General features: G+C 40.1%; 107 protein-coding genes, 5 pseudogenes and 2 riboswitches. Of the genes and pseudogenes, 24 read left to right on the top strand and 88 right to left on the bottom strand.

The features are described 5' to 3' along the window. Positions 1 to 395 precede the first annotated feature (395 nt). Positions 396 to 1,013: a LysE family translocator gene (locus tag J7E66_RS07050; RefSeq protein WP_214998635.1), complete on the top strand. Its 618-nt coding sequence runs from the start codon at positions 396 to 398 to the stop codon at positions 1,011 to 1,013. A 64-nt stretch (positions 1,014 to 1,077) separates the two neighbouring features. Here J7E66_RS07050 and J7E66_RS32790 read toward each other — a convergent pair whose 3' ends face one another. Together J7E66_RS32790 and J7E66_RS07045 are read right to left on the bottom strand one after the other, a co-directional pair. Beyond that, positions 1,078 to 1,185, bottom strand: coding sequence for a hypothetical protein (locus J7E66_RS32790; RefSeq protein WP_374103832.1), 108 nt, complete (start codon positions 1,183 to 1,185; stop codon positions 1,078 to 1,080). Positions 1,186 to 1,373: 188 nt separating this feature from the next. Further along, positions 1,374 to 2,093: a glycosyltransferase family 2 protein gene (locus J7E66_RS07045; protein ID WP_214998634.1), complete on the bottom strand. Its 720-nt coding sequence runs from the start codon at positions 2,091 to 2,093 to the stop codon at positions 1,374 to 1,376. 186 nt (positions 2,094 to 2,279) lie between these two features. Here J7E66_RS07045 and J7E66_RS32265 point away from each other — a divergent pair, with 186 nt between their 5' ends. Both J7E66_RS32265 and J7E66_RS07035 read left to right on the top strand, forming a co-directional pair. Then, positions 2,280 to 2,531 carry an NAD(P)-binding domain-containing protein gene (locus tag J7E66_RS32265; RefSeq protein ID WP_214998662.1) on the top strand — a complete coding sequence of 84 codons (252 nt, stop codon included), beginning with the start codon at positions 2,280 to 2,282 and terminating at the stop codon, positions 2,529 to 2,531. Beyond that, entirely contained in the window at positions 2,528 to 3,481 is a 954-nt protein-coding gene (locus J7E66_RS07035) for an NAD-dependent epimerase/dehydratase family protein (protein ID WP_214998633.1), read from the top strand. Before J7E66_RS32265 ends, J7E66_RS07035 begins: the two co-directional genes overlap by 4 nt. 428 nt (positions 3,482 to 3,909) lie before the next feature. Here the strand turns inward: J7E66_RS07035 and J7E66_RS07030 are convergent, their stop codons facing one another. After that, positions 3,910 to 4,050: a hypothetical protein gene (locus J7E66_RS07030; protein ID WP_214998632.1), complete on the bottom strand. Its 141-nt coding sequence runs from the start codon at positions 4,048 to 4,050 to the stop codon at positions 3,910 to 3,912. 53 nt (positions 4,051 to 4,103) lie between these two features. Next, a complete protein-coding gene (locus J7E66_RS07025; RefSeq protein WP_214998631.1) occupies positions 4,104 to 4,535 on the bottom strand; it encodes an SRPBCC family protein in 432 nt (143 codons plus the stop codon). Between the two features lie 351 nt (positions 4,536 to 4,886). Then, positions 4,887 to 4,971, bottom strand: a riboswitch (cyclic di-GMP riboswitch). A 266-nt stretch (positions 4,972 to 5,237) separates the two neighbouring features. Here J7E66_RS07025 and J7E66_RS07020 point away from each other — a divergent pair. Next, complete coding sequence (locus tag J7E66_RS07020; protein ID WP_374103833.1) at positions 5,238 to 5,975, top strand: M15 family metallopeptidase; 738 nt, start codon at positions 5,238 to 5,240, stop codon at positions 5,973 to 5,975. A gap of 168 nt (positions 5,976 to 6,143) precedes the next feature. On the opposite strand, the gene J7E66_RS07015 is transcribed toward J7E66_RS07020, so the two are convergent. Together J7E66_RS07015 and J7E66_RS07010 are read right to left on the bottom strand one after the other, a co-directional pair. After that, positions 6,144 to 7,322 carry a toxic anion resistance protein gene (locus tag J7E66_RS07015; protein ID WP_168245782.1) on the bottom strand — a complete coding sequence of 393 codons (1,179 nt, stop codon included), beginning with the start codon at positions 7,320 to 7,322 and terminating at the stop codon, positions 6,144 to 6,146. Beyond that, positions 7,319 to 7,975: a 5-bromo-4-chloroindolyl phosphate hydrolysis family protein gene (locus tag J7E66_RS07010; RefSeq protein WP_214998629.1), complete on the bottom strand. Its 657-nt coding sequence runs from the start codon at positions 7,973 to 7,975 to the stop codon at positions 7,319 to 7,321. Before J7E66_RS07010 ends, J7E66_RS07015 begins: the two co-directional genes overlap by 4 nt. Positions 7,976 to 8,414: 439 nt before the next feature. Between J7E66_RS07010 and J7E66_RS07005 the strand changes: the two genes are divergently transcribed. Next, positions 8,415 to 9,092, top strand: coding sequence for a hypothetical protein (locus tag J7E66_RS07005; protein WP_214998628.1), 678 nt, complete (start codon positions 8,415 to 8,417; stop codon positions 9,090 to 9,092). Between the two features lie 139 nt (positions 9,093 to 9,231). Here the strand turns inward: J7E66_RS07005 and J7E66_RS32575 are convergent. From J7E66_RS32575 to wecB, 3 genes and pseudogenes are all read right to left on the bottom strand, one after another. Continuing rightward, a pseudogene (locus tag J7E66_RS32575) lies at positions 9,232 to 9,456 on the bottom strand (TM2 domain-containing protein); the annotation flags it as partial. Between the two features lie 565 nt (positions 9,457 to 10,021). Continuing rightward, the gene (gloA2, locus tag J7E66_RS06995; RefSeq protein ID WP_214998627.1) at positions 10,022 to 10,408 is read right to left on the bottom strand and encodes an SMU1112c/YaeR family gloxylase I-like metalloprotein; all 387 of its coding nucleotides are present in this window, start codon (positions 10,406 to 10,408) and stop codon (positions 10,022 to 10,024) included. A gap of 158 nt (positions 10,409 to 10,566) precedes the next feature. Beyond that, positions 10,567 to 11,709, bottom strand: coding sequence for a non-hydrolyzing UDP-N-acetylglucosamine 2-epimerase (gene wecB, locus J7E66_RS06990; RefSeq protein ID WP_214998626.1), 1,143 nt, complete (start codon positions 11,707 to 11,709; stop codon positions 10,567 to 10,569). Between the two features lie 235 nt (positions 11,710 to 11,944). On the opposite strand from wecB, the gene J7E66_RS06985 reads away from it, so the two are divergent. Then, on the top strand, positions 11,945 to 13,327 hold the full coding sequence (locus J7E66_RS06985) for a S1C family serine protease (protein ID WP_251032804.1): 1,383 nt from the start codon (positions 11,945 to 11,947) through the stop codon (positions 13,325 to 13,327). A gap of 321 nt (positions 13,328 to 13,648) precedes the next feature. After that, positions 13,649 to 14,209 carry a glycerol-3-phosphate acyltransferase gene (locus tag J7E66_RS06980; protein WP_214998625.1) on the top strand — a complete coding sequence of 187 codons (561 nt, stop codon included), beginning with the start codon at positions 13,649 to 13,651 and terminating at the stop codon, positions 14,207 to 14,209. Positions 14,210 to 14,328: 119 nt separating this feature from the next. On the opposite strand, the gene J7E66_RS32570 is transcribed toward J7E66_RS06980, so the two are convergent. The 3 genes and pseudogenes from J7E66_RS32570 to J7E66_RS06970 all read right to left on the bottom strand — a co-directional run bounded on the left by J7E66_RS32570 (position 14,329) and on the right by J7E66_RS06970 (position 16,416). Continuing rightward, complete coding sequence (locus J7E66_RS32570; RefSeq protein ID WP_308162478.1) at positions 14,329 to 14,520, bottom strand: magnesium chelatase subunit ChlI family protein; 192 nt, start codon at positions 14,518 to 14,520, stop codon at positions 14,329 to 14,331. A gap of 88 nt (positions 14,521 to 14,608) precedes the next feature. Then, positions 14,609 to 15,787 (bottom strand): annotated as a pseudogene (locus J7E66_RS06975) (YifB family Mg chelatase-like AAA ATPase); the annotation flags it as partial. A 20-nt stretch (positions 15,788 to 15,807) separates the two neighbouring features. Further along, positions 15,808 to 16,416, bottom strand: coding sequence for a transposase (locus tag J7E66_RS06970; protein WP_214998624.1), 609 nt, complete (start codon positions 16,414 to 16,416; stop codon positions 15,808 to 15,810). A 354-nt stretch (positions 16,417 to 16,770) separates the two neighbouring features. Between J7E66_RS06970 and J7E66_RS06965 the strand changes: the two genes are divergently transcribed. After that, positions 16,771 to 17,091: a hypothetical protein gene (locus J7E66_RS06965; RefSeq protein ID WP_214998623.1), complete on the top strand. Its 321-nt coding sequence runs from the start codon at positions 16,771 to 16,773 to the stop codon at positions 17,089 to 17,091. A gap of 105 nt (positions 17,092 to 17,196) precedes the next feature. Here J7E66_RS06965 and J7E66_RS06960 read toward each other — a convergent pair whose 3' ends face one another. Further along, positions 17,197 to 17,637: a ferritin family protein gene (locus tag J7E66_RS06960; protein ID WP_214998622.1), complete on the bottom strand. Its 441-nt coding sequence runs from the start codon at positions 17,635 to 17,637 to the stop codon at positions 17,197 to 17,199. Positions 17,638 to 17,961: 324 nt separating this feature from the next. Between J7E66_RS06960 and J7E66_RS06955 the strand changes: the two genes are divergently transcribed. After that, positions 17,962 to 18,411, top strand: a complete 450-nt coding sequence (locus J7E66_RS06955; RefSeq protein ID WP_214998621.1) for a DUF6376 family protein — start codon at positions 17,962 to 17,964, stop codon at positions 18,409 to 18,411. A 219-nt stretch (positions 18,412 to 18,630) separates the two neighbouring features. Beyond that, on the top strand, positions 18,631 to 20,673 hold the full coding sequence (locus tag J7E66_RS06950) for a molybdopterin-containing oxidoreductase family protein (protein WP_214998620.1): 2,043 nt from the start codon (positions 18,631 to 18,633) through the stop codon (positions 20,671 to 20,673). A 25-nt stretch (positions 20,674 to 20,698) separates the two neighbouring features. On the opposite strand, the gene J7E66_RS06945 is transcribed toward J7E66_RS06950, so the two are convergent. From J7E66_RS06945 to J7E66_RS06885, 13 genes are all read right to left on the bottom strand, one after another. Beyond that, the gene (locus J7E66_RS06945) at positions 20,699 to 21,544 is read right to left on the bottom strand and encodes a YitT family protein (RefSeq protein ID WP_214998619.1); all 846 of its coding nucleotides are present in this window, start codon (positions 21,542 to 21,544) and stop codon (positions 20,699 to 20,701) included. 203 nt (positions 21,545 to 21,747) lie between these two features. Further along, the gene (galE, locus tag J7E66_RS06940; RefSeq protein WP_214998618.1) at positions 21,748 to 22,719 is read right to left on the bottom strand and encodes a UDP-glucose 4-epimerase GalE; all 972 of its coding nucleotides are present in this window, start codon (positions 22,717 to 22,719) and stop codon (positions 21,748 to 21,750) included. A gap of 137 nt (positions 22,720 to 22,856) precedes the next feature. After that, positions 22,857 to 23,390: a PepSY-associated TM helix domain-containing protein gene (locus tag J7E66_RS06935; RefSeq protein WP_214998617.1), complete on the bottom strand. Its 534-nt coding sequence runs from the start codon at positions 23,388 to 23,390 to the stop codon at positions 22,857 to 22,859. Positions 23,391 to 23,612: 222 nt separating this feature from the next. After that, positions 23,613 to 24,779, bottom strand: coding sequence for an ABC transporter permease (locus J7E66_RS06930; RefSeq protein WP_251032803.1), 1,167 nt, complete (start codon positions 24,777 to 24,779; stop codon positions 23,613 to 23,615). Further along, positions 24,757 to 25,467 carry an ABC transporter ATP-binding protein gene (locus tag J7E66_RS06925; RefSeq protein WP_251026481.1) on the bottom strand — a complete coding sequence of 237 codons (711 nt, stop codon included), beginning with the start codon at positions 25,465 to 25,467 and terminating at the stop codon, positions 24,757 to 24,759. The genes J7E66_RS06930 and J7E66_RS06925 overlap by 23 nt, the downstream gene beginning before the upstream one ends. Then, positions 25,467 to 26,447, bottom strand: coding sequence for an efflux RND transporter periplasmic adaptor subunit (locus J7E66_RS06920; RefSeq protein ID WP_214998616.1), 981 nt, complete (start codon positions 26,445 to 26,447; stop codon positions 25,467 to 25,469). Before J7E66_RS06920 ends, J7E66_RS06925 begins: the two co-directional genes overlap by 1 nt. Positions 26,448 to 26,916: 469 nt before the next feature. After that, entirely contained in the window at positions 26,917 to 29,073 is a 2,157-nt protein-coding gene (locus J7E66_RS06915) for an alkaline phosphatase PhoX (RefSeq protein ID WP_251032802.1), read from the bottom strand. Positions 29,074 to 29,221: 148 nt separating this feature from the next. After that, the gene (locus J7E66_RS06910; RefSeq protein WP_214998615.1) at positions 29,222 to 30,151 is read right to left on the bottom strand and encodes a phosphate ABC transporter substrate-binding protein; all 930 of its coding nucleotides are present in this window, start codon (positions 30,149 to 30,151) and stop codon (positions 29,222 to 29,224) included. A 218-nt stretch (positions 30,152 to 30,369) separates the two neighbouring features. Next, the gene (locus J7E66_RS06905; RefSeq protein ID WP_214998614.1) at positions 30,370 to 33,492 is read right to left on the bottom strand and encodes an efflux RND transporter permease subunit; all 3,123 of its coding nucleotides are present in this window, start codon (positions 33,490 to 33,492) and stop codon (positions 30,370 to 30,372) included. A 169-nt stretch (positions 33,493 to 33,661) separates the two neighbouring features. Then, positions 33,662 to 36,019, bottom strand: a complete 2,358-nt coding sequence (locus J7E66_RS06900) for a bifunctional YncE family protein/alkaline phosphatase family protein (RefSeq protein WP_214998613.1) — start codon at positions 36,017 to 36,019, stop codon at positions 33,662 to 33,664. 323 nt (positions 36,020 to 36,342) lie between these two features. After that, positions 36,343 to 36,510 carry a hypothetical protein gene (locus J7E66_RS06895; RefSeq protein ID WP_214998612.1) on the bottom strand — a complete coding sequence of 56 codons (168 nt, stop codon included), beginning with the start codon at positions 36,508 to 36,510 and terminating at the stop codon, positions 36,343 to 36,345. Between the two features lie 461 nt (positions 36,511 to 36,971). Next, positions 36,972 to 41,720 (bottom strand): endonuclease, encoded by a 4,749-nt coding sequence (locus J7E66_RS06890; RefSeq protein ID WP_214998611.1) that lies wholly within the window; start codon positions 41,718 to 41,720, stop codon positions 36,972 to 36,974. A gap of 94 nt (positions 41,721 to 41,814) precedes the next feature. Further along, positions 41,815 to 44,433, bottom strand: a complete 2,619-nt coding sequence (locus J7E66_RS06885; RefSeq protein WP_308162477.1) for a 5'-nucleotidase C-terminal domain-containing protein — start codon at positions 44,431 to 44,433, stop codon at positions 41,815 to 41,817. Between the two features lie 495 nt (positions 44,434 to 44,928). Between J7E66_RS06885 and J7E66_RS06880 the strand changes: the two genes are divergently transcribed. The 4 genes from J7E66_RS06880 (at position 44,929) to J7E66_RS06865 (ending at position 49,868) form a co-directional block, all read left to right on the top strand. Then, complete coding sequence (locus J7E66_RS06880) at positions 44,929 to 45,432, top strand: Lrp/AsnC family transcriptional regulator (RefSeq protein WP_214998610.1); 504 nt, start codon at positions 44,929 to 44,931, stop codon at positions 45,430 to 45,432. Continuing rightward, complete coding sequence (locus tag J7E66_RS06875) at positions 45,429 to 46,643, top strand: aminotransferase (protein ID WP_214998609.1); 1,215 nt, start codon at positions 45,429 to 45,431, stop codon at positions 46,641 to 46,643. Before J7E66_RS06880 ends, J7E66_RS06875 begins: the two co-directional genes overlap by 4 nt. A 195-nt stretch (positions 46,644 to 46,838) precedes the next feature. Next, entirely contained in the window at positions 46,839 to 48,347 is a 1,509-nt protein-coding gene (locus J7E66_RS06870) for a sensor domain-containing diguanylate cyclase (RefSeq protein ID WP_214998608.1), read from the top strand. Between the two features lie 219 nt (positions 48,348 to 48,566). Beyond that, positions 48,567 to 49,868 (top strand): NCS2 family permease, encoded by a 1,302-nt coding sequence (locus J7E66_RS06865; RefSeq protein WP_214998651.1) that lies wholly within the window; start codon positions 48,567 to 48,569, stop codon positions 49,866 to 49,868. Positions 49,869 to 49,921: 53 nt separating this feature from the next. Here J7E66_RS06865 and J7E66_RS06860 read toward each other — a convergent pair whose 3' ends face one another. Further along, positions 49,922 to 50,113, bottom strand: coding sequence for a hypothetical protein (locus tag J7E66_RS06860; RefSeq protein WP_088089707.1), 192 nt, complete (start codon positions 50,111 to 50,113; stop codon positions 49,922 to 49,924). Positions 50,114 to 50,443: 330 nt separating this feature from the next. Between J7E66_RS06860 and J7E66_RS06855 the strand changes: the two genes are divergently transcribed. The 3 genes from J7E66_RS06855 to J7E66_RS06840 all read left to right on the top strand — a co-directional run bounded on the left by J7E66_RS06855 (position 50,444) and on the right by J7E66_RS06840 (position 53,736). Continuing rightward, the gene (locus J7E66_RS06855; RefSeq protein WP_214998607.1) at positions 50,444 to 51,253 is read left to right on the top strand and encodes an N-acetylmuramoyl-L-alanine amidase; all 810 of its coding nucleotides are present in this window, start codon (positions 50,444 to 50,446) and stop codon (positions 51,251 to 51,253) included. Between the two features lie 272 nt (positions 51,254 to 51,525). Beyond that, positions 51,526 to 53,112 (top strand): N-acetylmuramoyl-L-alanine amidase, encoded by a 1,587-nt coding sequence (locus J7E66_RS31640; protein ID WP_251032801.1) that lies wholly within the window; start codon positions 51,526 to 51,528, stop codon positions 53,110 to 53,112. A 207-nt stretch (positions 53,113 to 53,319) separates the two neighbouring features. Next, positions 53,320 to 53,736, top strand: coding sequence for a VanZ family protein (locus tag J7E66_RS06840; protein WP_214998606.1), 417 nt, complete (start codon positions 53,320 to 53,322; stop codon positions 53,734 to 53,736). 308 nt (positions 53,737 to 54,044) lie between these two features. Here J7E66_RS06840 and J7E66_RS06835 read toward each other — a convergent pair whose 3' ends face one another. The 11 genes from J7E66_RS06835 to J7E66_RS06785 all read right to left on the bottom strand — a co-directional run bounded on the left by J7E66_RS06835 (position 54,045) and on the right by J7E66_RS06785 (position 65,442). Beyond that, positions 54,045 to 55,067 carry an SIS domain-containing protein gene (locus tag J7E66_RS06835; protein ID WP_308162476.1) on the bottom strand — a complete coding sequence of 341 codons (1,023 nt, stop codon included), beginning with the start codon at positions 55,065 to 55,067 and terminating at the stop codon, positions 54,045 to 54,047. Positions 55,068 to 55,070: 3 nt separating this feature from the next. Continuing rightward, on the bottom strand, positions 55,071 to 56,084 hold the full coding sequence (locus J7E66_RS06830) for an SIS domain-containing protein (RefSeq protein WP_214998604.1): 1,014 nt from the start codon (positions 56,082 to 56,084) through the stop codon (positions 55,071 to 55,073). A gap of 218 nt (positions 56,085 to 56,302) precedes the next feature. Next, the gene (locus J7E66_RS06825; protein ID WP_214998603.1) at positions 56,303 to 57,268 is read right to left on the bottom strand and encodes an SIS domain-containing protein; all 966 of its coding nucleotides are present in this window, start codon (positions 57,266 to 57,268) and stop codon (positions 56,303 to 56,305) included. Positions 57,269 to 57,281: 13 nt separating this feature from the next. Then, positions 57,282 to 58,505, bottom strand: a complete 1,224-nt coding sequence (locus tag J7E66_RS06820; RefSeq protein ID WP_214998602.1) for an MDR family MFS transporter — start codon at positions 58,503 to 58,505, stop codon at positions 57,282 to 57,284. Between the two features lie 60 nt (positions 58,506 to 58,565). Then, positions 58,566 to 59,399, bottom strand: coding sequence for a TIM barrel protein (locus J7E66_RS06815; RefSeq protein WP_214998601.1), 834 nt, complete (start codon positions 59,397 to 59,399; stop codon positions 58,566 to 58,568). A 198-nt stretch (positions 59,400 to 59,597) separates the two neighbouring features. Then, positions 59,598 to 60,500 (bottom strand): carbohydrate ABC transporter permease, encoded by a 903-nt coding sequence (locus tag J7E66_RS06810; RefSeq protein ID WP_251032800.1) that lies wholly within the window; start codon positions 60,498 to 60,500, stop codon positions 59,598 to 59,600. Positions 60,501 to 60,505: 5 nt separating this feature from the next. After that, complete coding sequence (locus J7E66_RS06805; RefSeq protein WP_098932649.1) at positions 60,506 to 61,393, bottom strand: carbohydrate ABC transporter permease; 888 nt, start codon at positions 61,391 to 61,393, stop codon at positions 60,506 to 60,508. 112 nt (positions 61,394 to 61,505) lie between these two features. Beyond that, a complete protein-coding gene (locus J7E66_RS06800) occupies positions 61,506 to 62,798 on the bottom strand; it encodes an ABC transporter substrate-binding protein (RefSeq protein WP_214998600.1) in 1,293 nt (430 codons plus the stop codon). Positions 62,799 to 62,890: 92 nt separating this feature from the next. Continuing rightward, positions 62,891 to 63,733, bottom strand: coding sequence for a fructoselysine 6-kinase (locus J7E66_RS06795; protein ID WP_214998599.1), 843 nt, complete (start codon positions 63,731 to 63,733; stop codon positions 62,891 to 62,893). A gap of 71 nt (positions 63,734 to 63,804) precedes the next feature. Then, entirely contained in the window at positions 63,805 to 64,542 is a 738-nt protein-coding gene (locus tag J7E66_RS06790) for a GntR family transcriptional regulator (protein WP_251032799.1), read from the bottom strand. A gap of 429 nt (positions 64,543 to 64,971) precedes the next feature. Then, positions 64,972 to 65,442, bottom strand: coding sequence for a hypothetical protein (locus J7E66_RS06785; protein WP_214998598.1), 471 nt, complete (start codon positions 65,440 to 65,442; stop codon positions 64,972 to 64,974). Between the two features lie 288 nt (positions 65,443 to 65,730). Between J7E66_RS06785 and J7E66_RS06780 the strand changes: the two genes are divergently transcribed. Beyond that, positions 65,731 to 65,907 (top strand): hypothetical protein, encoded by a 177-nt coding sequence (locus J7E66_RS06780; RefSeq protein WP_180247483.1) that lies wholly within the window; start codon positions 65,731 to 65,733, stop codon positions 65,905 to 65,907. Between the two features lie 233 nt (positions 65,908 to 66,140). Here J7E66_RS06780 and queF read toward each other — a convergent pair whose 3' ends face one another. After that, positions 66,141 to 66,641 carry a preQ(1) synthase gene (queF, locus tag J7E66_RS06775; protein ID WP_214998597.1) on the bottom strand — a complete coding sequence of 167 codons (501 nt, stop codon included), beginning with the start codon at positions 66,639 to 66,641 and terminating at the stop codon, positions 66,141 to 66,143. A 127-nt stretch (positions 66,642 to 66,768) separates the two neighbouring features. After that, positions 66,769 to 66,815, bottom strand: a riboswitch (PreQ1 riboswitch). 291 nt (positions 66,816 to 67,106) lie between these two features. Between queF and J7E66_RS06770 the strand changes: the two genes are divergently transcribed. Then, a complete protein-coding gene (locus J7E66_RS06770) occupies positions 67,107 to 68,018 on the top strand; it encodes a DMT family transporter (protein ID WP_214998596.1) in 912 nt (303 codons plus the stop codon). A gap of 90 nt (positions 68,019 to 68,108) precedes the next feature. Here J7E66_RS06770 and sinI read toward each other — a convergent pair whose 3' ends face one another. Together sinI and J7E66_RS06760 are read right to left on the bottom strand one after the other, a co-directional pair. Further along, entirely contained in the window at positions 68,109 to 68,246 is a 138-nt protein-coding gene (gene sinI / locus J7E66_RS06765; RefSeq protein ID WP_214998595.1) for a DNA-binding anti-repressor SinI, read from the bottom strand. A gap of 404 nt (positions 68,247 to 68,650) precedes the next feature. Beyond that, positions 68,651 to 68,941 (bottom strand): hypothetical protein, encoded by a 291-nt coding sequence (locus J7E66_RS06760; RefSeq protein WP_214998594.1) that lies wholly within the window; start codon positions 68,939 to 68,941, stop codon positions 68,651 to 68,653. A gap of 388 nt (positions 68,942 to 69,329) precedes the next feature. Between J7E66_RS06760 and J7E66_RS06755 the strand changes: the two genes are divergently transcribed. Continuing rightward, on the top strand, positions 69,330 to 69,548 hold the full coding sequence (locus tag J7E66_RS06755) for a spore germination protein (RefSeq protein WP_214998593.1): 219 nt from the start codon (positions 69,330 to 69,332) through the stop codon (positions 69,546 to 69,548). A gap of 166 nt (positions 69,549 to 69,714) precedes the next feature. Here J7E66_RS06755 and J7E66_RS06750 read toward each other — a convergent pair whose 3' ends face one another. The 7 genes and pseudogenes from J7E66_RS06750 to J7E66_RS06725 all read right to left on the bottom strand — a co-directional run bounded on the left by J7E66_RS06750 (position 69,715) and on the right by J7E66_RS06725 (position 76,417). Beyond that, positions 69,715 to 69,960 (bottom strand): hypothetical protein, encoded by a 246-nt coding sequence (locus J7E66_RS06750; protein WP_214717909.1) that lies wholly within the window; start codon positions 69,958 to 69,960, stop codon positions 69,715 to 69,717. 225 nt (positions 69,961 to 70,185) lie between these two features. Then, a complete protein-coding gene (locus tag J7E66_RS06745; protein WP_214998592.1) occupies positions 70,186 to 71,517 on the bottom strand; it encodes a C40 family peptidase in 1,332 nt (443 codons plus the stop codon). 312 nt (positions 71,518 to 71,829) lie between these two features. Further along, entirely contained in the window at positions 71,830 to 72,975 is a 1,146-nt protein-coding gene (locus J7E66_RS06740; protein ID WP_214998591.1) for an ABC transporter permease, read from the bottom strand. Continuing rightward, a complete protein-coding gene (locus tag J7E66_RS06735) occupies positions 72,975 to 74,087 on the bottom strand; it encodes an ABC transporter permease (protein WP_214998590.1) in 1,113 nt (370 codons plus the stop codon). The genes J7E66_RS06740 and J7E66_RS06735 overlap by 1 nt, the downstream gene beginning before the upstream one ends. A 13-nt stretch (positions 74,088 to 74,100) precedes the next feature. After that, entirely contained in the window at positions 74,101 to 75,039 is a 939-nt protein-coding gene (locus J7E66_RS31635; protein WP_251032808.1) for an ABC transporter ATP-binding protein, read from the bottom strand. 141 nt (positions 75,040 to 75,180) lie between these two features. Then, positions 75,181 to 75,333, bottom strand: a pseudogene (locus J7E66_RS31630) (histidine kinase); the annotation flags it as partial. A 442-nt stretch (positions 75,334 to 75,775) separates the two neighbouring features. After that, positions 75,776 to 76,417, bottom strand: a complete 642-nt coding sequence (locus J7E66_RS06725) for a response regulator (protein WP_214998643.1) — start codon at positions 76,415 to 76,417, stop codon at positions 75,776 to 75,778. Between the two features lie 220 nt (positions 76,418 to 76,637). On the opposite strand from J7E66_RS06725, the gene J7E66_RS06720 reads away from it, so the two are divergent. After that, positions 76,638 to 77,024, top strand: coding sequence for a hypothetical protein (locus J7E66_RS06720; protein ID WP_251032807.1), 387 nt, complete (start codon positions 76,638 to 76,640; stop codon positions 77,022 to 77,024). Positions 77,025 to 77,231: 207 nt separating this feature from the next. Here J7E66_RS06720 and J7E66_RS06715 read toward each other — a convergent pair whose 3' ends face one another. Next, a complete protein-coding gene (locus J7E66_RS06715; protein WP_251028187.1) occupies positions 77,232 to 77,396 on the bottom strand; it encodes an aspartyl-phosphate phosphatase Spo0E family protein in 165 nt (54 codons plus the stop codon). A gap of 351 nt (positions 77,397 to 77,747) precedes the next feature. Between J7E66_RS06715 and J7E66_RS06710 the strand changes: the two genes are divergently transcribed. Further along, positions 77,748 to 78,218, top strand: a complete 471-nt coding sequence (locus tag J7E66_RS06710) for a DUF6376 family protein (protein WP_214998588.1) — start codon at positions 77,748 to 77,750, stop codon at positions 78,216 to 78,218. A 259-nt stretch (positions 78,219 to 78,477) separates the two neighbouring features. Here J7E66_RS06710 and J7E66_RS06705 read toward each other — a convergent pair whose 3' ends face one another. Next, the gene (locus J7E66_RS06705; RefSeq protein WP_214998587.1) at positions 78,478 to 78,933 is read right to left on the bottom strand and encodes a hypothetical protein; all 456 of its coding nucleotides are present in this window, start codon (positions 78,931 to 78,933) and stop codon (positions 78,478 to 78,480) included. Between the two features lie 18 nt (positions 78,934 to 78,951). After that, complete coding sequence (locus tag J7E66_RS06700) at positions 78,952 to 79,716, bottom strand: hypothetical protein (protein WP_214998586.1); 765 nt, start codon at positions 79,714 to 79,716, stop codon at positions 78,952 to 78,954. A 146-nt stretch (positions 79,717 to 79,862) separates the two neighbouring features. Here J7E66_RS06700 and J7E66_RS06695 point away from each other — a divergent pair, with 146 nt between their 5' ends. Next, positions 79,863 to 80,396, top strand: a complete 534-nt coding sequence (locus J7E66_RS06695) for an NUDIX hydrolase (protein WP_214998585.1) — start codon at positions 79,863 to 79,865, stop codon at positions 80,394 to 80,396. 503 nt (positions 80,397 to 80,899) lie between these two features. Here J7E66_RS06695 and J7E66_RS06690 read toward each other — a convergent pair. From J7E66_RS06690 to J7E66_RS06550, 30 genes and pseudogenes are all read right to left on the bottom strand, one after another. Further along, positions 80,900 to 81,325, bottom strand: a complete 426-nt coding sequence (locus J7E66_RS06690; protein WP_214998640.1) for an OsmC family protein — start codon at positions 81,323 to 81,325, stop codon at positions 80,900 to 80,902. A gap of 149 nt (positions 81,326 to 81,474) precedes the next feature. Then, positions 81,475 to 81,582: pseudogene (locus J7E66_RS31625) on the bottom strand (carbohydrate kinase); the annotation flags it as partial. 58 nt (positions 81,583 to 81,640) lie between these two features. Then, complete coding sequence (locus J7E66_RS06685; RefSeq protein WP_214998584.1) at positions 81,641 to 83,119, bottom strand: glycoside hydrolase family 32 protein; 1,479 nt, start codon at positions 83,117 to 83,119, stop codon at positions 81,641 to 81,643. Between the two features lie 75 nt (positions 83,120 to 83,194). Further along, entirely contained in the window at positions 83,195 to 84,550 is a 1,356-nt protein-coding gene (locus tag J7E66_RS06680) for a glycoside hydrolase family 172 protein (protein ID WP_214998583.1), read from the bottom strand. Positions 84,551 to 84,579: 29 nt separating this feature from the next. Then, entirely contained in the window at positions 84,580 to 85,488 is a 909-nt protein-coding gene (locus tag J7E66_RS06675; protein ID WP_251032798.1) for a carbohydrate ABC transporter permease, read from the bottom strand. 5 nt (positions 85,489 to 85,493) lie between these two features. Then, positions 85,494 to 86,387: a carbohydrate ABC transporter permease gene (locus J7E66_RS06670; RefSeq protein WP_214998582.1), complete on the bottom strand. Its 894-nt coding sequence runs from the start codon at positions 86,385 to 86,387 to the stop codon at positions 85,494 to 85,496. 68 nt (positions 86,388 to 86,455) lie between these two features. Further along, positions 86,456 to 87,751 (bottom strand): ABC transporter substrate-binding protein, encoded by a 1,296-nt coding sequence (locus tag J7E66_RS06665; RefSeq protein ID WP_214998581.1) that lies wholly within the window; start codon positions 87,749 to 87,751, stop codon positions 86,456 to 86,458. Between the two features lie 39 nt (positions 87,752 to 87,790). Next, positions 87,791 to 88,810 (bottom strand): LacI family DNA-binding transcriptional regulator, encoded by a 1,020-nt coding sequence (locus J7E66_RS06660; RefSeq protein WP_214998580.1) that lies wholly within the window; start codon positions 88,808 to 88,810, stop codon positions 87,791 to 87,793. A 462-nt stretch (positions 88,811 to 89,272) separates the two neighbouring features. Next, complete coding sequence (locus tag J7E66_RS06655) at positions 89,273 to 89,881, bottom strand: YesL family protein (protein ID WP_214998579.1); 609 nt, start codon at positions 89,879 to 89,881, stop codon at positions 89,273 to 89,275. A gap of 255 nt (positions 89,882 to 90,136) precedes the next feature. Then, the gene (locus J7E66_RS06650; protein ID WP_214998578.1) at positions 90,137 to 90,811 is read right to left on the bottom strand and encodes a hypothetical protein; all 675 of its coding nucleotides are present in this window, start codon (positions 90,809 to 90,811) and stop codon (positions 90,137 to 90,139) included. A gap of 144 nt (positions 90,812 to 90,955) precedes the next feature. Continuing rightward, positions 90,956 to 91,918 (bottom strand): VOC family protein, encoded by a 963-nt coding sequence (locus J7E66_RS06645; RefSeq protein ID WP_251032797.1) that lies wholly within the window; start codon positions 91,916 to 91,918, stop codon positions 90,956 to 90,958. Between the two features lie 34 nt (positions 91,919 to 91,952). Continuing rightward, positions 91,953 to 92,738 carry an SDR family NAD(P)-dependent oxidoreductase gene (locus J7E66_RS06640; protein ID WP_214998577.1) on the bottom strand — a complete coding sequence of 262 codons (786 nt, stop codon included), beginning with the start codon at positions 92,736 to 92,738 and terminating at the stop codon, positions 91,953 to 91,955. A 26-nt stretch (positions 92,739 to 92,764) separates the two neighbouring features. Beyond that, positions 92,765 to 93,274: an aromatic-ring-hydroxylating dioxygenase subunit beta gene (locus J7E66_RS06635; protein WP_214998576.1), complete on the bottom strand. Its 510-nt coding sequence runs from the start codon at positions 93,272 to 93,274 to the stop codon at positions 92,765 to 92,767. Between the two features lie 55 nt (positions 93,275 to 93,329). Further along, positions 93,330 to 94,634, bottom strand: coding sequence for an aromatic ring-hydroxylating oxygenase subunit alpha (locus J7E66_RS06630; RefSeq protein ID WP_214998575.1), 1,305 nt, complete (start codon positions 94,632 to 94,634; stop codon positions 93,330 to 93,332). Positions 94,635 to 94,732: 98 nt separating this feature from the next. Beyond that, positions 94,733 to 95,515 (bottom strand): aspartate dehydrogenase, encoded by a 783-nt coding sequence (nadX, locus tag J7E66_RS06625; RefSeq protein ID WP_214998574.1) that lies wholly within the window; start codon positions 95,513 to 95,515, stop codon positions 94,733 to 94,735. Positions 95,516 to 95,530: 15 nt separating this feature from the next. Continuing rightward, the gene (locus J7E66_RS06620) at positions 95,531 to 96,976 is read right to left on the bottom strand and encodes an aldehyde dehydrogenase family protein (protein ID WP_214998573.1); all 1,446 of its coding nucleotides are present in this window, start codon (positions 96,974 to 96,976) and stop codon (positions 95,531 to 95,533) included. Between the two features lie 13 nt (positions 96,977 to 96,989). Further along, a complete protein-coding gene (locus J7E66_RS06615; RefSeq protein ID WP_214998572.1) occupies positions 96,990 to 98,678 on the bottom strand; it encodes a thiamine pyrophosphate-binding protein in 1,689 nt (562 codons plus the stop codon). A gap of 25 nt (positions 98,679 to 98,703) precedes the next feature. Next, complete coding sequence (locus J7E66_RS06610; RefSeq protein ID WP_214998571.1) at positions 98,704 to 99,495, bottom strand: SDR family oxidoreductase; 792 nt, start codon at positions 99,493 to 99,495, stop codon at positions 98,704 to 98,706. 17 nt (positions 99,496 to 99,512) lie between these two features. Then, positions 99,513 to 100,427, bottom strand: coding sequence for a VOC family protein (locus J7E66_RS06605; RefSeq protein WP_088089742.1), 915 nt, complete (start codon positions 100,425 to 100,427; stop codon positions 99,513 to 99,515). 135 nt (positions 100,428 to 100,562) lie between these two features. Continuing rightward, positions 100,563 to 101,099: a cupin domain-containing protein gene (locus J7E66_RS06600; RefSeq protein WP_214998570.1), complete on the bottom strand. Its 537-nt coding sequence runs from the start codon at positions 101,097 to 101,099 to the stop codon at positions 100,563 to 100,565. A gap of 159 nt (positions 101,100 to 101,258) precedes the next feature. Further along, a complete protein-coding gene (locus J7E66_RS06595; protein WP_214998569.1) occupies positions 101,259 to 102,536 on the bottom strand; it encodes an MFS transporter in 1,278 nt (425 codons plus the stop codon). 283 nt (positions 102,537 to 102,819) lie between these two features. Then, a complete protein-coding gene (locus J7E66_RS06590) occupies positions 102,820 to 103,611 on the bottom strand; it encodes an IclR family transcriptional regulator (protein ID WP_214998568.1) in 792 nt (263 codons plus the stop codon). A gap of 86 nt (positions 103,612 to 103,697) precedes the next feature. Beyond that, the gene (locus J7E66_RS06585; protein ID WP_214998567.1) at positions 103,698 to 104,498 is read right to left on the bottom strand and encodes an alpha/beta fold hydrolase; all 801 of its coding nucleotides are present in this window, start codon (positions 104,496 to 104,498) and stop codon (positions 103,698 to 103,700) included. 205 nt (positions 104,499 to 104,703) lie between these two features. Continuing rightward, positions 104,704 to 104,838 carry a YjcZ family sporulation protein gene (locus tag J7E66_RS06580; protein WP_214998566.1) on the bottom strand — a complete coding sequence of 45 codons (135 nt, stop codon included), beginning with the start codon at positions 104,836 to 104,838 and terminating at the stop codon, positions 104,704 to 104,706. A gap of 144 nt (positions 104,839 to 104,982) precedes the next feature. Continuing rightward, entirely contained in the window at positions 104,983 to 105,690 is a 708-nt protein-coding gene (locus tag J7E66_RS06575) for a DUF421 domain-containing protein (protein ID WP_251032796.1), read from the bottom strand. Positions 105,691 to 105,936: 246 nt separating this feature from the next. Then, positions 105,937 to 106,740, bottom strand: a complete 804-nt coding sequence (locus tag J7E66_RS06570) for a prohibitin family protein (RefSeq protein WP_214998565.1) — start codon at positions 106,738 to 106,740, stop codon at positions 105,937 to 105,939. Between the two features lie 198 nt (positions 106,741 to 106,938). After that, complete coding sequence (locus J7E66_RS06565) at positions 106,939 to 107,625, bottom strand: DsbA family protein (protein WP_214998564.1); 687 nt, start codon at positions 107,623 to 107,625, stop codon at positions 106,939 to 106,941. Positions 107,626 to 107,651: 26 nt separating this feature from the next. Beyond that, positions 107,652 to 108,056: a DoxX family protein gene (locus tag J7E66_RS06560; RefSeq protein ID WP_214998563.1), complete on the bottom strand. Its 405-nt coding sequence runs from the start codon at positions 108,054 to 108,056 to the stop codon at positions 107,652 to 107,654. Between the two features lie 210 nt (positions 108,057 to 108,266). Beyond that, a complete protein-coding gene (locus J7E66_RS06555) occupies positions 108,267 to 109,127 on the bottom strand; it encodes a M56 family metallopeptidase (RefSeq protein WP_214998562.1) in 861 nt (286 codons plus the stop codon). 1 nt (position 109,128) lies between these two features. After that, on the bottom strand, positions 109,129 to 109,545 hold the full coding sequence (locus J7E66_RS06550; RefSeq protein ID WP_214998561.1) for a BlaI/MecI/CopY family transcriptional regulator: 417 nt from the start codon (positions 109,543 to 109,545) through the stop codon (positions 109,129 to 109,131). Positions 109,546 to 109,733: 188 nt separating this feature from the next. Here J7E66_RS06550 and J7E66_RS06545 point away from each other — a divergent pair, with 188 nt between their 5' ends. After that, complete coding sequence (locus J7E66_RS06545; RefSeq protein ID WP_214998560.1) at positions 109,734 to 110,603, top strand: cation diffusion facilitator family transporter; 870 nt, start codon at positions 109,734 to 109,736, stop codon at positions 110,601 to 110,603. A 159-nt stretch (positions 110,604 to 110,762) separates the two neighbouring features. On the opposite strand, the gene J7E66_RS06540 is transcribed toward J7E66_RS06545, so the two are convergent. The 7 genes and pseudogenes from J7E66_RS06540 to J7E66_RS06510 form a co-directional block, all read right to left on the bottom strand. After that, entirely contained in the window at positions 110,763 to 111,191 is a 429-nt protein-coding gene (locus J7E66_RS06540; protein ID WP_214998559.1) for a protein-tyrosine phosphatase family protein, read from the bottom strand. Positions 111,192 to 111,266: 75 nt separating this feature from the next. Beyond that, positions 111,267 to 111,686, bottom strand: a complete 420-nt coding sequence (gene arsC, locus J7E66_RS06535) for an arsenate reductase (thioredoxin) (protein WP_214998558.1) — start codon at positions 111,684 to 111,686, stop codon at positions 111,267 to 111,269. 13 nt (positions 111,687 to 111,699) lie between these two features. Beyond that, entirely contained in the window at positions 111,700 to 112,341 is a 642-nt protein-coding gene (locus J7E66_RS06530; protein WP_214998557.1) for an aquaporin, read from the bottom strand. 30 nt (positions 112,342 to 112,371) lie between these two features. Next, entirely contained in the window at positions 112,372 to 112,719 is a 348-nt protein-coding gene (locus tag J7E66_RS06525) for an ArsR/SmtB family transcription factor (protein WP_214717927.1), read from the bottom strand. A gap of 269 nt (positions 112,720 to 112,988) precedes the next feature. Then, positions 112,989 to 113,243, bottom strand: coding sequence for a diguanylate cyclase domain-containing protein (locus tag J7E66_RS06520; protein ID WP_251032795.1), 255 nt, complete (start codon positions 113,241 to 113,243; stop codon positions 112,989 to 112,991). Next, positions 113,141 to 113,701: a PAS domain S-box protein gene (locus J7E66_RS06515; RefSeq protein ID WP_214998556.1), complete on the bottom strand. Its 561-nt coding sequence runs from the start codon at positions 113,699 to 113,701 to the stop codon at positions 113,141 to 113,143. The genes J7E66_RS06520 and J7E66_RS06515 overlap by 103 nt, the downstream gene beginning before the upstream one ends. 617 nt (positions 113,702 to 114,318) lie before the next feature. After that, positions 114,319 to 114,521: pseudogene (locus J7E66_RS06510) on the bottom strand (IS1595 family transposase); the annotation flags it as partial. Between the last annotated feature and the right edge of the window lie 334 nt (positions 114,522 to 114,855).

The raw sequence follows: 114,855 nt of genomic DNA, 5'->3' as shown, positions 1-114,855 counted from the left end.
TTGTTACGTTGGCTTAGCTTCATATTTGAAACTAAAAGTTTTTTTGTTTGTCTACACGTCTTGTTTGTTTAGTTTTCAAAGAACAATTCATTCAATGGAACAACTTTTACATCATACCATTTTCTTTCATTCGTTGTCAACAACTATTTTAATATTTTTAAAGAGAATATTAATAGTTTCGAAGACAACTTTTATATCTTATCATTACTCAATCACATTGTCAATAAGTTTTATAAAACATTAATAATCTCGCTGACAACTTATATATATTATCACCTACAATACAATAAAGCAACAGAATTTTTATCCTTATTTAAAGTTACTTAATCTCTCGAATTAATTTTTTAAATATTATGATAAAATGAGATATATATTTTATAAAGGAGCGCGGAAAATTGCTGTCATTTATTATAGTAGTTATCGTATTGTTTCTCATTCCTGGTCCAGCTGTTTTACTAACCATTTCTCAAACCGCTCAAGGCGGGAGGAAAACTGGCATCATCACCGGTATCGGGATTGCGGTCGGTGATTTAATCCATACGATTGCAGCCGTACTTGGACTTTCAGCCATTCTAATGACCTCGGCACTCGCCTTTGAAATCGTGAAATATCTTGGTGCCGCTTATTTGATTTTTTTAGGGATTAAGTCCCTCCTTGAAAAATCCAAAAAACAAGATGCGCCGACCGTAAAAAAGAACAACACAGCCACATCGTTTCGTCAGGCCTTATTAATTGAATTACTCAATCCTAAAACGGCTCTTTTTTTCTTAGCCTTCTTACCACAGTTCGTCCACAACAATGGGACCCCTGTTGTCATTCAACTACTTATTCTTGGACTCACCTTTGTGTTAATGAGCATAATGTACACCACATTGCTAGCATTCCTAACAAGCTCGATAGGTGAACGACTTTTCTCAAACCAGAGCGGAAAACTTTCACGCTGGCAAGGGAAGGTTATTGGCACTATCTATATTGGCTTAGGTCTTCAGTTGGTTTTTCAGAATCAAAAATAATGAAAAGTTATGTACTTATATAGGAAAAGTGAATTTATTAAATATCGCTTTTCCTATTTACGGGCTAACGGAATCTTTTCTTGATCATTCCATTCCCTATATCAAATGCTACTTTCCCAAGCATCTCTTTAATGAAACCAGCTATTATGATGGCGTTGGTTCCTGCCGCCAATAAGGCTTAATTGAAATCATAAATAGCGATTTCTTCCTTACTAATATTGTTTTCCTTACTCCTCTTTACTTACATGATTCGGAAGCCTGCGAAATTTATAGTGTCATTCAGATATCGAAAGCTTCTCAGTCGTGCTGCTTGGTTAATATAGAAATGGTTGTAAGGGAGGATATCCTGCCTTCTTTTTATCAAGTATTGAAAAATGTTTCAATCGAAGCCGTATTGATGACCAATTTACTACGTCCTCTTAACATTCGGTCCGTTGCATCGGAGGTATGATGATACGGTAGTCCAGAGCGTACATACACATAATGATCTTTTGATAATGAATACATTTTGACATGGTTCTCAAAGCATCGTCGCTGAAAACCGCTGTCCTCCCCTTGATTAACGTGTGGGAAGGCGATTTTTTTCAAAAGATCTTTCTTAAAAATCAGTGTCGCTCCACTTAAAAAATGGGAGGTTTTATAAAGATTTTGACCATTATTAATGATCCAGCTATTTTCATGATGTGGATTATATAATCTCAGTTCTTGTTTCTTCTTAAAATAAATATAGAAGCTGCTTTTCCCAACTAGTTCTGCCTTCGTTTGCATGAGCGCTTCAAACGCTTCCTTTAGATAGCTGCTCCCGTAATAGTCATCATCGTCCATTTTCCCAATGTATTCAAAATTGGCCTGCTCAGCTCCCTTGTTTAAACACTCCCCTAAACTCATTTCGTCTGGAAATTGGAATAACTGACTGTTTAATTTAGCCTCATCCAATTCCCGCTCAATTTGTTTGAAATTCATTTTAGACGAATTAAGAACTAAAATGAGTTCCTTCTCCTTGAAGGTTTGTTTTTGAAAATTAGCAATGATGTTGCTGACAAACTTCTCTCGATTGGTACAAGCAATGATGGAAATCAAGACCTTCCGCCTCCCAAAACCACAAGTTCAACCACTTAGTACAGAATGAATTTTTTAAAAGTTTTTCTATTTCTGTATATTCACCTATCCCCTCCTAAGACCCGTCCGCATAGGATAAGTGAACACGAAACTTAAAAAATAATTATGAGTAAGGGACGGAAAACATGTCAGAAATAACGATAACGGCTGATTTCCTCTTTTAAAAAAATAGGGGTAATTGGATTAGGATATATTGGTTTACCTCTTGCCCTTCTATTTGCCAACAAGGGATTCGGTGTCATTGGAATTGATGTCGACGAGCGAAAAGTGAATAGTTTAAAACAGAATACTTCATATATACCGGAAACTGTTGAATTTCTATCCTTCCATCGATCCGATGAAAGCTTAAGGAAAACAATTGCTTGGTATCAAGCAGAATGGGAGAAGGGTCAAGTATGAGAGTTATGGTAACAGGCGGAGCGGGATTTATTGGCTCCCATATTGTTGATTTGCTGATTACTGAGGGTCATGAAGTGATTGTGGTTGATAATTTAAGTACGGGGAATAAAGAGTTTGTTAATAATAGGGCGACCTTTTATGTCGCAAATATATGCTCACCGCAGTTAGAGGGGATTTTTTCAAAAGAAAAACCAGAGTATGTGATTCATCAAGCGGCCCAAGTCGATGTTGCCAAATCGATTCAGGATCCTGTTTTTGATGCGCAAACGAATATTCTTGGTACGATTCGTTTGTTGGAATGCTGTCGGAAATTTAATGTCCGAAAAATAGTTTACGCTTCCTCCTGTGCAGCCTATGGCGAAACGGACGACCGCAGTATTAAAGAGAGTTCGATGACGGAACCCATCTCCTATTATGGGATTTCCAAGCATACGCCGGAAAGATATATTCAACTCTATTCGCAATTTTATAAGCTTCCCTTTACGATCCTGCGTTATGCAAATGTATACGGTCCACGTCAAACTCCTAAAGGAGAAGGCGGTGTCGTGGCTATTTTTCTACAGAAGGCTTTAAAGGGCGAACAATTGACGATTTACGGGAACGGGGAACAAACACGAGATTTTGTTTTTGTGAAAGATGTTGCTGCAGCCAATCTCCTTGCACTTGGCAAAGGAAACAATGAAATCATCAACATTGGTCTAAATCAAAAAACGAGCATTAATCAACTGTTTGGAGTCATTTCCTCGCTGGGTGAAATTCCTCTGGGTGTCCCTGTTTATCTTCCTGCTCGTAACGGTGACATCCTCTACAGTCAGTTGAATAATACAAAAGCACTGCAACTGTTGGGGTGGAAGCCTCGCTATGATTTGCTTAGCGGCCTAAAGGAGACAAGGCTGTTTTATGAAACAGAAGAGTCCTTTAAAGAAAGGGATACAGATGAACAAAAGTGAAGTGACCGTCCTGATCCCCTTTTATATTCCAGGGGCCTATATTAGGGAAGCATTGGCTAGTGTTTTTGCTCAAACCGAATAGATGTGCTGTTGTTAAACCATCGTCGTCATAGCAAAAATCAAACCAATCAGATGGAAATATACGAGGAGAGGATATTAACAAGGTTATCAACATTAATTACCTCTATATCCACACCATATAAGAAGATATCAACAGATTCCAACCATTTATACACAGATTATGTGAATAACGTTTTCTTTTTCATAAAGGAATTACAAGTCAGGGGATTTATCCACATATTCCACAGTATTATCCACAAAACCAACAGATTTGCCCACAATCGACTTATATATATCCACATTTTATATGGATTTTATCCACATTTCTCATCACAAAAGACCTAGACTAATCTCTAGGCCTTTTGTATTTAACTGTTCGAGTTTTCCTCTGGATTTGCACTGTCATAACGATCGACAATTTCTTTTAGCTCACCCGTGTCTCCTTTTGCATTAATGATCTCAAATAGTTCATTTAACCCTTCACTAATTTTCTCATCATCCTGTTTCATTGATTTTACCTCCCTTTTTATTCATAGGATGACCCTTGAGAAAAGAAACTATGTTATTTAACGATTGCTGCCCTTAAATTATGAATCCCAAACTCCAAATACCCCTTTAAACAGGTCAACATATACACCCAGCCTTCTTTATTATCAATCAACTGAGCGATTAACTCATCATCATCTTCGCTAAAACCTTCTTCGACCACTTCAATAATGGTACTTGATTGATCCAATTCTTCCAGAGAAATTGTTACACAATTCCCTTCTCCATCTGTCCCCCACCGGAACACGATTTTCTTATTTACCTCGACTTCGAGTACTTCAATATCGACTTGTGCATCGTATTCTTCATATCTTAATGTGACTGTTTGGCCCTGCTCCCATCTCGAACTTGATGAGAACCAGAAATTCTTGATTTTCGAAGGGTCTACGAAGGCTTCAAATACTTCATTAGCTGGTTTTATTATTTTAAATTTTGTCAGATTGTACATTTCGAAATCATCCCTCTTTTACTATGGTTAATATATGTAATGGTTGTCCTATTGTTTTATTTTATACCTTTTAGTCTATAAAAACATAAAAGCCTGTACCAACTACACAGATACAGGCTTTTTTTAAAATATGATTTCGCTTAGATTTTTAAACCAAACTCGACAACTTTACTATTATGATAGCTTGCTCTAATCATAAACTTGGCTCTTAATTCTTCATCCAGGCAATCTTGCTGTAACAGCGCGTTGTGTCTGTGCTGGATTAAATGATAATAATATTTTCCCTTAAAGAACATTTTCAACACAAAAAATCCTCCTCAATAATTTACATAAATCGACGGAGTTATCGTGTTCGGTAACTGGCAAGCATCGTCGTTAAACCTTAGCCCCTTTAGTTTTGCGTCACCATTTTTCAATGGCTTTGCCGTTTCGTACGATTTATGTGTTATTCAAAATATATGCAACTGAATTATAAAATAAAAGTGTCTTTGTACCTACACTCACTTAAAAGTTAATTTCCTTCTGTCGTTATACGATGGCTGCCAATTGATTCTACCAAACCTATCGATGAAACATCCTTAGATTCACAGCCGTTTTGAAATCATCTTGGACAGAATTTAGAATGACGTTTTAAAGTCTCTAATCCTGTCCATGATGTTTACTGAAGTGAATTTTAAAAAAAGGGAGTTTACTATGTTAAAAATACGTTTCGTCTTTTTGACTCTTATGGTGTTTGCAATCTCTTTGACCGGCTGCACTGGAAAATTTCATTTTATGCAAGACGATGGAAAATTAGACAACAATTCCTCAACTGGTGCAGAAGATCAGCAACAGGATGCTAACGTCCAAGTTGGTTCCTCCCCAAAGGTGATCCCTGTTCTTGTTAATAAGGACAATAAACTGCCCGATAATTATCAGCCAAGTGATTTAATTTACCCTGACATCCCATTTACGTTCGCACAGAAAGCAGAAAAGCGGCAAATGAGGGCAGAGGCAGGTGCGGCGATCGAAAAATTATTCGCAGGCGCAAAACAACAGGGTGTGCATCTGTTAGGTGTTTCTGCCTACAGGTCCTATGCTGCCCAAACAGCTTTATTTAATTACTATGTTGATCAAGATGGATACGAAGCGGCTAGAACTTATAGTGCGGTTCCAGGAACGAGCGAGCATGAAACTGGCCTGGCTATTGATGTGACCGGCGGAGATGGAACATGTGCTGCCGAGGACTGCTTTGAAGGAACAAAGGAGGCAAGCTGGCTCCAAGATCATGCAGCGGAGTACGGCTTCATCATCCGCTATCCGAAAGGTAAAGACTCGATCACCGGCTACCAATACGAACCCTGGCACCTGCGCTATGTCGGAAAGGCAATCGCCAAAGAAATCATGAGCCGCGGCATTACCCTCGAAGAATACTATAATGCCACAGTTGTGAATAATTAATTGATGTGGTGCTTTTATGTGGTGTCAGGCACCGTAAAAAGCGGAGTGCCCGTTTAGCTGATTTCCGGTGCCTCGATTTCTGGTGCCTGACACCGAAATGGTTCGCGCATGTGTAAGAGTCAAAAAGGCCCTCACTACAACCGGAGTTGTAGTGAAGGCCTTTTGTGTTTATTTCCCTTTTATCTCTAATAATTTCAGGCGAAGGTCGTTTTCCATCGAAGCTAATTCCTGTTCTGCTTGGCGGCGCTTATGGCGGCCTTCCTCTTGGATTCGCATGGTTTCTTCAAGTGTCGTGATTAGGCTTTCCTGAGTTTTCTTTAAGGTTTCAATATCAACGATGCCGCGCTCATTTTCTTTCGCCGTCTCGATTGTATTGGTTTTTAGCATTTCTGCATTTTTCAAAAGGAGTTCATTGGTTGTTTTCGAAACCTGTTTCTGAGCCTCGACTGCATGACGCTGGCGTATTAACGTCAACGCAATCGCGACCTGATTTTTCCATAACGGAATCGCCGTCATAATCGATGATTGGATTTTTTCCACTAGGGCTTGGTTCGTGTTTTGAATCAAGCGAATCTGTGGAGCACTTTGAATGGTAATTTCCCGGCTTAATTTTAAATCATGGAGACGCTTATCTAAGCGATCCGCAAATTGGATCATATCGTTAACTTCTTGAAATTTCATTTGGTCATTGGTTACTTCAGCTGCTTTTTTCAGCTGTGGAATTGTCTTTTCCTGCATTTCTTCAAGCTTGATCTCCCCAGCTGCAATATAGACATTAAGGGCATGGAAATATTCCTTATTCGTCTCATACAACTGTTCAAGCAATTTAATATCCGACATCAGGACATTTTTGCTGCGATCGAGTTTCACACTGATTCGGTCAATTTGGGCGCCTGTTTTTTGATATTTTGAGAGTACTTCTTGAATCGAACCTGAAATTTTGCCAAACATACGAGCAAATAAGGATGGTTTCCCATCCTTCAAATCATCCGGATTCACTTCATCAAGTCTCTTCATTAAATCACTGATGATTTGCCCGATTTCACCCACATCTTGTTTCTGCACATGCTCTAGCATTGTATGCGAGAAAGATAATAGCTTACCTTGGGCTTGGGTACCATATTGAATCATCGACTGATGGTTTGTTGGATCGATTTGTTCAGCAATCTGATACGCCTTTGCGCGATGTTCTTCTGGTATCACATCAATTAATTTAACAGGCCTAGCCTCACTTGTGTGCTGGACCGGATTTTTTGAAAGCTCTAGTTTATCCCCAAACGGGTCGGCAAGGATATCATCTAATAAATTTCCAGTTTTGTTGGGTTGAATTGGGTTGTTTTCGTTCATTTTAGCCACCTATTTTCTTCCGGGAATTTAGCGTCCTTTTGCTTATTAAGGGTATGCTTTGCGACGTCAATTTCAAAATTTAAGTGATCGATATCATCGGAAATCACTTTATATAAATCCTCTTCCAATACCTTTGTTAGTTCATTTAGTGTATGACGAGTTTCAATAAGAGATTGGCCCATTTCCATGTTCTTTTTCGGCTGGGAGGATAAAAAGCTATATTTCTCGGTAAGTTCAACGATTGAATCTAAATGTGAAAAATAAAACTGCTCAGCCTGGTAAAATCGCTTCGGCTCTTTGGTTGTCATCTTGTGTATTTTTTTTGTAATTCGAAGAAGATCAATTCTTTGTTTTACGGACGATATATCACGAATGGTAAAAAGGTTTTTATTTAAGCGATTGATTTTCTGTTTGGCTTCCATAAGGTTTTTCCGAATATATCGATATTCTTTTCTTGATATCTGATGCTTTTTTAAAAAGCTTCTATTCATAACGATGGAAAGGATTAAATGGGTAAGAATCCCCCCGGTAATGGCAATGCCTGTTGACGGCCAAAATGCTTGACTCAAGGGAAAAAAGCAGACCAGCCAAGTTACCACTGTTAATGGGACGGCTACAAATGAGCGAAGAAGAAACGACAAAATCGGGTTCATAATAAATCGACTCCTGAGTTAAGACATCTTTATATTCCTACGAATGAATGCAATGGAATGTTTCAATTTCCTCAAAATATAAACCAAAAAGAAAATTATTTCCATTTATTACTTCAACAATACACGAAAAAACTCCTGCCTGCCATAGACCTCAAACGGAAAGAAATCTAGGTCTTGAGACGTATTTTTAGATGGTGTCATATTTATTGGTGCTTTTATGGTGTCAGTTATAGTGTCAGTTATGGTGTCATTATGGTGTCAGGCACCGCTCGTGGACACTTGCACCATTTGTCCACGCACAGTGGACAACGCGTTTTGGGTTTCCATTCTTTTCAAGTGCGATGCCTTTATGAGGAATCCAATTATCTAGGCTTCTGCCCAAGAGTAAACTAATACGATGCATAGGATAGATACGATAGTGAGGAGAGAGGAGAATATTATGTATAATCCATATAATATGCCTATAGATTATCAAAGTGGATTGAACCAGCTAAATTTTAGTAGACAATATCATGGTGGACAACAACAGTACGGTGGACTACATCACCATGGTGGTGGACAACAACAGCACGGTGGGCAACATCACCATGGCGGCGGACAACAACAGTACGGTGGGCAACATCACCATGGTGGTGGACAACAACAGCACGGTGGGCAACATCACCATGGTGGTGGACAACAACAGCACGGTGGGCAACATCACCATGGCGGCGGACATACAGGTTTTAACCTTGGATCATTGGGATCTAGCTTGCTTGGGCTTGGCTTAGGTTATTTAGGAGGAGCCGCACTAGGAAATGGACCTAACCCAGGAGGATATGGGTATGGCGGCGGTTATGGCGGCTTCCCCGGATACGGTGGGTTCGGAGGATACGGCAGCGGTGGACCAGTTCAGGGATACAATCCTTATGGCCCAGGAGTCGGTGGAGGATTAGGCTTTCCTGGTGTTGGCACGCCAGGTTACCCAGGAGTAGGACCTAATATAAACATGTACGGACAGCAATTCCAACCAAACCCTGGTTTTAATAGTGGCTATGGGTCATGGTCTCCTAACGAATATGGGATCCCAAGTGTAAATCCAAGTTTGGGCACATACTCAATTCACCTCAAGGATTAAAATACAGCTCATAAAGTAACTAATAAAAGGAAGCCCCAATGAGCTTCCCTTTATTAGTATTTGAGTTCCAATCCATACATTACTAGATTAATCCCCATGTAATCCCATGGGGATAGACACCGAATGTGAAGGAAATGATTTAATAATTAATAGGAACTTGATATCCTTTATCATGCTTTCTAGCAAAATCCTCTGGATTTGCAACAAGGTATAGGATACCTTCTATAAAACCTATAATTGTAGGAACATAAGTCCAGCAGAATAACAAATAAAGAATCCCCATACCTGGTCGGCCAAGGTAAAACTTATGGGCCCCAATACCACCGAGTAGAATACCTAAGATCCCCGCGGTAGTTTTGTTTTTAGTATACCTAGCAACAAAGCCACCGACTCCCCCACTAGCAGCGCTTGATGAACTAGATGAGCTTGAGGAACCGCCTCCGCCACCAGCATTCATAAACACCATTGGTTGATTATTTTTGCTACCATCTTCAAGCTTTTCCATTTTTTTCTCATTTTCATCAAATAACTCATTTACACATTTTTTGCAATAATTTTTACCCTTAAGCTCTGTGTTGCAATTATGACAAATAAATTTCCCACAGCCTACACAGGTACCAACTGATTCCGCATCATCATGGGCATAACAAACGCTCATTTTACAACCCCCAATAGTAGTATTTATGTAAAAAAAATTAATATCTTAATAGACATTTTACTACAATTGGTAATATATTTCTCTAAAATTTTACAAAATTTTTAGGAAATAGAAAAGTTTGGTTTTGTATACAACAAATAGTAATGGGTGTATTAGCTAAAGAATGTAGAGTTTGAGTTTTGAAGAATTATGAATTAGAAAGTTGATATAAGATTAAAGATTAAAGATTAAGCAGGATAACCATAGAGGCAACCCGCTTTTTAAAAAGATATTATCGTTCATATAGTTCAAGCGGCAGCCCATCCGGGTCCGCGAAGAAGGTGAATTTCTTGTTTGTTACGGGGTCCACACGCACGACCTCCACATTCACTTGAAACCTTGTCAAATATTGGACCGCATCTTCGATATCATCTACTTCAAAGGCTAGATGTCTCAAACCAGCTGCTTCAGGATAGCTTGGCCGGACAGTTGGTTCCGGAAAAGAAAACAACTCAATCTGATATTGACCATTCACTTCCAAATCCAACTTATAGGAATCTCTTTCCTCCCGATAAACTTCATTAATAGGCGTCAGCCCAAGGATTCGAACATAAAAATCCTTTGATTTTCCATAATCCGAACAAATCACCGCAATATGATGGATCTTATTTAACTTCATCTATCCACATCCCCCTAAAAAATCATCACTCAAACCAAATACCTCTTGTCTGCTCAAATAGACAAGAGGTTCTATTATCAACTTAACTGTCCACCCTACACGGACAAAGCCCTAAAAGTGTCCACAGATGGTGCCTGACACCACATTTTTCCCCCACTCTATTCGCCAAAATCCGTTGGGCGGTCGCCATTTTTAAAGTGGTGAAGGATGGCTTTTACGATTCGTTCGGAGGCGAACCCATCTCCGTAAGGATTGGAGGCGTGCGCCATTTGATCATGTGCGGCTTGGTCTGACAACAGCTCATCTGCAAGTCGAAAGATGGTATTCTCACCGGTTCCAGCCAGTTTTAATGTACCCGCTTCAATTCCTTCTGGGCGCTCGGTGGTATCACGCAAAACTAGCACCGGTACACCCAAAGATGGTGCCTCTTCCTGTACACCGCCTGAATCGGTCAAAATCAGATATGCCCTTGCGGCAAAGTTATGGAAATCGATCACATCTAAAGGCTCAATCAGATGAATTCTCTCGTTTTCTCCCAGTACTCGATTGGCAATTTCACGAACCACTGGATTCATATGGACCGGATATACCACCTGAACATCGGCATGCTTTTCGACTACACGGCAAATGGCACGGAACATATTTTCCATTGGTTCTCCCGTGTTTTCCCTGCGATGGGCCGTCATGAGAATTAACCGGTCATTCCCGAGTTTGTCTAAAACCGGATGAGAATAATTCGATCTCACCGTTGTTTTTAGCGCATCGATGGCCGTATTTCCAGTGATATAAATAGCCTTTTCTCTCTTATTTTCCACCAAAAGGTTTTGCTTCGATTGGAACGTTGGCGAGAAATGGAGGTCGGCCAAAACACCCGTCAACTGGCGGTTCATTTCCTCTGGGTACGGGGAATATTTATTATGAGTCCGGAGTCCGGCCTCCACATGACCAATCGGAATCGAGTGATAGAACGCAGCCAAGCTTGACACAAATGTTGTTGTCGTATCACCATGGACCAGCACAATATCTGGCTTGACGTCCGAAAGAACTTGGTTGAGTCCCTCTAAACTGCGTGTCGTAACATCCAGAAGAGATTGCCGTTCCTTCATTATATTTAAGTCATAATCAGGCGTAATTTCAAAAATATGCAGCACTTGGTCAAGCATCTCGCGGTGCTGCGCTGTCACCGTCACAATCGGTTTAATTTTATCAGGATATTTCTCTAATTCTTTTACCAAGGGAGCCATTTTAATTGCTTCCGGTCTCGTTCCAAACACAGTCATTACCTTCAATTGATTCTCCATAGAGACCTCCAACTATATCTTCAGTCCAATATCATTTACATTCACTAAACATGATACCAAAGATTATACATTTATGAAAAAACAATCCTCCCTGTTCTGTCATTAAAATTCCTCAACTATCAATGACGCCTTGTAATTATCTTAAAATTTATATGTACAATATTACTTTTTTCCCAAGGGTGAATATATTGCAGAGTAAATTTTTAAAATATCCAACCTAGGAGTGAATTATATTTTGAAAAAAAGGGCCCTTTTTACCATCCCTATCAGCTTGCTACTCATCGCAGTAATGGTGGCTTCCATTTTCCTCATCAATCTCAAACCAGCCGCTGGGAAAATCGCTCAAGCCCAAAAGCTCGCTGAATACTCCAAGCCGGCAGTCGTTCGAATCATTGATTATGCTGTTGTCCAGTGGCAATTTAATAATCCCAATGATCCTGAAGTCATCGCCATATTGGAACAGCTAAATAATCAATCCGTAGTAGGAGGCTCAGGTTCAGGGGCCATTATTAGCTCTAACGGCTATATCGTCACCAATGCTCACGTCGTTGAAGCGACTCAACAGGAAGACGAGGATATTGCCAATGCTGCGTTTGAACAACTGGTAACGATTATCGCGGACTATTTTAAGGTAGACTATGAAACAGCCTACAGGTATATGGTCCAGTATACACAATACACTGGTATCGAAAAGGTTCTAAAAGTAATTTTACCAGGTGGAGATGTACTTGATGGCGAGGTTAAAAGCTATGGTGCTCCTATTAATGAAGGAAAAGATGTCGCCGTTCTAAAAATTGAAGGAAAAAACCTGCCGACTCTACCGCTTGGAGACTCTGATAATATCCAGAACCAAGATAATATTTGGGTCAGCGGCTATCCCGCTGCGGCCGATTCAGATTTATTATCGCCAGATTCGTCGTTAGTTTCTTCCATGAATGCTGGCCAAATTTCTGCAACCTCCAAAAAGACTGAACAAGGAAGCCCGGTTATCCAAATTAACGCGGCTGCTACTCATGGGAATAGCGGTGGACCAGTCATCAATGCAAAAGGCGAAATTATTGGCTTGCTCACCTTTAGAGGCGACACAGTCAACGGCCAAGAAGTCCAAGGCTTTAATTTTGCCGTTCCTGTTAATACCGTTAAAGAGTTTGTCAACCAAGCGGGTGCTAAAAATGCGAAGAGTGATACGGATAAGCTTTATCAAGAAGGACTTAACCTTTACTGGGGCGGCTACTATAAGCATGCATTAGAAAAATTCGAGGCAGTCCAACGGATTTATCCGAATCATTCCGAAATCAAACAATATATCGCGAACTCCGAGAAAAAGATGGGCAGCAGCAAGACGCTCTGGTCCGATTATGCGACTATCTTCTACATCGTTGATGGTGTTGCAGGATTGCTCATTATTATTCTTCTGTTGTTCACGTTTGCCTTTAGACCGAAACAGCAAGCAGTTACTGCGGCACCGGCTGCTCCAAACGCAACGCCTGTAGCCCCACCGCCAACTGAACCTGAAAATACCCTAACAGACCTAAATAATGATGGAAAAATCGACGTTCAAGATATCCTCCTCGCCCTCCAAGAGGCACAGAAAAAGCAGAAAAAAGACGAGGAATAATGTGGTGCCTGACACCAATATACCTTGACAAAACCTATAGAAAAATGGGATGTAGTTGATGCTACGTCCCATTACTTTAATACGAATCCATATCATTAAGGGGAAATCGCAGGTTTGATGATCTATCCGGAGGAATTATAGTCTGCAGCCATGAGGAATGATGAAGGAAAGTTATCCATCTACGGGTTAATTGGCAGTGTGGCCGTTATGGCCCTAAGCCTGTTATTATTTATATAAGAGTATGCTGATGGGTGTCAGGCACCATGTGAATTTTTCACATGGTGCCTGGCACCCAACTATTCTATTAGGAGGTGAAGTCAAATGATTTACTTTTTTCTAGTCTTATCCTATTTGATTGGGAGTATCATGTTTGGATTTCTGGTTACAAAAGCTCTCTACCGTAAGGATATTCGCCTTCATGGAAGTGGAAATGTAGGGGCGAGGAACGCAGGACGCCTTCATGGAAAAACGGCCTTCGTATTAATATTTCTAGGGGATGCTCTAAAAGGTGGCCTCGTCATACTGCTGGCTCGCTATTTTGGATTTTCTGACCCCGTTCAACTTGTTGGTTTAGGCATGGCCATTTTAGGCCATCTGAAACCAATTACCCTGAACTTAAAGGGAGGAAAAGGGATCTCAACTTTTATTGGCGGAATAATTATGTTTGAGCCGCTACTTGTTTCCCTTATTATCTTAGCATTTCTAGTACTCTATCCTTTTACAAAGAGCTTCACTTTTTCAGGATTAGGTGCATTCCTATTCATTCCTCCTTTTCTATTAATCATCGACCATGATTGGATAAGTTGTGCAATTGTATTGTGTATCTTAGTTTTCATTTTCCTGGCCCATTGGGACAATATCAGGGTGAGACTGAAAAAATAACATCAGATGTCCGCAGTCCACCCCACAAGGACACTTTAGCCATTTTGTCCACGGATGGTGCCTGACACCAACTAATGTCCAACTGATGAATTCAACTAATGACACTAACTGAACTCCGTTCACACTTCATTTAACTGAACAGCTTCCCAAATACTTTGATCTGTTATGGCGGGGCTTGCTTGCAGGTCAGAGATGGTGCGGGCGAGACGGATGATTTTGATTTGTGTGCGGTTGCTCCAACTCTTCTTTATTGCGTGTCGTTGCAATGTAGATTGCTGTGTGTCTGTCAATGGGCTTGCCCTTAATAGCATTTTCGTAAGGGACTCTGCTATTGCAAACCTCCATTCCATAACGATCATATTGCCTGTTCCTAGCTTCCTCCACTCTCCCCCGGACAATTTTTGAGGACTCTCCTGCCGTTTCAATCGCAGCTGTATTAAAATTAATGGGTCCTAAGGAGAGATTAATATCAAACCGATCCCTGAGCGGACCTGAAAGCCTATTTTGATAGGCGAGTATCTGCTTCTTCGAACAGGTGCAATAATGTGAATTTGACCCTTCATAGCCACATGGGCATGGATTCATTGCCGCTATCAAAATAAACGACGCCGGATAGGTAATGGTCGCATGGGTGCGGCTAATCATGATCAACCCATTTTCTAATGGCTGCCGCAGCATATCTAATGTTTTTTTCGAAAACTCGCCAATTTCATCGAGAAACAAAACACCATGATGTGCTAACGATATTTCGCCTGGCTTTGGGTATTGTCCGCCCCCGATTATAGAAACACCTGAAGCTGAGTGGTGCGGATTTCGATAGGGAGGCATACTGGAATGAGAAAAGGAATTTTGACTCAATTGATACAAGCTGATTACCTCAAGTAGCGACTCTTTTGTTAATGCTGGTAAAATGGACGGGAAACTTTCAGCTAACATACTTTTTCCACAACCTGGTGGTCCCGTCAGTAAGACATGGTGTTCTCCAGCGGCAGCTACCTCTAAGGCATGTTTCGCTCCTGTATGACCAATAATCTGCTGCATATCCAAATAAACAGTGTTGGTGAACCGTTCATCATCCTGCTTTTTATTAAAAGGAGGAATCCATTGCCCAGAAAGATGTCCAATCGCATCCTGTAAACTAGAAACATAGATGATTTCCAATGGCTTAAGATCTAATACCGGCAATTCCTCATCAAAAGGCATATAAAGCTTATGAATCCCCAGCTTCTTTGCCGCAAGAACAGCAGGCAGCATTCCTTCGACAGGCTGAATTGATCCATCCAACGATAATGATCCAAGAAAACCAGTATCCTCTGGGACGATTACCTCCAGTTCATGCAAACTTTGCAGTACAGCAATCGCCATCGGAAAATCAAACATAGAACCGTACTTTTTTTGATCCGCTGGTGATAGATTAATAATAATTTTCTGACCTGACAAGTGATAACCTAAGGTTCGAAGCGCAGCAATGATTCGCTCTTTTGATTCTTTTACAGCCGCATCTGGCAATCCAACAATTTTAAACGAATCGTTCCCTACATAAGAGCCAACCTCGACATGCACCCGATATCCTTCCATCCCTTTTAAGCCGATACTCGTTACTTTAGCCCACATGTCTTTTCCTCCATCTTAATCATGTGAATTTTTCCATCTTCCCAAAAGAACTTGTCGGTTGGTAATGCCTTTATATAATTTTCATAGTGTTGTAATGATGGGTCGGGAAAATATGAAAGTAGTGTTTTTGGGGCAATCAGAGGAATACTTTCTCCAAAGACATAGGCTCGGCAGCTGCTCCAAGGGTAATCCTCAGGTTTTGCCACCATACCTGCTGAGTGGGGATTTAAGTGAATATATTTACTCACGTCTATCTCATATTCGGGAGAATTGAGTAGCTCGGCACCATAGCGCTTATCGAATACATGACCGGAGAAATCGTACTTTCTATTAAAATACTTTGCAAATTTGGTGTTGAGATTTTTCATGATATTACTCAAAGGGGTTTTTAGCGTTTCGAGCTGTAAGTGGGTATGATTTGTCATCAAGCAGTAGGTGTGAAGGATGAATGGGTAACGTTCTCTTGTTTCTTGAACTATAGCTAGGTACTTCTCAAAATCTTCATCTTCGAAAAATAGCGAACTTTTCCTAATTCCTCTAGTGGTAACATGATACTTTGCGCCTTCAAACCAAGGCCGGACACTGCGAACCATTGCAATCACTCCTTATTTAGTAAATTGGTAGAATTTAGGTGGGGAATCGAGGTAGAAAAAAATGAGGTCATCCGAGGTAAGCATTCCCCATAAAACAGGAACAGCAAATAGTAACCACTATTACCTTTCGACACCCTCTCCAAAAATCCTGCACGATTCCCCAAATTTCACATCATCTATATAATTTTGGGTATTAATGACTGTCCATACATAAAAGACAAATGTCCACGATTGGTGCCTGACACCATTCTCCTGACACCATTATCTAAAAAGATGTATAAAAAGTCCTAGTTTGTAATATTTATTTTGTATGGATTTATAATTCTTATTTTCTATATGGGGGGATGTCTCGCGGTGAGGGTAATTCAATGGCTGGTGGGTGCATTGCTTCTTGTGTATGGGATTTACCTTATTTTTGGAGTACAGGAGTTCTTTGGAACCTTAGCAATAATCGCGGCTTTTTTTATCTTTCCTAGTTTAGGAAATGGAAGGAAAAGTTCTTATAGCAATGATCATGTACATTATTACAAAAGTAATTCAGACAGCACTAATGACGACCTCGGTTCCGACGGTGACAAGGATTCCGGAGGCGATTCGGGTGGAGAGGAGACGGCGGCGGAGATTCGGGTGGAGATGGCGGCGGTGGAGATTAATCCTCACAGAATGCATCATTGAAAAGACACCCTTGCCTTAGAGACAAAGGTGTCTTCTTTTTGAAGACTAAACTACTATCTGCATGGGAATAGCAATCAAATCCAACCAAAGGTATGAAGCAAGTGGTTACTTATTTTTAGTAAAATAATATAAAAACCATACGGCATGATTTTGCTCATCTGCTGCCGCTCTTTGAAATGCCTCTTTTATAGTTGAGTCCGAAGTTCCATCAGCTACCTCCATGTAAAAATCCACCGTTGTTTGCTCATCTTGTAACGCAAATTCCAATCCATTTAAATAAACCCCCGGACATTCCTCGCTGATTTTCGGTTGTGGCTTTCGGCCAGTCAGCCTTGTATAGATCTGATCAAATTGTTGATAATGCTTTGATTCATCTTGACGAATTTCAAGGATTCGACTTTTCTCCTTCTCATTAGGTGCCAAATTTGCTAACTTTTCGTAACAATTTATGGCATTGTACTCACCATTAATTGCCTTTTCTAGCTCTCTTATTAACTTATTATTTTGTCTATATAAGGCATCGTAGTAATTAGTATATGGGTACATTGTAGAACCTCCCGATTATTCTCATGGATATCCTACGTGTGAGAAGATGACTGGGTGCTTACTATCATTTCTTTTTTGGAAAAGTAAAATGAAAATATCAGCTGTGGTGCCTGACACCGTTTAGTATGGAGCACTTTTAGAAAGAATGGTAAAAGTACTCCCTTCAGAAATAAGCGGAACTTCGAAACGAAGATCCTGCTATTTTTATTGATATTAGCGTACGAAACTGCTTATGCCTTAGAAACGAAACAAATTTTCAACCCTATTTTAATGATAGTTAAACGTTCAAAAGCTGCCTTAAAAATTAAAAACGGAGGTTTTTACATGAAAAAGAAGTTATTAGTTTTATCCGCTGCCATTGCTTTGCTCCTGAGCGGTTGTTCCTTACTAAATGATGCGAAAAATACACTCACATATGTAAATGATGCAAAGGATTACTTAGACAAGGCGACGGCATTTGCAAATGAAGCACCCTCTGTTGCTAAACTTGCCGTTGGAGATCAGCAAGCAGCAGCAGATTTCCAAAACATGCTCCAAGATATGAAAAAAGAAATAAATGCATTCAATAAACTTCAAGCCCCAAACGTAGCTGTTGATTTACACCAGCAAATTGTCGACCAAAACAACAAACTTGCAGCCGGAATTGACGTGTATCTAAAACATATGAAGAATGGCTTACTCGACCCTTCTGTTCTTGAAAACACAGAAATTTTTCAAAGCGTACAAGATATAACCAATATCCTTAATCAAATCAAAGAGCTTGGGCAAAAATAAATTGTCCTCTCGGGTTCGCGTATATCCAAAAAGGCGGTCACATGGAACTTCTACGTGACCGCCTTTTATTATCCATTTATTCAAAACCGGTACATTATATATAAGTCTTAATCACCAATAAAAATAGCTCGTCAGATGTGTTCATACCAAAGAATTTGATGTTATGATAGTAGCAATCTTAAAAATTCAAGTTAAACATGAAAGGAGATTGACTAAGCTATGGCTTCTTTTATAGATGAACGCGATGGTGTCTTTCATGCGGTTTGTCCGCTGGATTGCCCGGATCAGTGCGGTTTACTTCTACATAAGGAAGATGGGAAGGTTATTAAAGTGGAAGGCGATCCTGCGCACCCGGTCACCAAAGGGCATATCTGTAACAAAGTCCGGAATATGACGGAACGGATTTATGATGAAAACCGTCTAAAATTCCCATTGAAGCGCACAGGCCCAAAGGGCGAGGGTAAATTTGAACAAATCAGCTGGGAGGAAGCCATCCAGACGATTACTTCCCGTTGGAAAGAGTTGATCGAATCCGATGGACCGGAAAGCATTCTTCCTTACAGTTTTTACGGAAACATGGGCAGGCTTAATGCCGAGGGAATGGATCGCCGTTTCTTCCATCGCCTCGGTGCATCGCGTTTAGACCAAACCATCTGTTCCGCTGCTGGTTCGGTTGGCTATAAATATACCATGGGTGGCAGTATCGGAACCGACCCTGAGGATACGCTTCATTCCAAATTATTCATCTTTTGGGGCGTTAATGCGGCGAGCACCAACATGCATCAAGTCGCGTTAGCTCAAAAAGCCCGCAAACAAAATGGCGCCAAAATCATCGTTATCGATGTTCACAAAAATCAAACTGGTAGATTAGCAGATTGGTTTATTCCGATATTGCCTGGAACCGACAGTGCTCTCGCTTTAGGGATGATGCACATCTTATTTGCTGAAAACCTAGTAAACCAAGAATTTTTACAAAAATATACCCTCGGACACGAAGAGCTGCGCGAACATGTCGTTCAGTACGACCCGATCACGGTTTCTACGATCACCGGTGTACCAGTAGAAGATATTTATAAGCTGGCACGGATATATGGCAAGACGTCACCATCCTTTATTCGCATCGGTAATGGACCACAGCATCACGACAATGGCGGGATGTTTGTCCGGACTGTCGCATGCCTTCCTGCTCTCACTGGTCAGTGGCTTGTCAAAGGCGGCGGCGCGATCAAAGGAAATTCAGCCTATCTAGCTCCGAATACAGCTCACTTGCAACGACCGGATTTATTAAAAAATAAACATACGCGCGTGATTAACATGAATTTACTCGGTGAGGCATTACTTACACTAGACCCTCCTGTGAAATCACTTTATGTGTACGGTTCGAATCCTGCCGTGGTCGCACCTGAGTCTACTAAAGTCCGAAATGGGCTAGCGCGAGAAGACTTATTTACCGTGGTCCATGATTTATTTTTAACAGAGACAGCCAAATACGCGGATATCGTTTTACCAGCGACATCCTCCTTTGAAAACACGGACATCTACACATCGTATTGGCATCATTACATTCAACTGCAGCAGCCAGTTATTGCACCATTTGCTGAGTCAAAATCGAATGTCGATGTGTTCAGGCTACTCGCAAACGGAATGGGCTTTAATGAACCTCTTTTCCAAGAGACAGAGGCACAAATGATTACTCAAGCCCTTGATAATCCGCGCAATCCGTATTTGGAGGAAATTACCTACGAAACATTAGTTGAGCATCAATTTATGAAAGCCAAATTGAAACCGATTTTTCCTGGGAACTTGCCAACCCCTAGTGGAAAAATTGAATTATTTTCACAGAAGATGCAAGAAGAAGGCTATCCCCCATTGCCAACTTATGTACCATTAGTAAACGACGGGGATCATCCGTATCAGTTTGTTCCTGGCCCGAATCATAATTTCTTAAACTCTACCTTTTCCAACAATCCAAAGCACATCAGCTTGGAAAAAGAACCAAAGGTGTATATGAATCATCAGGATGCTTTCACGGCGGGGATTGTAGATGGAGATACGGTCCGCGTCTGGAACGATCGAGGAGAATGCCGGCTAAAGGCGGCTGTCGGAGATCATGTTCTACCTGGAGTCGTCGTTACGCAAGGACTGTGGGCGGATTCTGTTGACTCAAAACAGCTAGTAAACTCCCTCACCCCGGACCGAATCGCCGATATGGGCGGCGGTGCCACCTTCTTCTCAGGGAGAGTAAGTGTGGAAAAAATATAGAAAATGCCTGATACCCACTCCGGTGTCAGGCACCTTTTTTACTCGCCTTGTATCCATGCCCGATCATTTCATGGACATTATGGACGGTGACATAGGCGTTTTCATCTACTTCCTTAATAATACTTTTCAGTTGGACGATTTCCTGCTTATTGATGACGATATAAAGGACTTCTCTGTTCTGACCGCTATAGCCTCCTCGTCCGTCTAAAACGGTTATTCCACGCAACATCCGACTTGTGATGTTGGCCAAGACCTGTTCAGGAGAATTGGAAATAATCATCACTGCTATCTTTTCATCGAGTCCTTCGACAATGAAGTCGATCGCCTTCGCTCCAATGAACACAATCAACAGCGTATACATCGCTTTTTCCAAACCAATGATGAAAATCGAGCCAACCACTACTAAAATATCAATAATTAGCATGCCTTTCCCAATGCTCCAACCTAGCAATTGGTTCGCCAATCTAGCTAATATTGTCGATCCTCCCGAGGTTCCTCCCGTCCGGAAAATCAATCCCAACCCAGCTCCGACAAGCAAACCCGCAAAGATTGAGGCCAAAAACGTATCCTCAGTTAATTGATGTCCAATATCCTCGGTTAAAAATAAACACAGCGAGCATGCTGCAATTGAAATCAGCGTATAGACAAACGTTCTTTTTTCAAAAAATTTATAACCAACCGCTAGCAGCACTGTATTCAATACAAAATTTACGATACCCGGCGACCAATCAAACAAATAATGGGCAATAATCGTAATCCCTAAAATCCCGCCTTCTGATAGATGGTTCGGGATTGTGAAATAATTGACACCCACCGCAAAAATTAGTGATCCTAGTAATATATACAAAATATCCTTCAACGTATTCTTCATAAAAAGAACCCCTTAACGAATTTAATAACCTAATCTTAACCTAGTAAATGATAACCATCAAACTACAAATTAGGCAAAAATCATGACAAAAAAATGCTCCAAGAACATTAAATTCTCACTGCAGTTTTATCTATAACATCCGCCGCTCCGACAGGAATCTAATATAAAAAAGCCCTGCCTACGTATGTAGACAGAGCTGCCAATTAATATGTTTGTTTCTGATGCCAATTCCACGCATCTGCAATAATTCGTTCCAGATTCCGTTCAGCCTTCCAGCCTAGTTCGCTAAGAATTTTTTGAGAGGAAGCGACAAGCATAGCAGGATCTCCGGCACGGCGGTCAGCCATTTCTACGTTTGCCTCCACACCGGTAACTTTTTCACATGTTTCAATGACTTCCTTAACGGAATAGCCAAGACCGTTGCCAAGATTATAAATCTCAGCCGATTTCTTCCCTGTTAATAACGCCTCGAGTGCAAGGATATGGGCACTGGCTAAATCAGTCACGTGAATATAATCGCGAATACAAGTACCATCAGCTGTATCATAATCAGCTCCAAAGACAGATACTTTTTCCCGCTGGCCTAACAGTTGTTGAAGGACAATCGGAATTAAATGTGTTTCTGGGTCATGACTCTCGCCAATTAATGCTGATTCGTTGGCCCCTGCTGCATTAAAGTAACGTAAGACCACATAATTCAATCCATAAGATTTTGAGAAATCAGACAGGATTTGTTCGATCATCAGTTTGGAATGTCCATACGGATTAATCGGTCTGGTTGGAGTTGTTTCATCAATCAACTCCACATCAGGAATTCCATAGGTAGCTGCAGTGGAAGAGAAAATAAAGTTTTTTACGTTGTTTCTCATCATCACATTTAACAAGGTAAGTGTGGACGCCACGTTATTCTGATAATATTTCAAAGGATCCACAACAGACTCCCCTACCAAACTAAAGGCAGCAAAGTGCATAACCGCCTTTATGGGATAACTTTTGAAGATCATTTGTAAATCTTCTTCATTGCCAAGATCACCTTCGACAAAAACGGCCCGGCTATCAACTGCTGCGCGGTGACCAGTCGATAAGTTATCGAGAACGAGAACCTCTTCTTTTTCTACTAATTCCTTTACAAGATGGCTACCAATGTAACCTGCTCCGCCAACGACGAGAATCATATTCATTTCCCCTTAGCTAGAATTTCAATTACCTTTTTTATTATAGCATTTTGACGAAAAAACGTATATTTTGCGTTAAAGTAAAAAAGTGCCAGGCACCATGTGAATTTTTCACATGGTGCCTAACACCCTGACTGTTAAGCTACTTGGCCATCATTTTTACGGCTTTTTCTCTGTTTATCTGCTTTGAGGACTTTTAAGGATAGGTAAATGCCTGAAACGGTTAGGAAGATCATCGCTAGTGCAACTAGGTCGACCAGCCATTTCACATTAGTCGTGCCGATTTTCCCTTCATGAAGACCTCTAATGATACTTGTGATCGAACTCGCTCCGCCTTCTCCCCTAGGGCCGCCGGCGCCCATGCGTCCAGGAAAATGACCAGCTGCGTTTGTGCCTGTTTGTCCTTGAGTTTGGCCGTTTGTCTGCGTTTGATTGCTAGGAGGATTCTGCGATTGAGTTTGCCCAGTTGTTTGGCTTGAGTTTGTGGTTGCACCTTGTGGTCCTACACCTTGATTAAATTGACCCGGCTGGAAATTGCCTCGATTTCCTTCCATTTGTGTCTGACCGATTAACCACGGCTCGTTCATTAACAAACCCGTAATTGACTCGATTAGGATAAAGATAGAACAAATTAAACCAATCCATAAATGGGCTTTTCTCGTATCTTTCATATAAATTCTCCTCATTTTGTTATATTTTTTTAGATACTCTCTTGTAAATTGCCGCTTTGAACTACTAAAAACAAGTTTATTTGCGAAAAATTAGCTTTTATTTGCGGATTAACTGGATTTATTTACTAAAAGAGATAAGTCGGTTTTATTTGCGAATTTACTAGTTTTATTAGCGGATCAAAATTTCGCCATCGCCAATGAGAGATGAAATCCTTATCGTCCTTATTGGTAGCGAAGTGCTTGAATCGGATTTAGTTTGGATGCCTTGTTGGCAGGGAATACGCCGAAGACGACCCCGACCACAAGCGAGAATAAGAACGATGATAGAATCACGGTTGGGGAGTAAGCGATGCTTAAACTCATCAGTGATGAGACAACCTTTCCTAATCCTAATCCGAATAAAATTCCTATCAATCCACCCATTGAGCTTAAGACGACCGCCTCAATTAAGAATTGCAGGAGCACATCACGTCTTTTCGCGCCAATCGCTTTTCTGATTCCAATTTCCTTCGTCCGTTCTGACACGGACACAAGCATAATATTCATGATGCCGATCCCACCGACAAGCAAGGATATACTTGCAATTCCTCCAAGCATCATCGTCATCGTGTCGGATACCGAACTCATCGTGTCCATCACATCCTGCTGATTCGTTACGCCATAATAGTCACTTTTGCCGGGATACATACTGGCAAGCGACAATTTAACCTCATTCATGACGAAATCCATTTGATCCTCGCTTTTACCTTGCAAATAAACCGTGCTTATTGTTGTACTGCCAACTAAACGCTGACCCGTGCTCAATGGGACGATGACCACATTATCCCCGCTCTGCCCGAGTGAACTCCCTTTCGAAGCTAATACCCCTACAACTTTGAACGAGGTGCCTGACACCTGAATATATTGGCCGATTGGATTCTCTGTGCCAAAAAACGTCGCAGCGGTATCCGAGCCAAGAACAACAATTTTTTGGCGGTATTCTACGTCCAGATCGGTAATAAAGCGACCTTGACTAACCTTCGCATCACGTACCGTTGAATAAGCGGCGTTTGTTCCTGTTAAGGTGATCTGTGAGGAGGTCCGCTCCTTCTTCACATAAACACGCCCCGAAACAACCGGTGCAACAGCTTTGACTCCATCAATATCACTTAACTCATTAATTTTATCCTCGGTTAATTCAATATCGGTACTATAGGTATTAACGGTCAAAAGGTTCGTTCCCAATTGATTGATTTGACTTGTGACGTTTTTCGCTGACCCTTGCGCAATCGACACCAGCACAATGACAGACGAAACCCCAATAATAATGCCGAGCATCGTCAAAACAGCCCGGAGTTTATTGCTTTGAATACTCCGAAGGGCCATCTTAATAGATTGCATGATTCCCAAGTAGTACACCCCCATTCTCAAAGAGCTGGCCGTCTTGAATACTAACCATTCTTCTTGCTTGTTTCGCAATCTCTAGATCATGTGTGATTAAAATAATCGTATGTCCTAATTCATTCAATTCCTTCATTAAAAAAAGAATCTCCTTGCTCGTTTTACTATCCAGTGCTCCTGTTGGTTCATCGGCGAGGAGAATCGCCGGCTGCCCAACAAGCGCTCTCGCAATCGCAACCCTTTGCTGCTGGCCTCCGGAAAGTTGAGTTGGAAGATGTCCGGCACGATCCTTCAAGCCCACCTTGTCCAATCCGTCTAAAGCGCGCTCGCGCCTTTCTCTTGTCGATACACCGGCATATAACAATGGCAATTCTACATTTTCGAGTGCTGTGAGCTTACTTAATAAGTTAAAGTTTTGAAAAATAAATCCAATCTTACCATTACGAATCGTCGCCAAGCTGTTATCATCCATTTTTCCAATATCTTTGCCATCTAGGTGATAGGTACCCTTATTGGGGCGGTCAAGGCAGCCTAGCATATTCATTAATGTCGATTTTCCCGATCCCGATGGGCCAATAATCGCTAGAAACTCGCCCTTTTGAATTTCTAATGACACATCATTGAGGGCATGGACCGTTTCACCGCCAAGTTTATAGGACTTCATCATATTTTTTATCTCAATAATTGGAGTCCTCATTAATTGCCACCCTTTCCGCTCGAGCTAGTTTGTCCCTGTCCACCACCGCTTGGAGGCATTCCACCGCCAGTCATTGCTCCCATTCCGCCCATGCCGCCTTGCATCCTACCCCTTTGATTGTTAGAAGAACTACTAGTTGCAAGAGCAGGTAATTGAATCCTTTCGCCTGCCGTTACCCCCTCTGTAAGTTCTACATAATCATCAGTCGAAATGCCCGTTTTCACGGTCCTTTGCTGGCTAGTACTGCTTGCAGAACTAGCCTCGGTAGAAGCGGAAGTCACAACAACATACTTCTCATTATTGTTTGTATACACCCCATCAACTGGAACGTAGAGAGCATTTTCCTTACTCTCGGTGAGGATACTAGCTTCTGTACTCATCCCCACCTTTAAGTTTTTAGGTTGATCGATATGAATGGTGACATCAAAAGTGGATGTTCCGTTTGCAGAGGTTCCTTCTGCGGCAATATCTGTTACCTTTCCAGTAAAAGTGGTGTCAGGATAGGCACTCACGGTTATGCTAACGGTTTGTTTCTTTTTAATCTTAGTAATGTCTAGTTCATCCACTTGAACCACAGTTTGTAAATTCTCGTAATCGGTGAGATGAGCGATAACCTGTCCATTGGTAACCCGTTCACCATCTGTAACAGAAATGGTTGTAATCTTACCATCGGCTGGGGCCGTAATCGGGTCACTATCATCTGTGAAGGTGATTAACTCATCTCCCTCACTTACGGTGTCCCCTGCAGAAACTAACACTTCATCAATTTCATCATTATCGACCGTCGATTTAATATCTTCACTAGTCACTGGTGCAACGGTGCCAGATCCACTAATCTTCACTTCGAGTTTGCCTTGTTGAACAACGGCTGTTCGAGTTTGAGCCGTTGTCTCCGTGCTGACTGTTTTCGATTTATAGTATTGAAACCCGACAAAGCCAATCACCAAAACGCTTACGAGAATCCAAATCAACTTTTTCATTCCTATATACTCCTTTTGCTCCCTGCTGCATTACACCCTCCGACACCAGGGAAGTTTTTATTTGATGAGCCTATTATCTTGTCGGTTCCTTAACTTATCCTTAACAAAGAAAAGCGCAAGCGGTCCGTTTAACGGCGTAAGACTGGAGCGCTCCGACTAAGATAAAGGAAACACGGTGAGCATAGCGAACCGATGTTGACTTATCGAAGGGAGGAGAGCGAAGTCTACTAGCCGTTGGGCCGTTTGCGCTAGACAGTTATCTAAGTATAGAGTTTTGCCTTATTTAATTAGGGTGTCAGGCACCATGTGAAAATTTCACATGGTGCCTGACACCCAGCTAAGAGATGCACAATATTTAAAATTGAAAAAACCTTAATTCCTTGTAATTAATGGAATTAAGGCTTTTTCATGTTGATTATTCTTAGGCCAATCTAGATAAGGCAACAAGTGTTTGTTTGAGTAATTGTTCCTAATTTACTTTGATGGAGACAGAATTGCTTTTATTACCAGACTTATCTTTAGAAAAAATTGTCAAGGTAGTACGTTTTTTCTGAGCTTTAATTTTGACTTTGTAATTTCCCTTTGCATCTACAACTGCGTTGCTTACATATGTTTTTCCGTTATAAACATAGATAGTCGAGCCAATTTCAGCTTTTCCTGTAACAATAGTAGACTTAGAGGTTACTTTATTTACTGAAGGTTTAGCAGGAGCTGTGAAATCTGGCATTTTTGTAAAGGATGGAAGGCCAGAGATATAGCCAACGCCGCCTGTCTTATCAATACCGATTCCTTTTTCCATTGCTTTCTTTAACTCTTCTTTATTAACAGCAGTAATAGCTTTTCCGTCTAATTCATCGCCTGGATGTTGGAAATTACTCATAATATAAGAGAAACCATTACGATCATCGGCAGCGAACAATCCAGTGGATTCCGCTCCTGCTGGGTTCGATAAAATACGTGTTAACTCTTTCGTATCGACATTATAAGCCCATACATAGTTATTCGTATGCTTACTGCTATCTTCGCCAATAAATAAGGTTTTCATTTCTTCAGAGTAGCTTAAGTTATCAGGACTTGCTACTTTATCTACATTCGCTGTATTACCGAAAGCATCAGCCGTTGCAAGGTCTTCACCTGCAAGTAAACCTGACATCTTTGTAGCCACATACTTACTAAGAATGCTGCGGTCGCTGTTATCTTTTTGACCACTCATTAAATCTAATTGATAGGTTGCGCCGGACTTAATTTTAGGTAATTGCATATCATCAGCAGGATCTTTTCCTGTGCTGTCTTTTTCCATGCTGCCGCTTTGGTCGGAAATAGCGATATACACCTTGTTATCTTTGGCGTTATATGTGACACCTTCCATTTTGTTGAATTCAGTAGTGGCACCAATGTAAGCTGCATAACGGCGTGATTCAAGAAATGCTGCCGCTTTTTCCATACCAGGCTTTAGTTTTACATATTCTGTTTGACCATAGGAATATTGTTTAATCGCTTTAAAACCTGGTTGCGCTGTATCAGACGTTTCAAAGATGTCACTGAATTTAATATCGTTGTCAATGATCGCTTGTATTTCCTTATCATTGGCATGTCCTAGCTTAACCCATTCTAAATTTCCTGAACCGCCATTTTCAGTCCCAGTTTGGACGAATTTAGCAGCGTATAATGTACCAGCTGATAAATCTTTCGCCTTATCGGCTACATACATGAACATACCAGTATTTGCACCGTCATCACCAAAGTAAGCTGTACGATTGTCAGGCATCATTTTCATTAATTCATGAGAGAAGCGGCCAAGACTGTAATGTTTTTCTACTTTTACTTTACCGTTTTTCTTTACTTGGATTTCTGGAACGTAGCCATAGAAATATGGATTTGCTTTTAATTTATCCCCGAAATAAAGCTGTGAAAAGCTTTCAACGGAAGTTCTTGCCGATGACTTCACGTCAAATTCGTATTTGCGCGCGTCTGGCTCATACTCTTCCGATCCTAAATGTGTATTCCATGGTGAAAGCGATCCATTACAAGGAATCCAAAGTCCGTTAACCTCTGAAAAATCAATTTTCTTAACCTCTTTAGCTTTCAATTCACCAGTCTTCTTATTTTGGTCTAAAGTGGTTAAGGACATGGAAGCAGGAACAATTCCATAAGCAGAATTACCAGCTGCATCTAATGTTTGATATTCATAATGTGTAACCATGTAAAGCTTTCCGTTAATCGGATTTAATAAGCTGTTGGAATCAGGTGCATCCGAAACAAATGGGGTTGGTTTTCCAGGAACACTAGTATCCATGATTGGATCCCCATAATAATCAATCGGTGTACCGGCAGGAATCAATTCACCTTTATTAACTGCGATTTTATCTTCTGATTTAAAAAGTCTTTTATATGATAGAGGGAACGTTTTTACTTTTCCATTGCTGTATTTTACATCAACGGAGGCGCTTGTATACGTATCTACCATTTGATCGATAGTAGTTGGGGCAGGCATTCCATTAAATTTAACAGAGTCAACCTTGATTTGGCTATTACCTGCTGCAAATGCTGGTGTGACGGCAGGAATGGTTAACGCAATTGTTAGAGCGACAGCAGCACCTTTTGTTACCATGCTATTCTTATTCATTGGGATCCTCCTATATGAAAGTTTTCTATCATCTACTAAACATTTAATGACTGAGCTAATTTTTAAGGTTCCTAAAAAAATAAAAGTAGAAAGGAATGGTTACAAACCTATCTACTTTTATATCAATCTTGTCCATTATAGAAAGATCTTAAAGATTTTTTTGATTACCTTTTGCGTCACGTTCAACTTTCATTTCTGTTACAGGAAGGTATCCTTGCTCTTGTAATAAAGTATTTTGAATATCATCTGACATCATGTAATCAAGGAATGCTTTAGCAAGATCTGCAGCCTCACCCTTAGTATAAGAGTGTTCGTATGCCCATACAGGAAATTTACCAGATTGCACATTTTCTCCAGTCGGTTCTACACCATCGATGGCAAGAGGTGTTACAGATTCGTCAGTAAAGTATGAGAATGCTAGGTAACCAATGGCACCGTCTGTTTCGTTAATAATCTTTTTAACTGTGTTTGAAGAATCTTCGGTAATTCCTTCAGCAGGTGTTGCACCATCAAGGGCAAATTTATTGAATACTGCACGTGTACCTGAAGAGTCAGGACGGTTGACAAGAACAATCTTTTGATCTGCTCCGCCAAGTTCTTTCCAGTTTGTGATTTTTCCAGTGAAAACTTTAATTAAATCAGCTTTTTTAATATCTTTAATCCCTACTTTAGGGTTAACAGCAGCAGTCATACCTACTACAGCTACTTTGTGGTCAACAAGTTGATCAGCTGGGATACCTTCTTTTTCTTCAGCAAAAACGTCGGAGTTACCAATTTGAACGGATCCTTCAGCAACTTGTGATAAGCCTGTACCAGATCCACCAGCATTTACTTGAATATCAACTTTAGGATTATTAGCCATAAATTCTTCGGCTGCCGCTGCCACTAAAGGCTGCATTGCCGAGGAGCCGGAAATACTTAATGAGCCAGAAAGTTCTTTCGTTTCTTCAGTCTTTGCCGTTTCTTTCTTCGCAGTTCCTTCTGTCTTTTCTGTAGAAGTTGCGCCTCCACATGCAGCCATGAAAACCATTAACGCAGCTAGCAATGTAAGCAGGCTTAATTTTTTCAAACTTTTCATATCTTTAAATCCCCCTAAATTTTTGTTGTTGTTTACGTGTTTTAGATTAATCCTTTTTTGTTAACTGAGTATTAATGGGTTGTATAGTTTTGTAAAGATATGATGTATTTTGTAAATTTAAAATAGTTTGTGTCATTTCCTGTCTTAAAATCTACCTATCTCCATTTAATAAAAATATCACCGGCCTTCTAGGCAGGTGATATTTGCTTTCTAGTATTTTAAGCTGATAACGGGTGCTGCTTAGTCTTTATTTTTCTGACTTTTCCACTCAGCCAATCGTACATAATCGGGATTACCACGAGGCTAATCAGTGTCGAGCTAATCATGCCGCCCACGACGACAACCCCAAGCGTTTTTGAAATAATCGTATTCCCGTTACCTGAGAAAGCTAAGGGAAGCAAGGTTAAGATGCTAGTTCCCGCAGTCATTAACACAGGTCGAACCCTTGAAGAGGTTCCTAACAAAATTGCCTGCTTGGCGTCCATCCCATCAGAAAGGTTACGTTCAATTTTATCGACAAGCACAATTCCATTGGTGACGACAATGCCTGTGAGCATCAATATTCCAATCAATGCGGCGAGATTCCACTCCTTTCCGAAGACTGCCATACTCCATACCGATCCGATTAACGCCAGTGGAATGCATAGGATGACTGAAACCGGTGCATACCAGCCACGAAAAACACTACTCACAATCATCAGGACTAGCAAAAGAGACAGAGCAAGAGCAAGGCTCATTTCAATCACCATTTGCTTGACTTGCTGAGAGATCCCTCCAAGCGAATAGTCAATGCCTGAAGGCAGGTCCAAACCTTTCATTGTTTCATTAACTTGTTTTGTAACCTTTCCAATGTCGCGTGTAATAATATTGCCCGTCACGGCAGCAAATGGACGACCATCCTGCTCACTGATTACCGTTTGGGTACTGGTCTCCAAGGTCGTAATCTCCGCTAATGACACCTTTGAACCGTCCTTGGCAGTAAACATTTCATGGCCAATTTTAGATAGAATCGTTTTTTCAGGATCCGGGTCACCTGCTTTAACTAGACTTTCCCGATTGTCTAACCGAAGGGAAATTGGGGTATTCAGGTCACCAGATGGGACATCCATCCTTACGTCTTTAGGTAGGTAGCGATCGAACCGATTAAGAACTTCATCGACATTTATACCTAAGCGTTGAATTGCTTCCTGATTAAGTGAAAGATAATGTTTCATTGCTGCATCGGCATCATTTGCCGCTCCTTCAATACTTAAACCTGGGATCATTTGCAGCTTACTTCTTACCATAATGCTAGCTTTGGCAAGATTTTGTTGGTCAGCCCCGGTTAAAATCACCTTTAAGCGAGAATCATCTCCGGAAATATTTTGATTAGAAACGGTATAGACAGCAGATGTTGATAATCTGCCAAACTGCTGACGCATTTTTTTTACAAATGAATCGATGTCACTTTTATCTTTGATCCCAATTGAAATATTGGCGATATTCTGCTTTTGCATCCAACCGCCGCCTTCATCAAAGACATCATCAAACATCGGTGTAAATGTCAAACCAAGAGTGGAAGTGTATGTTTCTACTTCAGGATCATTTTTTAAGATGGTTTCGATATTTTTTACTTCCGCATCCACATCAGAAAGTTGCACTCCTTCAGGAAGCTCGACCTGGATGGCTACATCCTTTGAATTTCCTCTTGGAAAAAAGTTAACCGGCAGGAACACGGCTTCTGCTATCGTGATGGCAAAAAGCACCACAGCAAGTCCCACTATCACTTTTTTCTTCAGAAATGCCCAATGAAGTAGGTTTTGCGCCCTTGTCTCCATTTCAACTGACTTATTCATTGGCCATTTTTTCCATAATAAGTGAGCCAAGGCTGGTACGACAATAATAGAAACGGCAAGAGATGTCACAAGGGCGATGACAACCGACCAGGCAAATCCTGAAAAAGCCGAACTAATCATCCCTCCGATAATACTTATTGGTAGAAACACAGCAACGGTGGTTGCAGTGGAGGCAACAATCGCTGGAATCATTTCCACTACCCCGCCAGCCAAATCGCGAACTGTGATATGTCCGTTGTATTTTTCCATTTGTTTTCTGTACATATTATCGATGACGACGATCGAATCATCCACCACCCGGCCCATCGCTACAATTAATCCAGAAATCGTTAAGATATTCAAACTGACATCCATTGCTTTTAAGATCGCTGTTGTACCAAGAAGGCAGATTGGCAAGGATAAGGCAATAATAAATGTGGAACGGACATTCCTGAAAAATAAAAATACACAGATGATCGAGAACAAAATCCCCAATAACCCCTCTTTGATCAGACCCTTTAAAGCAGCGTTTATGTCCTTCCCCTGGTCCAAAAGAATAGAAAGATCGACTGTTCCTGACTTGATTTCTGGTATTTCTATAATCCTTTCATTGATCCTTTCAGTCACATCGGTAATGTTTGAAGAAGGTGTTTTTAAAACATCGAGTAGAACACTCGGCTGCCCTGCTGTTCTAGAAATCGTCTGTAGGTCAACAATACTGCTCTCAATGTCTGCTACTTCCTGTAAACTTACTGTTTTCCCGCCGCTAACAGGAATCTTTACACTTTTTAAGTCTGCACTATTAAGAGTCCAATCGGTCACACGAATCGGCATGGATATTTGTCCATCCGGTCCGCCTTTTTCTTTGATGGTTCCTTGCGGCAATACTGGATGAATGGCAGCTAGAGCCTTTTGAATGCCTTTTATGGTTAACCCATATTTTTGGAGGGCATCTGCTTTCAACGTCAACAAGTATCCGGAATTCCCTGCCCCGGTGACACGGACTTCTCTGACTCCCGGAACACTCTTAATTTCATTTGCCACTTTATCTTGAATAGATGTTCGTAATTGATTTTCATCAATTTTTCCGGCATTACTTGTTAAGCTTACTCGCATGACAGGAAAAGAGTTCGTACTGACCCGTGTAATCAATGGCGTTTTCACACCGTCCGGCAAATTAATTTTATCAACGGCCGCCCTCACTTCAGTTTCCGCCTTTTCCATATCGGTGTGGCCTGGAAAATAGAGGCTCGCCATTAAACCGCCATCAAATGAGTTTGTTTCCAGATAATCAAGCTTATCAACAGATCCGACTGCTTCCTCAACCTTTGCGGTAAGGAGTTGTTTGACCTGATCAGATTGATATTGATCAGCTTGAATCGTTACCATTAGGGCAGAGTTGTTGATTGGAGGTAAGTAATCCCGCTGCATCTGCACGGCAGACAAGGCACCCCAGGCAACAATTAGGACAACACATGTCAGGATCAAAACGGACTGTTTCATCGATCCTTCAATAAATCGAATCATTTTTTAAAACCATCCTTTTAAAATAGTAATTTTTATAATTGCAAAAATAAAAGGGTGACCCATGGTGTCTGGTCTCACTGACAGAATACTGTATAGAACTCTTCCGAATATACAGCATTTTACGAATGGTGCCTGACACCCTGCTTTGGGGTCACCCTCTTTCCATTATTTAATTATTCTTTTTTTCGCCTGGATAAGGTTTATCACCTTTTGTAGCTTTCCAGAGAATCTTGTTCAATTTTTCTGAATCGGCATGGTCAACTCCTGAGAAATCTAGTTTTTTAGATTCTTGAGCCATCGGTGCCGTTTCTCCATTCTTCCGGTCAAGTGGATAGGTTGGTTCTTCTACCTTAAATGGAGAAAAGTTAGGTTTTTGGGTGAACGAATTGACCATCGGCACCGCTGAAGCATCAAACTGTGTCATTGGTTTCATGCCCAAAATCATTTCCATCGTACGAAGCATGGACGTTGTATCATATAATGTGCTGTCTACGCTGCCAGTTTGTGTATAAGGGCTGATAACAAGGGATGTAGTCCGGTGAGCGTCCACGGAATCCCAACCATTCTGTGCATCATCTTCGGTAACAAAAATAGCAGTATCCTTCCAATAAGAAGATTTACTAACCATATCGACCAGCTTACCAAGTGCATAATCGTTTTGTGCCACCATGGCTTGTGGGGTTAATTCTCCTGGTTTTGTTCCGAGCGTATGGTCGTTAGGCAGGCGAACGATTTGCAGCTGCGGAAGATTGCCGTTATCTTCGTATTGCTTAAATTCTTCTGACCACGCATCCAAGCGGGTAAGATCCGAAATTTTAAGATTATAGGAAGGGTAGTCAGGGTCAAAATTATTGCCCATGCTAGCTTCAGCTGCTACATATTTCCCCGTATTTTTGTCATAATTGACGAATTCACCATAGTTTCTGAATGATACACCCGAGCGACTTGCATTCGTCCATAAGAATCCGGCTTTCGGATAGGCCGCTTCATTGCCCCCTTCAAAGTCATAACCGCGGTTACGTCCCGAATAGTTTGCAAGCCAGTTTTTCTCTACATAGTCGTTGGACTGTGCAGCTGTAGACCAGTTATGTCCCTGAGCACTGATTTCAGCATTCGCATAAAAATTGTCTAATAAAACGAATTGATCGGCCAGCTTATGAATATTTGGGGTAATATCTTTACCAAAGATGGTTAAGCTCGGGTCGCCATTTCCTTTTTCCATATCACCAAATACTTGGTCATACGTACGATTTTCCTTGATAACATAAATGACATGTTTAATTGGTGATTCTTGTCCTTCAAAGCGCGGGATTGGGAATTTTTCGCTTGCACTGAATCCTGTTGGTTTCATTTCTTGATTATTCTTTTCCACTTGTTTCGTATATTTCTTCAGTTGCTTATCATCTGGAACATCGATAAAGGACATGGTTCCTTTCATCATATTCCCGATGTACTGTCCTTCCCGGTTGGAACCAGCACCAAGACCCTTGGCATTCAGAACCATCAATTTGTCATCATGTAAATAGATACCACTTGGATACCAGGCAGTTGGAATTAACCCCTTCACTTCTCCTTTTTGCAGATCAATGACTGCTACGTCGTTATTTCCACCGTTGGTAACGTATAAAGTTTTGCCATCCTCGCTTATTGTTAGAGCATTAGGCTGGCTTCCCGCAGGAGCATTTTTATATGGGCTAAGCGAAATGGTTTTGATTTCTTTTTGTTGTTTCGTGTCGATGATTGAAACGGAATCGCTGTCGGAATTGGATACATAGATCATGCCGTTCACCGCATTTTCAATAATCGCATTCGGATGCAGCCCTACTGGAATGGTGCTTTTGATCGTCAGCGTATTTGGATCGACCACACTGATGCTACTTTCACCCCAGTTGCTGACATAAAGGGATTTCCCATCATTGCTCATTACAGCTGCATACGGATGTTTCCCAACAGCGGTTGTTTTTACAATTTGATTTGTGGTAAGGTCAATTTTTGAAACGGAATGATTTAAATTATTCGCAACAAAGAGCGACTTTCCATCCCTTGAAACGGAAATTCCAGCAGGATAAAAGTTTGTTTTGCTGCTATCTTTAAGGATAATTGGAGATTGTTCAGTTAACGTTCCATTTTCAAATCCATAGACACGGATCTTGTTATTCCCTCCTGCTGAGGCATAGACGGTTTTTCCATCGCTGCTAAATGCGACCCCAAAATAGAGGGATTCAGGCGATTTGTATGGAATAGTCTGTACGACCTTCTGGGTGCTAACATCAACCACTTGAAGAGATTGTTCCCCTTGTCCATCGTTGGAAACAATAAGATAACGGTGATCCGGGCTTAATACACCACCCATTGGGAAATCACCAAGCGTCACTTGTTGACCAGAAGGAGTAACGGGCCACCCATGAGAGGTAACTGCCGTTCCATCTGCCTTAGGTCCAACAAATTGTGTGTAACCTGCATAGGCTGACGTTGAACCAAGAAGCAAAGTAGCCAGCGATGCTGCCAGTATCTTTTTGCGTTTCATAAAAACATCTCCTTATTAATATGTAATCCTTACATGCTCCATCCTACTCCCGCTTTATTAATTAGAAGTTAAGCAGAGTTAAAGAAATATAAAGAAAAATAGGAAAATTTTAGGATTGTTTTTCTCGCTTAGTAGTTTTAACTCAGTTGACATCTGTCTATATGACCAGAAAAAATAAGTAAAAAAACAAGGTGCCTAAAAGTTTAGGTCACCCTGTTAGCTGCTCTTTTTAATCCAGTAGAAATTTCGTTTTTACATACGAGTTTCCCAGTTAGAGCATGATTTATTGTAAATTCTGATTGGTTACTTTTTTATTATTTCCCTTATTTTCCTGACTCTTGATCAGTTCCGCTGTCTGGGGAACCAGTATCGCCTGAATCTTGATTTTGTTCTGTATCCGCATCTGTCTTTGTATTACTACAACCTGAGGCAACTCCTACCAACATGAAAGACGCCATTAACACTAACATCCAATTTTTTAGATCCTTCATTTTTTCTTCCTCCTTGATTGTTTCAAATTTTAGTACAATCTCATGATATAAAAATCTGTGAGAAAAAGAAGAAGAATCACTCATTCTTTACATTCATTAACAGATTATTTACAATTTTCATAATATTTTAGCGAAATATTAAGCTAAATTAGTCCATTTCGCCCTTTCTTTATTTCATTCCATCCATTGTTCCTATAATGACATACACCAGCGTTAACCTATTTCACTGCTTTTACAAAATTGACAATAAATTTACATTTTATAAATACAGACTTAATAAACAATCGATATGATATCAATAGTAATAATCAATTCCACAGAAGGAGTTGTGAAAATGTTAGAGATGTTCATTAGATTAGTTATTTTGACTACCTATTGCACTCTTCATTGTCCTTAAACTCTTTATTCGAATAAACAAGAAAAAGCATCTGCAATTGCAGATGCTTTTTCTTGTTTATTCATTAGCTTGCTGGCCAGATAGATTCTGCCCATTCTGGGTGATCGATGAATGGATTGCGGTTGCCTTGAATCGATTCAATGACATCATTTCGATGCTTTTCAAACGCATCCGGCGGATCCATTTTGCTCCATTGCAGAAGAACGGATTTCTTGCCATGGAATGCTGTTGGGTACGTATTCACTTTGTCAGCTAACTCAAGGTTAAGCTCACCTCCGTCACCTTCGTAGCGGACATCCATGTACATAAGCATTCTAGCAATATCACCCTTTACGCGATTAGGCGGCTCAAATGAATCACTATCATAAAAACATTCGGCACATTCACCTTGAGGGTTACCACCGTTATCAAAATCCAAATGTCCGCGTGTACTATTTACAGATGCGTCAGTTGGTCGTAAATGGTGGATATCCGTTCCAGGTCCAACGCTTGTTCCAAAATCACCATGAGATTTTGCCCAAACATGCTCACGATTCCAATCGTTTACACTTGAACCAAACGTAGTTTTAGCTTGCGAACGGTTCGTATAAAGCAGGATGACGTTGTTTGGATTGTTTGGATCTTCATCGGTTTTCTTTAACGCTTCTGTTACTTGCGCATACGTTAATTTTGTTTGTGTTTTAATGATATTGTGTAAAGAAAGCTTCAGTTCAGCACCTGTTTTTCCAGCGACTGCTTGGTAATAAGCTTCCACAGTATTAGCTGGTACAGCCGTTACCGTTATCGTAAATGTTGCATTAACTGTTTTTGTTCCATCATTTGCGGTTACAGTCACATTGACAGTACCTTCTAGTGGAGTTTGAATTGTTAACGATGATCCTTGAACTCTACCAGCAGTTGATGTGTACGTTAAAGCATCGCCATCTGGGTCAGCAAAATAGCCGCTTAAATTCACTGAAACTGGTGTGCCGACTTGAACTGAAACATTTGGCAAGGCTTTAGAAACTACCGGCGCATGATTCACTTTTGGTGGTGATGCGATTGGAGAAGGAAGAACCACTCCGCTCGCATTTGTGAATTTAATGGCAGATGTATCGGCGCCGTCTTTCACTGTCCATTCTTGAACCTGCTCGACTCCTCTAATTTGACTGATATTCGCATTATCAATGACTACTTCTTTTACCACTAAGCCGCCAAGATCAATAACTGCACCTGGTGCGGTTGGGCTAAGAATGACCGTAGTAGTCTTTAAGCCTTCGCCAGAAAGCTTCGCGTAAGAACCTTTTATGACAATACCTTCTGTAATGATAGAGTTTGCACTTACAGTAATGTCAGCACCCACATTGTTTACCGTTAACTTCTTCGTTTTGAATCCGTTTAAGTTGTATACCTTTGTTGATTCTGGTGGTGTCACTGGTGGTAAGACTTCCGCAGCCTTTAATTGCGTTTGAATAATCAATGGGTCATGGTCACTTGCACGGCCATGCTCTTCCATGAAGCCAGAGTTTATGTGCAAGATATCGACCGTTGTATTAGCTGCCATATTGTTGGACACTAAGATTTGGTCTAGTTCTTGTGCATTCCCTTGGTAAGAGTAATTATAACGCTCATTTTCAGGAACAAAGTCAACCATATTGGTCAATTCATTCCCTTTTGCTATTTCTAGCGTTTTCGTGAATTCAAAATCATTAAAATCTCCTAGTAAAACAACGTTTGCGTTTGCATCTTTTGCTTTTACATCTTTAACGAAGTTATTAACAATCGTCGCAATCTTATGACGTTGAACTTCACTGCTTAATACTGGCGGCTGAGTTTTCCCGAATAGCGGCGAATCTCCACCCTTAGAGTTGAAATGGTTGGCTACCACAATCACACTTTGGCCTTGGAAATCAAATTGAGCAGCCAGTGGTTTACGGCTTGAATTAAACGCGGCATTTGTTGGATCAATCCGTCCCGGGTTTAATGTCAGTTTCCCATTTTCAAAGCCGACTGCTTGTGTCGAAGTTCCTTTTGGTGCTCCTGCAGTTAAAGAAACGCGATCTTGATTGTAGAGGAAGGCGACACGAATGTTCCCGCCTGGTGCCCCGCCATCTTGATTATTGACTGGTGTGATCTCAGTATAAACATAGGTTGGTCCACCGAGAGCGACGACCTTGTCAATAATTTTTTGCGCACTTTGTGCACCATCTACCGAACCATTATCGGTTTCACCATTGTTATCTTGGACTTCATTTAAGCCGATAATGTCAGGATTTTTCATCTTTGTGACAATCGCATCGGCAATTTTTGTTACCTTTGCATCTGGAGTAGCGGTAGAGAAGTTCTCAACGTTATACGTTCCAATTGTTACCTTGTCTGTTGCTGGTGTAATTTTTGTAGCTGGACGAACGATTGGTGTTTCTGTTAACGTTGGAAGACTTGATTCTTGAGCCATCAATTTATAGTTGCTGTAACCGTAGTTCACAACACCCTTAATTGCTCCCCTAAAATAGTCGCCCATTTTTGCACGGTAGGATTTATTGGCTGTTGAGCCATTTCTTACATCAACCCCAATTCGGTCGGGATTCGTGTCAGTTGCTGTAATACGTAAACCGCCAGGATTCACGTTGGTTGGATATGTTCCAGGAACAACCCAAACTAATCCGTCTTTTTGCAGCGCAATAACTTTCCCGTCGTCTACTTGTGCATACATACCTTCAATGCTTTCCCAGAAATCAATTGCATCTTCCTCAGGATCAAAGGCTGCAAATTGGTCATTATCAATGATTTCTGTTGGAGCAATGCGATCTACACCAAGTTTGATTGGTGCTGGTACTGGAGCTGTTCCAATTTTAGTAATCGTTGCAGCTTCGATTTCTGTAATCGTTAAGTCAGTAGTTGTTTTCTCCGCGAAACCTTCGCCGTAGAATTCGGTTACTTTTCCTGATACTTTCACAAGGTCACCAATGGATACACCATGTGCTGTTTTAAATACCAAGATCCCGTCTGATGTACTATTATCGCCGTCACCCACTAAGTCTTGGATGAAGAAGCGGCTTGTTCCATCAATATAAGTAACGACACCTTCTACATCCGATACTGTTTTACCGTTTAATAGCGAGTTGTGTGATTTGCCTTGGATATCATAGATATGAATTGGGCCGTCTTGAATGATATAATTAAAGGTCGCAACCGCACTATTTGTCATTCCTTCTTTGACTGCCACAGCTTTAATCGTTGTTGCCTTACTAATAACAATTGGCTGTATAAACGCTGGGCTAGTTGTGGTTGGTTCACTGCCATCAAGGGTATAGTGAATCGTTGCCCCAGCTGTACCTGTTGCTAAGGTTACTAATGTTCCTGTATTTACCAATCCGGCACCTGGAGTAGCAATAACAGCTTGTACGATGCTTGAATCTAGTAAAATATCGCCTTCGTTCCGTGGAATTAATTGATAGACACCATTAAATGCACTAAGAACTCCGGTAATCGCTTCATAAGTTGTACCTGTAGTTAACATGGTTGAACTTGGTGGACGAACTTGGAAGCTTGTTCCATCCACATCAGTTACTGTGTAGTTTCCACTAGAAAATGCCCCTAATGTTACATTTTTTACTGTTACTAGTTTTGCTTCTTTGCTTTCTTGTAACTGAACCGCGGTTAACACTTCTGCTGCAGGAACTGCTTCTTTCCCAGTAACAATAATATTTTCATGATTGGCTTCAATTTCAAGCAACGTAGAAAATTCCGTTAATTTACCAGATACAGTGATTTTATCGCCTGGTAGAATCGTTGTGCTATTAGTCGGTGTGTAAGCAACAATTCCAGCCGTAGCATCTTGGAAATAAATTGCTCTGCCTAGTACAGCGGTAACTACACCGCTAGTTTGAACGTTTGATTGTAACGCAGCTGTTCTAACTTCAGCAATGGTACTTGCTTGTAGAACTGTATAAGCAAACGTTGCGACATCACTGTTTTCTAAGTTGGCTTTTACAGCAATTGCTTTGATTGTCTTGTCTGCACTAATATCTATTGGTGCTGTGTATTCAATGCTTGCTGCTGTTGGTGTAGTGCCATCAGTTGTGTAGTGAATTTTAGCGTCTGCGGTCGCTGTTGCTAAAGATACTTTTGTTCCAGCTGCCACTGCACCTGCAGCAGGTGAAGTTGTTACGTTGGCAACCTTTGTTTCTACTGGAGTAGACTCACCATCCATTGTGTGGCTGCCAAGGTTTGTAAACACATTAACACCCAAGCTATCCCATTCAGTTACTGGATCAAATGCGTCATTTGGGTTACTATCGCCAGCTGTAACGGAACTTTTGCGGACGATCGTTTGGTCCAATGTTTTGACAGTTGTTCCCCAAGCAGTACCAGGATCAATTCCTACCTGACCGATAACATCAATAATGGTCCCGTTATGTTTTAAAACAACCGCATCATCACCATTCCAGTTGATAATGGTTTTACCAGCATCTAATAAGTTTGCCTTTGCGACGATAGCCGCATCCGCATCACTACGAGAAATGACAAATGTTGATCCACTTGCAAGTGTTGCAGACGGATCTGAGGATAAAGACATTTTAAAAGTGGTTGTAGTCGCACCATTACTATAATTTTCAAGTGAATATTCACTTAATTTAACAGCAGCGCCTGTCCCATTGTAGAGCTCAAGTGCCTTGTTAAAGCTGGTGCCTTCAATATATTCAGAAATAAATAGGTCAGTGGCTGCGGTGGCTGCGGTGGCAGAGTTAATAGAAAAATTTGGTAATACTATACTGATAAACATGATTGCCACAAGTATAATATTTAATTTCTTCTTATTTTTTCTAGACAAATCCTCGCACCTCCTGAATGAGTTCGGTGATTATTTGGATCTTTTTTTAATAGTTGTAAATTCCTCCAGCAGTATCACTGGAGGAATTTACTAATTAATTATCTTCAAAGATTGTGTCGCCTTCAACTGTTACAGTTGATAACTCAACATTAGTGCCACCTCTTAAGATAAGGTTGCCTTTTACTGTTGCGTATTCAAGTTTTGTAACATCTGTTACATCAACAATAACATTTCCAGTGTATATCTTCGGGCTGGCTTCTGTTCCGCTGAATGTTGCTGCTGGAACTACTTGTGGAGCTACGTTTACAATACGTCCTTCAACTTTTGCAGTAACCGTTTTATTTGGCTGTGCTTCAATAAAGTCTCTAAACATTTCCCAATCCACAAAGCCAGGCTCACTTACACGTCCCTCTCCGTAAGCTTTAGCAAACATTGAGAATCCGTCTCCACCTTTAGCAGTAAAAATGTTGGTTGCAACAAAATAGTTTTTAGTAAGGTCTAGAGCAGTATAGCTTCCATCTTGACTTTTCACTTCAATTGTTTGAACTTTTTGACCGACTGGTTTCGTGCTGTCATAAGTGAATTTCAACCCTGAAACTTGTAAGAATCCACCAAATGCAACTGGAGCATCCTTCACACTGTACTCAAGGGCAGCTTTAATTTCATCACCTTTTAAGTCCATGATTCCTAAAGCGTTACCGAATGGTAATACTTTAAATACATCTGCTAATGTAATGTTTCCAGCAGGAAGAGTTGTCCGAACTCCGCCACCATTTTGCAGGGCAATCAACGTGTTAGGATTGATTGTTTTTGCTTTTGCAAGCATACCGTCAGCAACAAAGTTACCAAGGTTAGTTTCTATTGTACGTGCAAGAGGATTCCCACCCTCTAATGTAACAGCTGCTGTACCAACGATAGTAGCTTTCTTCGCATCAATTGCTGGCCTATATTTTGTATTTAAGATGTTTGCTATAGCTGCATCTTCCGCGAACGTAGCAATGTCAAGAAGTTTGCCAGTTGTTTCAGGAACGATTACTTTACCTGCCGCATCAAATGTAACATCCAATGTTCCGAGGTACTTGTTGTATTCGTTGGCTGAAACGATAGCTGTTGGCTCAACGCCTGATGTATCAAAGAAAGGAGCATCTAGCTTAGTATGAGAGTGACCTCCAACAATGACGTCGATTCCTTCAACAGCCCCAGCTAATACTTTGTCATTGTCCCATACTGGTGAGTCATCAAAACCAATGTGTGTTAAAGCAATAATTTTGTTAACGCCTTGTGCTTTTAGGGCATAAACAGATTTTTGTGCCTCTTGGATATAATCTTCGAAAGTAACACCTGCTCCTGGACTAGAAATAGTTGGAGTCTCAGCTGTTGTTAAACCAAAAATACCGATTTTTTCACCATTTACAACTTTGATTATGGCGTTGTAAATTTCGCCGCCCAATGGTCTAGCAGTTGTTACATCGTTATGGAAACGGGATTGTAAATTTGCATCATTTGTAAAGTTTACGTTTGAACTTACAAACGGGAAATCTGCTTCTTTTACAAAGTTTGATAATACTTTGGTACCCATATCGAACTCATGGTTACCAAATGTCATTGCATCATAACCTGCTAGTTCCATAAACTCTAAATCTGCTAATCCTTTATACTCATTAAAATACAATGTTCCAGAGAACACGTCTCCAGCATCAAGTAATAATGCTGCAGGTTTTGTGGCACGGACCGACTTAATCGCGGTCATTTTTTTCGCCACATTATCAAGGTTTGCATGGGTGTCATTTGTGTGCATTAAATTCAAAGTGAATTTTGGTTCTGCGATTGTGATCCGTCCTTCAACTTGAGCATTAACCGTTTTGTTTGGCTGCGCTTCAATATAGTCTCTGAACATTTCCCAATCCACAAAGCCTGGCACACTTACACGGCCTTCTGCGTAAGCTTTAGCAAACACTGTGTAACCGTTGCTGCCTTTAGAAGTAAAGATGTTTGTAGCAACAGAATAGTTCTTAGTAAGGTCTAGTGCTGTGTATGTACCATCTTGACCTTTTACTTCAATGGTTTGAACTTTTCCACCGACTGGTTTAGTAGGGTCGTAAGAGAATTTCAAGCCTGAAACTTGCAAGAACCCGCTAAATGCAGCTGGTGCATCCTTCACACTGTACTCAAGAGCTGCTTTGATTTCTTCACCTTTTAGGTCCATGATTCCTAATGTGGTTCCGAATGGTAATACTTTAAATACATCAGCTAATGTAATGTTTCCTGCACGAAGAGTTTTCCGAACTCCGCCGCCATTTTGAAAGGCAATAACAGTGTTAGGGTTGATTGTTTTTGCTTTTGCAAGCATACCGTCAGCAACGAAGTTACCTAGGTTTGTTTCCCCAGTACGTGCAGGATTTCCACCTACTAAATCAACTGCTGCTGTACCAACTACAGTAGCTTTAGCTTTCTTCGCATCAATTGCTGGCTTATATTTTGTGTTTAAGATGCTTGCTGCAGCTTTATTCAACCCGTTTACAGACAATGTTTTGTCCAAGTTCGCAGCTGTTCCTGAGGTAACTACTAGATTACCCTTACTGAAATCCCACTTCGTCAATGATACAGGCTCTGCAGCCGCGCTTACACCAGACGGTAACACAATCGCTAACAGCAAAATAGCAGTCAATGCTAAGCTAATCCACTTTTTCGACCTGTTTACTAATTTAGTCACAGATAAATTCCCTCCAAATTTAGATTACTAATCTTTGAAAATCACACGCAGACTACTAAGCTGTAAAACTCCTACAGCTCCTGACTCTCCCTCACTTTCCATTAGTAAATATTTTACTACCATTATTTTATATTCAAATTTGTCATTATTCTATATATTTCTAGAATCTACAAAATTTTACATAAAATTAACAAAAAGGAACCCGAATTGTAGCTGAATCTGCCTAATGCAAATACCTAGCATTACAGACTCTTCCACAAATTTCACCAGGTTAAAGTGGAAAGCGGTATAATTTTTAAAGCAGATTCTTAAGAAAAATCGAGCAAATATAAACCAGTTATTAGATAGTCCTATATAACTAGTTACCTTCTCCAAAGGTTCATTTGCTCAGGCTAATTGTCAAAAAAAAATTGAATAATCACTCCACTTTCATTTGAGTTAAAAAGCTTCCTCCTATAAAATCAATAATATGAAATACAAATCAGGAGGCACCCGATGAAATTAAGTAATGAAGAACTCGAAATTTTAAGACTCATCGAAGAAAATCACAAAATCTCAGAAGAAACAATCGCCCTAATGGTGATGAGCAGCGAAGAAACCGTAAGAAACACCATCAAAAAATTAGAAGAAGAAAAAGTAATTGTCAGTTACCCGGCCTTAATCGATTGGAGCAAAGTCGAGGGGCAGGAGAATATCATTGCGATGATCGATGTTAAAGTAACACCGAAGCGCGGAGTTGGATTCGATGAGGTCGCCGAAAGAATTTATCGTTTTCCAGAGGTAACATCTCTTTACCTCATGAGTGGTGCCTACGATTTATCGATCACCATTGAAGGTCAAACCATGAATCAAATCGCGTCCTTTGTATCGGAAAAACTATCAACGATTGATAATGTCATTTCAACCACAACCCATTTCATGCTAAAAAAATACAAACATGATGGGGTGATTTTTGGCGGCGGCGATGAGAAAGACAGGAGAATGGTGATTACACCATGAGAAAAGATTACTCCCACTATATATCTGAAACTGCTAGGGAATTACAGCCATCTGGGATCAGAAAATTCTTCGATTTAGCTGCCGGTATGAAAGACGTGATTTCTTTAGGTGTTGGCGAACCAGACTTCATTACGCCTTGGAACATTAGAGAGGCCGCCATTTTATCGCTGGAACAAGGCAATACGGCATATACCGCGAATCCTGGCTTACTAGAATTACGGCAGGAGATCTCTAATTATCTTGGAACAAGATTTGCAGTCAATTATGATCCAACAAACCAAATTATCGTCACTGTCGGAGCAAGCCAGGCAATCGACCTAGCCTTTCGCGCCATTCTAAACCAGGGTGATGAGGTACTGATTGTTGAACCAGCGTTTGTTTCTTATGCTCCCTTGGTTTCGATTGCCGGCGGGACACCAATCGCCATTTCTACCTCTCCTGCAAATGGTTTTAAATTAACACCCAAGCAGTTAGAAGGGGCAATTACAGAAAAAACGAAAGCCATTTTGTTTTGCTCACCCAATAATCCAACGGGCAGTACCCTAAACAAAGAAGAACTGAAGGAAATTGCCGCAATTGTTGAAAAACATGATTTAATTGTTATTTCCGACGAGATCTATGCAGAATTAACCTATGAAGAAACGTATACAAGCTTTGCAACGATTGAAGGCATGTACGAGCGGACGATTTTAATCAACGGATTCTCAAAAGGCTTTGCGATGACCGGCTGGAGATTAGGCATGCTCGCTGCCCCTAAGGAATTTGTGGAGGTCATGTTGAAAATTTTTCAATATACAACGATGTGTGCTCCGACCATGCTCCAATACGGCGCTATTGAAGCACTAAGGAATACTTTTCATGAAGTAGAAGCAATGAAACGAAGCTATCGAATGAGACGGAACTATGTCGTCCATACCTTGAATAAAATCGGCTTGGACTGTCACACACCTGGGGGAGCCTTTTATGTCTTCCCTTCTATCAAAGCAACTGGCCTCAGTTCCGAACAATTCGCCGAAGAACTACTGATGAAGGAAAAGGTCGCAGTCGTGCCCGGCAATGTGTTTGGAGAAAGTGGAGAAGGTTATATTCGCTGCTCCTACGCAGCCTCCATGCCACAGCTGCAAGAAGCTCTGAAAAGAATCCAGAGATTTATCGAGTCAAAGGGCATCTACGGCGAAAAACGAACAGAAGAAATAAAACTAAACCAATAAATCACAAACCTTAAAAGCCCAATTGCTGTATCGTTCACATACAAGCAATTGGGCTTTTTTTCATGTTTTAAGTGGTGCCTGACACCAATATTTTATAGGCATATTTTGTTGGTGCCTGACACCGCTTTTTTTATGACAGACCTTCCAATCTATGCTAAAATACTCGAGGTAATGGTAAAAAAAGGGGTGAACTATTTGTGGTCCTTTTCAATCAATCTTTTTAATAGAAAGAAAAAGAATTCTCCTCCTAATCAAGAGTTTATTCATAGTAACTACGATGTATTATTTGAGCGAATTAAGCTCGTTTCTTATATGTTAATCTCTACTTATCCTTGTTTTTTCATCGTTGACTTTTTCCTGTTTAATAAACTGAGCAGCCCTACATTTAAATTCAATCTTTCTGCCATTCACATCATTGGTCTTATCATCTCCCTTATGTTTCTATTCATTTATCATTTTTATAAAAATATTTCCAAGGGGTTCGTTGTTACTAGTTATATCCTTTTCTATTTATTAATCGGGGCAGCCTCTTCTATTAATAGTCAATTATTTACTGGAAATATATACTCCTATATCATTATTTTATTAGGAGTTGCCGTCTTCTTCCCAGTACAGCCAAGAAACGTATTGATCCTGTTTTTGGGTATACATATATTTTTCATTACAGGATTATATCTTATCGAACATGAGCACTTCTCATTTTTATCAAAGTTGATTAATTCAACCGGTACCGTCGTCATTTCTTTCATGATTGCCCTATCATTCTATTCATTTCGTAAAAATGATTTTTCAAACAAAATGAAACTAGAACGAAATGAGGAAAATTTCAGGCGTCTTTTCAACCTGAATCCGAACCCGATCATCCTTAAAAAGCTAGAGAATGATGAAATTTTGCTGATGAATAAACATGCCATTGAATACTACCAACTCCAAGGTAACGATATGACTCAAATAGACGGGAAATTCTTGTTTCAAAACATCGGAGAAAAACTCGACATCCTAAAGCGTCTGGAAGAGCAAAAAAGTATAAAAAACTTTTGCGTGGAGCAACAAATCACGCCTGATATCCGGAAATGGGTCATGTTGAGTTTAGAATTGATAGATTACTTGGATGAAGCTTGTATCCTGATCGGTGTCACTGACATCACCGACCTGAAAAAAAATGAGGAAGAACTTTTTAAACACGCTTTCTATGACATGCTTACTGGAGTGCTAAATCGAAGAAGTGGGATGGAATTGCTTAGCAAGCAGATGAGCGGCGAGGCAGAATCTCAAGAATTCATTATCTGCTATATTGATATTAACGATTTGAAAATAACCAATGATCTTTTCGGTCACTCAACAGGTGATGACTTAATTAAGACCTGCTGCGACACGATTACCCAGCATATTACGAATGTGGATGTCTTATTCCGCCTAGGAGGGGATGAATTTATTATTGTCTTCTTCCAAAAGCAGATGAAGGACGCCCGGCAGCTGGTGAAAAACATTAAGCGTGGGTTCGATGATATTAATGTTACCAATCAGAAGACTTATTCAATTTCTGCTTGTTACGGTTTTTATCACTATAAACCTGGAACCGAAATAACGCTTGAAAAAATTCTCGAAATGGCCGACCAGGAGATGTACAAAGAAAAGTTCGTTCACAAAAATAAATTCACGAGTCCAGCCCCTACCCCTGACTTGGAAAAGACATTTATTTGAGCTTACCAAATTTTTTTACCAGAGAACCACCCGTTCGCTTTGCATATAAGGCACGGGATGGTTCTCTTTTTTAGTCCATTGAAGTGCGTTTTGGTGTCAGGCACCATCATATCTGTTACAAAAATGGAACAAATTAAGAGGTAACTCTTGAATTTTCATCTAAAAACGAATAATATAATTGAGGTCTTATTAAAATGTTCGTATTTTGGAGGAACAGCTATGTTTAAATTAAAAGAAAATCATACCAATACAAAAACAGAACTGCTTGCAGGGATCACCACCTTTTTTACGATGGTCTATATTGTCGTAGTTAATCCGGTCATTCTTGCCGATGCAGGGGTTCCGTTTGGGCAAGTATTCACTGCGACCATTATAGCCGCAGTCGTCGCCACACTATGGATGGCGTTTTTTGCAAACTATCCAATCGCCATTGCCCCAGGCATGGGACTTAACGCCTACTTCGCCTATTCTGTTGTCGGCGGCCATCAGGGGATAACCTACCAAACTGCCTTTGCCGCTGTTTTTATTGCTGGTGTTATCTTTGTCATATTATCGTTAACTCCCCTTAGGGAAAAATTAATTGACGCCATCCCGGAAAACCTTAAACACGGGATTACTGCAGGAATTGGCTTGTTTATTGCCTTTATCGGCCTGCGTCTTACAAAAATCATTACAGCTCATCCGACGAATCTTGTCGGTCTCGGCGATCTTCATTCAGCTTCCGCCCTTTTAGCGCTAGCAGGACTGGCGATCACACTTGTATTAATGGCGCTTCGAGTCAACGGGGCAATATTTTTTGGAATGGTGATCACCGGGCTCATCGCTTTCTTTACGGGCCAGCTGGAATTCAGTAAAGGTTTTATGTCGCTGCCCACTCTGCCAGAGGGACTAATTATTGCTAATCCAGTGACAGCGCTGACTGACGTAATTCAGCATAGCCTTTATGCTGTTGTCTTCTCTTTCATTCTCGTGACCATTTTTGACACGACGGGTACGATGATTGGTGTCGCCAACCAAGCCGGTTTAATGAAAGGAGGCAAACTGCCGAGGGCCCGCGAAGCTTTACTTGCCGATTCGATTGGTACGGCAGTCGGGGCAATGTTTGGGACGAGCCCAACAACCGCCTATATTGAATCGTCGTCTGGGGTAGCAGCAGGAGGACGAACTGGTCTAACTTCCCTAACGGTTGCGATCCTGTTCATCCTGTCCGCCTTCTTTGGTCCACTGGTTAGTACGGTTTCCGGGATTTCTGCGATTACCGCACCGGCTTTAATCATTGTCGGCAGTCTAATGATGGGAAGCATTGCAAAAATCCGCTGGGACGAGCTGGATGAAGCCTTCCCTGCTTTTTTGACCGTCTTGAGCATGCCGCTCACATCAAGCATCGCAACAGGGATCGCGCTTGGTTTCATCAGCTACCCGCTTCTAAAGTTAGTTAAAGGGAAGTGGCGTGAAATCCATCCATTGCTATACGTGTTCGCTGTCTTGTTCTTTATCCAACTTGCATTTTTACAACATTAATATAAATAGAGTGTCAGGCACCAAATTGGTGCCTGACACTCTTTTTATGTTACCTATTTTTTAGGAAGATCAAGTGCTTGGTACGCTAATTGATACTTTCCGCCGTCTGCTACTTCTGAATGGTACAATGCCTTTAGGGCAGTATTTTTCTCAAGCCCGTGTTCTACTTTCAACTCTTTTAAGCGTGTATGCAATTCTTTATTATCCTTAATTAGCTGCTGCATTTGTGATTTCAAATACTTCATAAGATGATTAACTCCTTTCAGAAACCAAATCCGTTCCCCAAGTATAGCATTAATCAACTTTATTTAAATAAATCATCCCATATTTATTTTCTCTGACCGTGTCCCTTTTGCCGACTTTTTTCAATATAGAGTGTAATAGGAGGTGGCGGTTTCGGTCATTTAAGACCTCTCTTTCTTACCGAAAGACTGGTACAATTACATTTTCGGTAACTAAGAGAATCAACTGTTGGTGACATCCAGTAACAATTACTGTGACAAGCATCCGAACCTATTTGTCCATACTGACATAACATGTATATATAATCAATTTTTAGAAATGGAGAGGATGAAATGAAGCTTTATTTAGATCCAGGTCATGGTGGACAAGACCCAGGTGCCCAAGGTCATGGATTAGATGAAAAAGATGTGACGTTAGCTATCGCGCTCAAACTACGTTCCATATTACAAAATGATTATGAAAACATTGAGGTAAAAATGAGCAGGAGCAGTGATACCACAAAAAGCTTAAGCCAGCGATCGAGTGAGGCCAATGCATGGGGCGCAGATTTTTTCTTAGCCATTCATATCAATTCTGGACCTAGTACCGCTCTGGGCTATGAAGACTTTATATACAGCGGCTTATCTGACACTTCTAAGACATCCCAATATCAAGATATCATCCATACCGAAGTCATGAAAGTGAATCAACTGAAAGATCGCGGCCAGAAAAAGGCTAACTTCCATGTGTTACGTGAATCAAACATGCCAGCACTCCTAACTGAAAATGGATTTATCAGTAACGATCATGACGCCGCACTAATGAAACAATCTTCTTGGATCCAAAAAGTAGCACAAGGTCACGCGAACGGAGTTGCCAAAGCCTTTGGCTTAAAACGGAAACCAATCGATCCGCCGAAACCAGATTCCGGAACACTTTTCAAAGTAATTGCCGGTTCATTTAAATCAAAAGAAAATGCGGACGAGCGAGTAGACCAACTCAAGGCAAAAGGCATCGAATCATTCGTAGATACCACAAAAGTAGCGGGCGAAACATGGTACCGAGTTCAAGCAGGAGCATTTTCCAACCGAGAAAATGCCGAAGACCGCTTAGCTGAGGTAAAAAAAGCCGGAATCAACGATGCTTTCCTAGTTGCAGAATAAGCAGGCATTTAATGTGGTATTTATAGTGTCACAGTTATGGTGTTACATTTATGGTGTTACATTTATGGTGTCAGGCACCACAAATGGACACTCGTCCGTCACAGAAGGACAAACATCCCGAATGATAATATCCTACTAAGGACCTCCTCATCATGAATGCTGGGAGGTCTTTTGTATGATTTTTCTTCTAACACTGTTCAGATAGAAGCCATTGGATTGGATTTGCCATAACATATATATGAACGTATTTTAAATGAAATGGAGGAGTAAGCATGAAGCTATATTTAGACCCTGGTCATGGCGGTGATGATCCCGGAGCCCAAGGGAATGGTCTGGATGAAAAAGATATTACCCTAGCTATTGCGCTTAAAATACGAAATACCATCCTAAAGGATTATGAAAATGTTCAAGTTAAGATGAGTCGTACAAGCGATACCACCAAATGCTTAGCACAGCGCTCAAGCGAAGCCAACGCCTGGGACGCAGACTTTTTCCTGGCTATTCACATCAACTCTGCTGACAGTTCAGCCCAAGGATATGAGGATTTTATATACAATGGCGCCTCTAACTCAAGTAGAGCAGCCACAGTCCAAGATATCATTCATGCCGAAGTGATGAAAGTGAATCAGCTAAAAGACCGCGGGCAAAAAAAGGCCAATTTCCATGTAATAAGAGAAACAAATATGCCAGCAATCCTAACGGAAAACGGCTTTATCAGTAATAAACATGACGCCCAATTGATGAAAGATTCATCCTGGCAGCAAAAAGTAGCTCAAGGCCATGTCAACGGAATTGCAAAGGCCTTTGGTCTGAAACGCAAAGCAACGAAGGAAACACCGAAAACAACAACTACACCGAAAACACCCCAATCTAGTTTAACAACAGTTTACACAGTCTATGTTGGATCTTATAAATCCAAAGAAAATGCAGAAGACAGGGTAGCTGATCTGAAAAAGAAAAATATTATATCTTCAATTGTTACCACTAAAATATCTGGAGCAACCTGGTACCGAGTGAAAGCAGCAACCTATACGACCAACGCAAACGCAGAAAAACGTCTCAAAGAAATCGAAAAAGCAGGATATAAGGATGCCTTCATTATTATTGAAAAAGCCAGTGCAACGACTACTAAATTAGCTACTCAAAAACCAACTACAAGTACCAGTAACTCAGCTACCCAAAAACCAACTACAAGTACCAGTAACTCAGCTACCCAAAAACCAACTACAAGCACCAGTATAACCACAACAGCAAAACCAGCCACAACCACCACCAGCAAAGAAACGAATACTGCAGGCGGCACGAAAAAGAACACGAACCCAAGTCCGGCTCCAGCCAACAGTACAAAAGAACTCCCCATCATCGCCGACCCCGGTCAATTTACCATTTTCGGTCCGACCTTCCTAACTCCGAAACAGATGAATCAATTTGTGAAAAAGGTCAATCCTAACGCGCCGGAATTAGGTCAATTTTACCAAACGTTAGGGGAATATTACGGCATTAGAGGAGATGTCGCCTTTGCACAAGCCATCCACGAAACAGACTATTTTCGGTTTACCGGAGTCGTCAACCCTGAACAAAACAACTACTCAGGGATAGGAGCAACTGGTGGAGATACTCGCGGAGCAAGCTTTGAAAATCAAGAAGAAGGTGTCCTTGCACAACTTCAACACTTGTATGCGTATGCAACAGCGAAGCCACTACCAGATCAATATCCATTGGTTGATCCCCGTTTTCATCTAGTCGACAGAGGATCTGCTCCCACATGGACCGCTTTAAACGGAAAATGGGCTGTTCCAGGTACCACATACGGGCAATCTATTCTAAATCTCTATGAAAAAATGATCCATTCCGGATAATTAATAGGTAGAGCAGCAACAACTCCTGCATCTTCCCAGATTGTCTTCCCCAATTTCAGGACTTACTTGGATGATTTCCCCAAATGAAAGACCTCTTTTATTTTTAGAAGAGGTCTTTTCCTTTGTCAGATAGTTAATTCCGCCCCCTCGTTCCGGTATATTACCGAAGAAACGAGACCACAATGATATAAAAAGGGAGGTCTCACCATGCGCGGAATATATATTTTATTATGGGCAGCAGCAATCTTGATCTTGACCTGTACCGCCGATTTTTCTGAATTAATGGCATCTGGCAAAGTCCGCTTTGAGTGGGTCGGTCATCCGAACTTTTCTGAGTTGCTATTCCCCTTACCGCTCGAGCTCAGCCGCGGCTTCCTGCTTCAAAAATGTGGTCATGCCTTTGCCTTTCTCATTCTAACATTTTTACTGCAAACTAAATTCCATTCAAAAGCATTCATTCTAATTCTAGCAATTGCCTTTGCTTTGCTAACTGAAATCCTGCAATTATACTTCTCTCGTGATGGAAGAATGTTTGATATGGGATTCGATCTAATCGGTATTCTTTTTGCATCAGGGACACGGAGTCTACTCACGGTGCACCAATCCAGGCAAACCGGGTTATAATGGAAGTTATTTATGTTAAAAAAGGCGAAAACCAATTAGTTGGTTAATACCCTTGTTAAAAATTTAAATTCATAGCCTTTATAAAAGGGAAATTCCAAAATGATCAACCCTCAATTTTGATAATCGGTTTACTTTTAGGATTTAACCATTTAATTACCTTCAATAGATCATTTTCAGAGATAGCCGTGCATCCCAATGTATAACGAGTGTTAATTATATACTAACATTAACACAGTATTTATTATGATTTAAACAGAAAAAGGCAGCCCTCACTAAAGTGAGGGCTGCATCACAAAACAATTATTCTATCAAAATGGCACTTTTTTATAGTATCTCCTGGTTGTCAGCGGGTGGTCCCTTTGTTGTTCCAAATGACAGCTGACTCTCTCAAGGAAAGCCGCGCAGACAATCGGAGAGACAAGACTTCTTAACCCTTCAGAAATACCAGCTAATTCATAATCCTTTGTATCAAAAACCGTTAATTCCTTCGTGTAATGCTCAGCAAAGCGCTCGACTCTCTCTGTGAGCGGACGGGATTTATCCTCTCCTTTTAGTAGAATAACACTCGTATTTTCCTCCACTAATTCCAATGTACCGTGGAAGAAATCGGACGCATGTACCGGCCGTGTTTTAATCCATTGCATTTCCTCTAAAATACACATGCCATAATAATAGGTTTGACCCCAATCGATACCTGTCCCCGTAAGGATATGGTATGGGGTCTCCTTATGTTTTCGGGCAAACTCGGCAGCCCTAGGTTCAACTACTTCCTTTACTTTTAGAAGTGCACTTGGTAAATGCATCATTTCCTCGACAAATTGTTGATATTGCGGGAATTCATTTCGCTTATACATCAAGCGGAACGCTAGTAAATAGGACTGGATATAAAACGATTCACAGGAGGTATCATCTGCCGCATAATTGACAAAGGTATAATCGGTTAAATTCGCTAACGGTGTAGCGGCATGACCCACTAAGCTAATCGTGGTCGCACCTTTTTCCTTACAGAACGCCGCCGCCTCGACGGTTTCTTTGGTGGTTCCAGACAAAGAAGGCAAAATAACTAATGAATGTTCATCTAGATGTTGATGGTCCATCACTATTAATTCCGGAGCGATTTCCGTAAAAACGATTAAAGTGGAATGAGTTTTTAAAATATATTCAGCCGGGTACATGAGAATGGCTGCTCCGCCAGTACCGACAAAGAATACATTTTTCAAACCTTTTTCCATCACCGAATCTAAAGCCTGATCAAATTCATCCTTAAGAGACAGTGCTCCATTTTGGATGGCTATATATCTTTCCACATCAAAGTTGAACAAACATCCCACCTCCTAATATGCCATTTTACGGTAATATCTGCGAATCTCTAACGGATGATTTCTTTCCCTTTCAAGGTAAACGCTGATTCTGCCTGTTAGTGCCCAGTTAAGGCATACGGCAAAGTGCTTTCTGAATTCGTCACTAATCCCTTCCAATGGATAATCCTTTGTATCTAAAATGAACAATTCCTTTGTGATATTTTCTGCAAATCTTTCCACACGTTCCACCAATGGGCGAGTTTCATCTTCGCCTTTAAATAGAATGACACTTGTGTCTTCCTCAACCAGCTCCAGCGTTCCGTGGAAGAATTCAGCAGCATGGATGGATTTGGACTTAATCCATTGCATTTCCTCTAAGATACACATGGCGTAGGAATATGTATTCCCCCAAAGGTTCCCCGCCCCAACCAGCATATGGTAATCTGTATTTTTGTGCTTAATAGCGAATTGCTCAGCACGGGCATCGAAATCCTCGAGTGCATGAACGATACCTTGTGGTAAAAGGGCAATTTCTTTGGCAAACTGATCATATTGCGGAAATTCATCATTGTTATGAATAAAACGGAAAGTAAGCAATTGCAAATGAATAAAGAACGTGTCAAAGGAATGCTTTTCATGACCAGTTGAGATGCAATAATCAACGGCTTCAGCCAATGGAGTGCCAAGTTCAGCCACTAAACCAATCGTTGTTGCCCCCTTGCTCTTACAGAACTCAGCAGCAGCGACGGTTTCTTTTGTTGTTCCAGTAACAGAAGCAAAGATACAAACCGAATCCTTTGTCAGGTGGCGATTATTCATTACAAGCAGTTCAGCTGCAATCTCAGCATGAACCTCCAGCGATGAATTGGACTTTAAGATATACTCATATGGATACATCATCGCAATCGTCCCACCAGAACCGATCAGGAAAATATTCTTAAAACCTTTAGCCGAAATTCCATCCACCACACGTTCAATCTCTTCTCTCTTCGCAAGCGCCTCTTGCCCAACTAACTGTAAATATAAATCAGCATCAAATTTCAACATCCAACATTACCTCCAAATTTAAATTAGAATTTTTGGGACTACAAATTTATATAGAAACATTTGGTGCCTGACACCATTCATGGACATTTGTCCTCATGTCGCAAACAATAAGGGCCATCCCTCAACCGTCCACCCACAGCGGACAAATAGCCAAAGTGTCTTTCTTTGGTGCCTGACACCAACAATGAATCGCTCCAACATTGACACCAACAATTTCATTAGTAAGGTACTTTCCACATGTATCTTCTGGTGGTTAGTGGGTGTTTGCGGGCTTCGGCTAGTTCTTCGGCGTATTGGCGCAGGACTGCTTGTAGTACGAGTGGGGCGATGTAGCCTTTGACGCTTTCGGCCACGCCTGTTAGGTCAAATTCCTTTGCATCAAGGACTACCACCCTTTCCCCATACTGTTGGGTGAAATCCAATGAACGTTCTTCTAATGGACGTGTCTCGTCTAAACCTAACAGCTGAATCACTGGAACGTCTTTATCCAAAACTTCAAATGGCCCATGGAAATACTCCCCGGCATGGAGGGCGTGCGAATGAATCCACTGCATTTCCATCAGCAGGCAAATCGAGAACCAATAGGCAACCCCATAATTGGCTCCGCTCGCCATGGTGTAAATCACTTTTTCATCCTTATAGGAATTAGCAAATTCCTTGGCCGAAGCTAAATACTTTGCTTTCTCCTGTGCAAGTATTGAGTCTAGGTTCTCTAAGGAGGCAACGACCTCTGAAAACTTTTCATTTCCTTCTTTGATAGCCAGAAGTCCAAAAACAAGCTCCAACATCACAGCCTGCGCCTCGTTTACAAACTTCGCTTCTTTCCCATCTTCATAAACAATGACATATTCAGATACTTGGGCAAGCGGTGATTCCGCATCAAAGGTTAGCGAAACAGTAATCGCACCTTTTTCCCGTGCGAAGCGGGCTGCCTCGACCGTCTCTGGCGTTTTTCCATAGTGCGAGCACGAAATCACCAACGATTTCTCATTGAGTTTCCGTGGGTTACGGTGCACAAACTCATTGGAACTATATAGGTCAGAATCAATGGTGTCACTTTCACGGTCTAACACGTATTTACTTGCATACATGAGGGAAGAAGAGCCCCCGCAACCTACGAAATAGACACGATCAATCGCCTGTTCTTTAAAAACTTCCAAAGCCTTTTGTACGTCAGCTAACATTTGTCATCCTCCTTTATTTATGGACTTTTACGGTTGAAATTTCTTTTTGCGTATATTGGAGCCTTTGATATGTACCAAAACAAATCAAGGCAAAACCACAGATAAAAATACAAGAATACAGCAGCACCAAGGACCCAAACCCATCGTATAGCAGCCCGCCCAGAAAAGGGCCGATGGTTCTGCCCACATTAGCTGCACCACTCACTAAACCTTGATACATACCTCTTCTATTGAGGGGTGCCAGTCGATCCGCAATCGCTGGCACGGCTGGAAAAATAAGAATTTCTCCGATTGTCATAATCACCATCCCCGTTACAAACCCGCCATACGACTGGCTGTGTGACAGGAGGGCGAAGGTTAACATAAAGAAGATCACACCGGATAATAGCTGCCACTTCACCGGACGCTTCAGTCGGGCCATGAACCACTGGATCAAAGGCTGCCCTAACAAGATCAGTAAACCGTTGATTGTCCACAAAGCACTATATGCTGACAGCGGAAATCCTAACTGGTGCATATAATTAGAAATACTCGTTTGCCATTGGATATACGTAACCCAACAAAACATAAACCCTAAACAAAGAATGAATAACGAATGGAAGCTTTGCTTCGTATGACACACTTCTTTTTTTTGCGTCAGGGCCGCGTCCTCTTTTTCAGTTGCTTCATAAACGGGTTCCCTCTCATCAAGAGCAAACCAAACAATGAAAATAAACAGGAGATAAGTTAACCCATTGACCCAGAAGACGTATCGAAACGAAAACTGGGCCACGATTCCCCCTAAAGACGTACCTACCGCGACACCAAAGTTTAGAACAAGGTAAATAAGATTGAAGCTTTTTATGCCGCCTTCCTTCCACACCACCCCTGCAAGAGCATAGATGGGAGGAAAGATTGTACCTATACCTAATCCAAGTAGAACCATCGAAAGAATATAAATCGGCCATGATAGACCAATTGAGATAATGAAAATAAGACTCGCTGATGTTAGAACCGCTAGGAGTAGCGTTCGTTTCCCGCGGATGCGATCATACAAATAGCCGCCAAGAAAACTGCCAATGATTTCAGCTCCCGAATGAAGCATCAACACAAGACCTGCTTCAGATAAGGTTTTCCCTATCCCTTGCGTAATGTAAATCGTATGCAAGGGCCAAAGAAACGCCATCCCTGTTGAATTGACCAACATCGCCAGTAATAAAACTTTTAAACTCCTTGGATAACTCCTCCAAATAGACATAGGATAAAACTCCTTTTATCACTGAACTAGTCACCCGATTCGGAACAATTCCCTCCACTTTTACACAAGAAAGGGTGCAAGACTTCGTAACGATTTTTCAACCGCCTGATTTGGATCTATCAAGTAATGAGAAGAAGTAAACTCCAACGTAAGAGCGCGATTGTAATTGTGGTCACCTAAGGTTTTCATGTATTTTTCCAATGGCAGGCTGCCGTCTCCCCATGCTAAATGTCCACCCGGGTTCCCATCAATAAAGTGGATATGGACAAAATTATCCTGCAATTTTTCAAAGTAGCTGGCTAGCGCTTCTCCTTCAACCGCAAGCGGAATGGTATCGACCATTCCCTTCAGAGCAGGTGAATGGATGGAATCGAGCATTTCTTTTAGATCAGGCAAAGTATTAATCAGATTGGACTCAATTTTTTGTAATGGCTCCAAGGCCAGAACCGTCCCTTGTTTCTCCGCATAGGCGGTAAGCTGCTCTAATGAATCTTGGGTCCGCCTCCAGGCTTCCCGTCTGCTTTCATTGCGGTACCCCCACCCGGCCGTTACTAATACCATCGGGGCTTCTAATTCAAGCGCGGCATCGATTGACTTTTTAAAGTAAGCCACACTTCTTTCACGAATCGCTGACTCGTTTGCCGCAAGATTAATTGGGTACATACACTGTTCAGGCGTAAAGCAAACGACCTCGAGTTCACGCCGGACGATCTCTTTCTTAATGGCACGGATTTCAGTTAAGGATAGATCCTCCACATACAGGTGCGGTGCTGCACCCCACAGTTCAATTTTTTCAAACTCATACTTCACCATAGCATCTAAAAAATAGTCCAGCGGATAGTGCAGGTAGTGAAAGTTCATCCCAGTTATTTGTGACCGTTTGATTTTTCCCATCCAATCCCTCCAACGTAGAAAGTTTGTTAATACCCTAATATTTACCAAAAAAGTCATTTGGTATATACCATTTAAACCAATCGTACAAAATCCAAGTAATTTGAAAACGAATAGGGAAGGCCAATCAACCTTCCTATTCTGTTCCATCACTTTTCAAAAAATCCATCCATTCAACACAGGACTGACTGGAAAGGAAGATTACCCTTTCACACTGCCAGCAGACAGTCCGCGAACAAATTGCTTTTGGAAAACGATATAAGCAATAATCATTGGCAGCGCTGAAATGGCCAATCCTGCCAATTGAATCCCAAAGTTTGTATTCAACTGGCTTCGCAAATTCATCAGCCCAACTGGAATGGTCCTCAGTGCTGAATCTTCCACAAATACTAACGCGAACATAAATTCATTCCAGACGTTCATCCCTGTTAGTAAGGCACACGAGGCAATGATCGGTTTACCCATCGGAACAATAATATGCCAATACACCTGCCAAATATTACACCCATCAATAATGGCTGACTCCTCAAGCTCTTTAGAGATGGATAGAAAATAGGACCGCATTAAGAAAATCGCAAACGGTAATTGAAACGCAACATACGGAAGGATTAACGCCCAGTAGGTGTTGTATAGTCCAACCGCCTGCAGCAATTTGTACAGTGGAATTAAGCTGACCTGCGGTGCCAGCATCAAACCACTTAGGATGAGCAGCAGAAAAATGTTCTGCCCCTTAAACTGAAAACGGCTTAACCCAAAGGCGGCCATCGACCCAAGCAGTAACACCGATACGACGGAAGTGACTGTTATGAATACACTGTTTAGGAAAAATTGACCAATCCCCGCATCCCATGCTGCCTGATAATTTCCCCACAGCCATTCCTCTGGCAACGACCAGGTATGCAAGAAGAAATCTGCATTTGATTTTAATCCACTCAGGCCAAGCCAGATAATTGGATAGATGATCACCAATGAAAAGATCCCAAACCACACAAGAACAGCATATTGGAAAATTCGATCCTTGACCTTCCTGACGGTAAGCTTTGTACTTCCTGTCCCGATTTCTTTCATTTCATTTGTTTTTACTACTGGCGGATTATTTTCCATCGCCCTTACGCCTCCTGTCCTGATTTGCCTATTTTCAGTTGAATTAAGGAGAGGGTTAGGGTTATGACAAAGATAATTGTCCCAATCGTGGATGCATAGCCCATTTCATCATTTCGGAATGCAGCCCGATAAAGCATCGTGCCTAAAACCTCGGTTGAACGGCCAGGTCCCCCATTGGTCATCACATACACCTCATCAAAAACCTTGAAGGCACCGATAACCGTAATCACCGTACCGACAAGAATCATTTCCTTCATTTGTGGCAAGGTGATATAAATGAACGTCTTTATCTTAGAAGCGCCATCAATCATCGACGCTTCATAATATTCAAAAGGAATTTTTTGCATGGCAAGCAAGAACAGCATCGTCATATAACCGGTATACTGCCATTGTGAAACAGCTACAACCGCATAAATCGCCGTCTTACTGTCACCCAGCCAAGATAAGGCCCATTCTGATTGACCGATCGCTTTTAACACCCCGTTCACTAAACCAACTTCTGGATTATAAAGCAGCTGCCATAACAACCCAACAACAGCAATCGAAATAACGGAAGGGATAAAAAAGACGGTCCGGAAAAAGGGCTGAAATCTTCTAATCAATTTATCTTCTAAAACCGCGGCAATAATTAAGCCCAAACCTACCTGAAAAACTAACGAAATAACCGCGTATAGGGAATTATTTTTCAATGCAGTAAAAAAGATTGGATCCTTGAAAAGTCTGCCATAATACTCTAAGCCAACAAATACTCTTCCAGCCTCAAAGGAATTCCACCGAAACAAACTGTTATAGAGATTTAATACGATCGGTAAAAATACAAAAAACAGGATGAAAAGGAGCGCTGGCATAATAAATAGTATAGCGGTTCGACTGCTTCGAAATGTTTTTGTCATCCCCAACTCCTCCTAGGAGGGGGTAAGCATTTCCCTGCCTACCCTTTCTCAATAATTAAATGTATCGTGTCTTAACTTTGAAAACTGTCTAGCTGTGGCGCTTTCGCTTTTCTTATTCCACTTCACTTTGAACTTGCTTAGCTACTTCCTGAACTTCTTTGATAATTTGTTCTGGGGTTTTTGACCCGTCAAGCAACAGCTGGATATTGGATAAATACACATCTGCTACCTTGGCATGGACGTCTGTGTCGAGCCATTCGGCCATACCTTCCGCCTTCTTCATGTAATCCACACCTTCAGCTACTTCCTTCAGAGCCGTATCCGGGTTAGTGGCCCCATCAATCGGACTTGGCCAGCCAATTTGCTTCACAAGCTTCAAGGCATTTTCTTTACTTGTTAAGAACTTCAAGAATTTAATCGCTTCTTTCGGATGCTTGGTTTTTGAAGAAACGATAAATCCATCCGGTGCACCAGTAATGAAACTTTGACTGCCCTTACCCTCTGCAATGGACGGCATTGGGAAGAAGCCCCAGTTTCCTTTCATATTATTCTCGACCGTTTGGAACTCTTCTAATTCCACATAGAAGATCGCTCCCTTACCAGCTGCAAATAATTGTTGTCCCATATCATGGGAACTAGAATTAACATTCTTCATAAAATAACCCTTTTTATTCAAATCTACTAACATTTGCATCGCCTTCACATAGCCAGGATCGGTGAACTCTCCTGATTTAGGATTATAGTCTTTCATTCTCACATCCTGTGCGACCATCTTTTGGTTTAGACCTGTTAAGTAATGGATCGCTGCCCATGGGCTTTGGTTTCCGAGAATGATCGGTGTTTCTCCGCCCTTTTTCAGGGTTTCCAACACTTGTAAAAATTCATCCCATGTAGTCGGTGCCTGCAGTTGATATTTATCAAAAATCTTCTTGTTGTAAACAAAGAATTTTCCATTGAAGCGAAGAGGAATGCCATAATTTTTTTCGTTGGATGTGAAAGGTTGAAGGGATGCCGGAATAAAACTGTCCTTCCAAGCGGTATCTTCATTTAAATATGGAGTCAAATCTAAGGCTGCATCAGCACGAACGAATTTTCTGGCAAATTCACCTGACCATGAAAACATAATGTCTGGAACTTCGTTACCGCCTAAAATAACACGTAGTTTGTCTTTAATCGGTTCATCTGCAATCGCTTCCATTTTAATTTTGATATCTGGATTTTCTTTTTCAAATGCTTTGACTACTTCTTCAAAATAAGGAGCGTATTCTGGCTGCGGCCACTTATGCAAAAATTTTAATACGACTTTCCCTGAATCCTCATTGGAGGAAGAAGAACTAGAACATCCCGTCAGGACGAGCGCGAACACCAACAGTCCTGCTAATAAAACGTTTATTTTCCTTCTCATTTCATTAACCCCCTAATTTTTTTATAAGATCAACCAGTTAAAATCCTTTCACCCCCTAACCTTTTATCCTTATTTCAATCCCTTTTAGGAGATTAAAAGGGAATCCCAAAACCAAATGCCCCATCAACCAGACATGTTTGTGCCGCAAATTTCGCCCCTTCTTCCAAACTATTTTTCAGGAGGACTGCTTCCTGCACATCAGGATTTGCCTTCTTTTTAGAAAGATAATGTAAGATAAAGGCGGTAAAAAAGGAATCTCCTGCACCAAGCGTATCAACCGGCTGCACAAAATGCGGTTCTTGTCGGTAAAACGATTGGCCGTCATAGATCATCGAGCCGCGTGAACCCATCGTGCCCAAAACTAATTGACTCCCAAACGAATGGACACGTTTTAATAGATTCTTAACTTCCTCGTCGGCCAATTGCCCGCAACTTAGTAAACTGATATCAATATGCTGGCAATTTCTCTCGAGCAACGCATCGGTATAATCACTTGAAAAATCATAGGATACCAGGATTCCGGAATCTTTTAACTTTTGTAACTCTGAATCCATTTCACTGTAGATGCTGCTATGGGCAATATCGAAGCTTTTAATATAGGCCAAGTCTTCTGCGCTTAGGATAACGGGATGCTCGCTTTGAACACCGCCCCCATTCCCGCCAATAAACACTCGGTCACCATCCACTAAATCAACCGCGGCAAATCCATTCTCTCCCTCATGCTGGCGGCAATGAGAAATATCTATTTCCAAGCTTTTTAAGGTAGTAATAATATGCTCTGCAGCCCGATCGTTGCCGAACACTCCAAGATAGGCCGATTCAACCCCTAACTGCTTAGCGTAGACACTGAAATTCAAAGCATTGCCACCTGGATACATCGTTTTCTTATAAACATATTTATCAACCACATTATCGCCAATGCCGATTACCTTCATGAAAAAAACCTCCAATTACCACCAAATGGTATATACCATTTGGTTTATTTTTTAAGCTGAAATGATTTTCCTCATTTCAGCTTTAATTCCGAATAAAATTTGACAATGTCACTTCTTGTTAATGAACTAGAGAATTCAATTTCCTTTTCATTTTTATCAAAAGCAACGGATTCTTGTAAGATGCACGGACTCTCAGAACGTATTTTTAACAGCTTGCTCTCACTTTCGTCCGACACGGTCACCTGCATGTACTCTTTTGCCATGACAAGGACAATTCCGTACTCTCTTTCTAAAATTTCATACAACGAATCATTTTCCGTAATAATTGCATCAAGCCCTGGGCAAAGCTTCTCTGGCAGGAACGATTCCTCAATCGAGATCGGTGTCTCATTAACAAGCCGAAGCCGTTTAATAGCAGTCATCACTTCCCCCGAGGACAGCTTTAATTTTTGCGCTAAATGAGCGTGGGCTTCCATTTTACGAATGGACAGGATTTGTGTACTCGGAATCAATCCTTTACTCAACATGTTTTTGGTAAAACTGTTAAAGGTAACAAAATCCATCTCAATTTTACTTTGATTGATAAAGGTACCCGCTCCTACACGCCGTTCTACCACACCTTCCCTTTCCAGGATCGACAGGGTGTGTCTTGCGGTCATACGGCTAATTTGAAACTGCTCGGCCAATTCCCTTTCCGAAGGAAGTTTATCACCGTGCTTAAGTTTCCCACTCTCAATCTCCTCAAGAATTTTATTCCTTAATTGTTTGTAAAATGGAGTTGCCTCTTCATCTCTTATCATTCTACTCATCTCTAATTTCTCCCATTTATGCAGATATTAAATATCATACATAAAGGATATAGTATTTCTACTTCTTTTGTAAATTTTTGTTTCGCGGTGGTATATACCATTAAGACTAGAGTTAAGATAATCTTTTTGGAAGTTTGAAAATAGGTAATTTGTAAGCGCTTTAAATATAATGTGTCAGAATACTTAATTAATTTTAGGATAATCCATATCTTTAACCTTGTCAACCGAAGAAATTTCTACAAAATCAGCTATGAGAATACTAATTAAACGTTTGATTAGTTTCACCTTAAGCCTTGTCAAGGCTAGGTTTCCCTCTCCAACTGCGCAAGTATATTGTCGAGGATTGTCCGGCTATTTCACCGAATATACCTAAGGCATGTCCCTTGAGCATTGAAAAAGAGAGCATGAATCACCTCTCTTTGATCTAAATTACTGATTATAATCCCACATAATCCTCCACTCACCTTTTTCTTTTACTACAAAGACCTCTTGCTTTAAATCAAAATTTCCATATTTCCCTTTATAGGTTTGGGTGACAGGAACCTTGTATACATCTTTCAGCAAAGGTCCAGTTTTAGACATCTTCCACTTTTTCACTTCTTCCGGCTTGCCGATTGTATGGGTGAAGGTTTCCACCCCAAAATGGTTCATAAACACATGGGCACGATCCTGGATGTAGTTTCCTTTAGTAAACTTTTCCTTCATAGCAGAATGAAATAGATTCCATGAATTCGCGAAATCACCGTCAGCTTCATACCTATAAAACTCGTCGACCATTTCCTTTGCCTGATTGCTAGGAGAAAAGAAAGCAAACTTCATTGCCAGAAAAATTGCTAAGCTACTAACAATCAAAACGATCCCAATAATCATACCTTTGGAAGGTCCATATTTTTTAGCCATGATTATCCCCTTATATTCCAAGCTTTATATAAAAATATGTCTCACCATGTCCAAATAGTATTTTGAATTGATTTGGATGTGTAAAATCTCCCCTGCTCCTTCCCTTTAATAACTTCTGGTGAAAACGCTCAGCAGGGTGTCAGGCACCAGAATTATAAATTTTATTCATTAGACTAGATATATTAAAACCACCAATTCCCACTAATAACACCAAGCTTTCTTTTCTCCCACCTTTAATATTATAGTCACGAGAAAATTGGCAATGATAGTAAAGGAGGTGAAAAAAAGATGACAAACGACCCGAATCTTCGTGGAAATATGATCGATAACGAATGGAATAGTGAAGAGGTTCAAAATGAAATCATGTTCAGCGGAATAATCGACGATGAATGGCTTGAAAACAGACGAACAGATGATGAAGACTATGACTATCAAGATGATGACCATAACGATTACGTATGGTAACCCAGCTCAAAAAGCCACGGAAAGGTTCCGTGGCTTTTTAACAAATTTAAAAACCGCTTACTGGCGGATAAGTTACGTTTACTGGCGGATATGCCTTTTTACTAGCGGATAACTTAATTATACTAGCGGATAAGAACATGTTTCTGTCCAAGATGTATTAAAACTCCATAAGTCTCCTCTACATCAGATCGCAACCACAATACAAATAAGGCCGGAATTCCGGCCTCATTTTTCTAACGATTATCCACTTTCTCCGGATAAAGATCATGGTTCATCAAACGGAAATTTGCCATCTCTTCGTACTTTGTTCCCGGCTTTCCATAGTTACACCATGGATCAATCGAAATCCCGCCGCGTGGAGTAAACTTTCCCCAAACTTCAATGTATCTTGGGTCAAGCAGCTTAATTAAATCATTCATGATGATATTCACACAATCCTCATGGAAATCTCCATGATTCCTGAAACTGAAAAGATATAACTTCAATGACTTACTCTCAACAATCTTTTGATCCGGTACATACGAAATATACATCGTCGCAAAATCCGGCTGGCCCGTCAACGGACATAAACTAGTAAACTCCGGGCAATTAAATTTTACAAAATAATCACGATCCGGATGAAGATTATCGACCGCCTCCAATACCTCTGGAGCATATTCAAATGAATAGGTAGTCCCTTGATTACCTAATAAAGTTAAATCCTTTAAACCTTCTTCATGGCTTCTGCCAGACATACAAAAACCCCCTTGTAATCTATCCCGACACTTCACTAGAGTAGAGTTTCCCGCAGCAGCTCTATTTTTCAAACTAAAAGGATCCCACAAAAAAGCCACGTCCAGTATGGACATGGCTGATCGTCATGTATCCATAGTTTTTTATAGAGGGTATCAGCTATGAACCTCTCCCGCAAGTACGGGCATTCTCTTCTTCATATCATATAGAACACCACAACATTCGTCAATGGCAGATCAAGGCAATTTCAACACCTCTTTTTTAAAAAGGAACCCATCATAGTGACTGAACAAAAGCTGTCCCTTGACCTCGTCTTCCCGTTTTTTAATTAGTCCTCTCGCCAAGGTGAATTTTTGCAGCGCTGGTGCCTGACACCATGTGGTATAATAAAAAATATTTGCCCGACTTTCGGGTTTCGAAATTCTTATTTTATGAAAAAGTCCTGTTACAAGGCATAGGGGGATATGATGAAACAACAAGAAGTAGGATCACGATCGATTGGGCTGCCGCTAACCATTTCAATCATTGCCATCTCATTTTCGGCTATATTTGTCAAATGGTCAGACGCACCTGCCTCGATTTTGAGTATGTACCGGATGTGGTTTGCTAGTATCTTAATGGTTCCCATCGTCTGGAAAAAACGCAGTGAATTTAATAATATCATGAAAAAAGATTGGTTCTTTTTATTTTTTTCAGGTTTCTTTCTAGCCTTGCACTTTGTCCTTTGGTTCGGGTCCTTGAAATTAACAACTGTCGCAAGCTCGACCATCATCCTTGCCTTGCAGCCGATAGTCTCCTTGCTTGGAGGCTTTCTCCTATTTAAGGAACGAACCACCTTGTCCGCATTGATGACCATGGGTATTGCCATTATCGGAGCGATGATGATTGGCTGGGGGGATTTCGGTTTAAGTAAGGATGCAATCATGGGGGACCTGCTGTCGTTTTTCAGTGTCATCTCAGTAGTTGGCTACTTATTAATCGGTCAGACGATCGTCAAAAAGGTATCACATTGGCTTTATAGCTTTTGCGTATTTTTCTCTGCTTCGATTATTCTTACCATCTATAACCTCTCAACAGGAGTTTCCTTAACTGGATATCCTGCCAAGGAATGGGGCATCTTCTTGTTACTCGCCACCGTTCCAACGGTCAGTCATGTGATTAATAACTGGCTCTTAAACTACGTCAATGCGACAACGATCTCGATGAGTATTTTAGGCGAACCCGTCGGTGCCACCATTCTAGCGGTCCTCTTATTAAATGAACATCTCGTCAGCTGGCAAATTGTCGGCGGCCTGCTCGTCCTGCTCGGTGTCTTCTTCTTTTTAAGCCAGCAGCAAAAACCACTGCCACAAGCGGTAAAAGAAGGGACTTTTAATTAGCCATTAAGAGAACAATAGTACAGAAAAAAGGGGCTAAGATTAGTCCCTTTTTTGAATACATATAGCTGGTGATCAATCACATTGAAATGTTCATTTCATACCTTTTACCTCATTCTTTTTAAGAAAACTCTTAATTGATTCTACTGATAATCCAAGTTCTTTTGCTTCCAAAATTAGTACAAACCATTCATTATCGATAACCGCAACTTCACTTTCTAAAACATTCATATTCTTCCTCCTAAAATGCTCTCCGTTCTCAATTATCCATTTATCTATTAAAATAGTCTCTACTGCTCAATATAAGCTATTATATCTAGTACTTTTATAACAGTGTGTTGGATTCTGTCGCATTTATAAAATTTTCCCAACTATTATCTGCTGAATTCATCTAAATTATTACAAATTACTACACTATCCTTCTTAGAAATTATGATAACCAAATCTTGAACATACGAAAAAGGGCTGCTTACAAAAGACATGTATATGCCTCTTGAAGCCGCCCCTTAGAAGAACTTATTTACCTGAGCTTCCTTTCGGGATCGTCGGTAGCCGTACCTCTAGTCGTATTTCCTGCGATCCACACTTTCAGCAGGTCAATTGAACCTTCTGCCTATCAACGATTTTCCCAATTTTCACAGCTTCCAAGTTGGGAAATCCGTTTCTTTTTGTTTTTCATACTCTTTCATTCTTGAGTAAGAGTTTGATAGTTTTGATAAAATGTATCCTTGAGGGCTTGGTGTTTTGACTTGTTTGCTTAACTCTTGAATTTTTATATTCGTAAACATGTTAGACACTTGAGCTAAATTTTCAATCGTGTCCATTAATTCAGGGTTATCATTGTAATTGCTTTTCGCGATATAGTAAATATAATCAAGTTTGTTCCTTATGTGCTTTAGCGTCTCGAGATCAAATTGTTCAGTCATTACATCACCCCTTATCTTAAAGCATATGGAACAAAAGGTGATTTGGAACAAAATCTAAAAATAAATTTTAGTGGCAAAAAAATAAAGGGTGGCAACTTAAATGGAAATCAATGAGATCCACATATCGGATGGCATAAAATGAGTTTAAACTTAAAATAGAAAAGCAGAAGTGGAACCCTAAGGTTAACTTCTGCTTTTTGATGTTAAGTTAAGCTGTGACTTTTGCTTTTTCGTGATCTGGACCTTTTTTGCTCATTTTTCCAGCAAATGGAACCACCCAGCGATCTAAACCGATTCTTCCAGCAATCCTATCTGCAGTCATTGCTTTCGAACCATTCCATTTAAGTTGGCATATAGTAAGTTATTAAAACGCAAAGGATGTTCATCTATGTCAGAATTTCCAGTTCCAGTGAAGATTGATACAGTCAGTGGCGGGATTGTTCAATTTGGTAATTCGTTGTTTATTTCTCCAAAAAGCGCCTCCAAGAGTTCACTTGGCTCAGGTGCTTCGAATTCAGGGGTTCATATCACGACTATTACAGGTCAAAGTACAACCACTTCGGTCAATGCTGATCTACTTGACCAACCCATCGTTCAGGATAACTAACCAGGTTTATACGGGGATAGGCTGGGGGGTTCTAAAGTATCATGACCCGCAGAAATTCTAATCAAAGCAAAAAGACGACTCGGAAGCCCGAATCGTCTTTCTTTAAATAGAGCAGTTAAGCACTTACTTTTGCTTTTTCGTGATCCGTTTCTATTTTGCCAGCTGATTAACAACTTAGATCATTTATTTCAGAATCTGGTGAGAAAATCCCACCGAGATATTCGGCGTGTTCGAGATATTGTTGCACAAAGTCTTTCAATGTCATCGGGATCCCCGTATCTTCTAACCAATAATCATAACTAATCGCTAAAGTCTTTTTGATCATGTCATTTTCTAGCCAGTTAGGGGCTAATTTATGCTCAAGACCGGCAAGGACATTAGCAATTTCTTGAATTGTGGTTATGTTTATCACCTTCTTCGAAAAAAGTTATATCTCCTTTTTCTAGTATATGTGATTATCGGCAAAAAAAATTCTAAAACCATTCCATTTCTTATAGTTCACAGTCGGTGTCACATTCCTTCTATTTCTCACCGAGTTCGGCGCTTAGACGTAAAATTATATAACTGAAAAAGGTTGATCTATACCAAACAGGCTTGGAGTTTTCCTCCAAGCCTGTTTTTTCTATTCATTTATACTCTAATGCAATACTCTTGCTGCAGTTGTAAACTTAGCCGGATTATATGTAGAAATTTTCACAACATCACCCGTTTGCGGGGCATGTATATATTTCCCGCCTCCAATATATATGCCGACATGGTAGGCAGGGTTACCCCTAAATACCAAATCACCTTTCTGTACATCATCCGGAGAAATTCTGGTTCCTACATCTTGTTGGTCACGGGATACCCTTGGAAGACTAATACCAACATATCGGTACACATATTGAGTGAACCCTGAGCAGTCAAACCCGCTTGGAGATGACCCGCCCCAAACGTATGGAACACCCAAATATTGTTTAGCTGCTGCTATTAACGTATTTGCCTTGTCAGAGTTAGTTGCTTGAATTGTCGGCGAACTGGAAGCTGATGGGCTCTTTACCGAAGACTGTGGTGCCTGTTGTCTTGGCCTTTTTGGTGCTTCTTGCTGTACTTCTTCTGATGCTTGTTGCCGTACCTCTTCTTGTGCTTGTTGCTGTGCCTCTTCTTGTGCTTGTTTCCGTACCTCTTCTTGTGCTTGTTGCTGTGCCTCTTCTTGTGCTTGTTGCCGTACCTCTTCTTGTGCTTGTTGCTGCGCCTTTTCTTGTGCTTGTTGCTGTGCCTTTTCTTGTGCTTCTTGGCGTGCTTTATCTTGTGCATTTTTTTGTGTTTGTTGTTTAGCTAGCTCCGTTTGCTTTTGCTTTAAGGCGCTTTTTGAATTTGACAATACCTGGTTCAGTTCTACTTTATCAGCTTCAACCTGCTTCTGTTCCGAAGCTAATTCAGCCTGACTCTTTTTTAATTGGGTTAATTCATTTTCAAGCTTTTGCTCTGCAGCATTTAAGGTTTCTTCTTTTTTAGCTAGAGCCTGCATTATATCTGAATTACTTTCAAGAATTTGCATAACGGCAGTAGATCGAGTTAATAACTGTGAAAAATCTTTAGACGAAATGATAAATTCTGCGTAAGTGATAATGGACTGTTTCCCTTGTGCCTGCATGCTTCTTAGTCTGGAAGAATAATAGTCTTTATTCGTTTCTAAGTCTTTTCTGGCTCTTTCAATTTCAGCCTTTGTGTCTTCCATTTGACCTTGTTGTGCTTTAATATCATCGTTTAGTTGTTTGCTTTTTTCCATTCCTATAATGATGCGGTTGTCTAGTTGTTGTATCTTTGTTTCTAGCTCTTCAATTTGTCCTTCGGTCTCGTTGATTTGACCTTTTGTCTCATTGATTTGTCCTTGGGTAACAGGTTGACTTGCAAAAGTAGGGGTTGCTTGCACGATCGTAGTTAAAAGAGCAACCGATAGCGTATATATTAATGTTTTCCGTTTCAAACTATAATCACCTTTTCTTAGAGAAAATTATTCCAATTCGTATAACTATAGTTTAAGTTTGTTAGAGAATAATAACAATGGAACTGGACAGAATGTAATAAATTTGTAATGTTATGTAGAAACTTCATAGAAAGCGTCGAATGTAAAACCTAGTTTTCGTGAGAGTATGTTAACTTTCGTCATTTTTCAATATATAAAGGAAAATGAGAGAATAAGAGAAGAGTGGCAAGGAAATGTCAAAAAAAACCTCGAAGAATACATTCTTCGAGGTTTGTTCTGGATTTTTGAGGCAGGTATATCGCATATCCTTATTTACACAAAAGTCTGTGTCGAATTATTTCGGCTGAATCGATACACCGCAATCAAGAAAAACGCAGCGGCAAAGGCGAATAGGATCATGAAATTTAAATACAACCCGCTAAACGAATCGCCTTCCTGAAGCTTCGTTAACGTATCCAATGTCCAGCGCTGCGGCAGGAAATTAGCAATTTTCTGTAACGATTTCGGCATCACTTCCACCGGCCAGAAGCAGCCGGAAAGCATCACGGTCGGGGTGATAATTAAATTTTGTAAGGCGCCCGCGGCACTGCGGCTGTTTGAAAAAGAAACAATCACTAATGAAATCCCTACGGAAATCAATGAAAATAGCAGCATGACGAACGCCGCTGACCAAAAGGACATATTGATGCCAATACCAAAGATACTTTTCATAATCGTTAACGTGATCAGCACCTGTATCGTCATCACAATCATGTTGACCATGACATTGGAGAAGATATACTTCCTGGCATTAATCGGTGTTGATAATAACCGAAAATAGGTGCGGTTTTCTTTTTCCAAAAGGATGATCTCGGACATATTGCCGGCCGACATCAGCATGATCATAATCAGGAAGCCAATCGTTTGGTTGGTCATAAACTTGTTTTTTGAAGAATCCTCTAAAGCATTTGTGTTCAGTTTATAATCTGTTTGCTGGTAATCCTGATACATCTGCTCAAAAGTCTGTTGATTACCTCCCGCAACATAACTGATCGTCGCAATATTATCGATATACTGATGTAAATAAGATTTCACGTATGCGGTAATTGCTGCACCCTTGATCGAGGTTAGTTGGATATGATCAGGCTCCCCAGCCAGGACACTGTCAGAATATCCTTTTTCAAAGGTAATAACACTATCTAGATCGCCAGACGAGATTTGATCTTGAACATCGGCCGCGTTAATCTTGGAGATTTCCACATTCTCTAATCTTTTTAAAAATTGAATTGTATCCGTAGTAATCTTGCTAGTGTCCTGATTAACAATTCCAACATGGAGGATTGTTTTTTGATCGCCGCCATAGACGAGCAGCGAGATAAAAATCCCGATTAACGGCATACATAGATACATAATAATGTTTTTCTTTTTTCGAAACGTCACACGTAACGTGTTCTGAATTAACCAGAGGATATCCTTCATTATAGCCCCTCCCGTCTTTGCAAAGAAATGATCGCCACGAGTAAAAATAAGAGCGCCCCGCCAAGATTGATTGTTAGTGCCGGAATGGCTGCGGCAAAGTCATTCGCATAAATAATCTTTGTCAGCGCTGTATTCATCCAGGTTAGCGGCGAAAGCTCGGTAATCAGCTTGAAAATGCCCGCCGGGTTGTCGATTTTAAAATAAGCTCCGCCAAAAAAGGACGATAACTGCACAAACAGCATGATGATCACTCTCGGACCTGCACTTGTTTTTGACAGGAAGCTGACGCCAATCCCCATGCTGACCGCAAACACGACTTCTGTCAGCAGAACAAGGAATACCAATCCAAGATGTTCGCCCCAATTGGCTTTGAAAATGAGCTTGCTAAACAGGATGACGAGCAGGATACAGATGCTATTACTAACGAGACTCCCGAGCACTTTCCCGATGAAAATTTCACTTTTTCGTACGGGGGAAGCAATCAGGCGGTCCGCTGTCTTGCGAACTCTTTCGCTTATGATTAACGAGCTTGACGACATCGCGCCGTAAAGAACGATCATCGTTGTGATGACAATTGCATAATAATCCATTGATCCCGGCTGTTTATCGGGAAGCAGCGAAGTTTCCTTAATGAAATCTGCCGGCTTTTCACGCGTGAAGGCACTTTCTAGCTTGTCCGGAGCCACCTTCATGACTTCAGAAGCAATATTGTATTGATCGACAAAGGAGGCGAGCATCCCCTGCAGAATATTTCCTTCGATACTGGTCCCATTATTGACATAGAGCTGAATCCCTTTATCGGTTACTTCTATATAACCATCATAGTTACCTTGCTTCACTTCTTTTTCGCCATCGCTATGTTCAGTTGCTTTTTTAAAATGAAGCCCCGATTTTTCGGCCTCAGTGATGAAGTGAGGAAAGTACTCACCCTTCGTTGTATCTTTATATAAGACATCGATATCATCGACGCGCAGACTGGCCGTAAACGTGTTCGAAAGTGCCGTTCCAAGGACAAGCATTAACACAATTGGGAAAGCTAACATAAAAAACAAGGTTCGGGTGTCCCGGAAGTCTGTTTTAATACCCTTCCACGCGATATTGAGTATGTTCAAAGTGAGTCCCCCCTTATTGGTCACGTAGATTTCTACCCGTTAATGTTAAAAATACCGTTTCCAGGTTCGGTGCTTTTTCTTGTAGGGAGCGGATTTCGATCTGGCTGCTCATAAAATGCTCAATGATCTTATTTAAGTTATTGACGCCCGTATCTGAGTTAATTTTAATCAAGTTTTCATCGACTGAAACAGCTTCGACCCCGTTTATATCTTTAATCGATTCCAGGTTCACCTTTTCAGTGGATTTAACCTCAATCCAGACATCCTTTGTATTGGTAATGATCGACTTCAGCTGTTCCTGCGTTCCTTCGGCAATGATTTTTCCATGATCAATGATTGCAATCCGGGAACAGATCTCTTCGACTTCCTCCATATAGTGGCTCGTGTAAATAATCGTGCAGCCCATTTCATTCAGCCTTTTTACTGATGTAAGGATATAGTTACGGGACTGCGGATCAATCCCTACCGTGGGTTCATCCATGATGATCAACTTTGGACGATGGGCAATCGCACAAGCAATATTTAAGCGGCGCTTCATGCCGCCGGAAAAACTTTTCGGATAGCTTTTATGTTTATCCTGAAGACCGACGAAATCAAGGGCCTCCTCGACTCTTTCATTTAATTCGGCCCCACGTAGACCGTAAAGTCCAGCAAAGAATTTTACATTTTCATAAGCCGTCATATCCTCATAGATCGCCAAATCCTGCGGCACCATGCCAATATTCATTTTCGCAAATCGGCTGTATTTAGCACTATTTTTTCCGAGAATACTAATCGTTCCATCATTGCTGCGCAGCAGGCCGGCAATCATGTTAATCGTCGTACTTTTCCCGGCTCCATTGGCACCCAGAAAACCAAATATTTCTCCCTCTGCAACAGATAAACTCATATTATCAACTGCGATAAAGTCAGCGAATTTTTTCGTTAAGTTGTTAATTTCTAAAACGTTCATCCTCTCACCCCTAAATCGTTTGTCTATTTCCAGTATATAGAAAAAGAATGAACGCGCATAAGTGCAATCGTTCATTCTTTTCACATGAGAATATTCATATTGTGAGTGTGAGATTCTCATAAACCCAGACGCTTCCATTTGAAAAAGCGCACCGGTCATCGAGTGGCCAATTTTATCATGAATCTCCTGTGAAATTCGGTTGCGTTCCTCTAATTTAAAGGTGTATTCGGACTGCCGTATGTATTCGGTATTTTCATTGATATTTTTCGTTAACTTCTGGAGTTTTTTTCGCATCGAATCGATTTGCGCTTCATTTGTTACCAGTCTATCGCCATAGATGGTCGTGACCGAAAAAATCATAAAAGAAAGACACGCCACTAAACCGTACAGGGGCTGCAACGATTCATTAATATACAAGATAGGAAGCAAGGAAAGAACCATTAGCGTTATTTTTTTATCAAAATAACCAGCGGCCAATTCCACAATCGATAAAGGCAGGAGCAGGCTAAACAAGGGATCCACGATGAGATAGGCTCCTGTCGTAATAGCGATGGATACCATATGCAGAATCCTTTTGATGGTGTTATTTTTAAAAATATAAAGCGTAATATTGGCACAAAAATACACGAGAAAGGCGAGGACAACCCAGGAGATATGAATGATATTCGTTTGTACTGCAAGGTAAGCAATATACACTAACATGATCAGCTTTGTAAAAATAATCCAAAACTCCATCTTAGTCTACTTTCCCCGTCAAATAGTAAATCGCGATTTGAGTTCGGTGCTCAAGTTCGGTCTTGCCTAAAATAGACGTGATGTAATTGGCTACCGTCCCCTCAGAGATAAATAATTCCTTGGAGATTGCTTTATTGGAATACCCCTTCGCAATCAAGGACATGATTTCACGTTCTCGCTCGGTAAATCCTGTGAGATCGATTTTTGTTTCTTGTTCTTTATTAGACACCGACAAATTGGACTTTATTTTTTCAAGAATAACATCCTGAAGAATGCTGTTTCCATTGAAAACACTCTTCATCGCATCACGGATTTGTTCGGGGTCATTGTTTTTTAATAGATAGCCCCTGGCCCCATTTTTGATGGCATCGAGGATGTATTCATCATCATCAAATGTCGTTAATATGATTGGCTTGGTGTTCGTTGTTTCAGTAATCAGCTTCGTGGCTTCCACCCCGTTCATAATAGGCATGCGAACATCGAGCAGGGCGATGTCGACTTTATGCTTTTGACAGTAATCGACCGCCTCTTTCCCATCACTGACGGTGTCCAGCACTTCAAATTCCCGGTAGGTAGATAGAATGATTTTCAGACCTTCTCGAATAAATGAGTTATCATCCGCAATTATGACTTTAATTTTCATAAGTTTAGGAGCCACTTCCTTATTTTTACTCTCTATACCTGCCATTATAGCAAGAAACCTGGATGAGGATGCATATCAAATCAAATCGCGGATTTCATAAATGTGTTCATCCGCCCATTCATTGGACGTTTATCATGCATACAGTACAAAAGGTAACCATTTTCAAGGGTACCAAAAGGACGATTTGTTATTGACAAAAAAAGGAGATGTATTTGTAATGATGGGAGGACATTTTGGCGGTCACCAGGGGGGACATCATGGGGGGCACGACTTTGGGCATCACGATGGACACCATGGGGGCTATCACGACTTTGGGCATCATGATGGACACCATGGGGGCTATCACGACTTTGGGCATCATGATGGATACCATGGGGGCTATCACGGAGGCTATCATGGAGGGTACCACGGTGGGTATCACGGAGGCTACCCTGGCTATGGTGGTTATGGCGCTCCATTTGTAGGGGGAATGTTAGGCGGCCTAACGGGCGGGGCATTGTCATCTGGCGGAGGGTATCCATACCCAGTACCTGCCCCATACCCAGCACCCTATCCGGCACCTGTAACATATCCAACCAGCTATCCATATAGAGGGTATCCATATTAGTAGTTGAGTAAGAGACTGATTTCAATGAAGTGGAACTGACACTAGGTCGGTACCTTTTGAGCCAAAAAATAAAGCGTAGAAGGCCTCCTCAAAGGACTTTTACGCTTTTTCTCTATGAGAGAGTTACCATGATATTCTGCATGGTATCTAGTGCCTTTTCTTTCAAACTTAATCATTATGAATATATTGGATAAATATAATAAGTAATTAAGCAGATATTTTCTCTAGTAAACCCATTTGTAAGTTGATTAATTTATCAAGCTTTTCACTTAGTTTTACCGTCTCAACTGAAGTAAAACCTTTGGATAGCCCCACTGAAATCATTGTTTTTCTAAGATGTTCGATTTTGGTAAATAGATCGTCGTTAGTCATCATCAGAAACTCCTTATTTTAGAACTTGTACTAAGTGTACCAATTGAAAGCGAATACAATAAAATAGTTTTCATCATCAAATATCGACACTTTTTACTATCCTTATAAGGTTTATGACATTTAATTTTATAGTGACACTCGGAATATGCCGAATACTGCATTCTGCCAAGGAAAAAAGTTCATTTTTTGGACACAAAGATACATAAAGTCAATAGGATGATCAATTTCAGAAACAGCATCCTGTTCTACAAGCACTAGAATGAATATTATTTTTGTATCTGAATACATAAATAAGAAGAGCGTAAAAAACTGTTTCTTCTATAATACTTATGGTGAAACGGAGGTTTTTAGATGAAAAGGTGGTTGACTGTTTTTTCTGCCAGTCTATTGCTGCTCCTGAGTGGGTGTTCTTATTTAAACACGGCGGCTGACACGCTTGATTATGTAAAGGAAGCCACAAGCTACGCAGCAACCCTAGACAATTTTGCCGCTGAAACTCCTCCACTTATCAAACAGGCGATAGACAACCAAGTAGCAGCAGATGAACTCACGGCACAACTCCAACAGATGAAAAATGAGATACAATCCTTTAATACTCTTGATGTCCCGGAAACGGTAAAGGGATTTCATCAGGAAATTATTGAACAAAATAACCTCTTAACTCAACAAATTGACCTCTACCTAAAGGATCTCAAAGACGGCAAACTTAACCCATCAATCCTTGAAGACAGCAAACTACTTCAACCCATTCAAGAAATCACAACGATAATCGAGCAAATCCAAAAGCTCGGGGCGCAAGTGAACGAAACACTTGGTGCCTGACACTTAGAAAAGCGGAAGCGTCCGTTTAGCGGCGTATGGACTGGAGCGCTTTGACTGAGATAAAGGAAACACGAAGAGCGACAGCGATTCGATGTTGACTTATCGTAGGGAAAAGAGCGAAGTCCACTAGCCGCTGGGAGCTGGAGCTAGACAGTTTTCTAAGTTCAAAAACTTATATCTCCTTATATTAAAAAGACGAGATTTTTCCTCGCGTCTTTTTTAAATACTTTAACGCTTTAAACATATAACAGCGCGGGGGTCAGGCCCCCTTTATTCTTGTCATCCCAAGTGCGTTATTTTCCCAGATGATTTTTTCTACAGACTCCCATTGATGTTCTTCACACCGAATCATGAGGACTATTTCTGATCTAATGTTTTTTGCTCCACCTTTACTTTTTTTTACAAGTAACAATTTAATCAAAAATCCTAATAGTAAACCGCTCACCGCTCCAATAATTCCCCATATAATCGGACCCCATTTTAATACATAGCCGTAAATGGCCCCAAGTAGCATGAAACAGGTTCCTAACATGGCGGCAGCATCAAAAAGACTCAACCCGTCCGCCCGATGAATCGTATCAAATAATTTTCGCGGTTCCGATCTTTTATCGAGAGGGGCCGCTAATATCTTATCATTTGAAATTCCGTTTTGTTCCAAGGCTGTGATAGCTAACTCAATAAAAATGCTATTCTCGAAAGTGACAATGACAAACAATGGACAAACACTCACTTTCTACAAAGGGTAAAGGAAATCTTTACTTTGATATTTTTGCCGTAAATATTTGGACATTTCTTTTTCAAACAGTTTGTTGTTTTCAATCGTTAAAACATAAGAATCGTAAATGATAAAAAAATAAATAGAAGGGAAATAAAGGGTCCATTGCATATTTAGTTCATTTATAGCCTTTGTAAACTCTCCTACCATTGAGTAGTTAATCGCTTTGGGAATATGTCCCAAATAACAAATGGCTACCGCATAAATAAATATAAAGAATCCTGTAATAACATGATGGAGATAAAGATGACCTAAACCAGGAAATAAGGCTGACCAGATGAGAGCTATTGACGGTTTTCGTTTATCCAAGTAATTGACATCAAATGTTCCCATTTCCATGATCAAGACCTGAGCGTCCTCTCGGTCAGCTAATATATACTGCTTGTTTAAATCAACGGTTGTCCGATAACTATCCCAAATTCCAAACATATAAATAGCCAGATAGAGAATTAACCACCGATTATCCAATACGTCTTTTGCTTTTTCAAATTCACCCAATAAGGTATATAAAATTCCGAGGTTTACTTTTGCCCGATCATTAATAAATGTCTCCCAGAGAATGAGAATATACCCAGCCGCGTAACGATGCTGCATGATATGCCCAAATCCTGGATAGGAAAAGGAAAAAAAGGCTGAAATCCATGGGTTTTTTAAATGCAGCTGTCCTGTCGCAAATTGGGATAAATACGACCTTTGTCTTCGAAACGGAGGTATTTGATTCAATAGTATGTTCTTCTCCTTTAAAATTGTACTTCTTCGATTATCGTTTGCAAATTATGGGATAAATATCCACGTCGGGTATAATTAGTCAATCAGCCACAATCCATGTAAAATAGTTTAAAGATAATGAAATGTAGAGGTGAATGGGTATGGTTTGGAAGATTAGTAGTTCCATTAAAGAACAGGTAGATCGCTTCGGGGTGATTATAGAAAAGGTCATTGTCCCGAATGGAGAGGAAAAGAACTTTTCTTATTTAGATTTTGCAAAGGGCGTATGTATTCTGCCGATCACTGCGGATAAAGAGATTATTTGTTTAAAACAATATCGACATGCGATAAAGAGTTGGCAATGGGAGCTTCCTGCCGGAATGATTGACAAAGAAAGTGATGCTCCACTAGAAACCGCCAAAAGAGAGCTTGAGGAGGAAACAGGCAATAAAGCAGAATATTGGCTGGATTTAGGAAGCTTTTATCCTTCTCCCGGTTCAACAAGCGAGGAAATCTATTTATTTGCAGCAACAGGCCTCATCGCTACAGAGCAACGATTGGAAAGCAGTGAACAAATTGAGTTACATAAGCTAACTATGGAAGAAGTAATGACTTTAATTATAAATGGGGAGTTCAAGCATGGTGCGGGCCTCGCCGCGATATTACGATATATGTTAATGACGGAGAATAATTGATGTAGGTTATGGATGGTTGTAAGAGAACGATTTAGTCGGCGAAGAGCCATTTGTGTTACGTGACCGTAATCTCTGATATTCCTTAGTTTCGGGCACGTAGGACCTTTCTACGTTACTGTAATCTCTAATATTCCTTGGCTTTGGGCACGTAAAACCTTTCTACGTTACCCCACTCTCTGTTATTCCTTGGTTTGGGTCACGTAGAACCTCTCTACGTGACTGTACTCTCTGATATTCCTTGGCTTTGGGCACGTAGAACCTCTCTACGTTACCCCACTCTCTGTTATTCCTTGGTTTGGGTCACGTAGAACCTTTCTACGTTACCCCACTCTCTGTTATTCCTTGGTTTGGGTCACGTAGAACCTCTCTACGTGACCCCACTCTCTGTTATTCCTTGGTTTGGGTCACGTAGAACCTTTCTACCTGACCCCAAACCTCAATAAACTTTTTTACAAAGCATATGAATAAGAAGTAACACCAGTTGGTTGTTACTTCTTTCGATGTTATATTGTCTTTTCACCTTTTACCCCATTAATAGAGTAACTGACGGATATTTCTGAGTTCAAGGAATGGGAGACGGAACAGTATTTGTCTTTCGATAATTGAATCGCCCGAATCACTTTATCTTCAGGCAATTCTCCTTCTAACGCATAATGAATGTTAATCGTTGTAAAGCGCTTAGGATGATCTTCGGCACGTTCGCCTTTAACATCCATATGAAAAGCGGATGGCTCGAGGCGCATTTTATTCAGGATCGAAATAATATCTATCCCTGTACAACCTGCCACTGCCTGTAGTAGCAGTTCCGTCGGTCTTGGTCCTGAATTCTCTCCTCCGACTTCTGGGGCTGCATCCATCGTAAATTCATGTCCGGAAGGAGTAACCCCAGTAAACGCCATCTTCTCTTTCCAATTAATTGTTAACTCCATACTCATTCCCCTTTCACTTTTAATATTCTTACCCATTCATCACTTCCTTATTTTACATAATCGTTTAAATAATAGCATTTAACAGGTCTTCACTGTTTCCTCAAGGGTCGATATTGCCAAAATAGCACCCACTTTCGTACAAACAAACGTAACAAAGCAGTGGCCGAACCGAAATGGAGGATATTGGAGGCTTTAAGTTTTTCTTGGTCGAGTTCCTTTTCATATAAAAAGGCATCTGCTTTACGATTGTTCAAAAACAAAGCTCTAATCATATATATTTGATTAGAACTCTATCTTTATTTCAAAAAGAAGTATTTAATTCCACACAGAATCTAACTTCCATGATTCAATACTATTTACAGAAACCTTGCCGCCCTTTGTAAAAAGGTTAAACTGCTTGCTAGTCTCCTCCGGGAAGATTCGATTAGTAATGACCTGCTCCCCCTCATTAACAAATAGCTCAATAGATGTAGCATCCATAAAAATCCGGAGATTCAGGGTGCCATCATGCTTCATTATCAGTGGTGCTTTGCTAATTCCCTTTTCACCGCAGCCCGAGTGCTCCCGGTCCATGACTATCTCTTTATTTTCCAAATCGAGGAGAATTTCTGTTTTTTCTTTTCCATCCGCTGAACATCTTAATTGAATCCCAAATAAGGAAGCCTCTGTCTCGTTGAGGTTAATATCGAGACTGATCTCTGAAACGGATTCTTGTTGTTCATATACTGTCACTTTTTCTGTAACTTCAAGCGCATCTAGTTTCTTGTAGTCGAATCTTAATTCTGCAAGCTCTGAAACTGGCTTTTGCTTTAGAATATTTCCTTCCAAGACAAGTTCTCTTGGAATCGTCATCGCCCCAGCCCAGCCGAACTCTTGAGAAGGCATTTTTGTTAACCATTTTTCCATCCAGCCAATCATGATACGACGCCCTTTTTCATCAACCAAAGTCTGAGGGGCGTAGAAGTCGAACCCATAATCTAATGTCCTGCTCACACCCTGAGTAAAAATGCCTTGATCATAGTCCATATTACCAATCACATAAAAAGGTCTTTCGTTTTGCGTCCCATACATTGGCGAAACAATTAAGGCATGCGTTTGGTTGATTGGAAAAAGATCTGGACACTCCCACATATCTCCTTGAGAGCCATCACTTTCTGCAGCTACTCCTTTATATGTCCAATCCTTTAAATCATCCGAAACGTAGAGTACTGCTTTCCCTTTTCCCTCTTTCTTCGTTCCTACAACCATGTACCATTTGCCATCATGCTGCCAAACTTTTGGATCTCGAAAATCATGCGTACCATCGACTGGGAAGTTATCCACAACAGGGTTTTGTCTATATTTTTCAAAAGATATTCCATCGTTACTTGTGGCAATATTTTGAACCTGTTGTGGCAGGTTGCCATCTACATGCCCAGTATAAATTAGCACCAATTTATCTCCGTCTACGACTGCACTACCAGAGAAACAGCCATACCCAGTGACGTCACCAGAGTCGTAGGACTCTGATGGCGCCAAGGCAACCGGTAAGTGCTCCCAATGTACGAGATCCTTACTTTTTGCATGTCCCCAGTGCATTGGCCCCCAGCTAGAAGCGTAGGGATAGAATTGATAGAATAGATGATATTCACCCTTATATTGCACTAATCCGTTCGGGTCATTAATCCAGCCAGTCGGTGCCATAAAGTGATAGTGTAATCTATATCGACTTTTCGCAATACTAGCTTTCTTGGCGTCAATTTCTTGGTTTGCTCTTTCAAGAGCCTCTAAGTGTTTCGTATTTATACGATTCATAAATATCACCTATTTCCATTTAATATAAGCTGATATATAGATTGATAGAAACATTTATCCCCAATTTTATTAATCTTAATCCCATTTACCCTTAAGGCTTTCTTTTACACGTTGAGCATGCTCTTTATTTCCAATAGAAGATTCTCTTGTTTTGTTGTATTTAATTTCCATTTGTTTCTTCTTCTCTTCCACATAGAATGCTTCTCTTTCTTTTGCTGATTCAAATGCCTTTTGCTGCTCTTCATTTAGTTCTTTCTTAGCCTTTTGTTTCACAACTGGCATTTGGGCAACATGCGGTAATCTATCTTCCACTGGAAGGATATCAAGCTTTGGCGATGGTAACGTCTGATACCAATAAGCAGTTGACGACCAGTCATCTGACAAGTGATTTGCATGTCCATGCTCTATTGTAACCTTAATGCTTTCAGAGAAATGAATGGGATCTGCGATGTGGAATCTATAGGAAACCTGGTAACCGGGTTTGTCACTCTCATGAATAATCGATCCGTTATACAAGAATGCATTCTTTTGCATTCCCCATGCGTGTCCAAAGTAATCCTCAGTACCTGTTCCATCAATGCTAGGTTCTTTTTCACCGTCGATGAAGATCATATCATCACCTTCACCCCACCAACTTCCCTGGAAGTGATTTACTGATAAGTTACAACCCACATAATGCCCCTTACCTTCTGTTTCTAAAATCACATAGTTATCTTCACCTGTTAGATTTGATACACTCTGGATAGCAGGGCTATTTACTTGAAGGTCATTTCCCCAGCCTTCACAAGGATTTTCACGATGCCAGTTCGCATGGAAGTAGACAGTATCTTTAGGCAACTCTTCTTTATATAGCTCATAATCGATATAGAAATACAGACCAAATGGTAATGAGTTTTCGTTCACGATTTCAATTTTTGCCTTTTTGTTAAATGGCATTGGGAAATAGCAGTTTAAGGCAGCGGGCGCACCAAACTTATTTGCTTCCTCTGGTTTAACAGAAACATTGAATGGTACGGATTGGAAATTGCCTGGTAACGAATGTCCCACACAGAAAAAATCTCCTAATGGCGCCAAAACGCTTGGTGTATCTTGATCATCCCAAGTAATTTTAATCAATGCTTTTCTGTAATAAAATGGATCTTGTTCTTCCCACGTAACACCTAGAGCATTGTGGATTTCATTTACTGGTGCTACATTACTGCCTAAAACTGGATCCACGATACTTGGCCCCATAATTTTTCTGCAGAAAGATGTCATCCAAAAATGTGTTAAGCAGCCTGGTCCTTCGATTTCTCCTAATACTACTGACTCGTTTGGTGGAATCAGCCAATAATCTTGGTTTCTTCCTGATTGGTCAGAACTTGAAACCCTTGATGATCTCACATCTGTATGTCTAGTTAAATTTTGCATAAGTCCGTTAGAAGTTTTCATAATAAAGTTGCCTCCATATCATTGTTTTTTTATCCTTTAACTGCTCCAGCAGTCATACCCTTAATAATGTGTTTTTGGAAAACTCCATAAAACACTAATTGTGGAATAATAAATAGTAAGCTTGCTGATACAATTCCACCGTAATCAATGTTGTATCTTCCTTTAAATTCAGATATCGCAAGCGGAATGGTCATATGGTCAGGATCACTAATAAGTGTGACTGCAAAAGGGAATTCATTCCAGATATAAAGAATATTAAAGATAAAGATCGTCATGACCACTGGCCTGATGACCGGGAAAACCACTTTTGTACACAATGTAAATAAGTTACAGCCATCAATTACTGCTGCTTCTTCAATTTCAGCCGGGAAATCTTTTAGAAAGCCGGTAAACAATAACGTATTAAATGAAATCGAAGTAGCAATATACGGTAAAATAAGTGATAGATACGTATTTTCAATTCCTAACGAAATCGTAATTCGGTAGATTGGAAACAATAAGATAAACGGCGGGATGGCAAGCCCAATAATAAGAAAATAGTACAAGCCATTTTTTAATTTTTCACGTTTATATATTAATCTACTAATGGCATAAGAGCTCATAAAGGTAATGATCATTTCTAGGAATACCGATACAATGGCAATAATAAAGGTATTCTTATAAAGCAAGCCCATATCCAATGTTTCGAAAGCGCGCTTATAGTTATCGAAGTTTAGACTATCAGGTAACGAAAATGGATTTGTAAGGATCGTCTGGTTATCTTGAAAGGATAAGACAATCATCCAAATAAAAGGAACCATTACAAGTAATGTGACTGCATAAGTAAGGATGCTGGAAAGCTTATTCAATCTAGATTCTTTACGAGTCAATGTTTCAATCGAAGTGTCTTGTGACACCGTTGGCTTCATTGGAGCAATATAGGTATCTTCTGACTTCATCCTTCTCACACCCCTTCCTTATTACTTAGTCTTTTACCTATTGTAAAGATTCCAAGGAAAACACCTGCAAATAGAATCGTCGCGAGTAATGATATTACTGCTATCGACATCCCATAACCATACTCCCCTGAAGTAAAGGTGGTACTGTACATAAACGTTACCAATACATCTGACAAGTGATTTGGTCCACCATTGGTTAATTGGAGTACAGTTTCAAAGATTTTAAAACAAAGGGTAATAACTAATATCGTGTTTAATTTAAACGTTTCATTAAGCAAAGGGATGGTAATGTTTACCAATTGCTTGAATTTACTTGCCCCGTCCATTTCAGCTGCTTCATAGAGTTCTGCTGGAATTAATGTTAATCCTGCTAAAAATATTGTGGCTATGTAACCTAAACTCTGCCAACTTTGGACAATGGCAACTGAAAATGGAGTTAAGGTATCGCCGCCAATCCACTCAAAAGTAAGGGACTCGAGACCAATTTTTCCTAAGAAGGTATTCACCAAGCCAATTTGAGGATCTAAAATAAATACCCAAATTAACCCAACCATGATTGGCGCTATGATAGAAGGAGAATAGTTTATAGCTCGTAATGCACCTACACCCTTCATTTTCTTATTTAGTAATAGTGATAGCAAAAAAGCACCGGGGATTAGAATAACTATGGTAACCAATAGGACGATAAAGGTATTCTTAAGCGCGATTATAAATATTGGATCATTGAATAATCGCTGATAGTTAGACAGTCCCACAAACTGGGGTACACCAATACCTGTAAAACTTGTAAAACTGTAATAGGTTGCAATTACTATTGGCATCAGAATGTACATTAAATAGACTAGAATTGTTGGTAATAGCAGGATTATTTTGTTTTTATTATTACTAAACCATCGCATTTTTCCACCTACTTTATGAGTTGGCTAATGCAATAAACAAATCTATTACATTAGCCAATTACTAATAATTATTTAATTGCCGAAATTTTTTCATCCACAACTTTTGCCGCTTGCTCTGGGGTGTAAGTTCCATTAATTACACCATAAATACTGTCGTACATGGCACTTCCGATCGCTTCAGGAACCACAAGGTCAGGTTGGTTTTGTTGACTGGTCCAGCCTTCAAGCTGTACTTGATCAACTAACTTTTTAAACAATGGATGTGCAGCTTCATCTACATTCACCGTGGCATTCGTCATTGGGGCTACTTGGTTATCTACCATAATTTGAGTACCCTTTTCACCATAGTAGAACTTCAACAATTTCAAGACAGCTTCTTTCTTCGCTTTGTTCTCTCCTGCTTTTTTACTAACCAGCAACGGAGCAGAAGGTACAACTGAACTTACTTTTTGGTCGCCTACGCCATCAGTAAAGGTTGGTCCCCACCAAAAACCTACATCTTTTCCAATAGGGCTTTGTTCAATTTTTTGAACATCCCACATACCAGAATCCAACATTGCTGCTTTGCCCGCTAAAAATTGCTCAACGGCTTGGAAATAGGTTTGTGTAGTAACGTTTTTAGGAAACGCACCTAACTTCTGTAACTCACCGATTTTTTTGTAGTAGTTGACAAAGTCTGTGTTGTTATAGCTTTCTTTTCCTGCAAGAATATTATCGATTTTGTCAAAGTACCCATATCTTGAAAGCATTGTTAAAAAGGCCCATACAGAGTAATCATCTTTAGCACCTTTTGAAATCGTGGTAATACCGTTCTTTTCAAATACTTTTGTTGCTTCTGCTAAATCCTCAAAGGTTTCAGGAATCTTTACCCCGTACTTATCGAAAAGTGCTTTGTTATAGAATAGGCCCGTGATCAGTGGTTGATATGGTAAGCCGTACTGACGGCCATCCTTGTTAAAGGATTTGATCATGTTTGGTTTTAGTGAACTCTTAATATCTGGATTATCATCAAGAAATCCTGTTAAGTCCATTAACATACCAGCCTTCTCTAACTCAGCTGCTGAAGCTGGCAGCATCCAGAAAACATCCGGGAGTTTATCCGATTGAGATTGCATTTTAATACCTTTCACATGTTCTTGTTGCTCTTTCCCAATAAGGTTAACTTTAATATCTGGGTTTTCCTCCTGGAATTTTTCAATTACTTTATAAAAAGCAGGCTCTTGTTCTTTTGGATTCGCTACATGAATCGCAAAATCTATAGTTGTTTTACCATCTGCAGATGTTGCAGATTCTTTTTTTCCACAACCAGCTAGAATCAAACCAATAAGCATTACCAAACTTAATAAAATTTTAAATTTTTTCATGCTGAACCTCCGGCCATTTTTTAGGTTTAGTTATTAACCCTATAAGGAATTTCTAAGAACGATTGTCGATTCTATACAAATTTCTTCTGCCTCTTTTGTGTGATCCTCCAGCCTCTCTAAAAGAAGCCTTGCTGCGGTCTGCCCCATCTCAAATGATGGTTGTCTTATGGTGGTAATTGATGGCTCTGTTAGCTCCATCCAATTAAAATCATCATAAGCAATGAACGATACCTCTTCTGGGATTTGGATATTCTTTTCTTTTAGTACCTTGTAAACTCCCATAGCAATAACATTATTGACTGCTATAATGCCATCAACTTCTTGTGTAGAAAAAAGTTCTTTTGCCATTTGATATCCTTCATCAAAGGAGGACTCCCCTACAAATATTAGCTCTTCATTCAGTTCAATCTGGTACCTTCTAAGGACATCTTTATATGCCTCAAAACGCTCAATCGTACTTGAAACATCGATTGGACCAGAAAAGAAGGCAATTTTTCTTCTTTTCTTCTTAACCATCATTTCAATTGCTTCATAGGTAACAGAATAGTTATTAGAATATACTGTATCTACTTTTTTCGTTGAGTTCGGTTTGCGATCGACATAAACCGCTGGATATCTATTAAATGCTTCGTTAGTTTCATTACCAAGGTTAGAAGTAGGAGCAATGATTAATCCATCAATATACTCAATAAATTGGGTGTTAAACATATCGATTTGCTCTAGTTCGTCATTTATATTTTCACGAGAATTGCTAATAACCAATTTGTATCCTACTTTATTTAAGACACTTTCAACACCAATCGAAAGCGAGAGGAAAAAATCTGCTGAAGTATCATTTGGAAGGATCGGAATGATTAAACCGATCACTTTCGTATCTTTTCCCTTTAATGATTTTGCTACAGCACTCGGGGTATAATTCAACTCTTCCATTGCTTGAAGGACTCTTATTCGTGTATCTTCTTTTACAAATCTTGAAGAATTCATTACATTTGAAACAGTAGCTGTTGATACATTGGCTTTTTTAGCAACATCCTTTATGTTTGCTCTTTTAGTTTCCAAAAAACTACACTCCTAATTAATTCTCAATTTCTAACATTACTCGTTTAGTATTCTTAACTTGATTGTAATTAGTTAGTTTTTCTCACCTCCTATTTAATCGATTAACTAAATTTGGTAAAAAAAATTATTGCTCCATTTTGATTTAATCGTTTAAATAATATTCTAAAATGAACCCTCGTACGATTAAATCATTGTATTTTTTATAATTAATCGATTAATTAAAAGGATAAATATGTAATAATCTAGATGTTGGATACTCTATTTAATCGATTAACTAAACGGTTAAATAAAAAGGACGACCCAATATGTGCTATCCTATTTAATCGATTAAATGAATAATGAAATAAAAAAGGTTTGGTTACGACCTTATCTAATCGATTAAATATAAAAATAAGTTTCCTTTTCATGTAATCGTTTTCTATGATGTTAGTTTAATTTATTTTGAATTGTCTGTCAATATACCTAACTATAAAGTTTTTTTGCAGTTTTTTGTACAATCATTAAAACGATTAAACTAAAAACGGATCCAGAGAACACTACGGATAGGCCAGCTACCTTTAATGTCAAGAAATGTAGCAATAATAACCCTGTTAAAATATATAGGTTGGTCATCGGATTATGAAATAATATATAGAGAGAACTCTTAAAAATTTCTTTTTTCCCACGGGCGCCATAGATATAAACGACAAGGCTATATAAGAAAATCATGGCCAATAGAAACAACAATACATAAAATAATTTAACTACCAAGCTATTAAATGCAAAATCCAAAGAAGAAATAAAACGGATATCAGCAGCGATAATAATAGCTAATAAAATAAAAGGAAAAAATAGTAGGTTGCTCTTTTTGAACTCTTTTTTATAGAGTATAGTAAATTCCTTTATGATACTAAAATCACTTTTCTCCAAAAACATTCTTTTAATAATAAAAAACATAGCTATGGTTGCAGGAAAAATTCCTAATAGTACTCCACCTAAAAGTGTAAACGTCAGCCAAAGAATATTAATATAGGCTAAATTGGAGATCCAGGTAGAAAGACTATGAAACTTGTTTAGTATGCCATTATTCAAACTTAACCCTCCTTATTTTGCAGATAATTCCTAATTGTAAAAATTTAAATGTAGTTCAATTTTAAGACCTATGAAACAACTTTGTAAAGGTCAATATTTCATTTAATCCTCAATGCTTGCGAGCTTTGTGGGCAACAGATAGTTGAAACCCCTATAGACGTTGGTGCCTGACACCAGTTAACAAAATAAAAATGGAAACAGCCACATTCATTTCGGGAATGTTTCTGTTTCCTTATATTTTCATACTCTATCGCTTTAAACTTTAGCCGATTGGGGGTCAGACCCCATTGACCCTACAAAGTTAATTTCCATCTTTCCGTCCTGATTGGTAATTTCAATGACTTTTTCTTCAAAAAAGTATGGGGCATCATATTTATCTTGTTTCTTGATTGTTGCATAATTGTTTTTCGCGGTGAGAACTGGGAAAACTACATTTGTTTTCTTACCTCCACCGTTCTGCACAATCCCCACTTCAGCCATTAACATGACCTGTTTACTAGCGATGGCAAAAAACAATTGACCGATCTCTCTTCCGTTTTCAGTAATTTTCACATGCTGTAGTATCGAGATAACACACACAATAATATCGTTAACTTGTTCATTGGATATGCTCTTTAACCCACAATCAACCAGCACTTGATTGATGCCATTTTTTATTTCCTTGAATGAAAATACCTCTTCGATCTTAAGAGCCGTGTTCATTTTTGCGAGATTAGCAAACTTTTTTCTTGTCTCGCAAAGATACTCCGTGACAACTCCGGGCTTCGTACCTCGGCTCACAACAAAGCCCGCCAGCTCCTGAAGACAGCTATTGCCATTGCTCTTATTGCTAAGTAGAATTAAAAAGGCGTATGCATCCTTCTCATCCAAGCGATTATCCAATAATTTTTCATAGTAATAATTAATTAATGTCCGTTCTTTTCTATCCATTTTCCGACCCCTAAACATAATGTTTTTCGAAACCTAAGTGTATTTCCCAACTTCTATTGTACAATTTTTCACAATGAAATACAGGGCCAATAAATAAGACAAAACGGAGAGTCCAAGGGCTCTCCGTTTTGTTTTTTCTAGTAATCAAAATCTTTCAAGTAATTCGATGATTACTTTGTATGTAGATGAAGTATCCATGTAAGCGTATCGGCCTTTACCGTTCCAGAAATTACCTCTTTGGATGACGGGATAGCCCAGGTCCTCCAGCAATTTCACTTTTTCCTCGATATCATTAACTACAAAGGAAATATGATGAACACCTTCGCCTTGTGTTTCGAGGTGCTTTTTCCAAGTGCTTGGTGAATCACCCGGCTCAATTAATTCAAGCTGAAGTAAAGGGGTATTAATAAACATATATTTCGAGTCAGCTTCAGTTGGCTTTCCTTCAAAAATAACCTGAGTAAGTTCACTCGGACCTGATTGAATGACCGGAGGTTTTTCCACACCCAATAACTTGCAATACGCTTCGGCAGCAGCATCCAGATCTTTTACGACAATTGCCAACTGCTCGATTTTATTGGTTCCTAATAAAGGGGTGAAGATATCTGTGGTAGGGGCCGTATCCCTCGGAACATCACTTTCTAGGAGTTCCATTAGTGTCTTATGACTTTTTAACGTATCCACATAAACATATCTTCCATCACTAGACGTAAATTCCCCGCTCTGCAGCAATGGGTAACCGTTCTCCTCAAAAACAGGAAGTTTCTCTTTAATAGAATCGACATCAAAGGCGATATGATGAATTCCTTCCCCAACAGTATCCAAAAATTCACGCATCGTCCCAGGTTCTTGGTTGGGTTCAATCAATTCGATTTGCAAAGTCGGCGTGTTCATAAATACTAGTTTACTCCGAGAAGCACTTGGCTGACCGCGAAAGACCACTTTAGAAACTTCACGATCGCCTGTTAAGAACCAATTTGGTTTTGGTATCCCAAGAAGTTTCGCATATGCTTCCGATGCCTGCTCAATATCACGAACCACGAAAGCAATTTGGTTAATGACGTTATTTCCAGCTAACGGCTTATTTTCCGTCAATGATTCGGTCAATTAAATTCACCTCAATTAGTAATTCGGATACAAATCAACCTAGCCCGCGAACAGCTAATCCCCCATCACTTGAAATCACTTCACCTGTAATCGCGCGGGCCTGATCCGAAGCTAGAAGGAGATAAGCCCCCACATGATCTTCAGACTTCATCGCAATTTGAAGGGGGTTCCGTTTTTTTATGCTTTTCTCTTTCGTCTCATTATCGACCATTTTTACAAAAGGCTGCAGTGGTGGAATAACATGTAATGCTGTTAACGTTCCTCCAGGTGCCACCGCGTTTACCCGGATTTCCGGTGCTAATTCAAACGCCAGTTGGCGCATTAGTCCAATTTGAGCATGCTTGCTTGCTGTATACCAAACCCCTCCGCCATCCGGATAGAACCCCGCACCTGAGACAGTGAAAATCATATTCCCTGCTGTTTTTTTAAGTTCCGCAGTGGCTGCTTTTGCCCCATTAAAATATCCCTTTACATTGATATTGAAAAGGAGGTCATAAGCATCTGACATGGCTTCCGGTGTGACGGTTTCAAATTTGGCAAAACCATCGAATACACCTGCATTGGCCACAAAGACATCTAACTTCCCAAATGTTTCTACTGCCGTTTGCACTGCTCGTACATGATCATCATAGATCGTAACGTCGCCCTCAATGCATTGAACCTGTTCCCCAAATTGCTGTTTGAGCTCATTTAAGCCTGCTGCAGACCGATCAAGGATAGTAACAACGGCACCCTCTTTTACAAATGCCTCGGTGACAGCCCTCCCAATCCCGGAGGCACCTCCGGTCAAATAAATTGATTTCCCACTAAGCTGAGCCATCAAGGTGCTCCTTTCTACGTTGGCTTCTATACAAATATAGCCAGATTTCTAGTATTTAAAGTCGTTTGATCTACAATGAATACGCGTTTAGAAAGCTTCCATTCCCCGTCAACATACGTGAATTCATCTTGACGTTCACCTGAAATTAAATCGTGATGAATATCGGTACTTCGGCTGCGATAAATCGTCAAATAGCTGTTAACAACCGCTGTTTCATTGGGAACATACTCAAGAAGCCTCACATTATTGACAGACCTTCGTGTACGAGACGGCGGGATTTCGGCCCAGGCGTAATCTGTTTTTAAACGGTCCACGCGAATTTTTAATAATTCAATGTCATCATTAAAAGCAAACATATCGAAGGAATAATCGGGACGTTCAATCCCTTCCTTATTAACCCTTACCGGCATTTGATAAGAAATGTCTGGGTGCAGCAAACTAAACCAGCCATCAAAATCAATATCATCGAGAAACTTCGCTTCCCGGTATAACCATTGTTCCATTTCAAAGGTTGCAAGCATCTTCTCTAAACTCATCATGACTCCTCCAATCTTTTTTGTAGGCGCTTTCTCTCTTCAAAAAATAAAACCTTTAAGAAGTCATGAGATCGAGCCAGTAACGATAAAAGTTCCTTTGATTGGCCTCGGTGAATTTATCATCAAAAACGACACCCGGGCCAATAAAATCTTCCACAGGCTTTCGATGTAAGCCCATCGTATAATTAAAGGTCAGCTGTTTCACTAATGGCATCGTCCCGGAGGCTACAGCAGTAATATCGGTAAATACCTCTGTGTCATCTTGTTCAAAGATTCCTGACGGGCTGAAGGTCAAAACAAACGACTCACGCGAACGTCTTTTCCAATCGGCTGAAGCATTTTTCTCCACTAAAAACCAAGTGATCACTTCCATTTTATCGACACCAACCGGCCGCCATAGACGAACCGAAGTATTCGAAATCAACTGGCCTTTTACCTTCGTATGAGAAATTAAGAAAGATAGATTGGGAAAAATATTGCCAATCATATTTTTTAGATTAGACAAAACGTCATACTGCTCTGCTGTTAAATTAGACTTATATTCTTCTTTAAGTTCCTCTGGAAAGGCAAAATCAGGATTAGGCGTGCCTAGATTTAAGCCATGCCCCTTGTCAGTATGAATTTGATAACCCTTTTTGGAATAGGTAGCACTTGGGACCATTCCCAATTTGACAATCGAGCCATGCGTAACCATGGTATGATACGAATCACCCACAAAGTTATCCGCGCCAATTTTCCAGTTCGAATGAATAATAAATCGTTGCGGCGGCCCCAATACTTCCATTTCCGCCCGGCCTGCCAAAATATCGAGATACCATTTAAAATCGCCTAAGAAATCTTCTAATGGTTCAGCCTCGTCATTCCACGTCCCGAACATAAGACCCTTGTAGGTTTCGATTCTAACTTGATGAAGCCCTAAACCAGATTTATCAAATCCCTCACCATAAATATCTTTTTGCAGCGGTACCCCAACACAATCCCCATTGTTTTTAAAATTAAACCCATGATACGGGCAAGTAAAAGAAGATTTATTTCCTGCATCCGCCCGGCAAAGCTTCATGCCGCGGTGGGTACACATATTATAGAGACAGCGAATTTCACCATCAGCGCCTCGTGTAATAATGACGGAATAACCAGCAACATCTCTTGTAATGAAATCATTTTTATTGGGAATTTCTGATTCATGACCAACAAATATCCATGTTTTTAAAAACAGCTTTTTATGTTCAAGATCATAGATTTTTGGATCTCCTAATAGAGAGGCAGGAATCGCGCCAATTTCCGGCTGAACGGATTCACTTAAGTATTCAACTACATCTTTTTGCGACATGTCTTCTAGATTTATGTTTGTTTTAACCATCAACTATTCCCCCTAACACTAATTTTCTTATACCTTTTCCAGGAGAATGAGATCAAAAATCTTCGGGTTTCCCCTGTTTTCTTCCATCATTTTAACACTTATCCCACTTTAATGACCGCATCTATATTTTTCAATGCTGCCAACACACTTAATGCAGCCAAGTAACTTGTTTTGGGATTATTAGGCATCGGATCATTTTCCACCTTTAGTGATAATGTTCCGAATGAACCAGTCGCCTCGATTGAATGACTATTCTTCATCACAGCTGGATCAGAAATAATTTTAACACCTGTTTGATCCGATCCTAGACCTGCTAATGACAAGATGATCGATACATTAATATTTTTCGGGAATAATTCAATCGCTTCTGCCGCAGAGCCCTCGAATATCACTTGTTCTCGATCGGCAGGAGCACCAGGCAATGCTTGTGGAGGTTTTCTAGTAGTAATAGAAACAGCTTCTAGTTCGCCAATGGATTTCGCTGCTTTAAGGACATCTAATCCGCTAATGGCACCTGATGGTAAATAAATTTTTGTACTGCTTTCTTTACATATTCTTTCTAGATTTCGAAAAAAATCTACATCGGCTAAGGCACCAACACTGCTTAACACTAAATCTTTACCACTTGCTAAGATCGCCGCTGCATAATCTTTCACCACTTGAATGGTCGCCGCTTCAACAACAAGGTCAATATTAGACTGGATAAGTGATTGAATATCCGAATAGTTTTCTACTGCAAACTCAGCAGCAAGCTCCCCGGCTGCGTGCTGATTCCGTGTATAAATACCTACAATTTTACCATCTGAAAGAAGGCCATCGGTATTGATGCTTTGAAGGAGGAACTTTCCAATATTTCCTCCGCCAATTAATCCTATTCTCATCTGATACCCTCCTTCTTAGTTGGCCAAACCGTATGAATCAGCAAAATATTCGAGTCCGCAATGTCTCGTTTCACGGGACAAGCCGCTTTCTTTTAGGCCAGGAAAATCAAGATGGAGATCCTGAAAAACCGTATGATTATTATGAAAGACAGCGCCTGCTTCTAATCGATCAGCTAATTTCACGGCGAGTAATTCATCCTCCGTCCAAACAGACGCTCTTAACCCGAATTCACTGTCATTAGCGAGCCGCACTACTTCATCTACATCTGAAAACGGTAGGATCGGAATAACTGGGCCAAATTGTTCGGCACGAACGATTTCACTCTGTTGGTCCACACCAGTAATGATCGTCGGCATAATAAAATAACCTTGTTCCCACGATTCCGGATCTAACTGAATTCCTCCAGTAATGACATTTGCTCCTGATTCACTTGCTCGATTGATCAGGCCATTTACATAGTCATATTGGGATTTGTTATTTAATGGACCCATTTCAACATCCGGTTGAATCCCATTCCCAACCCGAATACGGCTAAATTCCTTCGTTAATTTATCAATAACTTCCTCATATCTGGATTCGTGTACATAGATCCTTTTGATGGCGGAGCACACTTGCCCTGCCGCGCGAAGAACCCCAAAACGGAGACGTTTGATTGCTTCGTCATCCAACTTAGCATCAGCAAGGAGTATTGCTGCATCATTCCCGCCCAGCTCCATATACAGCTTCTTTACCGTCCCAGCAGCAGAACGCATAATTTCTTTGCCTGTTTCCGTACTGCCGACGAACGCAATCGTACGGACGCGCGGATCAGAACAAAGGGCATCACCAATCACACCCCCAGAACCGGTGACAACATTGATAACCCCATCTGGAAAATAGGAAGCTACCACTTTTAAGAACGTCATGATCGTTAATGGACAGCTGGTTGCAGGCTTAACGACCACCGTATTTCCTGTCAACACAGCGGGAATGACTCGCTTAAAGGTAAGAATCAGCGGTGAATTCCAGGGAGAGATGATAGCTGCAACCCCGCGCGGACGCTTGCGGATTTGCACCTTTTGACCTCCAGACAAACTCTCAGGTTTCCACCATTCTAGTAATTCTTCTGCCCCTTGTTTCATAATATCAACTACTCGAAGCAAATCCTTTTTCGCTTCAACCAGGACCTTGCCATTCTCGCGAACTAACAAACTGACATTCTCTTCCACGATTGATTTAATCTCATCAGCTGCGAGCTTCATCCGGTTTGCCCGATCCTCTATGTCACTTTGAGACCAGCTTTGATAGACTTTAGCAGCTGTTCCCACCGCTTGATCTACATCCGCTTTTGAACATAAGGCAACTTCACCGACCACTTCACTCGTATGTGCTGGATTGGTAACATTGGCTGTTCTTTCCGCTTGAAGCCACTGCCCGCCAATCAGGTATTTTCCTGAAACAAATGGATGTGTTGAAATCACACTAAATTCCTCCCTATAACTTTTTCGGTTTGAAAGCATCTGCTGCACCTGGAGGACCTCCAAAGGGTTTCGCCATTGGTCCGACCGCTTCCATGTCTACCACAATCATCGTTGGCTTTTTACCAGCAACGGCCTTCTCCAGTTCAGTGACAAATTCTGTGGCTGAACCGATCCGTGAGGCATCAAATCCCATCGATTGCGCTAGTAGCACAAAGTCAGGGCTCATTAAATCAACGGCAACTTGACGACCATAGGCCGCACTTTGAATATTTCGAAGCACCCCGTAACCCGCATCATCAAACAGGACCACAATCAACGGTAGTTTTTCCTGGGCAGCAGTGGCCATTTCACCGACATTGACCATAAATCCTCCATCGCCTGCCATCAGCACAACCGGACGATCCTTGAAAGCCATTTGCGCACCAATCGCTGTTGGCAGCCCTTGGCCAATCCCGCCGCCGGACGCGTGAATCGATGTCCTAGGTTGATAGATTTCAAATAAGCGGCTTCCCCACACATTCGCCTGAACGGTTACATCCCGGACTAAAATCGTGTTTTCTGGTAACACGTTTCGCATCCCATCGAGGATTTGCTCATAAGGACCCAGTGTTGCTCGTAACTGTGTCCGCAATTCTTCCCGAACGGACTGTACTTCATCAAGATAGGCAGGATCTGGAACGATTGATTTTTGCGATAATGCTTGATTTAATCCTTGTAAAATTTGTTTCGCATCACCTACTAATCCATAGGTCGCTTCATAGTTACGATTAATCGCCTGCCAATCCGCGTCAATCGAGATATGTTCTTTTGGAACAGGGACTTTCCAATTGGCTGTTTCATTCCCTCTAAAACGAACCCCAATACTGATCAACAGGTCTGAATTTTTCAGTAGGGTTTTCGTTAATTCATTCGCAGCAAAGTGACCGATACATTGTGAATGATTTTCAGGAATGCTTCCTTTTCCAGATTGGCTTGTGATCACGGCCGCCCCAATCGTTTCTGCCAACGCGGTAACCTCATTTGAGGCGCCAGAGGTAATCACTCCTCCTCCTGCCCAAATGACCGGCCGGCGAGCATGACTAATTTTGGCTAATGCCTCTTCAGGAATGGACGGAATGGTATTATTAGTTGGAGCTTTTATACTGATATCCTCAATCGGATGATTAGGGATAATGGCTGATTGAAAATCAATGGGGATTTCAAGTGTTACTGGTCCTGCCGGATAGGCAAACGCGTCTTGTATGGCTTGCCGGACGACGGCAGCTGCCTGCTCTGGTCTTCTTAAGCGAACTGCTTTTTTACAAGACCCTTCCATCATCGACAACTGGTCTTTACATTCATGGATATATCCTCTGCCCGTTCCTAAGTAAGGGGAAGCCACCTCACCGGTAAGATGAAGAACAGGTACACCTGCGGCCCAAGCTTCAATTAACGAACCTGCCGCATTACCGGCACCTGTTCCCGTACTCGTAATCACGACTCCCAATTTACCTGTTGCTCTGGCATAGCCATCTGCCATATTTGCCGCGCCGCTCTCACCGCGGGAACAGACTAAATGAATGCTTCCTTCCCGGAGAATCGCATCATAGATCGGCATATTGTGGATACTGACAATTCCAAACGCTGTTTCCACTCCAGCACGGACAAGTTCTTTTACAACTGCATCTGCTGTGGTATATTCCATCTGATTTTGTTCGCTCATCATTCATTCCTGCCTTTATCAGTAATTAAAGCGCTTTCCCCAGCGCTCCAGCTGTTTCAATGGTTGAACCGGCTACATAACTTGCTTTGCTTGATGCTAAAAATAAAATCACACTGGCCACTTCTTCTGCTTCGCCAACTCTCCCTAAAGGGATATTTCGCTTTTTGGCTAAATCAGAATAATAGTCTTCTGCGTTCATATCTGGAGCATTTTTCAATCTTCTTCGCTCCCATTGATCGGTACGAATCAACCCTAAACTCACTGAGTTGACTAAAATATTATCTGATGCAAGCTCTTGTGATAGAGTCTTACTTAAATTCAATAATCCGGCTCTTGTTGCCGCCGTTGCAATCATATGTCTTTCCGGCTCTTTCGCTAACGTAGCATTGATATTGATGATGCGGCCGCCGCCATTCTTAACCAAATAAGGATGAACCGCCTTCACCGCATAAATAATCGCAAAGTATTTCAATTGGATTTGCTGCTCCCATTGTTCATCCGTCACATCAAAAAAGTAACCCATGACACTTTGTCCAGCAGCATTCACAAGGATATCAATCCCGCCAAAGTGTGTGGCTGTCCCGTTGATAAACGCGTTAACATCATCCTTATTAGTCACGTCACAGGTTGCTGCAAAAATCGAATCGGCTGGTCCAAATTTCAGCAGGTGATCATAGGCTTTTTCTTTCCGCTCGCTATTTCTGCCGCAAACCGCTACGCGGGCACCTTCCTGAAGGAACATTTCTGCCGTCTTTAAGCCAACTCCAGAGGTTCCTCCCATGATGACCGCTACTTTACCCTTTAATCCTAAATCCATCCTGACACCCCTTTTCGTCAAACCAATGCTTTAACATCTACCCAGCCTGGGTCTGGCTCGCCGCCCATTGCTGCCCGTGTTTCCGGTTTTGGAGGTCCGGCGATTCCCCATTGGTCCATTAAATGAGGCACTCGCTTCCAAACACGCGCTCTCCATTCTGACTCATCTTCAATCGTTTCCAAATAACAGGTATACTCCATCACAAACTTCCCTGGATCTTGGAAGTAGCAAAAAACATTGTTTCCAGGACCGTGGCGCCCTGGGCCCCAAATCTCTTGATAGCCTGCTTTTCTGACATTACTGATTCCCCGCATCACTTCATCCACCGTATCCACTTCGTAGGCAATATGATTAACGGAGGCGTGAGCATCCTGATTGAAGGCAATCGAGTGGTGTTTCCTGTTACAGCGTAAGAAGGACATTTGGTGCTCGCTCCAGTCGGTCACCTTAAACCCTAGGACATTCGTATAAAAATCAGTAATCATATCAAGGTCTTTCGTATTCATGACGACATGGTTCAGTTTGACTGGATCGACATTTTTCTTGTTCCAAATCGAGGTATGAATTTCCACCCAGGCGGATAATTCGATACAGCGATTTTCTGGATCGACAAAACGCAAGCCATAGCCTTTTCCTTCCTCATCCAAATAACCAGGCGGGGAAACAATCTTCACACCTTTTGAAGCAAGGATTTCTGCCGCTCTGTCGACTGCGTTTTTATCTACCATTCCGAATGCAATATGGTGCAACCCTCTTTTTTCTCCTGCATGCAGGCTTAATATATGGTTTTCAGGGCCAGCCCCGCGAAAGTAAACAGACTGTTCATCTTGAGAAACCTTATCCAAGCCCCATATTTTCTCATAAAATTCAGCTTGTTCCTTGAGAACGGGGGTAATTAAGCTAATATGCCTTAAATGTGTGATTCCTAACATCCTGCCACCTCCATTTTTTTTTAAAAGTCAACAAGGATGATCCCGCATGAAAATAAGAGGACCATCCCTGTCAACGAACAAATTTCTTAAGTTTCAGGGAGTATGTTTGCTAAGAAACATCTGCCTATTGAAAAATTATTTTCCGTTAATAATTGCTTCTCTCTCTTTAGCCCGCTTAAGACGAAGTTCCTCTAATGCGCTTCCTTTTGGATAGGTCGGTAAATTCGGCTTAACAGCACCTAGCATAACGAGCATTAATGCCTCTTCATCGCTATCATTGCGCAGTCCGCGATAGACTCCAGGAGGAGAACTGATACAATCCCTTTCATTTAAGACGATTTCATGGACTTCACTCTCACCCTCTTCTTGGATAAGTGCAGTCACACTGCCTTTTAAGATAAAGAAAACTTCTTCCACATCATCATGTAAATGAAGTGGTCCTTTACACCCTGCTGGTAAAACCATGGTGCTTAATGTGAAGTGTTCTGCAGCAATCACATTTGCATCATTATTAGCCGTGGCACCGCGGCCGATATATCTCATCTGTGCTCTGCGATAAGCTGGGTCCACTTCTTCCTGAAACTTCAACACGTTAAAATCTAGTGAGCGATCCTTTAACCTCGCCACATATTTTTTCTCAAACGCTTCTACTGAAAATTTTTCCTCAGACATTTACAACACTCCTTCTTGAATATGTTTTATATACAAAACATTGTTTTCTTTATAAACTAATATTAATTCCCAATACTATAATTGTCAATTATAAATATTGAGAATTTTTAATATTTAAAACTATGTTTTATATACGTAACATTTAAATAAATTAACATTTTATAAAATCACCCGTTGAGGAGGTAGATTCTCAATCTTTAGCTCTGCTGCTTCCCTTTTCAATGTAAATAGATACGCAATGAACCCAAGCGTAGCTGCGATAATCAACATCACAATGGAAGGTCCAAAGTCCCCACCGGCAATATCAACCATCCAGCCCATAATATAACTTGAAAACCCTCCAAGAATGTTAGTAAATCCCATCAATCCCGCAGCACGTCCAGCTGTTTCAGGCGTCGAGAATTTAACCATGAATAAATTACTTAAATGGAATACGCCGCCTTGTGCTCCCATTGCTAGGCCCATGCATACCCCGGCCATAACTGGCTGCGGAGAAAGAATGGCCGCAGTTAAAAATGATGCCGTCAATAGAAATAGAATCGTCGCAAGTAAACCAGGACGCTTGGTTTTATCCGCTAGAAATCCGCAAATTAATACGAATCCTAAAGCAAAAAGCCAAGATAAAGAGGTGATTCCAGTCATAGCCTCCCTTGTGAAACCTTTCGCTCCGACTAAATAAGTAGGCAGCCAAATACTAATACCGAAAAATAAAAATGACGACACTAACATTCCGAACCAGACAATCCAATAACGATAGTCTTGAACAAAGCTTTGTTTTTTCGTTGATACTTTGGAATCTGACTGTCGAATATACGCTAATTCCCTTTGATCTAGTCGTGGATGTTCTTCAGGTGTATCGCGAGTAAGGAAGATAAACATAGGAAGAACGATTAAAATATTAAAGGCTGCTAAAGCGAAAAAGGCGGCTTGCCAATGGAAGGTGGCAATAACAAGCGTTAAGATAATCGCTCCACTAGCAGGTCCTAAATAGTTTCCTGCAAGCCATGAGGATTGTGCCCGCCCAAGTTCACGCTGATTAAACCAGTTAGAGATAAATTTTCCGCAAATCGGAATCATCATCCCCTCACCAATACCAAGAATGGCACGGCTCAAGATAAACATCTCGTAGGAAGTAGATAACCCGCCAATAATCATGGTAATAGCCCATACAATCAGACCGATGATACCTGTCTTCCTTGCTCCAAGCTTGTCAATGATAAATCCCCAAAAGATATTGGATAAGGCATAAGCTATGGTAAAGATAAATGTGATCATCCCAATTTTTGCATTCTTATCTGCACCTGTTAATCCCAGATCATTTAAGAAACCTTGATCCGTTTGGATAATTGAAATACCTAATTTATCAATTTGTCCAAAAAACCAAAAAAAGAAAATAGGCATAGCAATATAAATCCAACGTTTATTCGTTCTCAGCATTAAAGGACCCCCTTTTGATTTCAATCGAGTGAATGCGCTTCCAGAAAATTTTATTATTAATTATATAATACTTCAAACGCCCAAACGGACTCTTATCACTCCTTTTTTTATTTTTCGCAGCAAGGAAAATGTTTTATATACAAAACAAAGTTTACCACTAAGTTTATTTTAAAGTTTTGAGAATATTGTGTCAACAAAAATTATCTATTTTGTTTCACAAAATAAAACACGTTTTATATATAAAACAAAACAACAAAAAAAGCTTGCGAATTTCGCAAGCATTCTAATCCATTTTTGAGTGGTAGCCCATAAAGCCGGATAATATTTCGGAAGCTTCCAGCACTTTAGGTAAGGCTATTTTTTCAATAAATTCTTGATTGAAGGTAGCTTCTGTTGCGACCACATTGATCGCTGCCCTGACTTGACCCGTGCGCTCAAAGATAGGAGCAGCAACCGATTGAATTCCATGATGGAATTCACCCTTTGTTATCGCATAGCCCTTTTGCCGAATCGTAGCTAATTCTTGTTGAAAATCCATGTAATCTGTTTGCGTTCTTTCCGTATATGGTTTTAAATTGGAGCCAAATAAGATTTGGTTTAATTTGTCTTGGGGTTGATAAGCCAGCTGTACTTTTCCATTGGCGATCGCATGGGCGGGCAGTCTCAACCCAATATTCACATTAACAGCTGAGACTCCTCGGACTGGTGCACTGCCAACATAGACAACTTCTTGACCATCCAATATCGATAAATGACAAGATGCCCCAGTTTCATCCCTTAATTTTTCTAAATATGGCTGTGCAATTTCAGGGAGTTTTAAGGTACTTAAATAGGCAAAGCCTAATTCCAACACCTTTGGGGTTAAACTGTAGCGCTTCGTATGTTCATCTTGATAGAGATATCCAAGTGTTTGGAGTGTATACAATAACCGGAACGGAACCGTTCGACTTACATCCAGTTCTTTCGCGATTTCAACCAAGGATAATGTGGGGCGCTCTTCACTAAATAGCTTTAAAATTTCCAATCCTCGCACTAAGGCATTGGCATTATAGCGTTCCTTTTCATCTTTTGCCATCAGCATTTCACCATCTCATTGTTATTAATTTTCATATACTACAATCATATCAAAGTTTATGCAAAGAATGGTAATCTCATCTTGATTTATACTTTCACCAATGAGGTCAGAAAGTCTAGAACGATTGCATTAAAGTTATTGGGATCTTCTTGATAACACAAATGACCAGTCCCAGGGATGGTAACAAATGTTGAATCCTTTATTGTCTCATGAAAAATCTGCGATTCACTAACCGGTGTTACTCTATCCATTTCTCCGCAAATAACAAGGGTAGGTGTAGTGATCGAAGATAGAATATCCATTTGATTTAAAGAAAAAAGTGAATTGGCGACAGAGCGGAATCCCATCGGTCTGATTTGCGAATAGATTCTTTCTGCCTCTTTCTTTATTTCCGGATCTGGCTGCGGTGAAAGGAGTTCCTTTACACGAAGCTTCGCCAGTTCTGCCGGCTCTACTGTTTCAATGGTATGTAGACGATTTTTTAATTTCCGTTCATTCTCTTCTTTACTTAGTGCCGCTGCCCCTCTTGTTGCATCTGAAATAATTAACGCGTCAACCATTTCGGGAAAGCGGTAACTAAAATCGAGTGCAATCGCCGACCCCATTGAATGTCCTAGCAGCGTGACAGATTCATAGTTTAATTTTTCGATCAATCCTTTTAAAACGTCAGCAAATTGCTTAAATTCCCTAAATTCCACTTTTGGATCAGAACTTTTTCCATACCCAGGTGCATCCCATGCAATCACCGTGAATTGATTGGATAAGCCCGTTAATTGTTTTTTCCATGACCCAGAGTTGTTCCCCATTCCATGTAAGATAATTAATGGGGCACCCTCTCCTTCGATTTCATAATGGATCTGTAAATCTTCCACTTGTAAAAAAGGCATATTTTCCCTCCTATTTGTTTTATAAGTAAAACATTGTTTTATATTTTCTATAATAAAACAACTGCAGGATAAGTCAACCGAATTTTCAGAAGTTCCTGAAATCTCTATAAAGGCTTCAAAATCCCATGGACGATATGAATGAAGTATAGTTTCAACCAAAAAAGCCCTTGTAGGGCTTTTTTAAGTTACGACTATTCGTATTTTTTTAGAAACAGATTGTGGCTCCAACGATGATTAACAAGATAAACAATACAACGATTAAAGCAAAACCGCCCCCAAAGCCGACACCGCCGTAGCCATAGCCACCACCACAACCACCAAATCCACCGTATCCAAACATTTTATACCCCTCCTTAGCCTTATTCCCTACAATTTATGTTAAGAAATAAGAATCGGAAGGGCTCTTTCCCTAGGATTTTTATAAGGACAAACAAATTTCTATTTCATATAAAATATGTAGGCTCCTCAGCCAACTATACTTAATTTAATTATCTCTCCCTGGTTTGTAGTAATATGGATCGCCTTTATGTTCCTTTATTTCATTATTGTCTATAAATAACTTTCCATCTTCTAAATAAGTTGCTAATAAAATATTCTCTATTTTTTCACCCGATTTTTCGAGCTCATCAATTAGCCAACCACGGTCTAATTGCAGATATTTTAAATTATGGTAAATAATTTGACCGTCCATGATCAGTGGGATAGGAAGATATTCTCTCTTTACCTGTAACTTTAAATCATTAGGTTGAACTGGCCGGTATTCCGACTTGGGGATAATACTAATACTTCCTGTTTCCTCCATCACTGCAATGGCAATGTTTTGAGTATCAGTGTACCCTTGTACTCTTAAAGATGACAATAATTCAATTATTGTCATACGCACCTTTTTCAGCCCTTTTCGATCGATATCCCCGTTATGAATTAATACCGTTGGACTTTCATAAAGAATCCATCTTAATTTATTATGTAAGGATAAACGTATAAAGATTTTATATAGAATGACTGTGATTCCAGCATAGGTAATTGCCATTCCCATATTTTTAACCTCTATAGGGGTACTGATGATATTGGTTAGGACAAGAATATACAATAGATCGAAACTGTGCATTTGAGCTACAGCTTTTTTTCCCGTCAACCTTAAAAACAAATATCCTACAACAAAAACCAAAAATGCATGGTAAATTGTTTCCAAATTTGCATCTCTCCTTATAAATCCTGTCAAACGCCGTTACGGAACTAAAGTTATCTATAGTATTAGAAGTTTCATTCCTGTCTAACCACCGAAAGCTGGTTGCATTACATTATGCGATCTCCGATTTCGTCTCGGACACTTTGGAAACGGCAATTCACCATAGAAAAAGAGAGGCCCATTGCCTCTCCTTTATCACAGTATATTGTTGAGTATAATCAACATGGTTTGCAAGAGACATATCCCAGCTTATTTTTTTGAAAGTCCCTCCACATCAACAAATGGAGTGGCTCCGCCTGTTACACTTGGCAAGCGGCCATCCCATTTTTCCAAGGCCTTTTCTTGGACTTCAATTTGCTTTAATTGGATTAATTCCGCTGTTACCTCTTGTTTTTTCAAACGTAAGGCTTCAGCCTCTGCACCTGCTTGAGCAATTTTCTGCTCGGCTTCGATTTTGACTCTTTCGAGATCTCTTTTTGCACGTAACGCATTTTGTTCCGCGGTTTGTTTCGATTCAATTGCTTTATTGAATTCTTCACTAAATGCAAATTCTTTGATATTGATATCTTCAAGAATCATATAATATTTTGTTAATTTACTTGCGAGCATCTCTTTCACTTTCGCCGATACTTCCGGTCGTTTGGAAATTAATTCTTCCGCTGTGTACTGGGCGGTGATTGCCTTTAGTGATTCGGCAATCGCTGGGTCAACGATTCGGGTACGATAATCCAAGCCGATTTCTTGATAGAGCTTATTCACCGCTTCTGGATCAGCAGAATAATTTACAGCCACCATGGCGGTGACCATTTGCAGGTCCTTTGAGGCAGCTGTTTGCGAGCTTTCTTCTTTTTGGACCCGGACTTCAATGGGTTGAACGGTTTGAATAAACGGAATCTTAAAATGAAATCCTTCCGTTAAAATAGTCGGTTTAACGGCCCCTAATTGTAAAAGAACTCCTCTATATCCAGAATCAACGGATGTACTAGAAAAAAAGCCAACCACGATTATAACAAGAGCAATGATTCCGCTTACTATAGATTTCGTATAGTACATTTTGATCCCCCCTTTAAGAAACCTTATGAAAATAGTTCCAGATTTATACAGGGAACAAACAGGAGAAGCACACCCAGAGGCATAATGTGCACAAATGATTTTCACCAATTTCAAATAGGAAAGCAGGTAAAACATAGCGTTTACCTGCTTATTTTATAAATAATTATGAATTTATAAGACGTTTTTTTATTCTAGAAATTACTCTTCCTTTGCTGCTTCGTTTACTCGCTTCTTGAAATCGTCATAAGTGTTCCCTTCAAATTTCACACCATTAATAAAAATCGAAGGGGTACTTGTAATACTTAACTTATTAGCAGCACTCATATCTTTTTCCCATGCCTCTTTTGATTGGTCATTTTTAAAGGAATTAACCACTCTTTTCACCTCTGCTTCAGAGACAATTTCGCTTAAAGTGTCCTTAAGAAAAGACTCTGAATATATATCCATTTGCTCTGCTTCAGTATCATCAGGCTGTTTTTCATATAATAGTTCATGGAACTTCCAAAACTTTTCATTTCCCAGTTCCTTAAAGACGGTTTCCGCAAATTTTGCAGAACGAGTAGAATCAATATTGATAAACGAATAATTCAAAAAATAAAACGATGCTTTTCCTGTATCGATAAAATCCTTTTCGATACTCGGAAAAAGAGTATCATTAAAATTTTTACAATAAGGACATTTATAATCGCCAAATTCAACTATTTTTACTGGAGCAGTCTTTTCCCCTAAAACTGGTTGTCCCTCATAGTCCATTGCTTCTTTTTTAGCCGTATTTGATAAAAAAATTAAACCGACTAAACAAACAGCTATTAAACCAATCATCCAAAATATAAATTTAGATGATTGATTATTCGTTTTTTTTGTTTTTTTGTTTCTTGAAGACATCTTTTCACCCTCTATTTAAGCATTCTTTATTGTTGATTTTTAGGGAACAATTTTGAATCAAGAGAAAGTGCAGAATTTGAATTTAGGAATATATATACTGCCATGACCGCAAAGGCAAGATCCAATTCAAACCCAGCACCTTGTCCATTTCCCATGAAACCTGCTGCCAATTTTACTTTCCAAATGGCTCCAATCATGATAAATACAAAGAGAACTGCGATATATCGTGTTCCAAATCCAATTGTTAACAACAGACCCCCTACTAATTCAATAATGGCGACTATGTACCCCACAAAACCTGGAATTCCTAAACTATCAAACCAACCTATAGTATTTTCAATCCCATTTTGAAACTTTGAAACACCATGAATAAAGAATGATAGCCCTAAAAATAACCTTAGAATTAGTGTCCCGACTTCTGATTTTTTCAATTTACTTTCTCCTTTCAAAATCCTTTAATATTGCACTACAAATCGTAGTGCAAGAGGGTAAAATATTCTCCCTTTTACACATAATAACCTAATTTACACTACTTATTGTAGTGTAAGGTGTTACAAACGGTCAAGCAATAATATATCTCTACCAATTAATCTATTAACCATTCAATTAAATAAAGGATTGGACTTTACCTCCAATCCTTGTTAGGCAATAACTAATAGGAATAATATTAAAATAAACACATTTAAAGAGATTACGATTGATCGTGTCTGAACTTTAACGGGTATGGATTGCTGCGGATTAATCAATTGTTGAAGCCTGTAATCGACTGTACTATCCGCAAAATGCACAATAGCTGGCGTAAGATCTGAATTAACTTTTAGTTGCTTCTTCTTAATTAGCTTTAATAAAGCACTTCCTAATCCAAGTTCTGAACCCATCCGATTAATAGCATATTCATCTGCAACTAGTTCAATCATAATCCGATAATTCTGATAGGACCATCTCGTAAGAGGGATATACCATATAGATTCTGAAATGATTTGTAAAATAAAAACCTTAACTCCATCATAATACCTTTGGTGGGAAGTCTCGTGATAGATGACTGCTTCTAATTCCTTTGCATCTAACATTTCAGTTAAAGTAGTAGAAAGGACAATTACTGGTTTCGAAAACCCAAATGTAAATGCCAACGGATCTTTATGATTGATAACAACAATATCATCATTTTTTCTATTAAAGATTTGATTCAAATAACTGGATTTGTCTTTATTAATAAGTCGTTGAATTTTATTTTCAAATGAACTTAAAAGCAGGATCTGCTGAACGATCTTTTTACCAATGATGAAAGCCGTATAAAAAATATAAGCATTCACGATGAATAAGCTGGCATAATAGGCAAAAGTGCCTTTTTCAAATAGGCTAACGCAAAAATTAAAGAAATTAAAAAGCTCTAATGGGCCAAATAAGATATTAACTAGATACATAGTCATTTGAACAAACAAAATGATCGCAAAGAAAAGAGCTAATCCCAAAACGGCAGTTGATTTATGTTTCCAGATCATGTTACTTTCTGCCCTTTTTTAATTGTTCAATTTTTTGTTCCAGTTTCTGAAGCAAGTTATCATCAACTTCATTTAAAGAATCCAGCATATGATTAACAACTAATCCCCCAAATTCGTCCAAAAGGTTATCTGTTAGTTTTTTTGATTGGTCACTAATAAAATCCTCTTTGGTCTTTACAGGTTTAAAGAGAGATGTTCTTCCTTCCAATCTTTTCGTTAGGATGTTTTTATCGACAAGACGGTTCATAACGGTCATAACTGTATTAAAGTTTATCGGTTTTTCATTTTCTATTTTTTGTTGAACATCCTTTATACTCTTTTCATTGCCGTCCCAAAGAATGTCCATTATTTTAGATTCAAGCGGTCCGAAAAAACGATTAAGTCCTTCTTGGTCAAAACGAAAATTATTGATTGTCATTTAACATCCTCCCATCCATTACATATTGTAGTGTAATATTTTATATTTTTCAATGCTCAGTATAGTTTCCTCAGTGAAACTTTTTTTCACCGCGATTACTTAGTTTGAAAGGTGACAAAAGGTTTCTCTAGACCCACTAGATATTTTTATTCCATAATATAAATGGAGAAATGGTGGGGGATAGAAACATGAACGAACAGGGATATTTGGATCTTAGAAGAGGAGAGCGAGGAGCGATAATAAGTATTATTGCTTACATAATCTTATCTTCATTAAAACTATCAGTAGGTTTTATAGCTAACTCTGAAGCCTTAAAAGCAGACGGTTTAAATAATTTCACAGATATTATTGCATCAATAGCTGTACTTATTGGTCTTAAATTATCACAACGACCGGCTGATGATGACCATCCTTATGGGCACTGGAAAGCTGAAACAGTTGCCTCAATGGTGGCTTCCTTTATTATGATTGCTGTTGGAATACAAGTAACATACGAAGCGATTTCGAGTATATTTTATGGAAGAAATGAAACTCCAGATTTGGTTTCTGCATGGACAGGTCTGTTTTGTGCTTTGGTTATGTATTTTGTTTATCGATATAATAAAAAATTATCAAGGGAGATAAATAGCCAATCTGTTATGGCCGCAGCAAAGGATAACCTTTCAGATGCATGGGTCAGTGTAGGTACATTTATTGGTATCGTTGGTGCCCAGTTCAATCTTCCTTGGCTCGACCCAATTACTGCTATAATTGTTGGATTACTCATCTGTAAGACAGGTTGGGAGATTTTTAGAGATGCTTCCCATTATTTGACCGATGGATTTGACGAAAAACAAATAGAAACATATAAAGAAACAATCATTAATTGTTATGGTGTAAAAGGGGTTAAAGACATCAAAGCTCGGAATTACGGGAATAACGTAGTTGTGGACATTGTGATTCTGGTCAATTCCGATTTAGATATTCGCAGAGCCCATGATATTGCAACCAAGGTTGAAAATGAATTAATAAAAGAACATAATGTCTATGATGTTCATGTCCACGTTGAACCTAATTAAATTAAATGCAGAAAAGTAATAATGAGTTTGGAGCCTTTCTCCAAACTCATTTTTGAAATAAAATATATCAGCAACAAGATGAAGTTTTTATTTCTATATTCATTTACTTATCCTACTTATTTTTTATCAATTTGGGAATCAGAAATTAGTGTTTTATTATTAAGCATTAGGAAAGATGCGTTGCAATGCTTCTTTCATCTGAGGTTTTACGTTAATTTTTGGACGAGCTGCCTTAGCAATTTTTTCTGCCTCATCAATTGTCTTCGCTTTACCTAATGACAATAAGGTTCCAACTGCAACTGTTCCCGCACGGGTGCTTCCACCACCACAATGGAAATAAACTTTTTTGCCTTCGTTATAGGCACTTACAACATGCTCAATTGATTTTTTGATTGATTCGTCTTGATGCTCTGCTTCATCAACGATTGGACTATGGGTACGATCGTACCCTGACTTGTTCTCATGCGACTCCGCCCGCAAATCGTAAATAACATCGGCTTTTTCATTTTCCATCATGTCCTTCACATCATCTGCTCCGCCGAAATAAATACGTTCTTTAATTAACTCGTTATAGTTTTTTGCAGCCATGGTTTTACTCCACCTTTAATGTTTATTTAGTAGCATTGATAAAAGTTTTTAGTTGTTACTCTTGGCTTTTAATTCTTACTCACCCGTTTCACCAAAACGCTTAATACGATCTCCGATTTCATCACGGACACGTTGGAAGAATGCCCATTTTTCTTCGTCAGTTCCTTGAGCTTTAGCCGGGTCATCAAATCCCCAATGAACTCGCTTTACTTTTGGTGGTGTGATCGGACACTTATCGGCAGCGTCATCACATAATGTTACAACTAAATCAGCATTGTTTAAATACTCAGGGTCGATAATATCAGATGTATGATTTGAAATATCAATTCCAGCTTCTTTCATTGCTTTAACAGCATTGGGGTTCAAACCATGTGCTTCAATCCCAGCACTGCGAACTTCCCACTCATTACCTAAATGATTCTTAGCCCATCCTTCTGCCATTTGGCTCCTGCAAGAATTTCCTGTGCATAAGAAGTATAGTTTCTTTTTAGACATGATGTATTCCCCTTTATTTTTCGTGTAGTAGTTTATAAATAATTGCCGCACAACCTGCTCCTAAAATAGTAGCTACAATATACACCCATAGATGTTGTGTTGTACCTGATACGATGGCTGGACCAATAGATCTTGCTGGATTCATTGAAGCACCACTAATTGGACCTGCGAACATAGCTTCCAATCCTACCGTTGCACCAATGGCGATTCCTGCGAAGGATTTTACCGCTTTACCATGGACCGCAGAACCGAATATAACCATCATCAAGAAAAAAGTAAGGATAAATTCCAAAATAAACGATTGTGACCATGATCCTCTTGGTAAGGTGGTACCGAGCGTTGCAACGTTTCCAAATAAACACCACAACGTTGCACTTGCTGCAATCCCTGCAATGATTTGAATAATAATATAATAAAGTGCTTCTCTCTTCTTTATATCCCCATGAATAATAAATCCAATGGTAACAGCTGGATTAAAGTGTGCACCGGATAGGTGACCAAACGAGAAAATTAGTGCCATTACAACTAGCCCAAATGTAAGGGCTACCCCTACATGAGTTAAACTTTTAGTAATCGAATCTATTACAACTGCACCCGTTCCAGCAAAAACAAGAAAATAAGTTCCTAAAAATTCGCTGATTAACTTTTTTTTCATTTTGTTTTAATCCCCTTGTTGATCAATTACTTAACAACCACAACGAAGCGTAGGATTGCTCTTTTCAATCTGTTTGATTTTCTCTGTCTGAACTGGCACATGCTCTAAAATTTCTTCTATAAGTCCATATAAATCACTTTGTGAATTCAAGGAATAATAGATCCACTGACCTCTGCGATCCTCTTTAACTAAACCTAAATCCTTCAGTTTTCGAAGATGCTGGCTAATAGACGGCTGACTCATATCAAACACTTCAAGAAACTCACATACACAGCATTCCCTTTGTTTTAAAATAGTCACAATGGTCAAGCGTGTTTTATCCCCTAATAATTTCAAAACGTTGGCGGCTCGTTCTATTTCAACTATTGATTTCAACAGTTTGGACACCTCCCTGCATATAGGCAAATAATAATATACTTATTTAAAATCTGTGTGTTATATAGTGTTTTAATTTTCCATTTAATCTAAGAGATTTATACATATCATTCATGGATTTCTAAATAAGATTCTTATAATTTAATACAAATTTATATATAACTATCTGCTTATATACTAGTACGTTATATTATTAAATTCAAGTACACAATTGTAAATTTAGTGTAAATAAAAAGATTGATAACCGTAGCTATCAATCTTTTATTTAGAGATTATAATAATTTTTCCATTGCCATAACATCAACAAATTCACTTTCTAGAATCCACTGGTTTTTATTAAAATAAAGAGGAGTCATCTCCCATTTAGAAAAACTTCTCCACCAAATCGACTGAAGTGGGTCTGCTAAAATAGTAGCCTTGTATTTTATGACAGCCAATGCTGGACCGAGTGAATCATTGATATCCTTGAACCGATCAAAATCAATGAATAAGATCCCAACGAACTGCTTTTTTCTCTTCGCTTCCATGATCGCTTTGCGAAGCTGTTCATCAAATTCCCTGCGGTTCGGTAATCGGGATCTGAAGGTTGTTGGATGACAGCACTTTTTTCAGACTCTTCCAAAATAAAGCCACTAATCCCTTGAACCAATCCACGGATCTCAAGTGGGATCAAGATGATATTTACCGGGATACTTTCCCCGTTTTGATGCCTAATCTCAATCTGAAACTGAAGCCTTTCACCCGTTAGAACAGTCTTAAAATGCTCGATCGTTTTATCGATATATTCATCATCCAATTGAGAGAAAAAACTCATTTTGAAATCAGTTTCTCGTTGATACTCTGTTAGCTGGATCGTTTCATCATTTGAAAAGACAATCGTACCTTCTAGATCAAGAATATAGCAGGGCACAGGTAGATGTAGCAGAATGGATTTAAAGGTTTGAATAAAGCAACCTAAATCGGTGCTTTTGCGTTGATTTCTCATAGAGATCTCCTCTCATTGAATTTTGCATAAATACTCGTTTTTTGTTGTTCATATACTGTTTATCATAAATGAAATAGGAACAAAAAAACCGCGAGATTGAGATCCCGCGGTTTTCGGCGTAGCCGGGAATTTTCCATGGTCTTCGGTACACTTTTTATAGTTAAAAAACAAAAGAGGGAGCCTCTACGAATCTTTGCGAAAAGGGCTGTCACTGGGCTTGAAGTTTGTGAAATTTTTTAAAGGCACTTCTTGGGGTCCCAAAGCAAAACGCTTTTTGTTGGTGGCACCCCTAAAAGCATACGTTTTCCTCCTTAAATACTTCATGTATTAGCACATTATAAATAAAATTCAAACAATTAAGAAATAATTGGGTTTAAGTGGTAAAACAGGAAAAAAAGAGGGGATTATATTGAAAGAAGGTAGATTGTGCCTATGAAATTTAAATATTGAAAAGGTGCTGGAGCACTGGACAGTCCCTCACGCCTTAAGAGAAATAATTGCAAATGCTTTGGACGAATCGAACCTGACAGAAACGAAGGAACCTGTTATTTTTAAAGACCAGGAGGGGAAGTGGCACATAAAGGATTTTGGAAGAGGTTTGAAATATGAACATTTAACCCGAAACGAACAATGTGTACTGATGAACAGTGAGGACATTCAAATCCTTCTTTAAAGCGAGTTTCTCTCATTTCATTGATTAAACGACCACCAGCAGAGGAAAATGTTCTACATAGCGTTTAACCCATTGATAAACTTGTTCTTTTTGAGTGTGCGGTAATCTGTCGATACACTTTAACAAGTTGCTAAACGCTTTGCTCACCTTAATACCAACCGAATGTTTGTTCTTATATTTTGATTATATCAAGATTTCGGACAGGTATCAAATATCAACATCTACCTTTAACAGAGCCATTTTAAAAGAATCTTCAAATCAAAATGTTATGATACAACTGAAACGAACTAACAAAGCTTGGGTAGAGGTTAAAAAGGAAGTAAAAAAAGGGAAGGCTATTGAACTTAAAAAGCCTAAATGTATAGATGAATACCTACTAAGAAGATGGTTCTTTGAAACTTTCGGTGAGTACAAGATTTTTTGAGTTAGTAATTTAAAATAAAGGGACTGACTCTGATTTTTGAACTGTAACCCATAATAT

The organism is Bacillus sp. ISL-7, assembly GCF_018613065.1.
This window is presented reverse-complemented; position numbering and strand designations above follow the sequence as displayed.

What these genes read in the sequence shown, in the direction of transcription:
- J7E66_RS06565 (WP_214998564.1), bottom strand. Translation starts at nt 107,625, where the DNA reads ATGTCTTCAAGAAACAAAAAAACAAAAAAAACGAATAATCAATCATCT.
- J7E66_RS06725 (WP_214998643.1), bottom strand. Translation starts at nt 76,417, where the DNA reads ATGAAAATTAAAGTCATAATTGCGGATGATAACTCATTTATTCGAGAA.
- gloA2 (WP_214998627.1), bottom strand. Translation starts at nt 10,408, where the DNA reads ATGAAGTTAAATAAGATCCATCATATTGCGGTGATTTGTTCGGATTAT.
- J7E66_RS32570 (WP_308162478.1), bottom strand. Translation starts at nt 14,520, where the DNA reads ATGCTATTAAGGGCAAGCCCATTGACAGACACACAGCAATCTACATTG.
- sinI (WP_214998595.1), bottom strand. Translation starts at nt 68,246, where the DNA reads ATGAATGTTTTAGAAAGTGAAGTTGCGGTTATCGATAATGAATGGTTT.
- nadX (WP_214998574.1), bottom strand. Translation starts at nt 95,515, where the DNA reads ATGAGAATAGGATTAATTGGCGGAGGAAATATTGGAAAGTTCCTCCTT.
- J7E66_RS06595 (WP_214998569.1), bottom strand. Translation starts at nt 102,536, where the DNA reads ATGCTGAGAACGAATAAACGTTGGATTTATATTGCTATGCCTATTTTC.
- wecB (WP_214998626.1), bottom strand. Translation starts at nt 11,709, where the DNA reads ATGGAGAATCAATTGAAGGTAATGACTGTGTTTGGAACGAGACCGGAA.
- J7E66_RS06605 (WP_088089742.1), bottom strand. Translation starts at nt 100,427, where the DNA reads ATGTTAGGAATCACACATTTAAGGCATATTAGCTTAATTACCCCCGTT.
- J7E66_RS06790 (WP_251032799.1), bottom strand. Translation starts at nt 64,542, where the DNA reads ATGAGTAGAATGATAAGAGATGAAGAGGCAACTCCATTTTACAAACAA.
- J7E66_RS06900 (WP_214998613.1), bottom strand. Translation starts at nt 36,019, where the DNA reads ATGAAACGCAAAAAGATACTGGCAGCATCGCTGGCTACTTTGCTTCTT.
- J7E66_RS06895 (WP_214998612.1), bottom strand. Translation starts at nt 36,510, where the DNA reads ATGAAGGATCTAAAAAATTGGATGTTAGTGTTAATGGCGTCTTTCATG.
- J7E66_RS06840 (WP_214998606.1), top strand. Translation starts at nt 53,320, where the DNA reads ATGCGCGGAATATATATTTTATTATGGGCAGCAGCAATCTTGATCTTG.
- J7E66_RS06875 (WP_214998609.1), top strand. Translation starts at nt 45,429, where the DNA reads ATGAGAAAAGATTACTCCCACTATATATCTGAAACTGCTAGGGAATTA.
- J7E66_RS06600 (WP_214998570.1), bottom strand. Translation starts at nt 101,099, where the DNA reads ATGTCTGAGGAAAAATTTTCAGTAGAAGCGTTTGAGAAAAAATATGTG.
- J7E66_RS06910 (WP_214998615.1), bottom strand. Translation starts at nt 30,151, where the DNA reads ATGAAAAGTTTGAAAAAATTAAGCCTGCTTACATTGCTAGCTGCGTTA.
- J7E66_RS31640 (WP_251032801.1), top strand. Translation starts at nt 51,526, where the DNA reads ATGAAGCTATATTTAGACCCTGGTCATGGCGGTGATGATCCCGGAGCC.
- J7E66_RS06800 (WP_214998600.1), bottom strand. Translation starts at nt 62,798, where the DNA reads ATGAGAAGGAAAATAAACGTTTTATTAGCAGGACTGTTGGTGTTCGCG.
- J7E66_RS06760 (WP_214998594.1), bottom strand. Translation starts at nt 68,941, where the DNA reads ATGACTGAACAATTTGATCTCGAGACGCTAAAGCACATAAGGAACAAA.
- J7E66_RS06670 (WP_214998582.1), bottom strand. Translation starts at nt 86,387, where the DNA reads ATGCGATGGTTTAGTAATAATAAAAACAAAATAATCCTGCTATTACCA.
- J7E66_RS06585 (WP_214998567.1), bottom strand. Translation starts at nt 104,498, where the DNA reads ATGCCTTTTTTACAAGTGGAAGATTTACAGATCCATTATGAAATCGAA.
- J7E66_RS06610 (WP_214998571.1), bottom strand. Translation starts at nt 99,495, where the DNA reads ATGGATTTAGGATTAAAGGGTAAAGTAGCGGTCATCATGGGAGGAACC.
- J7E66_RS06550 (WP_214998561.1), bottom strand. Translation starts at nt 109,545, where the DNA reads ATGACAATCAATAATTTTCGTTTTGACCAAGAAGGACTTAATCGTTTT.
- galE (WP_214998618.1), bottom strand. Translation starts at nt 22,719, where the DNA reads ATGATTCTCGTCGTTGGCGGAGCAGGTTACATTGGTAGCCATCTTGTA.
- J7E66_RS07010 (WP_214998629.1), bottom strand. Translation starts at nt 7,975, where the DNA reads ATGAACCCGATTTTGTCGTTTCTTCTTCGCTCATTTGTAGCCGTCCCA.
- J7E66_RS06530 (WP_214998557.1), bottom strand. Translation starts at nt 112,341, where the DNA reads ATGAAAAAAAAGTTAATCAGCGAATTTTTAGGAACTTATTTTCTTGTT.
- J7E66_RS06815 (WP_214998601.1), bottom strand. Translation starts at nt 59,399, where the DNA reads ATGGGAAAAATCAAACGGTCACAAATAACTGGGATGAACTTTCACTAC.
- J7E66_RS06690 (WP_214998640.1), bottom strand. Translation starts at nt 81,325, where the DNA reads ATGGAGTTAACAATTAATTGGAAAGAGAAGATGGCGTTTACTGGGGTT.
- J7E66_RS06820 (WP_214998602.1), bottom strand. Translation starts at nt 58,505, where the DNA reads ATGTCTATTTGGAGGAGTTATCCAAGGAGTTTAAAAGTTTTATTACTG.
- J7E66_RS06950 (WP_214998620.1), top strand. Translation starts at nt 18,631, where the DNA reads ATGGCTTCTTTTATAGATGAACGCGATGGTGTCTTTCATGCGGTTTGT.
- J7E66_RS06715 (WP_251028187.1), bottom strand. Translation starts at nt 77,396, where the DNA reads ATGACTAACGACGATCTATTTACCAAAATCGAACATCTTAGAAAAACA.
- J7E66_RS06640 (WP_214998577.1), bottom strand. Translation starts at nt 92,738, where the DNA reads ATGGCTCAGCTTAGTGGGAAATCAATTTATTTGACCGGAGGTGCCTCC.
- J7E66_RS06855 (WP_214998607.1), top strand. Translation starts at nt 50,444, where the DNA reads ATGAAGCTTTATTTAGATCCAGGTCATGGTGGACAAGACCCAGGTGCC.
- J7E66_RS06935 (WP_214998617.1), bottom strand. Translation starts at nt 23,390, where the DNA reads ATGAAAGATACGAGAAAAGCCCATTTATGGATTGGTTTAATTTGTTCT.
- J7E66_RS06980 (WP_214998625.1), top strand. Translation starts at nt 13,649, where the DNA reads ATGATTTACTTTTTTCTAGTCTTATCCTATTTGATTGGGAGTATCATG.
- arsC (WP_214998558.1), bottom strand. Translation starts at nt 111,686, where the DNA reads ATGTCTAAAAAGAAACTATACTTCTTATGCACAGGAAATTCTTGCAGG.
- J7E66_RS06905 (WP_214998614.1), bottom strand. Translation starts at nt 33,492, where the DNA reads ATGATTCGATTTATTGAAGGATCGATGAAACAGTCCGTTTTGATCCTG.
- J7E66_RS06805 (WP_098932649.1), bottom strand. Translation starts at nt 61,393, where the DNA reads ATGACAAAAACATTTCGAAGCAGTCGAACCGCTATACTATTTATTATG.
- J7E66_RS06650 (WP_214998578.1), bottom strand. Translation starts at nt 90,811, where the DNA reads ATGGATAGAAAAGAACGGACATTAATTAATTATTACTATGAAAAATTA.
- J7E66_RS06710 (WP_214998588.1), top strand. Translation starts at nt 77,748, where the DNA reads ATGAAAAGGTGGTTGACTGTTTTTTCTGCCAGTCTATTGCTGCTCCTG.
- J7E66_RS06540 (WP_214998559.1), bottom strand. Translation starts at nt 111,191, where the DNA reads ATGGCTGCAAAAAACTATAACGAGTTAATTAAAGAACGTATTTATTTC.
- J7E66_RS06590 (WP_214998568.1), bottom strand. Translation starts at nt 103,611, where the DNA reads ATGGCAAAAGATGAAAAGGAACGCTATAATGCCAATGCCTTAGTGCGA.
- queF (WP_214998597.1), bottom strand. Translation starts at nt 66,641, where the DNA reads ATGTCTGGCAGAAGCCATGAAGAAGGTTTAAAGGATTTAACTTTATTA.
- J7E66_RS06515 (WP_214998556.1), bottom strand. Translation starts at nt 113,701, where the DNA reads ATGAGAAATCAACGCAAAAGCACCGATTTAGGTTGCTTTATTCAAACC.
- J7E66_RS06780 (WP_180247483.1), top strand. Translation starts at nt 65,731, where the DNA reads ATGACAAACGACCCGAATCTTCGTGGAAATATGATCGATAACGAATGG.
- J7E66_RS06635 (WP_214998576.1), bottom strand. Translation starts at nt 93,274, where the DNA reads ATGAGTTTAGAGAAGATGCTTGCAACCTTTGAAATGGAACAATGGTTA.
- J7E66_RS06785 (WP_214998598.1), bottom strand. Translation starts at nt 65,442, where the DNA reads ATGGCTAAAAAATATGGACCTTCCAAAGGTATGATTATTGGGATCGTT.
- J7E66_RS06770 (WP_214998596.1), top strand. Translation starts at nt 67,107, where the DNA reads ATGAAACAACAAGAAGTAGGATCACGATCGATTGGGCTGCCGCTAACC.
- J7E66_RS07015 (WP_168245782.1), bottom strand. Translation starts at nt 7,322, where the DNA reads ATGAACGAAAACAACCCAATTCAACCCAACAAAACTGGAAATTTATTA.
- J7E66_RS06720 (WP_251032807.1), top strand. Translation starts at nt 76,638, where the DNA reads ATGGGAGGACATTTTGGCGGTCACCAGGGGGGACATCATGGGGGGCAC.
- J7E66_RS06970 (WP_214998624.1), bottom strand. Translation starts at nt 16,416, where the DNA reads ATGGTTCGCAGTGTCCGGCCTTGGTTTGAAGGCGCAAAGTATCATGTT.
- J7E66_RS06545 (WP_214998560.1), top strand. Translation starts at nt 109,734, where the DNA reads ATGAACGAACAGGGATATTTGGATCTTAGAAGAGGAGAGCGAGGAGCG.
- J7E66_RS06945 (WP_214998619.1), bottom strand. Translation starts at nt 21,544, where the DNA reads ATGAAGAATACGTTGAAGGATATTTTGTATATATTACTAGGATCACTA.
- J7E66_RS06880 (WP_214998610.1), top strand. Translation starts at nt 44,929, where the DNA reads ATGAAATTAAGTAATGAAGAACTCGAAATTTTAAGACTCATCGAAGAA.
- J7E66_RS06825 (WP_214998603.1), bottom strand. Translation starts at nt 57,268, where the DNA reads ATGTTAGCTGACGTACAAAAGGCTTTGGAAGTTTTTAAAGAACAGGCG.
- J7E66_RS07030 (WP_214998632.1), bottom strand. Translation starts at nt 4,050, where the DNA reads ATGAAACAGGATGATGAGAAAATTAGTGAAGGGTTAAATGAACTATTT.
- J7E66_RS07025 (WP_214998631.1), bottom strand. Translation starts at nt 4,535, where the DNA reads ATGTACAATCTGACAAAATTTAAAATAATAAAACCAGCTAATGAAGTA.
- J7E66_RS06920 (WP_214998616.1), bottom strand. Translation starts at nt 26,447, where the DNA reads ATGAAAAAGTTGATTTGGATTCTCGTAAGCGTTTTGGTGATTGGCTTT.
- J7E66_RS06810 (WP_251032800.1), bottom strand. Translation starts at nt 60,500, where the DNA reads ATGGAAAATAATCCGCCAGTAGTAAAAACAAATGAAATGAAAGAAATC.
- J7E66_RS06695 (WP_214998585.1), top strand. Translation starts at nt 79,863, where the DNA reads ATGGTTTGGAAGATTAGTAGTTCCATTAAAGAACAGGTAGATCGCTTC.
- J7E66_RS06630 (WP_214998575.1), bottom strand. Translation starts at nt 94,634, where the DNA reads ATGGTTAAAACAAACATAAATCTAGAAGACATGTCGCAAAAAGATGTA.
- J7E66_RS06860 (WP_088089707.1), bottom strand. Translation starts at nt 50,113, where the DNA reads ATGAAGTATTTGAAATCACAAATGCAGCAGCTAATTAAGGATAATAAA.
- J7E66_RS06830 (WP_214998604.1), bottom strand. Translation starts at nt 56,084, where the DNA reads ATGTTGAAATTTGATGCTGATTTATATTTACAGTTAGTTGGGCAAGAG.
- J7E66_RS06865 (WP_214998651.1), top strand. Translation starts at nt 48,567, where the DNA reads ATGTTTAAATTAAAAGAAAATCATACCAATACAAAAACAGAACTGCTT.
- J7E66_RS06960 (WP_214998622.1), bottom strand. Translation starts at nt 17,637, where the DNA reads ATGTACCCATATACTAATTACTACGATGCCTTATATAGACAAAATAAT.
- J7E66_RS06915 (WP_251032802.1), bottom strand. Translation starts at nt 29,073, where the DNA reads ATGAATAAGAATAGCATGGTAACAAAAGGTGCTGCTGTCGCTCTAACA.
- J7E66_RS06955 (WP_214998621.1), top strand. Translation starts at nt 17,962, where the DNA reads ATGAAAAAGAAGTTATTAGTTTTATCCGCTGCCATTGCTTTGCTCCTG.
- J7E66_RS06665 (WP_214998581.1), bottom strand. Translation starts at nt 87,751, where the DNA reads ATGAAAAAATTTAAAATTTTATTAAGTTTGGTAATGCTTATTGGTTTG.
- J7E66_RS06520 (WP_251032795.1), bottom strand. Translation starts at nt 113,243, where the DNA reads ATGGAAGCGAAGAGAAAAAAGCAGTTCGTTGGGATCTTATTCATTGAT.
- J7E66_RS06925 (WP_251026481.1), bottom strand. Translation starts at nt 25,467, where the DNA reads ATGAGGACTCCAATTATTGAGATAAAAAATATGATGAAGTCCTATAAA.
- J7E66_RS06740 (WP_214998591.1), bottom strand. Translation starts at nt 72,975, where the DNA reads ATGAAGGATATCCTCTGGTTAATTCAGAACACGTTACGTGTGACGTTT.
- J7E66_RS06580 (WP_214998566.1), bottom strand. Translation starts at nt 104,838, where the DNA reads ATGTTTGGATACGGTGGATTTGGTGGTTGTGGTGGTGGCTATGGCTAC.
- J7E66_RS06795 (WP_214998599.1), bottom strand. Translation starts at nt 63,733, where the DNA reads ATGAAGGTAATCGGCATTGGCGATAATGTGGTTGATAAATATGTTTAT.
- J7E66_RS07005 (WP_214998628.1), top strand. Translation starts at nt 8,415, where the DNA reads ATGTATAATCCATATAATATGCCTATAGATTATCAAAGTGGATTGAAC.
- J7E66_RS06555 (WP_214998562.1), bottom strand. Translation starts at nt 109,127, where the DNA reads ATGATCTGGAAACATAAATCAACTGCCGTTTTGGGATTAGCTCTTTTC.
- J7E66_RS07035 (WP_214998633.1), top strand. Translation starts at nt 2,528, where the DNA reads ATGAGAGTTATGGTAACAGGCGGAGCGGGATTTATTGGCTCCCATATT.
- J7E66_RS06615 (WP_214998572.1), bottom strand. Translation starts at nt 98,678, where the DNA reads ATGAGCGAACAAAATCAGATGGAATATACCACAGCAGATGCAGTTGTA.
- J7E66_RS31635 (WP_251032808.1), bottom strand. Translation starts at nt 75,039, where the DNA reads ATGAACGTTTTAGAAATTAACAACTTAACGAAAAAATTCGCTGACTTT.
- J7E66_RS06755 (WP_214998593.1), top strand. Translation starts at nt 69,330, where the DNA reads ATGTCAGAATTTCCAGTTCCAGTGAAGATTGATACAGTCAGTGGCGGG.
- J7E66_RS06675 (WP_251032798.1), bottom strand. Translation starts at nt 85,488, where the DNA reads ATGAAGTCAGAAGATACCTATATTGCTCCAATGAAGCCAACGGTGTCA.
- J7E66_RS06685 (WP_214998584.1), bottom strand. Translation starts at nt 83,119, where the DNA reads ATGAATCGTATAAATACGAAACACTTAGAGGCTCTTGAAAGAGCAAAC.
- J7E66_RS06570 (WP_214998565.1), bottom strand. Translation starts at nt 106,740, where the DNA reads ATGTACTATACGAAATCTATAGTAAGCGGAATCATTGCTCTTGTTATA.
- J7E66_RS06680 (WP_214998583.1), bottom strand. Translation starts at nt 84,550, where the DNA reads ATGAAAACTTCTAACGGACTTATGCAAAATTTAACTAGACATACAGAT.